This window comes from Veillonella atypica (assembly GCF_041431435.1).
Classification (GTDB): Bacteria; Bacillota; Negativicutes; order Veillonellales; family Veillonellaceae; genus Veillonella; species Veillonella atypica.
In genome coordinates, this window is sequence record NZ_JAPVXV010000001.1 from 461372 (window position 1) to 575341 (window position 113970).

Annotated in this window: 105 protein-coding genes, 1 tRNA gene and 1 rRNA gene (1 of these 107 running past the window's edge); 9 read left to right on the forward strand and 98 right to left on the reverse strand. The window is 38.2% G+C overall.

The window, feature by feature from the left end:
* The 18 genes from uvrB to O3598_RS02270 all read right to left on the reverse strand — a co-directional run.
* On the reverse strand, positions 1–1073 hold the 5' portion of the coding sequence (gene uvrB, locus O3598_RS02185; protein ID WP_371451601.1) for an excinuclease ABC subunit UvrB. 1108 nt of this gene lie to the left of the window's left edge; 1073 of the gene's 2181 nt are visible here — the first part of the coding sequence; it begins with the start codon at positions 1071–1073; its stop codon lies beyond the left edge, outside the window.
* Positions 1073–1456 carry a hypothetical protein gene (locus tag O3598_RS02190; protein WP_005380954.1) on the reverse strand — a complete coding sequence of 128 codons (384 nt, stop codon included), beginning with the start codon at positions 1454–1456 and terminating at the stop codon, positions 1073–1075. The genes uvrB and O3598_RS02190 overlap by 1 nt, the downstream gene beginning before the upstream one ends.
* Complete coding sequence (gene ftsY / locus O3598_RS02195; protein WP_371451603.1) at positions 1446–2381, reverse strand: signal recognition particle-docking protein FtsY; 936 nt, start codon at positions 2379–2381, stop codon at positions 1446–1448. Before ftsY ends, O3598_RS02190 begins: the two co-directional genes overlap by 11 nt.
* Positions 2381–5935, reverse strand: a complete 3555-nt coding sequence (gene smc, locus O3598_RS02200; protein ID WP_371451605.1) for a chromosome segregation protein SMC — start codon at positions 5933–5935, stop codon at positions 2381–2383. Before smc ends, ftsY begins: the two co-directional genes overlap by 1 nt.
* A gap of 45 nt (positions 5936–5980) precedes the next feature.
* Positions 5981–7024 carry an elongator complex protein 3 gene (locus O3598_RS02205; RefSeq protein WP_371451607.1) on the reverse strand — a complete coding sequence of 348 codons (1044 nt, stop codon included), beginning with the start codon at positions 7022–7024 and terminating at the stop codon, positions 5981–5983.
* Between the two features lie 106 nt (positions 7025–7130).
* On the reverse strand, positions 7131–7874 hold the full coding sequence (gene rnc / locus O3598_RS02210) for a ribonuclease III (protein WP_005376738.1): 744 nt from the start codon (positions 7872–7874) through the stop codon (positions 7131–7133).
* Positions 7874–9118, reverse strand: coding sequence for a beta-ketoacyl-ACP synthase II (fabF, locus tag O3598_RS02215; RefSeq protein WP_005380883.1), 1245 nt, complete (start codon positions 9116–9118; stop codon positions 7874–7876). The genes rnc and fabF overlap by 1 nt, the downstream gene beginning before the upstream one ends.
* 35 nt (positions 9119–9153) lie before the next feature.
* Complete coding sequence (locus tag O3598_RS02220) at positions 9154–10110, reverse strand: NAD(P)H-dependent flavin oxidoreductase (RefSeq protein ID WP_005376890.1); 957 nt, start codon at positions 10108–10110, stop codon at positions 9154–9156.
* A 78-nt stretch (positions 10111–10188) separates the two neighbouring features.
* Entirely contained in the window at positions 10189–10419 is a 231-nt protein-coding gene (locus O3598_RS02225; protein ID WP_005376767.1) for an acyl carrier protein, read from the reverse strand.
* Between the two features lie 51 nt (positions 10420–10470).
* On the reverse strand, positions 10471–11214 hold the full coding sequence (gene fabG, locus O3598_RS02230) for a 3-oxoacyl-[acyl-carrier-protein] reductase (RefSeq protein ID WP_005376748.1): 744 nt from the start codon (positions 11212–11214) through the stop codon (positions 10471–10473).
* A 1-nt stretch (position 11215) separates the two neighbouring features.
* A complete protein-coding gene (fabD, locus tag O3598_RS02235) occupies positions 11216–12157 on the reverse strand; it encodes an ACP S-malonyltransferase (RefSeq protein ID WP_005376799.1) in 942 nt (313 codons plus the stop codon).
* A 12-nt stretch (positions 12158–12169) separates the two neighbouring features.
* On the reverse strand, positions 12170–13114 hold the full coding sequence (gene fabK, locus O3598_RS02240) for an enoyl-[acyl-carrier-protein] reductase FabK (RefSeq protein ID WP_005380823.1): 945 nt from the start codon (positions 13112–13114) through the stop codon (positions 12170–12172).
* 15 nt (positions 13115–13129) lie between these two features.
* Positions 13130–14125, reverse strand: coding sequence for a beta-ketoacyl-ACP synthase III (locus tag O3598_RS02245; protein WP_270523895.1), 996 nt, complete (start codon positions 14123–14125; stop codon positions 13130–13132).
* A complete protein-coding gene (gene plsX / locus O3598_RS02250) occupies positions 14109–15137 on the reverse strand; it encodes a phosphate acyltransferase PlsX (RefSeq protein ID WP_005380855.1) in 1029 nt (342 codons plus the stop codon). The genes O3598_RS02245 and plsX overlap by 17 nt, the downstream gene beginning before the upstream one ends.
* 3 nt (positions 15138–15140) lie before the next feature.
* The gene (fapR, locus tag O3598_RS02255) at positions 15141–15704 is read right to left on the reverse strand and encodes a transcription factor FapR (RefSeq protein WP_005381039.1); all 564 of its coding nucleotides are present in this window, start codon (positions 15702–15704) and stop codon (positions 15141–15143) included.
* Between the two features lie 246 nt (positions 15705–15950).
* Positions 15951–16127, reverse strand: coding sequence for a 50S ribosomal protein L32 (rpmF, locus tag O3598_RS02260; protein WP_005376859.1), 177 nt, complete (start codon positions 16125–16127; stop codon positions 15951–15953).
* A gap of 25 nt (positions 16128–16152) precedes the next feature.
* The gene (locus O3598_RS02265) at positions 16153–16668 is read right to left on the reverse strand and encodes a YceD family protein (protein WP_005376813.1); all 516 of its coding nucleotides are present in this window, start codon (positions 16666–16668) and stop codon (positions 16153–16155) included.
* Positions 16669–16769: 101 nt separating this feature from the next.
* The gene (locus O3598_RS02270) at positions 16770–16904 is read right to left on the reverse strand and encodes a rubredoxin (RefSeq protein WP_004693422.1); all 135 of its coding nucleotides are present in this window, start codon (positions 16902–16904) and stop codon (positions 16770–16772) included.
* Positions 16905–17207: 303 nt separating this feature from the next.
* On the opposite strand from O3598_RS02270, the gene O3598_RS02275 reads away from it, so the two are divergent.
* Together O3598_RS02275 and O3598_RS02280 are read left to right on the forward strand one after the other, a co-directional pair.
* Positions 17208–18161, forward strand: coding sequence for a nitronate monooxygenase (locus tag O3598_RS02275; protein WP_005380851.1), 954 nt, complete (start codon positions 17208–17210; stop codon positions 18159–18161).
* A gap of 11 nt (positions 18162–18172) precedes the next feature.
* Positions 18173–18721 carry a gamma carbonic anhydrase family protein gene (locus tag O3598_RS02280; protein WP_005376783.1) on the forward strand — a complete coding sequence of 183 codons (549 nt, stop codon included), beginning with the start codon at positions 18173–18175 and terminating at the stop codon, positions 18719–18721.
* 135 nt (positions 18722–18856) lie between these two features.
* Here O3598_RS02280 and O3598_RS02285 read toward each other — a convergent pair whose 3' ends face one another.
* The 56 genes from O3598_RS02285 to O3598_RS02560 all read right to left on the reverse strand — a co-directional run bounded on the left by O3598_RS02285 (position 18857) and on the right by O3598_RS02560 (position 77177).
* Positions 18857–20089: a chloride channel protein gene (locus O3598_RS02285; RefSeq protein ID WP_371451609.1), complete on the reverse strand. Its 1233-nt coding sequence runs from the start codon at positions 20087–20089 to the stop codon at positions 18857–18859.
* 10 nt (positions 20090–20099) lie between these two features.
* The gene (gene nrdG / locus O3598_RS02290) at positions 20100–20597 is read right to left on the reverse strand and encodes an anaerobic ribonucleoside-triphosphate reductase activating protein (RefSeq protein WP_060807106.1); all 498 of its coding nucleotides are present in this window, start codon (positions 20595–20597) and stop codon (positions 20100–20102) included.
* Positions 20598–20725: 128 nt separating this feature from the next.
* Positions 20726–22876, reverse strand: coding sequence for an anaerobic ribonucleoside-triphosphate reductase (nrdD, locus tag O3598_RS02295; RefSeq protein ID WP_009660855.1), 2151 nt, complete (start codon positions 22874–22876; stop codon positions 20726–20728).
* 248 nt (positions 22877–23124) lie between these two features.
* On the reverse strand, positions 23125–23940 hold the full coding sequence (locus O3598_RS02300; protein WP_371451611.1) for a CpsB/CapC family capsule biosynthesis tyrosine phosphatase: 816 nt from the start codon (positions 23938–23940) through the stop codon (positions 23125–23127).
* 246 nt (positions 23941–24186) lie between these two features.
* Positions 24187–24633 carry a VanZ family protein gene (locus tag O3598_RS02305; RefSeq protein WP_118353338.1) on the reverse strand — a complete coding sequence of 149 codons (447 nt, stop codon included), beginning with the start codon at positions 24631–24633 and terminating at the stop codon, positions 24187–24189.
* Positions 24634–24648: 15 nt separating this feature from the next.
* Entirely contained in the window at positions 24649–25815 is a 1167-nt protein-coding gene (locus tag O3598_RS02310) for a nucleotide sugar dehydrogenase (protein ID WP_005384223.1), read from the reverse strand.
* Positions 25816–26910: an NAD-dependent epimerase/dehydratase family protein gene (locus O3598_RS02315; RefSeq protein ID WP_288157786.1), complete on the reverse strand. Its 1095-nt coding sequence runs from the start codon at positions 26908–26910 to the stop codon at positions 25816–25818.
* 15 nt (positions 26911–26925) lie between these two features.
* The gene (locus O3598_RS02320; protein WP_371451615.1) at positions 26926–28377 is read right to left on the reverse strand and encodes a lipopolysaccharide biosynthesis protein; all 1452 of its coding nucleotides are present in this window, start codon (positions 28375–28377) and stop codon (positions 26926–26928) included.
* A 179-nt stretch (positions 28378–28556) separates the two neighbouring features.
* Positions 28557–29489, reverse strand: a complete 933-nt coding sequence (locus O3598_RS02325; protein WP_287500458.1) for an ATP-grasp fold amidoligase family protein — start codon at positions 29487–29489, stop codon at positions 28557–28559.
* A complete protein-coding gene (locus O3598_RS02330; protein WP_005376844.1) occupies positions 29443–30714 on the reverse strand; it encodes an O-antigen ligase family protein in 1272 nt (423 codons plus the stop codon). The genes O3598_RS02325 and O3598_RS02330 overlap by 47 nt, the downstream gene beginning before the upstream one ends.
* Before the next feature lie 47 nt (positions 30715–30761).
* The gene (locus tag O3598_RS02335) at positions 30762–31829 is read right to left on the reverse strand and encodes a glycosyltransferase (RefSeq protein ID WP_005380787.1); all 1068 of its coding nucleotides are present in this window, start codon (positions 31827–31829) and stop codon (positions 30762–30764) included.
* Positions 31822–32889 carry an NAD-dependent epimerase/dehydratase family protein gene (locus O3598_RS02340; protein ID WP_371451617.1) on the reverse strand — a complete coding sequence of 356 codons (1068 nt, stop codon included), beginning with the start codon at positions 32887–32889 and terminating at the stop codon, positions 31822–31824. Before O3598_RS02340 ends, O3598_RS02335 begins: the two co-directional genes overlap by 8 nt.
* Entirely contained in the window at positions 32870–33589 is a 720-nt protein-coding gene (locus tag O3598_RS02345) for an IspD/TarI family cytidylyltransferase (protein ID WP_005381038.1), read from the reverse strand. Before O3598_RS02345 ends, O3598_RS02340 begins: the two co-directional genes overlap by 20 nt.
* A 17-nt stretch (positions 33590–33606) precedes the next feature.
* Positions 33607–34467 (reverse strand): LicD family protein, encoded by an 861-nt coding sequence (locus O3598_RS02350; protein ID WP_005384240.1) that lies wholly within the window; start codon positions 34465–34467, stop codon positions 33607–33609.
* Between the two features lie 9 nt (positions 34468–34476).
* Positions 34477–35163, reverse strand: coding sequence for a sugar transferase (locus O3598_RS02355; protein ID WP_285417585.1), 687 nt, complete (start codon positions 35161–35163; stop codon positions 34477–34479).
* The gene (locus O3598_RS02360) at positions 35160–36359 is read right to left on the reverse strand and encodes a DegT/DnrJ/EryC1/StrS family aminotransferase (protein WP_371451619.1); all 1200 of its coding nucleotides are present in this window, start codon (positions 36357–36359) and stop codon (positions 35160–35162) included. The genes O3598_RS02355 and O3598_RS02360 overlap by 4 nt, the downstream gene beginning before the upstream one ends.
* A gap of 22 nt (positions 36360–36381) precedes the next feature.
* Positions 36382–37002 (reverse strand): CpsD/CapB family tyrosine-protein kinase, encoded by a 621-nt coding sequence (locus O3598_RS02365; RefSeq protein ID WP_371451621.1) that lies wholly within the window; start codon positions 37000–37002, stop codon positions 36382–36384.
* A gap of 1 nt (position 37003) precedes the next feature.
* Positions 37004–38443 carry a GumC family protein gene (locus O3598_RS02370; protein ID WP_371451623.1) on the reverse strand — a complete coding sequence of 480 codons (1440 nt, stop codon included), beginning with the start codon at positions 38441–38443 and terminating at the stop codon, positions 37004–37006.
* Positions 38444–38493: 50 nt separating this feature from the next.
* Positions 38494–40320: a polysaccharide biosynthesis protein gene (locus O3598_RS02375; RefSeq protein ID WP_339360802.1), complete on the reverse strand. Its 1827-nt coding sequence runs from the start codon at positions 40318–40320 to the stop codon at positions 38494–38496.
* 45 nt (positions 40321–40365) lie between these two features.
* Positions 40366–41064 (reverse strand): polysaccharide biosynthesis/export family protein, encoded by a 699-nt coding sequence (locus tag O3598_RS02380; RefSeq protein ID WP_371451625.1) that lies wholly within the window; start codon positions 41062–41064, stop codon positions 40366–40368.
* A gap of 356 nt (positions 41065–41420) precedes the next feature.
* Positions 41421–42131: an ABC transporter ATP-binding protein gene (locus O3598_RS02385; protein WP_005380876.1), complete on the reverse strand. Its 711-nt coding sequence runs from the start codon at positions 42129–42131 to the stop codon at positions 41421–41423.
* Position 42132: 1 nt separating this feature from the next.
* The gene (locus O3598_RS02390; protein WP_129822886.1) at positions 42133–42894 is read right to left on the reverse strand and encodes an ABC transporter ATP-binding protein; all 762 of its coding nucleotides are present in this window, start codon (positions 42892–42894) and stop codon (positions 42133–42135) included.
* A gap of 12 nt (positions 42895–42906) precedes the next feature.
* The gene (locus O3598_RS02395; protein ID WP_005380802.1) at positions 42907–43917 is read right to left on the reverse strand and encodes a branched-chain amino acid ABC transporter permease; all 1011 of its coding nucleotides are present in this window, start codon (positions 43915–43917) and stop codon (positions 42907–42909) included.
* Positions 43917–44798: a branched-chain amino acid ABC transporter permease gene (locus O3598_RS02400; RefSeq protein WP_005380973.1), complete on the reverse strand. Its 882-nt coding sequence runs from the start codon at positions 44796–44798 to the stop codon at positions 43917–43919. Before O3598_RS02400 ends, O3598_RS02395 begins: the two co-directional genes overlap by 1 nt.
* Before the next feature lie 16 nt (positions 44799–44814).
* A complete protein-coding gene (locus tag O3598_RS02405; RefSeq protein WP_005380797.1) occupies positions 44815–45963 on the reverse strand; it encodes an ABC transporter substrate-binding protein in 1149 nt (382 codons plus the stop codon).
* A gap of 148 nt (positions 45964–46111) precedes the next feature.
* Positions 46112–48028: an ABC-F family ATP-binding cassette domain-containing protein gene (locus O3598_RS02410; protein WP_371451627.1), complete on the reverse strand. Its 1917-nt coding sequence runs from the start codon at positions 48026–48028 to the stop codon at positions 46112–46114.
* A 32-nt stretch (positions 48029–48060) separates the two neighbouring features.
* Entirely contained in the window at positions 48061–49260 is a 1200-nt protein-coding gene (locus O3598_RS02415) for a type II secretion system protein GspD (protein WP_371451629.1), read from the reverse strand.
* Positions 49236–49883 (reverse strand): hypothetical protein, encoded by a 648-nt coding sequence (locus O3598_RS02420; RefSeq protein WP_371451631.1) that lies wholly within the window; start codon positions 49881–49883, stop codon positions 49236–49238. Before O3598_RS02420 ends, O3598_RS02415 begins: the two co-directional genes overlap by 25 nt.
* 143 nt (positions 49884–50026) lie before the next feature.
* Positions 50027–51454 (reverse strand): phosphoglucose isomerase-related protein, encoded by a 1428-nt coding sequence (locus O3598_RS02425; RefSeq protein ID WP_371451633.1) that lies wholly within the window; start codon positions 51452–51454, stop codon positions 50027–50029.
* Positions 51455–51466: 12 nt separating this feature from the next.
* Entirely contained in the window at positions 51467–51745 is a 279-nt protein-coding gene (locus tag O3598_RS02430; protein WP_005384261.1) for a DUF1294 domain-containing protein, read from the reverse strand.
* Between the two features lie 10 nt (positions 51746–51755).
* Entirely contained in the window at positions 51756–52673 is a 918-nt protein-coding gene (locus O3598_RS02435; protein WP_287516410.1) for an NAD-dependent epimerase/dehydratase family protein, read from the reverse strand.
* A gap of 17 nt (positions 52674–52690) precedes the next feature.
* The gene (locus O3598_RS02440) at positions 52691–53353 is read right to left on the reverse strand and encodes a ribonuclease H1 domain-containing protein (RefSeq protein WP_287516411.1); all 663 of its coding nucleotides are present in this window, start codon (positions 53351–53353) and stop codon (positions 52691–52693) included.
* Between the two features lie 8 nt (positions 53354–53361).
* A complete protein-coding gene (gene ybaK / locus O3598_RS02445; protein WP_005380842.1) occupies positions 53362–53853 on the reverse strand; it encodes a Cys-tRNA(Pro) deacylase in 492 nt (163 codons plus the stop codon).
* A gap of 11 nt (positions 53854–53864) precedes the next feature.
* A complete protein-coding gene (locus O3598_RS02450; protein WP_005380848.1) occupies positions 53865–54863 on the reverse strand; it encodes a nucleoid-associated protein in 999 nt (332 codons plus the stop codon).
* 24 nt (positions 54864–54887) lie between these two features.
* Positions 54888–56177, reverse strand: coding sequence for an AMP-binding protein (locus O3598_RS02455; protein WP_371451635.1), 1290 nt, complete (start codon positions 56175–56177; stop codon positions 54888–54890).
* 14 nt (positions 56178–56191) lie between these two features.
* Positions 56192–57298, reverse strand: a complete 1107-nt coding sequence (locus tag O3598_RS02460) for a thiolase family protein (protein WP_371451637.1) — start codon at positions 57296–57298, stop codon at positions 56192–56194.
* Between the two features lie 58 nt (positions 57299–57356).
* Positions 57357–57869 (reverse strand): biotin transporter BioY, encoded by a 513-nt coding sequence (locus O3598_RS02465; protein ID WP_038125180.1) that lies wholly within the window; start codon positions 57867–57869, stop codon positions 57357–57359.
* Positions 57870–57893: 24 nt separating this feature from the next.
* A complete protein-coding gene (locus O3598_RS02470; RefSeq protein ID WP_016475416.1) occupies positions 57894–58436 on the reverse strand; it encodes a hotdog family protein in 543 nt (180 codons plus the stop codon).
* 178 nt (positions 58437–58614) lie between these two features.
* Positions 58615–59475 (reverse strand): UTP--glucose-1-phosphate uridylyltransferase GalU, encoded by an 861-nt coding sequence (gene galU / locus O3598_RS02475; RefSeq protein ID WP_005380854.1) that lies wholly within the window; start codon positions 59473–59475, stop codon positions 58615–58617.
* An 11-nt stretch (positions 59476–59486) separates the two neighbouring features.
* Positions 59487–61037, reverse strand: coding sequence for an LptA/OstA family protein (locus O3598_RS02480; protein WP_005380916.1), 1551 nt, complete (start codon positions 61035–61037; stop codon positions 59487–59489).
* 15 nt (positions 61038–61052) lie between these two features.
* Entirely contained in the window at positions 61053–62183 is a 1131-nt protein-coding gene (locus O3598_RS02485) for a hypothetical protein (RefSeq protein ID WP_009660849.1), read from the reverse strand.
* Between the two features lie 114 nt (positions 62184–62297).
* Entirely contained in the window at positions 62298–62744 is a 447-nt protein-coding gene (locus tag O3598_RS02490) for a hypothetical protein (RefSeq protein WP_005376809.1), read from the reverse strand.
* 185 nt (positions 62745–62929) lie between these two features.
* The gene (hypE, locus tag O3598_RS02495; protein ID WP_227068157.1) at positions 62930–63937 is read right to left on the reverse strand and encodes a hydrogenase expression/formation protein HypE; all 1008 of its coding nucleotides are present in this window, start codon (positions 63935–63937) and stop codon (positions 62930–62932) included.
* Complete coding sequence (gene hypD, locus O3598_RS02500) at positions 63937–65055, reverse strand: hydrogenase formation protein HypD (protein ID WP_371451641.1); 1119 nt, start codon at positions 65053–65055, stop codon at positions 63937–63939. Before hypD ends, hypE begins: the two co-directional genes overlap by 1 nt.
* A complete protein-coding gene (locus O3598_RS02505) occupies positions 65015–65266 on the reverse strand; it encodes a HypC/HybG/HupF family hydrogenase formation chaperone (protein WP_005376745.1) in 252 nt (83 codons plus the stop codon). Before O3598_RS02505 ends, hypD begins: the two co-directional genes overlap by 41 nt.
* A gap of 114 nt (positions 65267–65380) precedes the next feature.
* Entirely contained in the window at positions 65381–67678 is a 2298-nt protein-coding gene (gene hypF / locus O3598_RS02510; protein ID WP_038125173.1) for a carbamoyltransferase HypF, read from the reverse strand.
* Between the two features lie 38 nt (positions 67679–67716).
* Positions 67717–69126, reverse strand: a complete 1410-nt coding sequence (gene scfB, locus O3598_RS02515; protein ID WP_038125171.1) for a thioether cross-link-forming SCIFF peptide maturase — start codon at positions 69124–69126, stop codon at positions 67717–67719.
* A gap of 167 nt (positions 69127–69293) precedes the next feature.
* Positions 69294–69437, reverse strand: a complete 144-nt coding sequence (gene scfA / locus O3598_RS02520) for a six-cysteine ranthipeptide SCIFF (protein ID WP_004693318.1) — start codon at positions 69435–69437, stop codon at positions 69294–69296.
* A gap of 71 nt (positions 69438–69508) precedes the next feature.
* The gene (locus O3598_RS02525; RefSeq protein ID WP_156717666.1) at positions 69509–70186 is read right to left on the reverse strand and encodes an ECF transporter S component; all 678 of its coding nucleotides are present in this window, start codon (positions 70184–70186) and stop codon (positions 69509–69511) included.
* Positions 70187–70242: 56 nt separating this feature from the next.
* The gene (locus tag O3598_RS02530) at positions 70243–71082 is read right to left on the reverse strand and encodes a hypothetical protein (protein WP_009660868.1); all 840 of its coding nucleotides are present in this window, start codon (positions 71080–71082) and stop codon (positions 70243–70245) included.
* Positions 71075–71482 (reverse strand): hypothetical protein, encoded by a 408-nt coding sequence (locus O3598_RS02535; protein WP_005376838.1) that lies wholly within the window; start codon positions 71480–71482, stop codon positions 71075–71077. Before O3598_RS02535 ends, O3598_RS02530 begins: the two co-directional genes overlap by 8 nt.
* A gap of 141 nt (positions 71483–71623) precedes the next feature.
* Positions 71624–73759: a heavy metal translocating P-type ATPase gene (locus O3598_RS02540; RefSeq protein WP_275249524.1), complete on the reverse strand. Its 2136-nt coding sequence runs from the start codon at positions 73757–73759 to the stop codon at positions 71624–71626.
* A gap of 15 nt (positions 73760–73774) precedes the next feature.
* Positions 73775–74035, reverse strand: coding sequence for a DUF6110 family protein (locus O3598_RS02545; protein ID WP_005376730.1), 261 nt, complete (start codon positions 74033–74035; stop codon positions 73775–73777).
* Positions 74036–74137: 102 nt separating this feature from the next.
* Complete coding sequence (locus O3598_RS02550) at positions 74138–74332, reverse strand: FeoB-associated Cys-rich membrane protein (RefSeq protein WP_005380969.1); 195 nt, start codon at positions 74330–74332, stop codon at positions 74138–74140.
* 232 nt (positions 74333–74564) lie between these two features.
* Positions 74565–76934 (reverse strand): ferrous iron transport protein B, encoded by a 2370-nt coding sequence (feoB, locus tag O3598_RS02555; protein ID WP_371451644.1) that lies wholly within the window; start codon positions 76932–76934, stop codon positions 74565–74567.
* 9 nt (positions 76935–76943) lie between these two features.
* Entirely contained in the window at positions 76944–77177 is a 234-nt protein-coding gene (locus O3598_RS02560; protein WP_005376797.1) for a FeoA family protein, read from the reverse strand.
* A 517-nt stretch (positions 77178–77694) separates the two neighbouring features.
* Here O3598_RS02560 and O3598_RS02565 point away from each other — a divergent pair.
* Entirely contained in the window at positions 77695–78993 is a 1299-nt protein-coding gene (locus O3598_RS02565; protein ID WP_005380914.1) for a DEAD/DEAH box helicase, read from the forward strand.
* Positions 78994–79044: 51 nt separating this feature from the next.
* On the opposite strand, the gene O3598_RS02570 is transcribed toward O3598_RS02565, so the two are convergent.
* The gene (locus O3598_RS02570; RefSeq protein WP_371451646.1) at positions 79045–81357 is read right to left on the reverse strand and encodes a DNA topoisomerase 3; all 2313 of its coding nucleotides are present in this window, start codon (positions 81355–81357) and stop codon (positions 79045–79047) included.
* Positions 81358–81533: 176 nt separating this feature from the next.
* On the opposite strand from O3598_RS02570, the gene O3598_RS02575 reads away from it, so the two are divergent.
* Both O3598_RS02575 and O3598_RS02580 read left to right on the forward strand, forming a co-directional pair.
* Positions 81534–83129, forward strand: a complete 1596-nt coding sequence (locus O3598_RS02575; RefSeq protein ID WP_371451648.1) for a peptide chain release factor 3 — start codon at positions 81534–81536, stop codon at positions 83127–83129.
* A 236-nt stretch (positions 83130–83365) separates the two neighbouring features.
* Positions 83366–84613, forward strand: coding sequence for a sodium/glutamate symporter (locus O3598_RS02580; RefSeq protein WP_005378508.1), 1248 nt, complete (start codon positions 83366–83368; stop codon positions 84611–84613).
* Positions 84614–84687: 74 nt separating this feature from the next.
* On the opposite strand, the gene rsmA is transcribed toward O3598_RS02580, so the two are convergent.
* Both rsmA and rnmV read right to left on the reverse strand, forming a co-directional pair.
* Entirely contained in the window at positions 84688–85542 is an 855-nt protein-coding gene (rsmA, locus tag O3598_RS02585; protein ID WP_371451650.1) for a 16S rRNA (adenine(1518)-N(6)/adenine(1519)-N(6))-dimethyltransferase RsmA, read from the reverse strand.
* Positions 85543–85599: 57 nt separating this feature from the next.
* Positions 85600–86130 (reverse strand): ribonuclease M5, encoded by a 531-nt coding sequence (gene rnmV / locus O3598_RS02590; RefSeq protein WP_371451652.1) that lies wholly within the window; start codon positions 86128–86130, stop codon positions 85600–85602.
* Between the two features lie 107 nt (positions 86131–86237).
* On the opposite strand from rnmV, the gene O3598_RS02595 reads away from it, so the two are divergent.
* The 3 genes from O3598_RS02595 (at position 86238) to msrB (ending at position 89453) form a co-directional block, all read left to right on the forward strand.
* Entirely contained in the window at positions 86238–87173 is a 936-nt protein-coding gene (locus O3598_RS02595) for a LysR family transcriptional regulator (protein WP_005380952.1), read from the forward strand.
* A 222-nt stretch (positions 87174–87395) separates the two neighbouring features.
* On the forward strand, positions 87396–88517 hold the full coding sequence (locus tag O3598_RS02600) for a 5-methyltetrahydropteroyltriglutamate--homocysteine S-methyltransferase (protein ID WP_009660955.1): 1122 nt from the start codon (positions 87396–87398) through the stop codon (positions 88515–88517).
* A complete protein-coding gene (gene msrB, locus O3598_RS02605; protein WP_371451654.1) occupies positions 88518–89453 on the forward strand; it encodes a peptide-methionine (R)-S-oxide reductase MsrB in 936 nt (311 codons plus the stop codon). It begins immediately after the preceding gene.
* A 119-nt stretch (positions 89454–89572) separates the two neighbouring features.
* Here the strand turns inward: msrB and O3598_RS02610 are convergent, their stop codons facing one another.
* The 20 genes from O3598_RS02610 to O3598_RS02705 all read right to left on the reverse strand — a co-directional run bounded on the left by O3598_RS02610 (position 89573) and on the right by O3598_RS02705 (position 113331).
* Complete coding sequence (locus tag O3598_RS02610; RefSeq protein ID WP_371451656.1) at positions 89573–90544, reverse strand: 3D domain-containing protein; 972 nt, start codon at positions 90542–90544, stop codon at positions 89573–89575.
* A 416-nt stretch (positions 90545–90960) separates the two neighbouring features.
* Entirely contained in the window at positions 90961–93078 is a 2118-nt protein-coding gene (gene ppk1, locus O3598_RS02615; protein ID WP_371451657.1) for a polyphosphate kinase 1, read from the reverse strand.
* Position 93079: 1 nt separating this feature from the next.
* Complete coding sequence (locus O3598_RS02620; RefSeq protein WP_009660900.1) at positions 93080–94630, reverse strand: Ppx/GppA phosphatase family protein; 1551 nt, start codon at positions 94628–94630, stop codon at positions 93080–93082.
* A gap of 9 nt (positions 94631–94639) precedes the next feature.
* A complete protein-coding gene (locus O3598_RS02625; RefSeq protein WP_016475399.1) occupies positions 94640–96175 on the reverse strand; it encodes a Ppx/GppA phosphatase family protein in 1536 nt (511 codons plus the stop codon).
* 151 nt (positions 96176–96326) lie between these two features.
* Positions 96327–97097 (reverse strand): TatD family hydrolase, encoded by a 771-nt coding sequence (locus O3598_RS02630; RefSeq protein WP_005380831.1) that lies wholly within the window; start codon positions 97095–97097, stop codon positions 96327–96329.
* The gene (metG, locus tag O3598_RS02635; RefSeq protein WP_323725708.1) at positions 97097–99046 is read right to left on the reverse strand and encodes a methionine--tRNA ligase; all 1950 of its coding nucleotides are present in this window, start codon (positions 99044–99046) and stop codon (positions 97097–97099) included. The genes O3598_RS02630 and metG overlap by 1 nt, the downstream gene beginning before the upstream one ends.
* Positions 99047–99080: 34 nt before the next feature.
* A complete protein-coding gene (gene rsmI / locus O3598_RS02640; protein ID WP_287532112.1) occupies positions 99081–99926 on the reverse strand; it encodes a 16S rRNA (cytidine(1402)-2'-O)-methyltransferase in 846 nt (281 codons plus the stop codon).
* A complete protein-coding gene (locus tag O3598_RS02645) occupies positions 99913–100641 on the reverse strand; it encodes a tRNA1(Val) (adenine(37)-N6)-methyltransferase (protein WP_323724957.1) in 729 nt (242 codons plus the stop codon). The genes rsmI and O3598_RS02645 overlap by 14 nt, the downstream gene beginning before the upstream one ends.
* Entirely contained in the window at positions 100634–101479 is an 846-nt protein-coding gene (locus O3598_RS02650; RefSeq protein WP_005382480.1) for a PSP1 domain-containing protein, read from the reverse strand. Before O3598_RS02650 ends, O3598_RS02645 begins: the two co-directional genes overlap by 8 nt.
* Complete coding sequence (locus O3598_RS02655; RefSeq protein ID WP_323724956.1) at positions 101480–102520, reverse strand: DNA polymerase III delta subunit-related protein; 1041 nt, start codon at positions 102518–102520, stop codon at positions 101480–101482.
* A gap of 89 nt (positions 102521–102609) precedes the next feature.
* Positions 102610–103296: a dTMP kinase gene (locus O3598_RS02660; protein WP_005380943.1), complete on the reverse strand. Its 687-nt coding sequence runs from the start codon at positions 103294–103296 to the stop codon at positions 102610–102612.
* A 2-nt stretch (positions 103297–103298) separates the two neighbouring features.
* The gene (locus O3598_RS02665) at positions 103299–104780 is read right to left on the reverse strand and encodes an aminotransferase class I/II-fold pyridoxal phosphate-dependent enzyme (RefSeq protein ID WP_005380983.1); all 1482 of its coding nucleotides are present in this window, start codon (positions 104778–104780) and stop codon (positions 103299–103301) included.
* Positions 104781–104838: 58 nt separating this feature from the next.
* Positions 104839–105417 (reverse strand): aminoacyl-tRNA hydrolase, encoded by a 579-nt coding sequence (gene pth, locus O3598_RS02670; RefSeq protein ID WP_005378490.1) that lies wholly within the window; start codon positions 105415–105417, stop codon positions 104839–104841.
* 10 nt (positions 105418–105427) lie between these two features.
* Entirely contained in the window at positions 105428–106381 is a 954-nt protein-coding gene (locus O3598_RS02675) for a ribose-phosphate diphosphokinase (RefSeq protein WP_005378517.1), read from the reverse strand.
* Positions 106382–106520: 139 nt separating this feature from the next.
* On the reverse strand, positions 106521–107894 hold the full coding sequence (glmU, locus tag O3598_RS02680; protein WP_005378511.1) for a bifunctional UDP-N-acetylglucosamine diphosphorylase/glucosamine-1-phosphate N-acetyltransferase GlmU: 1374 nt from the start codon (positions 107892–107894) through the stop codon (positions 106521–106523).
* Positions 107895–107903: 9 nt separating this feature from the next.
* Positions 107904–108728 carry a pur operon repressor gene (purR, locus tag O3598_RS02685; RefSeq protein ID WP_005378496.1) on the reverse strand — a complete coding sequence of 275 codons (825 nt, stop codon included), beginning with the start codon at positions 108726–108728 and terminating at the stop codon, positions 107904–107906.
* Positions 108729–108868: 140 nt separating this feature from the next.
* On the reverse strand, positions 108869–109474 hold the full coding sequence (locus tag O3598_RS02690) for a 3D domain-containing protein (protein WP_005380958.1): 606 nt from the start codon (positions 109472–109474) through the stop codon (positions 108869–108871).
* 24 nt (positions 109475–109498) lie between these two features.
* Positions 109499–110671, reverse strand: coding sequence for a Na+/H+ antiporter NhaA (gene nhaA, locus O3598_RS02695; protein WP_005380993.1), 1173 nt, complete (start codon positions 110669–110671; stop codon positions 109499–109501).
* A 28-nt stretch (positions 110672–110699) separates the two neighbouring features.
* The gene (gene nhaA / locus O3598_RS02700; RefSeq protein ID WP_005378504.1) at positions 110700–111854 is read right to left on the reverse strand and encodes a Na+/H+ antiporter NhaA; all 1155 of its coding nucleotides are present in this window, start codon (positions 111852–111854) and stop codon (positions 110700–110702) included.
* Positions 111855–112005: 151 nt separating this feature from the next.
* Positions 112006–113331 (reverse strand): PepSY-associated TM helix domain-containing protein, encoded by a 1326-nt coding sequence (locus O3598_RS02705; RefSeq protein ID WP_371451660.1) that lies wholly within the window; start codon positions 113329–113331, stop codon positions 112006–112008.
* 136 nt (positions 113332–113467) lie between these two features.
* On the opposite strand from O3598_RS02705, the gene O3598_RS02710 reads away from it, so the two are divergent.
* Positions 113468–113541, forward strand: a tRNA-Gly gene (locus O3598_RS02710).
* A 274-nt stretch (positions 113542–113815) separates the two neighbouring features.
* On the opposite strand, the gene rrf is transcribed toward O3598_RS02710, so the two are convergent.
* Positions 113816–113932 (reverse strand): 5S ribosomal RNA (gene rrf, locus O3598_RS02715).
* Between the last annotated feature and the right edge of the window lie 38 nt (positions 113933–113970).

Below are 113970 nucleotides of genomic sequence, written 5' to 3' on the forward strand. Positions count from 1 at the left end.
GCGCGAACCTGAGGAATGGTTACATGCGATTCATCTACCATGATGAGGAAATCATCAGGGAAGTAGTCTATCAATGTATATGGTGCTTCCCCTGCTTTACGCTCCGACATATGGCGGGAATAGTTTTCGATGCCTGAGCAGTAGCCCATTTCTTGCATCATTTCTATATCATAACGGGTGCGCTGTTCAAGACGTTGCGCCTCGAGCAGACGATCTTCTGCTTTCAGTTTTGCCAACTGCTCATCAAGTTCTGCCTCAATGCGCTCTACCGCAATTTTCATTTTTTCTTTTGTTGTAACATAGTGAGATGCAGGATAGACCGCAACATGTTTGCGCTCTGCAATGACTTCTCCCGTTAATGCATCCACCTCAACAAGACGGTCGATTTCATCGCCGAATAGTTCCACCCGAATGGCTCTTTCACTATAGGCAGCAGGGAAAATTTCTATGGTGTCCCCTTGTACGCGGAATGTACCGCGAATAAAATTCATATCATTACGCGTATATTGGATATCTACGAGTTTAGACAGAATTTCATCACGAGATTTCGTCTGACCTAATCGCAAGGACAATACGAGATCAGAATAGTCCTCCGGATCACCTAAGCCATAAATACAGCTAACAGAAGCAACGATGATAACGTCTCGGCGCTCAAATAAACTCATGGTAGCACTATGACGCAATTTATCGATTTCATCATTAATAGATGCATCCTTCTCGATGTACGTATCGCTAGAAGGGATATACGCTTCTGGTTGATAAAAATCGTAGTAAGATACAAAGTATTCTACCGCATTATTAGGAAAGAAACTTTTAAACTCGCTGCAAAGTTGAGCAGCCAATGTTTTATTATGGGCGATAATCAAGGTCGGTTTCTGAACCGCCTCGATGACCTTTGCCATGGTAAAGGTTTTTCCTGTACCAGTTGCACCTAATAGAACTTGAGCCCATTCGCCACGCTCAATCCCGTCTGTAAGAGATTGAATGGCTGTAGGTTGGTCCCCAGTAGGCGTAAAGGGCGCCTCCACTTTAAATGGTTGGCCCCCTTCATAGTTATAGCTATTATGTTTCATTACTGTTCATCCTGATGTTTACGGATAGCCTTGAGTTCTTCCTCTGACAAACGACGACCTGCATTTTCAGCTTGGTTTAATGTATCCTCACCTTCTAACACTTCGATGAGCATAGCAATGGAGAAGCGATCTAATGTAGGCGTGGTCTTTTGAATTTCATCGGCCATCATCCAATCTGATTCAGTATAGTTATTAATACGATCTGTAATTTCTTCCCAGTTTGAAAGTAGTAATCTCGTAATAGGACGATATAATTCAATACCGAAATACTCAATTAAGCTAACGATTTTTTCCATGTTTTCTAGGCTTACATTACATTCATTTTTTTTATTTTCAGATTCTACATATTCAAGTAAGAATTCCCGGTTATATTTATTTGTCACCTTGAATCATTCCTTTATTAAATAGTGCATTGGCAAATTCTTTTGCATTAAATGGACGTAAATCATCCATGCCTTCACCAACGCCAATCCAACGTACAGGTACGCCTAGTTCTTCTTTAATAGAAATAACTACGCCACCTTTCGCAGTACCATCTAATTTAGTAACTACAATACCATTAACAGGTACGGCTTGACCAAATAATTTAGCTTGGCTTACCGCATTTTGACCTGTAGTGCCATCGAGAACGAGCAATGTTTGATGCGGAGCACCCTCTACATGATTGTTCGCTACGCGGCCCATTTTTTTAAGTTCTTCCATAAGATTTACTTTTGTATGAAGACGACCAGCCGTATCGACAATTACCATGTCTGCATTACGTGACTTTGCGGCTTCCATCGCATCATATACAACGGCAGCAGGGTCTGCACCTTCCTTATGTTTAACGATAGGTACGCCTACGCGGTCAGCCCAGATGGATAATTGGTCCGCCGCCGCCGCACGGAATGTATCTCCAGCAGCGATGATAACCTTTTTACCTTCCTTAGTATAGTAGTTTGCCAATTTAGCAATAGTTGTAGTCTTACCCACACCATTAACACCAACAACCAGGATAACCTCTGGGTGGTGAAGTGTGATTTCATCCTCTTGGTCAACTAACATTTCTGTGATGCGGTCTTCCATGAATGGCATTACATCACCAGTATTGTTAATAACACCTTCTGTAACACCACGGCGGATTTCCTTCATCAAATACTCTGTAGTCTTAGGACCTAAATCGCTAGTGAGCATGACCGCTTCTAAATCATCAAGAAAATCATCATCGATTTCTGCATAACCAATGATCACTGTTTCTACATTTTTTACAAAGGACTTACGAGTTTTTTCTAAGCCCTCTTTAATTTTATTAAAGAATCCAAATGCCATTATGCTAGATCCTCCTTCACATCTTCAAATGAAACCGTTAACAATCGAGATACACCGCGTTCCACCATGGTAACCCCTTGTAATACTTCGGCAGCTTCCATCGTTTTCTTACGATGTGATACGACGATAAACTGTGTTTCCTTATTTACCCGATTCAAATAAGAACTAAATCGCTCTACATTTGCTTCATCCAAAGCAGCATCAACTTCGTCAAGCACACAGAAAGGAGCCGGACGATAGTCGAGAAATGAGAATAATAAGGCTATAACCGTTAATGCTCTTTCTCCACCAGATAATAATGTCAATTGCTGACGTTTTTTTCCTGGTGGTTGAATGTAGAAATCAATACCACCAGTCAAGATATTTTCTGGGTCGGTAAGTACGATTTGAGCCGTACCGCCACCAAATAATTGACTGAATACATGTTGGAACTGCTTACCTACCACATCTAATACATCATAGAGTTGCGTGCTCATGGCCTTATCCATTTCAGCGATAACTGCCTGTAATTGCTCTTTTGCCGTATCGAGATCTGCTAATTGATTCGATAAGAAATCATACCGAGTTTTCGTCTCTTCATACTCTTCTACAGCATTAGGATTTACAGATCCAAGTTCTGCGATTTCTGCCATTAAACGAGCTTGTTCCATTTTCCAATCATTCACAGAGCCGGCAATATTTATATGCTGTGCATCTTCCAATGAATAGCCTAATTCATTCAAATTCTCTATAGCACGATCACAATCCATACGATAACGCGTCAATTTACCTTCTGCTTCAACTAGACGATTTTGAACCACCTTATACCGTTGGTTGAGTCGGTCTTGTTCGGCTAAAATTGATTCAATCTCCTCCCGTGCACCAGCAGTCGATTGATACGCTTCATCACGTAAAGCGCGAAATTTTTCAACCTCTCCACGAATCGCTTCAAGAGACTCATTAGCAACTCGAATTTGTTCAGGAATCACAACATTCAAACGCTCTTCACTAGAGTGTAATAACTCCATGAGAGGTTCTAAGCGAGATGCTATGGTTTCCAAATTTTGCTTTCGTTGCTCTTGTTGTACCTTACGTTCTTCTATAGTGCTTTCTAAACGTTCACAAAACAATCTAGAGGCTGTAAAAGCTTCATATGCCTCTTGCTGTGCCTTTTGCAGCGTACTTAATCGTTCCATAATTGCCGATTGATCACCTTGTTGTTCAGGTGAATTATGTAACGCTGACAATTCCGATTCAGATTGTAAAAGCACATGTTTTGTTTGTCCCATGTCCACGTCAATTTGAACGATACGTTCCTGTTCATCATGAAGCACACGCTTTTTACGTTCTAATTGATTTTCAATATTCTGAATCTTCGCTTGACTGGCCGAAAACAAAAGATTGGTATGTTGATATTGTTCATCCAACACACTTCGCTCACGTTGCGCTCGTTCAATATGATTTTCTTCATCCTTAATTTGTTGTTCCAGCTTAGCCGTACGCTCTTCCACGGAGGCTAATTCTGCCTCTAAACGAGCTGCTTCTTCACGACGACTTAACAAGGAACTGCGTTTTTTCTTCGTTGCACCACCAGTTAAGGAACCACCTGGTTGGAATTGTTCCCCCGTCAATGTAACGATACGTAACTGCTGATTATATTTCTTTTGTAACGCAATAGCCCGTTCCATTGTTTCTACAACTAATGTACGGCCCAACAAGTATTGGAAAATATGATTATAGGCAGCATCGAATTCAATACAGTCGACAGCTGTCCCAATGACACCATCTTCCGACAATGCAGGAGTATCATAAGGTCGCCCTTTTACAGAATCCATCGGCAAGAAGGTAACGCGACCCCCTTGTATTGATTTAAGGAATTGAACGCCTTCTGATGCGGCTTTAGCTGTCGTTGTCACAACATGATTAACACTACCACCTAATGCGATTTCGATGGCAACAGTAAATCGGTTATCTACGGTAAATAAATCACCTACCGCCCCTTTAATCGCTTCACGCCATGGGCCCTTACCGTTAAGGATGTTTTTAGTACCTTCTAAGTAACCTTCATGTTGTTCTGCCCATTGTGCTAATAATTCTAATCGCCCCTGTGCCTTTTGCACATCGCTACTCATGCGATTTAATGCCTTTCGGGCTTCTCGCAATCGTTCTGATGCAGACCGTTCTTCATCAACTAAAGACTTCCGTTTATTAGATAACTCATTAAATTGAGTTTCTAAGGATTCATGTTCAGATTTCGCTGCCGATAAATTGGATTGAACCTCTTTAATTTCCGCTTCTAATGTTTCTACTTGAATAGCGGACTCAGATTTACGAGATTCTAAATTTCGCAATGTAGCCTTCGCTGTTTCAATACTAGCAACTAAATCTAATTGACGCTGTTGAAAGGCTTGTCTGTCGCTTTCTAAGGACTTCCATGATGATTGCTCCGCCTCTAATTGAGCAATGGCCTTATTATAATTTTCCTCTAAAACTACGAATTGAGTACGTTCAGATTCTAATTGAGCCGTTTCATCCTCAATAAGGCGATCTAAAATAAGCAATTGCTGCTCTTCACCTTTTTTAGACGCTTCTGATTCGCTAATACGCAGAGACGTATCTTCTACTTCGCGCTTAGTTGTACGCAACTGTTCTTCTAGTAGTGTTACAGTACCATTGATGCGTTCTTCTTCCCGTTGTTTGTCGCTAAACTGTGCTTCCCAAGATTTTAATTGTTCTTGATCCTTTGCATTTTCAGCTTGTAATGTATGACGCCGTGCATCGAGGGTAGATAATTGCGTTTGTAGTTCAATTTCTTCATCCTTCAATGCAATATTGTCATTTTCTGCACGGGTTAATAATCTATCAGCCGTCTTGTAATTATGAAAGCCGATAACACCATCATATTCGCGTTTACTACGGCTTAATGCCATATATTTTTTCGTCGTTTCCGCTTTTTCTGCCAGAGGTCCTAATTGTTCCTCGATGGTCGCCATAATATCGCGAACGCGTTCCATATTCCGGTCAGTGCTCGCAATACGACGCAATGCATCTTCTTTATTAATTTTAAAACGAGAAATGCCTGCAACGTCTTCAAATATAAGGCGCCGTTCTTCTGGTTTACTATTAAGAATAGCATCGATACGATTTTGCCCAATGATAGCCATCGAATCTTTGCCAAGGCCTGTATCAGCTAATAACAAGTGAATATCCTTTAGACGGCAGGTCCGTTTATTAATGAGGAACTCACTTTCACCTGTCCGATAGATACGACGTGTAATGGCTACCTCTTGCATATCCACATCGAGTTGACCATCTGCATTATCAAATACAAGGGTAACCTCGGCAGCACTCATCGGTTTACGTTTTTCTGTGCCTGAGAAAATGATATCCTCTGCACGTTGGCCCCGTAAATTACGCACATTGGATTCCCCTAGAACCCATTTCATAGCATCCGTAATATTACTTTTACCACTCCCGTTAGGACCAATAACGGCAGTCATCCCTGGGGAGAATTTTACAACTGTTTTATCAGCAAAGGATTTAAATCCTTTTAATTCTAGCCGCAGTAATTGCATGACTGCCTCCTTTCTTAGTATAATCCCATTAAATCATATCTTTAATTATACCACATATACCATGCCATCTATACTGCATTGTACTGTATCAATATCATTATTTTCTCGCCATGTGAAAGTTACATGTTCATATGCTCGTTCGAAATATGTAACATTGCGTTTTTTTAATCCCCTTACCTTAGACGTAAGACATCGTGGATAGGATATCGTAATGGTACGAATTGGATTTCTAAAATATTCTGTATGCTCATTGATACAATATGCTATGCGCTGCTTCCACTGCTCATTAGTCACTAGTTCTCCCATGGCAGGCTCATAAGGACCTGCCAAAAGACTAGTACCTGTATCGAGTTCTTCAGTGCTTTGCAATCCAGTCCGAATAACAGTAATATGATGCGATTCAAACCAAGTCTTTAAAAACGCACAATACTGTAATGCTAATTCCAATGATAATGGCTCATATATACCTGACTTGAATTGTTCTGCCAATTCCGTATAATCTATGACGAGAACGGGATAAATACGTACAAAATCAGGCTGCAATGCAGTTATTTCAACAGCTGTTTGTATTATCGTTTCCCATGAATCGCCTAAAAGCCCCGGCAATAGTTGTAGTCCTACGGTAAATCCAAACTTTCGTAATTGTTTAACAGCCAATTTTACATCATTAGAGGTATGACCGCGTTTAGCTAAGGATAGTACGGTATCATCCATAGATTGTACGCCGAGTTCTATGGTCTTCATACCAAATGAACGCAGTAATTCTAATTGTCTATCACTTACGGAATCAGGCCTTGTAGAACAACGAATACCATCTATAATACCTGCTTGTAGCGCTTCATTAGCAGGTGCTAATAATTGTTTTTGTAATTCTTGATCAATAGCGGAAAAGGAGCCTCCATAAAAACAAACCTCCCAATATTTATCCGCTCTAGACTCGCCTACATAATCTCTAATGGTCGATGTAATATATGCTGGAGTCAAATACCCTATGCCTGATATTTCTGTAATACGAGACTGATTACAAAATGTACACACATGAGGACAGCCCACATGAGGGATAAAAAATGGAATCATACCATATTTCATGAATATACCTCCTCCCTATTCCTATTTACGATTCTAATTACATACATTTCGATTTTAATGTTCTCATATTAATAGTTCCTATATAAAAAGCGCCTTGCGGCGCTTATTATATAGCAGCCATTAACCGTTCTAATGTCAATTGTGCTGCATGTTGTTCTGCTATTTTTTTACTTTTACCAGTACCTGCCTCATAGGTAATCCCATCGATGGATACCTCCATCATAAAAGTCTTAGCATGATCAGGACCCGACTCACTAATAAGACTATACACTATATGTTTATCACCATCACGTTGTACAAATTCTTGTAACAATGTCTTATAATCTTTACCACGCTTACCTTCTAATGCTTGCTTAAGATTAGGAGCTAACTGATGAAGAACAAAGTCCATTACTGTTTTATAGTCAGTCGTTATATATAACGCACCAATCAATGATTCAAATGTATCAGCTAATATGGATTTTCTATCACTACCACCAGAGGACTTTTCCCCATGACCCAGTAATAAATAATCACCTAAATGCAATGTACGACTAACGGTAGCTAATGAATCTTCGCAAACTGTAGCCGCCTTAATTTTAGTCAAATTACCTTCAGACATATCGGGATATGTTGTAAATAAATATTCACCAATAATTAAATCCAATACAGCATCACCAAGAAACTCTAAGCGTTGGTTATGATGAATATGCTTAGATTTATGTTCATTCGCATAAGATGTATGAGTAAAAGCACAATCTAAAATCGAGATATCAATATTCGGTATATGTAAACGACTAACAAGCTCATGAAGAGAATCTTCACGAGCTTGTGTCATTATAGTATTCTTATGCGATACGTGACGCCCCATTAGTCTTCATAACGGCGAACACAAAGTGTACCGTTATGACCACCAAAGCCAAAGGAGTTGGAAAGAGCTGCTGTAACATGTAAATCACGAGCACCTTCACGTACATAATCAAGGTCTAAACCTTCATCTGGATTATCACAGTTAATTGTTGGATGAACCTTACCTGTTTCGATTGCCATTGCCATTACAATAGTTTCAATCGCACCAGCAGCGCCCAACAAGTGACCGGTCATAGATTTTGTAGAGTTAACAGCGATATCTTTTGCATGGTCGCCGAACAATTCTTTAATAGCCAATGTTTCGTTTTTATCATTCAAGCCTGTAGATGTACCGTGAGCATTGATATAGTTAATTTCTTTAGGGTCAATACCTGCATCTTTAATTGCTAATTCCATACATTTACGAGCTTGTACACCACCAGGAGCTGGAGCTGTAATATGATAAGCATCGCCATTAGTGCCATAGCCTACTACTTCTGCGTAGATATGAGCACCACGAGCTTTAGCGTGTTCTAATTCTTCAAGTACAACGATACCTGCACCTTCACCCATTACGAAACCGTCACGGTCCTTATCAAATGGACGAGATGCTTTTGTAGGCTCATCATTGCGTGTAGACATAGCTTTCATAGCCGCGAAGCCAGCTACAGCAGCAGGGGAAACAGCAGCTTCAGTACCACCTGCAAACATGATGTCTGCATCACCACGTTGAATAATGCGGAATGCATCACCAATTGCATTAGTACCAGAAGTACAAGCTGTCACGTCTGTAATAACAGGACCTTTCAAACCTAGGCGAATGGATACACGTGCAGAAGACATATTTGCAATCATCATAGGAACTGCAAATGGGCTAACACGACCAGGACCTTTTTCAAATAATGTTGTATACACATCATGGATAGAATCAATACCGCCAATACCAGTACCAACTACTGTACCACAACGGTCCAAATCTTCTTCATCAAGTGCTAATTTTGCATCATCAGCTGCCAAAACAGCTGCACCAATTGCAAATTCAACGGAACGGTCCATACGGCGAGCTTCTTTTTTATCTACGCCATATTGAGTAATATCAAAATCTTTTACTTCACCTGCAATGCGTGTTGCATAGTCAGATGCATCAAAGCGTGTAATTGGGCCAATACCAGATTTACCCTCTAACAACGCATTGTAGAAATTCTCTTTACCGATACCTACCGGAGTAATCGCTCCTAAGCCAGTAATTACTACACGTTTTTCCAATTATTCCACCTCTTATAGCTATATAGCCCCTTTAATTAATCGATTTCTGCTACTTGTTGTTTTAACTGTGCAAAAATATCTTTAACTGGCATAATCTTATCGACTTTTCGCATATTATTGCCAGAGAATACTAACCCCGTTTCCACATCACCTTGTTGCGCTCTAGATAAAGCACGGATAATACAGAATTTATGGGAACAATGTTTTAAACAATTGTCACATACTGTTGGTGGCGCTACAGTGCCATCAAGAACAGATTCAGCAAATTTATTTTTAATAGCTTGGCCTGGTAAACCTACTGGACTTTGAATCAATACAATATCCTCAGGATTTGTAGCACGCACATACATTTTTTTCAATTCATCAGATGCATTACATTCATCAGAAGCAGCAAAGCGACTGCCCATTTGAACACCATTAGCACCCAATTTAAACATATCCACGATATCTTTACCATCTAAAACACCACCAGCTGCAATAACTGGAATATTTTTAACGGCTGCTACAACTTCTGGTACGATTTCACGAGCAGAACGATCCGTTCCCAAGTGACCACCAGCTTCGCTACCTTCTACGATAACTGCAGCGGCACCTAAACCTTCAGAAATGCGCGCTAATTTTGCAGAAGAAACAATAGGTACGATTGGAGTACCAGACTCTTTACCCATTGCGAACATATCTCTTGAAAAACCGGCACCTGCCACTACAAGATCAATGCCCTCTTCGATGGCAGTTTTTACAAGGCCCGCAAATTGCGTTGCTGCTACCATCGCATTTATACCAATAATACCCGTAGGTGATAATTTTCTAGCTAATTGTATTTCATATCTTAATTCATCAAAAGGCAATCCAGATGCTGCAATAAGGCCAATACCACCTTCATTTGCAACGGCTGCTGCCAACCGAGCTGTAGACAATCTAATCGCCATACCACCTTGAATAATAGGTACTTTGGCCACTAGATTCCCAATGCGAAGTTCAGGGAGCTTCACTATCAATTCCTCCTGTAAACAATACCGATTAGGGGAGCCACTCGGCCCCCCGCACGGCTGAATTGTCAGCTATACAGCTTATTTAGCAGAATCAATATATTCTACTGTATCCTTAACGGTTTTGATTTTTTCTGCAACGTCGTCAGGGATTTCAACATTGAATTCTTCTTCAAATGCCATGATCAATTCAACGATATCCAAGGAGTCAGCGCCTAAGTCGTCGATGAATGTAGAATCAATGGTAACTTCAGCTTCATCAACGCCTAATTGTTCCACAACGATTGCTTTAACTTTATCGAAAGTGCTCATTAGTGGTTCACCTCCTTTCAAATGAGATTTATATATAGTCTAATTTTGTAACTACATTACCATGCCGCCATCTACATTGATGACTTGACCTGTAATATAGCTAGCAAAATCACTAGCAAGGAATGTTGTTACGGCAGCCACTTCTTCAGCTTTAGCCATACGGCCCAACGGAATTTGTGTTACCATAGCTTCTTTCACCTTTTCAGGCAATACATCTGTCATATCAGTATTGATAAAGCCAGGTGCGATTGCATTAACTGTGATACCACGGCTAGCTAACTCTTTTGCACAAGATTTAGTAAAACCAATTACACCAGCTTTAGAAGCCGCATAGTTAGCTTGACCAGCATTACCCATCAAACCAACAACAGAAGTCATGTTAATAATATGACCAGCACGTTGTTTCATCATAATTTTGGATACTGCTTTTGTTACCAAATATACACCTTTAAGGTTGATATCGATAACGGCATCAAAGTCTTCATCTTTCATACGCATAAGCAAACCATCACGAGTGATACCTGCATTATTTACTAAAATATCGATGTGACCAAATGTTTTATGCGTTTCTTCAACCATTGCTGCTACTTCTTCAGCATTTGCAACATTGGCTTTAATTTTAATCGCTTTGCGACCCAATGCTAAGATAGCGTCTACTGTTTCTTGAGCAGCAGCTTCACTGCCACTATAGTTAACAGCAACATCAGCACCAGATTGTGCAAGTTGAATAGCAACGGCGCGACCGATACCACGAGAGGCGCCAGTTACGAGAGCTACTTTACCCTCTAAGTGCATTTTATCGAACCCCCTTTAAAAATTCAAGCGTTTTCTCTAAGGATGGAATGTCTTCTACATTAGCTAATTCCATTTCTTTATTAATCTTTTTAGTGAAACCTGTTAATACTTTGCCAGGACCAACTTCTACAAAGCGAGTTACACCGAAGTTAACCATTTCTGCAACACAATCTTCCCACAATACAGGATTAGCTGCTTGTGTTACTAAAGATTCTTTAATGTCACTAGCATTTGTCAAAATTTTGCCGGTTACATTAGCTACTACTGGAATCTTAGCATCGTTAACTTGGATCTTATCTAATTCTTCTTTTAAACGAAGCGCTGCAGGTTCCATAAGACGACTATGGAATGGAGCACTTACAGGAAGCATTACTGCACGTTTTGCACCGGCTTCTTTCATTTTTTCAGCTGCTGTTTCTACGGCAGCTGTTTCACCAGCGATTACGATTTGACCAGGGCAGTTAAAGTTTACAGCTTGTACAGAACCAACTGTATCATTAACTTGTTGGCAAATTTCAACAACTTGTTCTCTTGGCAATGCTAGAATAGCTGCCATAGCACCCTTGCCCAATGGTACAGCTTCTTGCATATATTCACCACGTTTATGAACTACATACACAGCATCCTTAAAATCAAGAACACCGGCAGCGACTAACGCACTATATTCACCTAAGCTATGACCACCTACGATATCTGGTGTAAAGCCTTGTTCTTTCAACACTTCATAGCAAGCTACGGAAGCAGTTAAAATAGCTGGTTGTGTATTAGCAGTCTTAACCAATTCTGTATCAGGGCCTTCGAAGCATAATTTAGAAATAGAATAGCCCAATGCTTCATCAGCTTCTTCAAAACGTTGTTTAACAATAGGGTATGCATTATACAAATCTTGTAACATGCCTACTTTTTGGGATCCTTGACCTGGAAATACAAATGCAGTTTTCATAGGATGGCCTCCTTATTTGCCAAAAGTTTGTAGATTTTTAATCACTGTTTCAGCTTCTGTCATAATGTCTGTAATGATTTCTTTACAAGGTTTCACATCGTGTAGCATACCTGCGATTTGACCAATCATAACGGAACCTTCTTTTACATCACCTTCAATAGCAGCTTTACGAAGTGTACCTGCGCCAAGATTTTCTAATTCTTCCTTGGAACCACCACTAAATTCAAGATTTTTATATTTATGTGCTAATTGATTCTCGATAATTCGAACTGGATGACCTGTTGTAAGACCAGTCATAACAGTAGAACGATCTTTTGCTTTCAATACAGCGTTTTTATAGTTTTCATGAGCAATACATTCTTCAGATAGGACAAAACGTGTACCCATTTGAACTGCATGAGCACCTAGTGCAAACGCAGCTGCTACGCCACGGCCATCTGCAATACCACCAGCAGCAATAACTGGAACATCGACAGCATCTACAACTTGTGGTAACAATGCCATTGTTGTAATATCCCCAACATGGCCACCTGATTCAGTACCTTCTGCAATAATCGCATCAATACCACCACGAAGTAAACGTTTCGCTAAAAGAACGGATGCAACTACAGGAATAACCTTTGTGCCAATTTCTTTCAAAGCTGGGATATATACACCAGGATTACCCGCACCAGTTGTAATAACAGGAACTCGTTCTTCAACAACGACTTCCATAACTTCTTTTACAAAAGGAGACATCAACATAATATTACAACCAAATGGTTTATTAGTACGTTCTTTAACTTTGTGAATTTCGTTGCGGAAAATATCAGGAGGCATATGTCCTGCACCAATTATGCCAAGACCACCTGCTTCAGATACTGCAGACGCAAGTTCAGCCGTTCCTAACCAAGCCATACCACCTTGAAAGATAGGATACTCAATCTGTAACAAATCACAAATATCAGTCTTAATCATCTTGATGCTTCCTCCTTAATACCATTTCAAGACGAGGCTAGCCCAGGTAAGGCCAGCACCAAATCCTGCAAGTGCTACATTATCACCGCGTTTTAAGCAACCTTCTCGGTTTGCTTCATCCAACGCAATGGCCACTGATGCAGCAGATGTATTACCATACTTATGTAAATTTACAAACACCTTTTCTTTTGGCATATGTAAACGCTTAGCGGCTGAATCAATAATACGAATATTAGCTTGATGTGGGATAAAATAATCTAACTCATCTAAATTCATATTAGCTCGTTCTAGAGATTTCAACGCTGTTTTTCCCATTGTTTTAACAGCAAATTTATATACTTCTGGACCATCCATATGAATGAAAGTCAAGCCTTCTTCTATACGTTGGTCATTAGCTAAAACAGCTGTACCACCAGCTGGTATACACAATGCAGAACCGCCAGTACCATCAGCGCCTAAGTCGACCCCTTTGATACCATAACCTTCTGGAACTTCAGAAACTACGGCAGCACCTGCACCATCACCAAATAGAATACAAGTTCCGCGATCTTTCCAGTTAACGCGACGAGACAAAATTTCTGCGCCTACAACGAGAACATTTTTAAATAATCCAGAAGCGATATAGCTTTGAGCAGTTATCAACCCATACACAAATCCGGAGCATGCAGCTTGTAAATCATAAGCTGCTGCATTTTTCGCACCAAGATTTGCTTGCAACATACATGCGGCAGAAGGAATCACCATATCTGGTGTCAATGTAGCAAAGATAATCATATCGATATCTTCTACATCGAGCTTAGCCATTTGAAGTGCTTTTTTTGCAGCTTCAGTTGCCATATAGGATGTATTCATACCTTCTGGTGCAATGCGTCTTTCTTCAATGCCTGTACGTTCTCTGATCCATTGGTCACTTGTATCGACCATTTTCTCTAAATCAAAGTTAGTCACCACATTATCAGGAAGGAAGCTACCTGTACCAATAATACCGACAGGTTTATTCATCATACTCATATTTTACGGCTCCTTCAATTTCCATTGTTTCTCGAATATGTTCAATTATTTTGCGTTCTACTAAATCGGCTGCAATGGTAATAGCAGTCTTAATTTCTTTAGCCTTTGAACTGCCATGAGCAATCATAAACACACCATTTACACCAAGTAATGGAGCACCACCATTTTCAGTGTGGTCCACCTTCTTGGCCATTGGTTTCAACGCTGGTTTGATAAGCAATGCCCCAATTTTAGCTAATATTCCGCCATTCATGATGCTGTCTTTAATGAGCTGTGTCAAACCAGTTACAAGACCTTCTGCAAATTTAAGAATTACATTGCCTACAAAACCATCGCAAACGACAACGTCTACGGTTCCTTTCGGAATATCGCGGCCTTCTACATTTCCTTTAAAATTGATTGTTTTCATATTTTCCAAGATAGGATATGTAGCAAGCACAACTTCATTACCTTTAGTTGCTTCTTCACCAATATTTAAAAGGCCTACCGTAGGATTTTCTTTGCCAAGTAAAAGTTTCGCATACTCAGCCCCCATCAATGCACCTTGTACAAGATGTTTTGGTTTACTATTTGAATTCGCACCGGAATCCAACATAACGGTTATACCGTTTACAGTCGGCATTGGCGTAGCAATAACAGGTCTATCAATGCCCTTGATACGACCTAGTCCGAACAATGCGGCTGCTACAGCAGCACCTGTACTACCTGGTGCAATAACAGCTTCACATTCTTTACTTCTAACCAAAGATGTAGCCACCACAACAGATGCATCCTTTTTCTTGCGCAATGCTTGGCCAGGATGCTCATCCATTCCGATTACTTGACTCGCATGATACACAGAAATGCGAGGATTATTTGTTTCATTATTGTCTTCTAAAATTTTGAATATTTGAGTTTTATCGCCTACGAGAACAACATCAATATGTTCCGTTTCTCGCACTGCTTCCAAGGCGCCTAAGACGATTTCCAAGGGAGCAAAATCACCACCCATGGCGTCAATTGCAATTTTCATATACTACACCCGATTCTCCACAGACTCCATGATAAATTTAGCTCTAAATACTTCTTTTATTTTATCTCTAATTATAACCCAAATAAAGTATTTATCTCCACGACGACGAACAATTTCTGCTTTCGCCACCAAATTAGTACCAGACTCTACTGGATTTTTATATTTAATATTCCCCACCTCTGCAGAGCAAAGGGTTGAACCCATAACTAGCTTGGCCAAGGAATTTGCTTGAGCATACAAATACTGTGGATCAATATAACCAAAACGATCTTCCATGTCTGGCGTCGTATGTAACATGGATAAAGCTTGTTTTCCTTCTGTTACATCGATGAGTTCGCCTACAATTTCATGCTGTATTGGTTCCGGTTGCTCATCCTGAGCATGTTCAGTAGCCATCGCCTTAATACGCTCACGCAATTCAGGAATTCCCAATTCTAATCGATCGAGTCGAATTGTAGGTACACTGACACCAAAGTGCGATGCCAACTCTTCATCAGTAAGAAAAGGCGTAATATTCAGTTTTTCTGTTAACTGTTTCTGTCTTTCTTGCTTCTTCAACCTACTCATGGGACCACCTTTTATGACCTAGTATTAATATTACATCTTAAGTATATATAATAATTCCCATATTGGCAAGGTTTTTCGCATATATAGTGATATATTTTATGGTAATATACTAAATATTGTCGTTATTTTAAAATTAATTAATACTTTATAGGAGATATTAATATAAAGCATACATTAATCAACAACTATCCATTTTTGGGCAGTAAAAAACACCTACACAAATGTGTAGGTGTTTTACACGCTCAATTAGGCTTTTGCAACTACTTGTTCACCTTTATAGTGACCACATGTAGGGCAAACACGATGAGGCATCATAGGTTCGTGGCATTGTGGACATGCTACATAACCAGGAGCTTCTAATTTCCAGTTTGCACGACGACGATCGCGACGGCATTTGGATAATCTACGCTTAGGTACTGCCATTATCTGCACCTCCTTAGTACAATCATTAGGATAGTCTATCATCTTTCTCATCAAGCAAAGCACGTAACTCTGCGAATCGAGGATCCACCACAAAGGATTCACAAGAACAAGGTGAAACATTCAAATTTGCTCCGCAATGAACGCACAATCCTTTGCAATCATCCTGACATAACACTTGAGAGGGCTCATTGATGATTAATGTATCCCGAATCAGTTCGGTTAAGTCAATTTCCTCTCCGTTAAAAGGAATCACATCTTCATCGGCATCTCGAGAATCACTAAAGATTTCCTCGAAGGAATCGTTACGCTCATGTTCCGTAGTCGTTAAACAACGAGAACATTCGTAATCACCTTTAGAATTAATCGAACCTTGAACGATGTAGTTTTGACCATCAAACCAAAACTCACCACTAATAGTTATATCATGACGGCTCCAAGGAAAAGCAACTACGTCACTACCAAGTTCTTCACTCGGCATCGTATAGCTATAAGGAAATTTCTTTCCTATATGTTCTTTTGCTTGCTCTACTTGCAGTTTCATAATCTTACCTCGACTTATAATATTATAAACATGACAGTGTGCTTTGTCAAATAAAAAAGGCTATCTCAATATTGCTTAAGATAGCCTTTCTAATGTATCAATTACATTTTTTCGAATTGATCTTTGCCAACGCCACAGATAGGGCAAACATAATCAGCTGGTTGATCTTCGAATTTAACGCCTTCTACAGCTTCGTCATAAACCCAACCGCATACTACGCATACGTATTTTTCCATGTCTATTTCCTCCTTCACTTGAGATTATATTAATGTGTTCATATCGTTAAGATACTTTATCTGTAATATAGTATAGCAAAGACATCGAAACTTTTCAATACTCATTTTCCATTTTTCTACTAAATTTTCAATATCCTCTGAAAGCTGACTATTATTACTTTCATACGTAATTTTATAATGAAATCTATTATCAATTAGATTTTTATGATATACTATTTACTAGAAATATATAGTGGTATACTAAATATTCGCCACATAAGTAGATTTTATTATCTTATATATAACTATATTATAGGAGGATTCATGAGAACAAAACTGACTGAATTACTAAATATCGAATACCCTATCATCCAAGGTGCTATGGCATGGGTTTCTGAGGCTACATTAGTTGCAGCTGTAGCTAACGCTGGCGCTACAGGTGTTATCGCCTTAGGCGGTCGCGATGCAGAATGGACTCGCAATGAGATTCGCGCATGCAAAGAACTAACAGATAAACCTTTTGGTGTAAATTTAATGCTTATGGCCCCAAATAAAGATGAATTAGTAGATGTTATCATCGCAGAAAAACCTGCATTTGTAACACTTGGCGCTGGCAACCCTACCCCATATATTAAGCCATTCCAAGAAGCGGGTATCAAGGTCATTCCTGTTGTACCTTCCTTGAAATTAGCAAAACGCATTCAAGATGCTGGTGCCGATGCTATCGTCGTAGAAGGTATGGAGGCTGGTGGTCACATCGGTTCTCAAACGACAATGTCTTTGATGGAAAACATTCTACCAGAAATCACTATTCCTGTTGTTGTGGCTGGTTCCATCGTTGATGGTCGTGGTTTGGCAGCAGCTTTATTGATGGGTGCTGAAGGTGTACAAATGGGCTCCCGTTTCTTACTTGCCGAAGAATGTAAAGCTCATCAAAATATGAAAGAAGCAATTATCAAAGCCACAGATACTGACTCCGTTGTAACAGGTCTTCTCTCCGGTCACGGTGGTGTACGTAGCTTGCGCAGTGATTTTACTGACCGTTATATTGCAGCAGAAACTGATGGCGTTACAACAAAAGAAGAACGCAGCAAAATGTCCCAAGGTACAAATAAATTAGCTGCTATCGATGGCGACGTTGTCAATGGTGCTGTACAAGTAGGCCAAGCGCTTAATAGACTTAATGAAATTGAACCAGCTCAAACTATTGTACACTCTGTTATTAATGAAGCTATTATGGCAATCCGTAAAGCACAACGCTTTATCGAAGTAATTTAATAGGAGGTCCTATGTTACCTTATCATGGAAAGTATCCAAAATTAGATCCAAAATCTTGTGTTATGCCTGGTGCTGAACTAGCCGGCGATGTAGAGTTGAAAGAATTTGCCTCCATCTGGCAAAACTGTGCACTTCGTGGCGATGTTAATAAAATTGTAGTAGGTCGTTATTCCAACGTACAAGATAACTCTGTGCTTCACGTCGATGATGATGAGGCTTGTATACTTGGCGACTATGTAACCATAGGTCATGGCGCTATTGTTCATGCGTCTACCATCGAGGATAATGTACTCGTTGGCATGGGGGCTATCGTACTAAGTGGTTGTCATATCGGTACTGGCTCTATCATTGCAGCCGGTGCAGTGGTAAAAGAAAACACTACAATTCCTCCCTATTCTTTAGTCGTTGGTATTCCTGCACGCATCGTACGTACTGATGAATCCCAAGTTGAAAGAATCCACAATCAAGCATTAAAATATAAACACCTTTGGACTGTAGAATATGGTATGCTACCAGATTGTGGTGGCGAAGAATACGACAAAAGTGCCAAAATTGTATAACTACAATGTAAAAAATAAGGTTTTCTATAAATAGAGCCTTCACACGTAAAATAGCGACTAGTTGATCACATGGTATCAATTAGTCGCTATTTCTTTATCATCAGAATATCGTCCGATATAGTATACAGTTTTGTTTTATAATTGGAATCTTGCTTTTACAATCTGCTGAGTTATCAATGCGGAGCCCATGGCTAGCGCCATTGGGAAGCACATTTCCACGGAAAATCGTGAAAGTTCTAACATGAACACACAGGATGTAAGCGGCATATTTTGTGCTAATCCCAAGAAAATTACGGCCCCTATAAATGCAGCAAAGCCAAGGTGTACAGGGCTGACCATAATACTCCACAAGGCTGCAAAGGCTAATGCCAATGTACTACCTAGCATCATGGATGGCGTAATTCGACCACCATAAGCACCAGCCATTAAGGCAAGTAACACGGCAATCCATTTAGTAGCTAATAGACCTAATGCATAATCCCATCCTACTAAATCTGTAAAGGTCAACTGATTACCAGCTTTACCATTACCGAGGATCTCTGGAAAATACATGGCCATCACCCCAATAACAGCAAATGATAAAAGAGCTATGACAATCATTTTAGGGCTTTTTCTATCAAACTTAGGTAATAAGGATTGTGTTTTATCAAACAAAACAACGCCAATAGCAATGACAGCGCCAAGGACGATAGCAAATTCTTGATAGCTACCATATAAGGGTGGTTGTGGCATCGTATACTGAACAAGATCTCCTATCCCTGCCTGACGAACGACCAATGTAGCTAGTCCACACGATAAAAGGGCTGCACTCATGGCTCGAACATTCCATGTGATAAGTAATGTCTCTAGCGTAAAAATAGCAGCTGATAAAGGAGAATTATATACGGCAGCTAAGCCTGCACCAGCAGCACAAGCAATAATAAGCGACTTGTCCTCAGGGCGCATATCAACATAGCGCAATAATCCAGACATGATACCAGCACTAGCTTCACGAGGTGCTACTTCTCGACCAAGTGGAGAACCCATGCCGACCGTGATAATTTGCAATGTAGCATGAATAAATGTGGTCAACGGAGGCATTTCTTTTGTAGAATCCTGGACAGCTTTTTTTATATCTACCAGTGGATCTCCATAACGATGGATAAGAACCCAACCTACACCGCCAACAAGACCACAGGCCAGTAAGGCTAACAATCGATGTTCAGGCGATACACGTGCCACAGCTTGACCAAACGTCAAGCCATCGGATGTCGAATAGGCATACATAAAATGTTGAATATAGTGCATTAAATGAGTATAAAAGGAACCGATTAATCCTGCCACTAATCCGACGATTATAATCAATCCTAACAATCGTTTATCTAACATAATCTTTATTTTACTCCATAGCTAGTATGACTTCACCTTGTTTCAAGGAAGATTGTACATCAATAATACGCTGATTAGAGGAGCCTCTAAACCGAAGTGATGGATCTTTTAACTCATCTACAAATCGACCATCAACAAGAATATCGATTTGTTCCACTAAGCTACGGCGAGATGGATCAGATATAATATCATCCCATACATAGCCAGAGTAAGCCCAGATAGGTTTCTCAGGCGCTGCTTCACGCACCGCTTTCACTATAGCTAGCATACCATCTACATTTTGAAATGGTTCACCGCCTAACAAGGTAAGGCCAGCACAATTAGGATCTTTTACATAAGACACAACCAGCTGTGTTTCTTTATCAGTCCATTCTTGACCAGCATTAAAATCTTGATATTCTTCATTAAAACAATTATAACAGCAATGGGTACAACCAGTTACAAATATAGATGTGCGTATACCTTCCCCATTGGCGATATCATATTGTCGGATCTGTCCATATCTCATAATAACCCCCATATTTGCCTGTGATCAACTTTGACCAAATCAAACATATAGATATATTTCAATTTATTATGTATATAGTAAAAGCTGTGCCGATGGCACAGCTTTTAACATGTTTACGATTAATAAAATTAAATATGCATTACACGATCTTTAATTTCTTTTGTACGACCTTCGTTCCAGAAGTTTTCACCAAGGTATCCACACGTACGGCGGATAACTGTTAATTTATCACGGTTTGTATTATGACAACGAGGGCATTCCCATTGATTGTCATCATTAACCTTGATTTCACCATCAAATCCGCATTCATGACAATAGTCAGATTTTGTATTGAACTCTGCATAGGAAATATTGTCGTAAATATATTTAATCATCGTCAATACTGCAGGAATATTATTGGTCATATTCGGAATTTCCGCATAGGAAATACAACCGCCAGTCGATTTCTTTTGGAATTCAGATTCAAAGGCAAATTTATCAAATACGTTAATTTCTTCACGAACGCTTACATGATAACTATTCGTATAATAACCTTTGTCCGTTACATCTTCTATAATACCAAAGCGTGCTCGGTCCAAAGAAGAGAAGCGATTTGTTAAGCTTTCAGCAGGCGTACCATAAAGGCCAAAGCCTAGATTATGTTTTTCACGCCATTCATTAATAGCTTGGTTCAAACGATCCATAATTTTCATGGCAAAAACACGACCATGTTCACCTGTATTAGATTCGCCAGTAATCAAGCGACATGCTTCATAAATGCCGATATAACCAAGGGAAATCGTCGCATAGCCACCAGTCAAAAATGGAGCGATTTTTTCACCTTTTTTAAGTCGCGCAATAGCACCATGTTGCCAGTGAATTGGGGATACATCACTTACTACATCTTTCAATAGATTGTAACGTAACATCAATGCTTTTTCAGCTAACTCAAGGCGTTTATCCAAGATTTCAAAATACTTTTCTTCACTACCGCGTGCTAAAATACCAATTTGTGGCAAATTCAAACTTACTACGCCCATGTTGAAACGGCCATCAAATTTATAATTGCCTTCTGCATCCTTCCAAGGAGATAAGAAGGAACGACATCCCATAGGGCTGAATACATTGCCTTCGTAATTTTCCTTCATCTTCTTTGCAGAAATATAATCAGGATACATGCGTTTAGCCGTACATTGAGCAGCTAATTCTGTTAAATAATAATATGGGCTATCCGGATGAACATTGTGTTCGTCTAATACATAAATCAATTTAGGGAATGCTGGTGTAATGTATACATCGGCTTCATTTTTTACACCCTTAATACGTTGACGTAAAATTTCTTCCGTAATTAATGCCGCTTCCTTAGCGTATTCATAATCCGGTTGGAAATACATAAACAATGTAACAAATGGGGATTGGCCATTTGTAGTCATCAATGTATTGATTTGGTATTGAATGGTTTGAATGCCGTCCTTTACCTCTTTACGCGTGCGTTTCCAAGCAATTTCACGAGCCTTTTCCATATTTGGTTCCATGCCGTAAATCTCAACTTGTTCTTCAATTACATTATTGAGGATTTTTTCATAAGATTTACGTACGAATGGTGCCAAAATACGGTCAATACCATTAATACTTTGACCACCATATTGGCCAGATGCAACTTGTGCAATTATTTGAGTTGTTACAGTACATGCTACTTGGAATGATTTTGGCGTGTCAATGCGCTTACCGTTAATAACTGTACCATTTGTCAACATATCTTCTAAGTTGATTAAGCAACAGTTAAACATCGGTTGGATGATATAGTCCATATCGTGGAAATGGATAGCACCGCTATCATGTGCTTCTAGTATATCTGTAGGAATCAACTTACGACGCGCAATATCCTTAGACACTTCACCAGCAATTAAATCGCGTTGTGTAGATACAATGGCAGCATCTTTATTAGAATTTTCATCAAGAACACTAACATTACTACGATCCAACAAACCGATGACATCTTCGTCAGTCGTGTTTTGGCGACGTTTGAAAGCTTGTACCGCTTTATAACCTTCATAAGCACGAGCTGTTGCAGGATTATGATACTCAATCAACTTATAGTATACTTGATCTTCTATAGCATAGATTGTCATATCCTTTTGAAGTTTTATAGCATATGCTTCAATTTCGTCAGCAATGCGTTCAGCTAAGCCAGATTCATATAACCCCGTACTACTATGTTCTGCCTTTTCAATAGCTACTGCAATTTTATGTTTATCGAAAGGTACCTTTGTACCATCCCGTTTAATGACCTGCAACATCTCGGAACCTCCCCGTTTCCCATACTCCGAATTAATTAATGTCATTACATATAAAAAAGTATGGAAAAAACCATACTCAATCTATATTATTTACTACGAAAAATACAAAATTCAATAGATTATTTCGTATTTCTAACCGCTTTCATAGTATACTATATATAGTGTTTTATTGCAATAAAAAATACAACATCATGTAAAAAAGAGTCTTTTTGCTATACTTAAACGGCATAACAAAAAAACTCTTTTTTTTATAAAGCGATTGATAGAAGTCGAGTCCAGAAATTAGGTCGTTTTCCTGCCCAATGATCCGGTACCGTAGGATAAAATACTCTATCCGCTAATAAATCGCGTTCATTTAATCGGACGTCACTAAGTAAATCTTTCTTATATTCAACATCTAGTTTAGAAATTACATCTACATAGCTACCATATTGATTGTTCATCACATCATAACCAGTACCAAAGAAGTGTATTAGACCATTCGTATATAATTCAATAGCTTTCGTATAATGCTCAGAATGATGTGTAAAAGACATAATATTACATTCAAATAAAATGCCCTTATCAACCCATTCCAATAGTTGTTCAGGTTTATTAAAGAAAAGGTCATTACGTTCCACTTCACTTATGATAGGCGTGATACCTAAGTCACATAAAGTCTGTAACCACGCATCTACATGGTATAACTTACAATCTTGTGGAATAGTAACTAACATAAAATGACTATTACCCAATACAAGTGATTCTTTATGATTGCGTATATAGTCAATCATACCATCACCTAACTCAACAACGGCACCACTATGTAATGTAACCGGTATCGCTTGTTCAGATACTACTTGTGTTAAATTTTCTACCTGCTCCACTACTGACTCAACAACGGTCTGTACATTTAGCTCATTAACCTTAGGTGTACAAAAAATATCTGTAATACCAGAACGGACTAAATCTTTAACCATTTGCACAGATTCAGCCATGGATTGAGGTCCCTTTCTATCTGTCATAGCTGGCAAAATATATGTATGTAAATCTAAAATGCGTTTCATCTTCTTCCCCATTCTCATCTTTATATCGCCCCTTACCTCGATATAAATCTCTTAAATATAATCTCTTTAATTACTCAAATTCATTTTGTATTCATATTATACCAATGAATCTATGTCTTGAAAAGTACCTATACCTAAACTTTTGATAATATTTGATTGCTTAAAATTAAAGATTATTTAATAATTTCATTTTGTTTTCACAAAAAAACAAGGCTCCTATAAATAACTCATAGAAGCCTTGTATATTTAATTAAAATCCATCTATTAACTATGCCGTATTCTTCGATAAATAGACAGTATAACTTGTACGACAGCAACACCAATGATGACGCCGGCTGTATCGATTGCTACATCGCGAATCGATGCATGTCTACCAATACTTGCAAGTTGCAAGCATTCATCCATAACGGCAATAACTAATCCTATAAAAATCACTTTAAGTCCTGCATATTCACGATTAAATTGATGCAATGCTACATACAAACATCCACCAAGTACAGCAAACTCGAACACATGCGCCATCTTGCGGACAATGCGATTTAAGGACCACATGTCACCGGTGAGACCCAGCTTATACAGAATCGGACTCAACCATTGTGTCATCTTAAGACTCAAACCATCTGAGGAAATATCATTTTGTAGCGAATTATCCCAGATAAAAAGGATAACGAGAACAACTAAAGTAAAGCTTATCCAATGTTTCTTTAACATCTACTATCACCGCCACTAATCTCGGTCAAAAATATCTCTAGTATAAACTTTATCCTTTACATCGGCCAAGGAATCATCCCAACGATTGGCTACAATCACATCACTAACACGTTTAAAATCATCAAAATTTCTAATGACTGGTGAGTGGAAAAAATCATCAGCATCTAGTGTTGGTTCATACACAACAACAGCAATCCCCTTTGCCTTAATACGCTTCATGATCCCCTGTACCGCAGAAGCCCTAAAATTATCGGAATTTGTTTTCATTGTTAATCGATAAATACCAACAATCTTAGGATCCTTACCAATGATAGCATCTGCAATGTGATCTTTTCTTGTACGATTTGCATCAACAATGGCAGATATGAGGTTTTGTGGCACATCATTGTAATTTGCCAATAGTTGTTTTGTATCCTTTGGCAAACAGTACCCGCCATATCCAAAGGAAGGATTATTATAGAAATCCCCAATACGAGGATCTAAACATACGCCATGAATAATCTCACTCGTATTTAATCCACGCACCTCTGCATAGGAATCTAGTTCATTAAAGTAAGCTACACGCAATGCTAAATAGGTATTAGCAAACAATTTTATAGCCTCTGCCTCTGTAGAACCAGTGAAACATAAAGGTATATCATCTTTAAGAGCACCTTCTGCTAATAAGTGAGCAAACGTATGCGCTCGTTCCGAATCTTCACCAACTACAATACGAGATGGATATAAATTATCATATAACGCTTTACCTTCACGTAAAAACTCAGGAGAGAAAATTATATTCTTCGTATTAAACCGTTCTCGCATCTGTTCTGTATAACCTACAGGGACTGTAGATTTAACAATCATAACCGCATCAGGATTAATATCTAAAACTGTTTTAATAACAGATTCTACGGATGATGTATCAAAAAAATTCTTTTGTGGATCATAATTGGTAGGTGTAGAAATTATAACATATTCAGCACCTGTGAAAGCTTCGTTAGGATCTAATGTAGCACGAAAATTCAGCGACTTATTCTTTAAATAGTCGGCCAACTCTGAATCAACAATAGGTGATTCTTTACGGTTAATCATATCTACCTTTTCAGGAATGATATCCAGTGCAACCACTTCATTATGTTGTGCTAATAATACGCCATTTGAAAGGCCAACATATCCCGTACCAGCTATTGCTATTTTCATTTATTTACCATCCTTCATATAAAAATCTTTATACCATATTGCAAAACGTCTTAAACCTTCTCGAAGTGTTGTACTCGGTTTAAACCCAAAATCTGTTTCTAAAGCAGATGTATCAGCATATGTAATCGGCACATCTCCAGGTTGCATCGGTACGAGTTCCTTATGGCGTTCCATGTTAAAATCTGCTGGTAACACACCAGCGTCTATTAACTCTTCCCCTAAAATCGTCACAAAGTCCAATAGATTTTCAGGACTATTATTACCGATATTATAAATTGCATATGGTGGTACTGGTAATCCATCAGCCCCATTTCTTCGTTCAGGAGCTACTTGCATAACCTTATAAACGCCTTCAACAATATCATCTATATAAGTAAAGTCACGCTTACAATTACCATAGTTAAAGATTTTAATCACTTCGCCTTTGCGCAATGTGTTAGTAAATCCAAAGTATGCCATATCAGGACGCCCTGCTGGTCCATACACAGTAAAGAACCGAAGGCCTGTACATGGGATGTTATACAACTTAGCATAGGAATAGGCTAATAATTCATTAGATTTCTTTGTAGCTGCATATAAGGACACAGGATTATCTACTTGATCATCTGTAGAATAAGGAATCTTTTTATTAGAACCATAAACGGAAGAGGATGATGCATATACAAGATGTTCAACACCTTTTGCCCCATTATCATACGAATGACGGCAACATTCTAATATATTGTAAAAGCCAATAATATTTGATTCTATATATGCGTCTGGGTTCGTAATAGAATAGCGTACACCTGCCTGTGCTGCTAAGTTCACAACTACATCCGGTTTATATCCATCAAAAATAGATTGTAAAAACTCTTTATCCGCTATATTCCCTTTTTTGAATATCCATTGATTATCATGTTTTACGGAGGAAACAATCTGTTGAAGTCTATACTCCTTTAAACTCACATCATAATAATCATTAACAGAGTCAACACCTATGATGAGGCTATTTTCAATATTATTAAAAAGCGACATAACAAGATTGGCACCTACAAATCCTGCAGCCCCAGTAATGAGAATTACCTTGTTATGTAATGATACATTTTGTAAAAGCATAGTCTGTCCTTTCCTTTAGGAACGTCTTAGTCGTGCTAAGGCGCTATCCCATATTTTAGCAAGTACAACCCTCTCCGTTGGAAATAAATACAACACAACAAGATACGAAATAAGACTGACACATATACAGAAAATCGTCCAAATCATACTATTATATAAATGCAACAAAGCATAGGAACCAATACCTATAATGGCGGAGGTAATGATATAGGCTTTAATATTAAAAATTACACGCCACGCATCCATCTTCACATACACAGCTAAGAGATATAAAAGTACACCAATCATTTGAATCCGTACTATAGAACGAGCATAGACAAATGTAGTGAAATCATATTGAACACATATGTATATAACCGGAATTAATACGATGAGATGTAACATCTGTGCAAGGAATGAAATATTGGGCATTCCCTTAGCACGAAACGCTTCAGATATTAAATATGAAATAGCGGTCACGAGAGATGAGCTTAATGCCCATGATCCTAGCACTATTCCGGCTAACTTCCACTGAGGTCCCAATAAAATTTGTACAATAAAATCTTGATATACAAACATACCAACACCTAATGGAACCAAAAATAAAGCCATATATCGTTGAAATGTTAAAAATGTTTTTTCAAACTCCTCTTTATTATGTTGATGTCGTGATAAAGCAGAGAATAAAACAGGAGCCATCGAAGATGTAGCAACAGCCATAACAGTTGTAACTATAGCTGTTGGCATCTTATAAACGCCAAGATAATATGCGTTCAAAAAATGACTAATAATGAAGGTATCTACCCATGCCGTAAGCCATATAGAGAATGCCTCCGCCAAGGACCATGCACTAAAACTGAACATATTACGAAATATAGGATACGAAAAATAGATGGATATCAATTTTTCTTGTCTCACACATAATGCAATAGCTGTAAATAGTTGTGCCACTAAAAGCCCAGCAATCAAAGACCAATAATCAAAACCTGCTAATGCCATTGGTATAGATACGAACAAAGGAGTAATGATAGTAATCATTCGTATGCTTAAGAGAAATTTGAAGTTAAAATTTCTTCTATACATTGCCATTTGAATGCTACTAAATGCACTCAATGGTAACATAGCCCCCATCACAGCTAAAGGAATACCTAATCCTTCATTGCCAACCAATGATGCTAACTCATCACGGCAGACAATGATAGCAATCCATAATACAATAGCTAGTACTATATTTGAAATAAATGCAACACTAACACTTTTCTGTTTAGCCTCTTCACTTTCAAATTCGTATTGAACAAGAAATTTCTGGAATCCCGCATCTGCTAACATTTCCGCAAATGAAATAACCATCATTATAGTGGCTAAAATACCAAATGCTGTAGGGGCCAAAATATGCGCCAATATGATATTTGTAATTGGTGTAATAAGCTTTGCTAAGATCTCCGTTATAAGTGACCACTTAGCAGCAGCTACAACTTTAGTATCCATTGATATCCAAATCCATTTAATTACGATTTATATTCTTTAAGCCTTGTAAAAATAACTCATGATGCGCTTCACATGACAAATAATTCTGTATTGCTGTAAACCCATTAATCGTTTTTGTAGGTGATTTTAAATTATGCCCAAATTTATCAATTGGTGTATCGTTATCTGTAGGAACAAAATCAGCTCCGATGTATACCTTCAAGATGTAACCACTCTCCCATTTCGTAATCAAACTCCATTGGTTCCATCTTTATAAATCCTGCGCCAGGATACAATGTTAATTCTCCAATATAAAGATGATCATTCACGTCATAAAAATCAACCCGTAAAAACGGAAAATCCTTAGATAATTGTTGGCATAATGATCTCATTTCTTCATAGTGTGGCGGTTTTTCAAATGTTTTGTTAGAGGGCTCATAATGAAGAACGGAAAGATTAATATAATTCCAATCCTCATCATAATAGTTCATACGTGTTCCACCTTTAGAAAATCGTTCAGAACAAACTACAGTTAGCTTTGGTTCTCCGTGAAAGGAATACATCTTATAGTCTAATAAATCTGCATTTCCTAACTCATCTATATACTCTTCTGCTAAAATACGGCGACGTACATTTTTATAGGGCCATTCACGAGCTATAAGATAAAAATCACGCTGTAAAGATTTATTAATAATTTGACGTGCTCCTTCTTTATCAAACTTAGACTTATCTTTACAAATTACAATACCACCACTGTCATGAGTGCATTTTAGTACAAACTGATTCGGTAATGCATCAAAATCAATTTCATCAAAAGAATCCCATACACCTAAAGTAGGAATGATGTACTTTGAGTCAATCCTATCAGCTAAATACTTTTTAGCCTCATACTTATCAACCATAGTAGTATATATGGATTTACGATCATATAATTTCATCCACTGCATCTTTTCACTAAAGGTCTGTGGATTATCTAAATTTAATGGATATCCCATATATTGAGGAAATATCCTTCGTAGAAACGCTTCATCACTTAAGGAATCATAAGCACCCATTTTTATCATCACCCGTAAACGGTAATAAGGATCAGAGATGAACCGCTTTCCCTTGGTCAAGATTGTTTGTATGTTCATGTAATTTCTTCCTTTTAGCCCGTAAAATCTGAACTTCTATAAAAAATAACATCATATAAAAGTAAGTACTTTTACTTTCATAGGAAACCAAACCCATATCCATAACTAATTGAGACATAAGAAGTATAAATACCATGACATATTCATTGCTGTGAAAATCATGATATCGTATCATGTTATAAACGAGATAGGCATACATGGAGTAGTATGTGACCACACCTATAACACCAGTACCCGCCAGTAATTCAATGTAATTATTGTGAAGGTAGTAATTTTCTCGACCGAAAATAGAGTATGTATATACCGCAGGATTATTAATCCCAACGCCTATAATTGGAGACTGATGAAATAAATCCCAACCAATATCGACTAAGGCCATGCGAACAATAGCAGAAGAATCCCCACCAGTGCCTGTGAAAGCATCTACCATGGAACTCATACGTTCTAATACTTCACTAAAAATAGGTAGCTGTAATATACCTATAAAAGCAATAATTAGTATGCTCAAATAAGCTACTAATTTAGCTAAGGAATTAACAATATTTTTACTACGAAAGCTTTTGAATACGAATAATAAAACGATACCTATAACGACAAATACCAATGCTTTCCGACTACCTGTAGCCGCCAATATACCTAATGTTGGTAATGCTATGATGTTCCACCATCGCGGTTTATCGTACATCATATAATACACGGTCATTACAATAGCATTGGCACCTAATAGTCCTACTGTATTTGCATTTAATGCGTCATTTGCTATACGAGCCGATGATGAAAGAACATTGATAAAATAATCGAGCCCATAGTAATACACCGTATAGAAACAGACAATATATCCTGTCCACATGCCGATTTTCAATAAGGAATCAACTGATTTTTCTCGCTGAAAGCACATATACAAAACAATGAGCATACAAAATATTTTTACAATATCAAAGCTTCTACTCATGGCTACAGATGGATCAAGAGCATTTAGAGAACTAAGATAGCAAACGCCTATGAATAGTAGCATATACATATGCATCCATGTAAATGACACTGTAATTCGCCCCTGGTCTCGTACGAGATAACATAGTATTAATCCAAACAAGCATACGAATAGCACATAGGCACCGTAATCTGCATCGCCGAGGGCGAACGATATGGTCAATGAAAGTACAAGAAATACTAATGTTATAAACCATATAAGACGATTAGATATGGTCGTAATATTTAACTTCAATACTGTCCCTCTTCTCTCAATATATGTACATCACAACACTAATTTTTCTATAAAATATCAATCCAACGTTTAGCAATTTTACTTAGTGGGAATGTATCTCGCACCTTGATTGCTTCAACAGATATACGTTTAGCCAACTCAGGACTTGCTAAGATGGATTTCATTTTTTCATACATCGTTTTCGTATCCCCTACAGGCACTAGTAATCCATTGACACCATCTTGAATGACCATACGCGCACCGCCTACCGGGCAATCTGTAACAACTACAGGTAGCCCCATTCCCATAGCTTCTAACATGGAGTTAGATATGCCTTCAAAGTCAGACGATGACACAAACATTGTACATGGTCGCTCTTGTTCCAAGATGTTAGTTGCGAACCCCGGTAAAAGAACTCTGTCTGCTAATCCTAAATTTGCAATTTGTTGACGAAGTTCATCCTCTAGGACACCTTGACCATAAATGACAAGTTTATATTCCTTAAACTCATCTGCCAACATGCTAAATGCATTGATCATCATAGGTAAATTCTTTTGCGGATGCAATCGACACGCGGTTACAATAATCTTTTCACGTTCTCCTTCGTAAGGTTCTGGTAAATTGCCATTAATCGGATTTGGAATGATATGCCCTCGTCTTTGTATAGAATTTGAAAAATACGATTTTGCATCTTCAGTTTGAAATACTATGGCATCAGCAAATCGAAATGCAAAGTTTCGAAGTATTTGTTGATGTTTGCCGACAGGCACCTTACGCGGATTATTTCGTTCAGAAAATACCATGCGATTTTTCACAAACCACGAACTAATAGCCAATATAAAACTGGACGCACTCAGAAATGATAAACACGTTGCATTAGGACGTTGTTTTAATATGCCAATAAGTGCTTTAATTTCTTGTAAAAATCGAAGAATCTTATTGGAACTGGTCGTATGTATTTGAATTTGCTCTATACCTTCTGGCAATGCATATTCGGTGCCATAGCGATTAGGACTTGTTTGAATAACTGTAATCTCGTGTCCATCATGATGCCATTGGCGGGCCAATTCTGTTAAAATTCGTTCAGCTCCATCATTACCGAGGGAAATCGTAACAATAATAATTTCTTTACCCATTTTGACGCTCCTCTGTGATATATTCGGCTAAACGTATATATGCGTCTTTCATTGTTACCTTTGGTTCCCATGATAGATTGCGCATCTTCCTAGAATTTAAAAACATATGAACTGTAGGCGCATAGCCAAAGGAGGACACATTTTCAGGTATATCAAAGACGACAGAAACTTTATCGCCCCCCACATGACACGCTACTAAATTGGCAATACTAGCAATACTACGAGTTTCCTCGTCATGGCACACATTATAAGCTTCGCCCATATCACCTTGGGTCATCAAAATAATAATGGCCCGCACTGCATCCGTAATATAACAGAAGTTGGACATGGAATCGCCCTTAGTATGAAGGATAATATCACGACCATCCAAGGCATGTTGGGTGAACTGCATAAACACCCGATTATCATCTAACGGCACACCAGCGCCGAAGGTCTGCGCAAGGCGAGCGATTTTAACAGGAACACCAAATTCAACAGCATAGGATTTACAATAACATTCGCACATACGCTTACTTTCAGAATAGGAACTACGAACGTTTAGATGATCTAAATATCCAATGCGATCCTCCGTCATAACTTGACCAGATTCATAAGGTATACCATACTGTTCCATGCTCGATAGATATACCATACCTAAAATCCGCTGTTCTTTTCCCAGTTCTAACATACGTTCCGTACCATGTATTGATGTACGAATCGTATCCACCGGATGTTCTACAAAATATTTAGATTTTGTAGGGGCGGCCCCATGCATAATATAGTCACATGCTACAGTTAGAGAATCTAATGGCCTATCAATAAATGTGATTGCTTGTGAATTTAGAATATCCCCAAACATAGAATGTACCTTTTCTATATTGCGCACATGGCATATGACATGTAATGAAAGATGGTAGGCATCATTGGCGGCTACTAATGAACGAGCCACCATAGAGCCTATTAAACCTGTAGCACCTGTTACAAGTATTGTCTTATCCTGAAACGCCTTAAATATATGAGAATCACCTATAATTTCTTGTATGTCTCGTTCAACAACCGTATTAATTGCCCTCACCTCCACTTTCTCTATTTTTTAATATACCTGTGAACATATAATAATCTGACGGGGTTGTAATCTTAATATTTTCAGGTTCCCCCCATACGGGGTACAATGGATACCCATAATGCATCATCATAGATGCAGAATCGATAAAATCATGAATTCCTTCAGCTATTGATGTATCATGAACTGAAAGAATATCAACGAGCCTAAAACTTTGAGGCGCTTTTGCCATCAAACATTGTTGACGATTTAAAATCGTTTTGATTTCTCCATCATCAGTAACCATAACTGTTTCAATAGCAGGAGTTACCGTAATGGCACTCCCCTTTGTTTCAACAGATCGTATATTTCTAACAATGGTAGAACGATCAACTAAAGGTCGTACACCATCATGAATTAGTACTGTTATATCATCAACACCATATAATCGTTTCACTTCAAGCAAACCGTTATATTGAGAGTCCAGTGCAGTCTCGCCACCAGGAACAATGGATACAATTTTTTGAAGGCCTTCTTTTGCTATCAGAGCCCTTGCATAATCCATCCAGTCTGACTTACACACTAATACAATGCCATCAATGAAGGGTTCTTCTTCAAAAATGGATAGTGTTTGTATCAGTATAGGCTTACCATTCCATTCAAGGAATTGCTTTGGCATTTTATCATTTTTCATACGGGATCCTACGCCACCAGCAAAGATAACTGCTATTCTTTTCATAGAACCTCCCTTAACTATTAACGATGTGTATTTACTAAATAATGAATGCCCTTGTAATTGGTATAACTACGATCCATATCGATATATACGGCATCATGCTTTGCTACACGCTGTTCCACTGGAGGCAATTGCATATAGTCGCCCCAAATCAAACGTAAGTATCGTTCATAACCAGCCATAACGGGAATTTGATGACCTTCAAATTCCTTATATACAACGTGATCAAAATCTTGGCGTGGATGGCGTAGCTTCATACCTTTCAAACTACCGATTAGTTCCGTTACTTCATGGGATGTGTCAAAATCATATTGGCTCATTTGTTTTTCTGCAAAGCGCCATATGTGATAACGCCACGAAGGTTTAGAAATCACCTTATAAATGCACCCTGCCAACATGCGATATACCTTCCCCTTGTTATCAGGCAACCGTTGTGCATTAAACAAGGCAAAGGTCATGGCCCACATTAATTGAAAGAATCGTTTGACAGTACCCTTGGGACAGCCATCGATGGGCATAATTTCAAGGGCTAATCCATGACAAATATCTTCATTCACACTATGGCGATTGATGAAAGTCGTTTCTTCATCGCGAATTGATGCACCCGCATCATGATAGATCTTATCTCTCGTTGTTCTACAATAGGTATATCGTTTATCACCGTGTATAGGCCAAAGTTCAGCCAATCTTTCATAATCAGGACGAGGCATAAAAATATCTAAATCATCATCCCAAGGGATAAACCCTTTATGTCGAATAGCTCCTATAAGACCGCCACCACATAAATAGAATCGTAGATTATGAGCATCACAAAATTCTTTAAATACTAAAAGCATATTCAATTCTTTAGCTTGTATATCATGAGCTGTTGTTTCTGCCATACTACCTTTCTAACGTATAACGGCCAATACCGTTTCCACCATAACTTTTAATTCTCCAATGAACGAGAATTCTTTAAGACTCCGTAAATTCCATTCCATCTTTGCAGGCAATACATTATGAATATAGCAATCATCAACATCATCTGCCGCATCTAACAAGATATCTTCATCCTTATACCGAATACTAGCTACACTCGTTACACCTGCAGGCAGTAACAATGTCGCTTTCATTTCATCTGTATAAGCTGCTACATACCTTGGGACCTCTGGGCGCGTACCGACAAAACTCATGGTGCCTTCCAATATATTTATCAACTGAGGCAATTCATCGAGTCGACATTTTCGCAAAGCCTGTCCTACAGATGTAACACGCATATCATCTTTAGACGTAACTTGTGCACCAAGCTGTTCAGCATTTTGTACCATAGTTCTAAACTTGTAAATTCTAAAAGATTTACCATACTGCGTGACCCGTTCTTGTCTAAAAAATACAGGGCCTTCACTATCTAGTTTTATCCATACCGCTAATAATAGAAATATGGGACTTAATACTACTAATAGAATGGCTGCCATTAAGCGATCAAATACAGACTTAAGCATTAAATCACGACGTTTGGATGCTAAGATGTCGTAATAAGGACGAATGGCTTCACATCGCATATCATCGGGCAACTCCTGCCATGATTTCCAAATCATAATGCACCTAAACATTCTTTAAATGTATGAATCACATAGCTTACCTCTTCATCTGTCAAATTAGTATGAAGGGGCAGTGTAATTTCATTTTTGAACTGATCATATGCATTCGGATAATCATCGATAGAAAATCCCAATTTTTTATAAGCCGTATGCATTGGAATTGGTTTATAATGCACATTTGTAGCAACACCTTTTTCTGCCATTCGTTCAATTAATTCATTACGTTGTTCTATGGTTGCATCATTGATACGCACTAAATATAAATGACCACTACTCATATGCTCATCCGTATAATGAGGTACTACAGATACAGGACAATCTTTAAACGCGTCATTATATCGATTAATAATTTCACGACGCCGTTCTAATAGGCCAGGATATCGTTCTAATTGGGCCAATCCAATAGCAGCCATAATATCCGTCATATTGCACTTATAATAGGTACCTTTAATATCATATTCCCAGGCCCCCATCTTAGTTTTGGCCAATGCATCCTTATCCTGACCATGTAAAGATAATAGTTGAAATTCCTTATAGAGAGCTTCATCATCAATGCCCTCTATATGATTCCACGTAGCACACCCACCTTCAGCAGTGGTAAAGTTTTTTACCGCATGAAAGGAAAAACTACTAAAGTCAGCTACATTGCCTGTATGCATCCCTTTATAGGTTGCCCCAAAAGAATGTGCACAGTCTGCGACAATTGGAATTCTACCTAAAGCACGTTGTATATCATTACTTGGTATAAATAAAGATTTTGCATCATTTACAATTGTAAATAAACGGTCATAATCACAAGGTACACCACCGATATCGACAGGAATAATGGCCTTTGTCTTATCGGTTATGGCAGCAGCCACCTTATCATAGTCCATTTCATAAGAATCAGGTGCTGTATCGATTAATACTAGTTTTGCCCCTACATGAACTACAGGACTTGCACTAGCCGTATAGGAGTAAGCACTAGTTATAACTTCATCACCTGGCCCAATACCCAATACGCGAAGAATCAGTTCTAAGGCTGCAGTTGCTGAATTTAAGCACACTGCCTTTGGCGTCCCTAAATACGTTGCAATACGTCGTTCTAATTCCTTAGTACGTGGTCCAGTTGTAATCCAACCACTTTTTAACGCTTCTACCACCTCATTGATTTCTAATTCTGTAATATCTGGAGGAGAGAAATTAATTTTCATAGCTTTCACCTATACTTTCCATTTATTCCATATCAATAAACACTGATCCGATAATAGGTACTCCAATTTGCTCTAATCGTTGTTTAGCTAATGCCATATCATCAGGTTGAACATAATCACCTTTTACAACCAAGAGAACCCCATCAGCTTTCTCAGCTATTACCAAGGCATCCGTAACACTTAACACCGATGGTGTATCCACTATGATGACATCATATTCATCACGAATGTATCCAAACACCGTAGATAATCGATGGGAATCAACCACCTCTGACGGAGATTCCACTGCAATACCACTTGTAATAAGATCTAGATGAGGCATCACATGACGATGAATCGTCAAATCTTCATCCATAATGATATGATTTGTTAATCCTTGATTTTTTACATCAAATACAACATGTTGCACTGGATTGCGTAAATTACCATCAATTAACAGCACCTTGTCATTATTCTTGGATAAAGAAATCGCTAAATTAGCGGCCACCTCCGATACACCTTCACCTGTTGTAGCAGATGTAACACACAACATTTTTCTATTTTCTGCATTACAGCGATACTGTAAATTGCTACGCAATGTTCGATAAGATTCCACAAGAGGAGTATCACCATATTCATTTGAAATTAATCGTATCGTATCCATCTTAACCTCTCACCTTGTACAACCAACGCAACACCTTATTCTTAGGTTCTTCTGTTACCGATTTTCTATGATTAGGAATGACACCTAACATTGGCACCTGTAACATATCTTCAACATCTTTTGCAGTCTGTATTCTACGATTTCGCAAGAAGTTAACTAATGTATACAAACAGCCTAAAATTAAACCGATAATAGCACTGGCAACCATAACAAGTACACGACGAGGAGCAATCGCTTTTTCTGGTAATGTAGGAGCATCGACAATTTGTACCTCATTCGGTACCATAACCTCTGCCACCTTAGCTTCTTCCAGACGTTTAGAAAGCATTTCATAAATATCTTGGGCTACATCTACATCACGCTTAGCTTGAATATACCCCCGTTCCTTTTCAGGGAGTGCTTTCATCTCATCTTCGTTATCTTTATCTAAATCAGCTAACGTAGCCGCTTTACTTTGAGCTACTGCTAAAGCAGCTTCATTTTTAAATTTATCTGTTAACAAACCTTGTTGAGCGGAGTTACTTGATGGAGCTTGCTGTGAAACAATAGCATCGATTTCCTGTTGTAAACCGGCTTGTGCTTTAGCAATCTGATCATTTACTTCCTTCATTGCAGGATGTGAATCAGTATATTTACCTACGTAACTTGCCTTACGAGCCTCTAAATCTGCTAGTTGTGATTTATAAGCTTGTACCGTTGAGCTATCTGCAATACTAGCACCTGCCGAACCTAAATCCGCATTAATGCTACCTAATGCAGCTTGCGCCGTTTCTAAATCGAGCTTATTTTGTGCCTTTTCACGATCGATTAACGTAATCTTATCTGTAAGCCCCTTCATTTGATCATTGGTAGAATAAATTTTATTATCTACTTGAAATTGTTGGAGCTTTTTCTCTGCTTCAGACAATTCCTCCTTCGCTGTTACCACTCTTTTTTGTAAAAACTCACGAGTCGCTTTTTGTTCAACTTGTGATAACTCAGCTAAACGTTTCAAAAAAGTATCAATTAATAACTGATTCGCTTCTTGTGCCTCTTCTGGGGACTTACCAGTCACGCTGACTTGTAATAACTGTGTTTCTTTATAAGGTTTTGTTTCAATGCGATTTTTAACAAATTCTTCGTAGGTTGGTAGCTTACCACTATCTTTGTCAATTTCATTGATAACGGGTTCCACAACATTACGACTTTTTAAAATCTCTGCATCGGTGTTCATCAATTGACGAGCCATCGTATCAGAGTAGCTTGGGTCACTAGATAGTACTGAATTACCTAAGCCTTGCGTCTGTTTAATACGCAACATAGCTGTAGACTGATAAGTAGATGGTGTTACGATTAGGTACGCACCACCAAGAAGAATACAAATGCCAGTCACATTTATAATTGTTCGCCGTTTTCTAACAAGAATCTTAGCTATATCTTTAATATCTATAATTTGTTCCATCCCAATACCCCTTTCAAGTAGGCATACAACACCGCGGTCTCTCTTTCCGCTTAAATATTATGGTTAGGTGTATATGTTGGAATAATATCCTGTAATACGCCAATTACATCCATATCGGTTTCACAAGAATCAAAGGTACCGATTTTTTTCATCAACCAATCCCGGTCAACGGTCTCTAATGCGGCTTCAAAAATCTTTGTATGATTTGTTCGATTAGTACCTTCTTCAGATGTAAGCAACTCTTCGTATTTCTTTTCACCTGGTCTAAGGCCTGTAATTTTGATATGAATATCTTTATCAGGTTCCAATCCTGATAAGCGAATCATATTTCTTGCTAAATCAATAATTTTTACAGGTTCGCCCATATCAAGTAAAAATACCTCTCCGCCTTTACCCATGGCCCCCGCTTGTAACACGAGCTGACTCGCTTCTGGTATGGTCATAAAATAGCGTGTCATTTCAGGGTCTGTAACGGTTACAGGGCCACCAGCTTCAATTTGTTTTTTAAATAAAGGAATGACGGAACCGCGACTACCGAGGACATTACCGAAACGAACCGTAATATATTTCGTATCATATGTATCATTCATAGATATGATAACCTTCTCTGCGACGCGCTTTGTGGCCCCCATAACACTAGTCGGATTTACGGCTTTGTCTGTAGAAATCATGACAAACCGTTCTACACCATGGCGACCTGCGACGTCGGCTACATTTCTTGTGCCATAAATATTATTTAAAACGGCAGCCATTGGTTGAATTTCCATAAGAGGCACATGTTTATGAGCTGCTGCATGGAATACAACTTGAGGATTATATTGAGTAAAGATTTGATCTAATTGTTGCTTATCTCTAATATCTGCAATGATTGGTATAATTGGGCCATCTTTATATATATTTTTCAATTCCTGGTTGATAAGATATATACTATTTTCACCGTGTCCTAACAACAAAAGCATCTTCGGACCAACGCGCATAATTTGACGACAAATTTCAGAGCCTATAGAACCGCCCGCACCCGTTACAAGGACAACCTTATCTCGAATATAATGTTCTACAATATCCATATCGAGACGAACCTCATCGCGCTCTAATAAATCTTCTATAGATACTGGATGTAAATGAGAAACAAGCACTTCGTCATCTAACAATTGGTACATACCAGGTAATGTATTAACTTTACATTTAAGAGGTGAACAGATTTCCATGATGTTTCTGATTTCATTACGTGTAACAGAAGGCATGGCGATAATAATTTCTTTCACCTTATTTTCTTTTACAATAGATGGAATATCATGACGATTACCGAGTATACGAACGCCGCCCATTAGACGATTAAATTTAGCCTCATCATCATCGATAAACCCAATTACCTTACGAGACCGTTTATGATACCGTTCAATTTCACGAGCAATTGTAGCACCCGCATCACCTGCGCCAATAATTAAGGTATTTACCATATCAGCATCAGTACTTTGTTTTCCACCATAACGCATGGCAATATAATGGAGTACCATTCTACCAATTCCGATAACACCAGTACTAAGGATCCAACTAATCAAATAGATGGACCTAGGTAAGGATTTGTCAAATACATACATCCCCGTATAGAATAGTCCTGCTCCTAAGGTGGTCGCAATCAATACAGCAACCATTTCGCGCATGCCTGCATAACGCCATATGCGCGTATATAGATGCATTGATAAAAGCATAACGATATAGGAAATAACCATTATAGGTAATGCATCAACCATCTGCTGCATATAATGTGGTGTTATATAGCCATCAAATCGTATGAGCAAACTAATTAACGCCACGCCAATGATAGTAATAACATCTACAATAAGTAATAGGCCGGGTAATAAATATGAACGCAATGAAAGCCCCCCTTATATGACTTACATATGATACTGTTTTACTAATTAATCTTTACCTATGCGAGATACCATATAAGCACCTGTCAAAATAGGCGCAATATCTCTGGAGAAACTAATCTTACTATTCTTAGTTAAGTACAAGATATCGCCTTCACGCATAACGTAATTTTGTGACATATCACCAGTTTTCAATATATTATTTAAATTAATTTCAATAGGTTTTGTTGGATCATTTTGATGAATTAAGAATATCTTCTTCTTAGCCGTATCCCAGTTAAAACTACCAGCTGCACCAATAGCATCAATAACTGTACTCGATTTCGTTAATGTATAAGCACCTGGTTTATTAATTTCACCAAATACATAAACGCGAACGCCACCTAACTTTGTAACATTAACCGACACATCAGGATTGATAATGTATGTGGATAATGCATTAGATACATTTCGGGTAAATTCTTCTACAGTCATGCCATCCGCCTTAATATTCCCCACCATAGGGATGGATACGTATCCATCTGGTCGAATGGTAAAAGTTTTATTGGCCCCTAAATCTGCTTGTTGCACTACATCAATCATAAGTTCATCCCCTTGTCGTAGACGATACTGTTGATCGGAGCCAATCGTAGATGCAGACGTATCCATATTGGATGTTGTAACTGTTACAGGAGAAATATCTTTTGCAAAACCTGTAGTTGCTATCGTACCTATTACAAGAGATAAAGCAATCCATTTCCGATTCATACATACACCTCATAGTATTCATTTCAAAAAAAACACATCATAACACAGCTATTTAAATAAATTTAATATTTTATTAATTATCGTACACATATTTTATCATCGTTTCTAGGTAACTACTATATAAGCAAGATGAAGCTTCTTTATATGGTTTTCATGAAGCATCAAGAATACTGAAATTATCTATGTTTAATGCTTACCCGTATATGTGTATTTTTCTTCACATATCGAAGTGTTATTTTGTTCTATATATTTCTATTACTAATAAAAAATTTCTATATTTAGGAGTTTGCAAAAAAAATGGATGTATATATCCGTTTAATAATAGATATATACATCCAAATAAATTGTATTTAATTTTATTCGACACGACCGCCCAAATAAGCTTCCATGACACGAGGATCATGTCGTACTTCATCAGCTGGACCAGACAATACCATTTTGCCTGTTTCCAATACATACGCATAATCAGCGATTTTCAATGCTTGACGGACGTTTTGTTCTACCAAGAGAACGGTGGTGCCTTCTGCACTAATTTCTTTAATAGTTTCAAAGATTTCGTTTACTACTAATGGTGCAAGCCCCATAGATGGTTCGTCTAGTAGCAATAACTTAGGACGGGCCATAAGAGCACGACCAATGGCAAGCATTTGTTGTTGGCCACCAGATAATGTACCACCTAGTTGATAGCTCCGTTCATCGAGAATTGGAAAGCGTTTAAATACCTTTTTAATATCCGCTTCAATCTCATTATCATTGCGTATATAAGCGCCCATTTCAAGATTCTCGTAGACGCTCATATCTTGAAGAATTTGACGACCTTCAGGTACTAAGGAAATACCATTATGTACAATTTGATGAGTTTTATGTCCAGTAATGTCTTGACCCTCAAATAGCACCTTCCCTGATGTAGGCTTTACAAGGCCCATAATAGTCTTCATTGTTGTCGACTTACCAGCGCCGTTGGCACCGATCAAGGATACGATAGACCCTTGTGGTACTTCTAAGCTAATGTCTTTTAAGGCTGTAATATGTCCATAACCAGCCACGATGTTTTCTAGCTTTAACATATTACGCCTCCTCTTTACCTAAGTATGCTTCGATAACAGCCTCATTATTTTGAATTTCTTGAGGTGTACCTTCAGCAATCTTTTTACCAAAATTGAATACCACCAAACGGTCACAGATATTCATCATCAATTCCATGGCATGTTCAATTACGACAACAGTAATACCTAAGTCGCGAATTTTACCAATCAATTGGCGTAACGCTTCCGTTTCACTGTCATTCATACCCGCTGCTGGTTCATCAAGTAAAATCAATTGAGGATGTGTAGCTAAAGCACGCGCGATTTCGAGACGACGTTGTTTGCCATATGGTAATGATGTAGCAACTTCTTCAGCATCTTCTTCAAGACCTACAAGTTTTAAAAATTCATAGGCAATGCCACGACAACGTTCTTCTTCAATACGTTGGCGTTTTGTTCTTAAGAAACTAGCAACGAAACCAGAACCAGTTCGGCAATGCATACCAGTTAATACTGTTTCCAAAGCTGTCATATTGCCAAAAAGTCGAATATTTTGGAATGTACGAGCAATGCCCATTTCTACCGTTCTATGCGGTTTAATGCCTACAACAGACATACCATCAAATACAATTTCGCCAGAACTTACAGGGAATACACCTGTAATCAAGTTAAAGAGTGTAGTCTTACCAGCACCATTTGGCCCGATAACACCAAACACTTCACCTTGCTTAACACCAAAGGATATGCCTGTGAGAGCTGCAACGCCACCAAAGCTTTTACTTACGTCATTTAATTCTAATAGCATTCAGTTCCCCTCCTATCCTTGTTTATCTTGTTGTTTACGTTTATACGCTTCAAAACGTTCTGTTAATACTTGTGTTTCAGGAATGTATGGAGCTTTTTTAAAGCCTAATTTACGGCTAATCTTATCTACCATAGATTCGGTTAAGATACCATCTGGACGAACAGCCATCAAAATGACTAACAATGCACCATAAATGATATCGCGATAGTCGGATAAGAAACGCAATACTTCTGGCAACAATGTAAGAATGAAAGAACCGAGTACGGAGCCCCACACTACATTAGAACCGCCAAATACAGGGAACAATAAGATTTGTACTACTTTATGATAACTGAAGTCTGTAGGGTTGATAAAGTTTGTAATATGAGCATACAAACCACCACCGATACCGGCGATAAATGCACCGATGATGAAAGCCATCATTTTATAGTACACTACATTAATTCCCATCAACTCAGCAGCATGATCATCGGCCTTAATAGCGGCAAAGGCACGACCGACACGGCTATTGTTGATACGTACACAGAAAGCAATAATAAAAATCAAAACGATTAGTAAAATAATGATAGCCATAATGTTGCCCCATGCAACAGCATCGATTCCCATAAGACCATCAATATCAATTTCGTAAGCAAAATTTGTCAATTCTTGAGGAATAGATGGAATGCCGGATAGACCAAGAGCACCATTTGTCACATCTAAGTTCAAGAAGATAACACGTACTACTTCACCAAAACCAAGTGTGGCGATGGCGAGATATAGACCTTTCAATCGAGTTGTTGGCAAACCGATGATAACGGCAACTAAAGCGGCTACAAAGCCACCTACTAAAATACCAACTACGATAGGTAAATCAGCTTTCAAAGAAAGCAATGCACCCACATATGCACCAACACTCATGAAACCAGCTGCCCCAAGGGATAACTGTCCACTAGCAAGGGTGAAATAAATAGAGATACCTAGGATGGCATTGATGATGAAAAACATCACAATTTGTAGATAATAAGGGTTAAAAATATCCATTATGGTCTGCCCCCCTTATCTTTAGAACCAAATAAACCTTGTGGTCTCCAGAATAATAAGACAATGATTAAACCGAAGGCTACTGCATCACGGAATGTAGATGCACCATAAGCAACGGAGAAGATTTCCGCAATGCCCAAGATAAAGCCACCTACCATGGCGCCTGTAATATTACCAAGACCACCTAGGATAAGTACGGCAAGGCCTTTAAATCCAATAATAACACCCATAGTAGGCTCAATAGCATTGAAGGAAAGGCCAACAAGTACACCGGCAGCGGCACCTAAAGCGGAAGCAATCATAACGGTAACAGAAATAATCATCGTTGGGTTGATGCCTAAAAGAGCTGCTGTTTCCGTGCTCATGGATACGGCACGAATGGCTTTACCAATCTTAGTCTTTTTAATAACCACATTCAAAATAATCATTAAGAGAACAGAAACACCTAAACCGATAATTTGCACCATGGAGATTTTAAATACCCCAAAGTCGATAAGGCCACCAATATAATCTGGTGGGAAGGATCTCGTTTGAGGACCCCATAATAATAATGCCAAACTTTCAAGGAAGATGGAAACACCAATGGTGCTGATAAGTGGTGCTAAGTGAGACACCTTTTTCTTACGTAGTGGGCGTAACGCCACAAATTCTAATAAGTAACCTAGTACGGCACCTACAGCCATCGCTACGATAAGGGCTACAAATATGTTTACGTTAAAAACAGTTACCATAAAAAGACCAACGAAGGCACCTATCATAAAGATGCCTCCGTGTGCCATGTTGATGATATTTAAAACGCCAAACACAAGTGTTAAGCCAATAGCGAGTACAGCATATAAGCTACCGAGGGTTAACCCGTTAACTAATTGTTGTAAAAACACTATACTACCTCAACTTTTATTTTTTTAATGCGTCAAATTGACCGTTTCTAATTTGCAATACTTGAACTTCCATGGAAGGGTCGCGGTGATCATTAAATTTAAATTGACCTGTTACACCAACGAAGTCGGCAATATTTTTCAATGCTTCGCGGAATTTTTCACGATCTGTAGTGGAGCCAGATTTTTTCAATGCTGCTTCATACAAGTAAACTGCATCATAAGCTTGCGCTGCGAATTGATCTGGTTCTTTACCGTATTTATCTTTATAAGCTTTACGGAAGTCTTTTACCTTTTGGTCATCTTTGTTAGGGAACCAAGGTGTACCTACGATAACGCCATCAGCTGCAGCACCTGCGATTTTAATAAATTCAGGACTGTTGAAGCCATTGGAACCAACTACAGGTTGTTTCATACCCATTTCACGCATTTTTTTCATAATCAATGCGCCTTCTTGGTATAGAGAAGCAACAACGATTACATCAGGATTAGCTTGTTGAATCTTAGTTAATTGTGCAGAGAAGTCTGTATCTTTATCTGCGAATGTTTCAGTATCAACGATTTGTACACCTTCAGCTTCCAATGCTTTACGAGCTGTATTATTTACAGATACCATTTGGTCATTGTTGTTGGAGTACATAATAGCTGCAGTTTTAAAGTTCAAAGTTTTATGTGCTTCTTTAATTGCAGTATCTACTGCCAAGGATTCTGGTACAGCATTACGGAAAATGTAATCGCCAATATCCGTAATACCTTCAGCTGTTGTAGATGTACCAAGAGCTACAACTTTGCTCTTATTTGCTACAGGGCCAGCAGCCATCATTTCACCAGATAACATAGGACCGATAACGCCTACCACTTTATCTTTAGAAATAACTTTGTTCATAGCATTAATTGCTTCGTTTTTATCACCTTTAGTATCTTCAACGAGCAAATTAATTTTTACATTGTTAGCGTCTGCATTGATTTCGCTAACAGCCAATTCTGCACCAGCTTTGATAGATTCGCCATACGCAGCAGCACCGCCTGTAGTTGTTGTTAACAATGCGATTTTCGCTTCATTATTATTTGCATTACCTGCATCTTTATTGCTACCACAACCAGCAGCAACCGCCATTACACCAGCAAGGCCAAAAATGGCTGCTTTTTTTAACATGGATTTATTCATGTTACACCCTTCCTTTAATCACAATAACAGCAATTATAATAGTATAAATTATATATACTTCTATATTATGAAATATTTTTTATGTTTGTCAATTAAATCATGTATATCTTCTATAGAATTCAGATATACACCTTATAATTTTTATTTATTATGCTAATAATTCTGAAAAATATTCCCATTTCTCATACAACTTTTGTAAGTTGCTTTCCGTATCTGAAAGCTGCTTAGATATGTTTTCCATTTCCGCCAAATCTTGTTGGACTACAGGATTTGCTAATTGTACTTCATACATTTTCATGGTCGCCTCTAATCTAGCAATTTCTTCTTCCACTTCAGCTAATTGCTTTTCAACCATGTATGTATTTGTTTTTTTCTTAGGATCATCAGATGGAGATGGAGAAATGGTTTTAGCTTCAGATTTCACATCTTCCTTAGCTACTTCTTCTACTACTTCTGTAAGAGCAGCTATATCCTGTTGCTCTTTTAATTTCTCTTTATAGTAAGAATAATTACCCAAGTATTCAGTAAGACCTTTATTCTCTAATACCAATGTTCTTGTAGATACTTGATCTAAGAAATACCGGTCATGGGAAATAATAAAACACGTACCACCGAATTGCTGCAACGCACGTTCGACAATTTCACGGGTAGGTACGTCTAAATGGTTGGTAGGTTCATCAAGAATGAGGAAATTATCACCTTGTAAGAATAATTTTAACAGAGCTAAACGCGCTCGTTCACCACCGGATAAATCACCTACTAGTTTAAATACATCATCCCCTTTAAATAGGAATGATCCTAAAACATTGCGAGCTTTTTCTTCGGTGAAATTATAATTATTGATAATCTCATCTACCACTTGCCACCGATCGTGTAATTCTTCATGTTCTTGTGAAAAATAGCCCACTTGTACACGGTTGCCAATATCGATATGACCTTCTGTAGGGAATAACTCCCCTACAATAGCTTTCACCATGGTAGATTTACCAGCCCCATTAGGACCGATCAAGGCAACAGATTCGCCGCGCCTTACAACTACAGATACATCATCAATGATTGGATCATCCGTTTTGTAGCCAATAGACACATGATCTAATACAAGTACCTTATCAGCACTCATAGCAGCCGGTGGAAATTTAAAATCTAACGAATGTGAAGTTTCAGGAGCCTCTAGTCGTTCTAATCGATTTAGTTGAGATTGGCGTCCCCTCGCCATCTTAGACTTAATACCAGCGCGATACTTATCAATATACTCTTCTGTTTTCTTAATATATTCTTGCTGCTTTTCATAAGCAATCGTATCTGCTTTTAAACGTTCTTCTCGTTGTGCCACATAGCGACTATAATTACCGCGATATGTTGTAGCCTTGTGATGATCTAGTTCTACCACACCAGTAACGATGCGATCCATGAAATACCGGTCATGGCTGACGATCAGAATGCCACCTCGATAGGATGATAGATAACCTTCTAACCACTCCAACATTTCCATATCCAAATGGTTTGTCGGTTCGTCGAGGAATAAAAAATCTGGACTCCGTACTAAGGCCTTTGCCAAATTAATACGCGTTTTTTGACCCCCAGAAAATGCATTAGCCGGTTTATATAGATCTTCATCGGTAAAACCAAGACCATAGACTATGCGTTTTGTTTTTTGTTCATAGTCATAGCCACCTAACCATTCCAATCGATTTTGTAAATAGTCTAAGCGTTGTAAGTCACTTTCACTAGCCTCATGAGTCTCTAAATATGTGGTTAACTCTTGTAATTTATTTTCTAATGCATGAACATCTTCCCAAGCTGTTTCTATTTCTTCAGCTAAACTAGCATCACCTAAGTTAACATCTTGTTGCAAGTAGCCAATGCTTGCCACAGGAGACATTACAACTTGGCCTTCATCTAATTCCTCAATACCGAGGATACATTTCAGCAGTGTTGATTTACCAGCCCCATTAGGGCCAACCAAGGCAATTCTATCGCCTTCTTTTATTTCAAAGGACACATTGGAAAACACTTGGCGCACCCCAAATGATTTTCCTAGGTCGATCATTCGAATGCGTTCCATTCAATACCTCCTTTATCATTTCGTAACTATTATTATACCACAGTCGCTTTCACCAAAATGACCATTTCCACGCTATCCTTTGTCTTCCGGCTATGTCTAAATAATTTACCTAATAAAGGGATATCACCGAGTATTGGGATTTTCTCAATCTGCTTTTGATCCCGATTATCCATTAAGCCACCTATGACCAATACTTCTCCCGGTTGTAGACGCACTCTAGTCTGTGCTTGTCGAGTAGTTATTTTATAAGATTTTATCTCAGATACCATAATGGGTGAACTCACCTCAGCTCGTATAGACGTATCAATGATACCATTTTTCGTCACTACCGGTGTATAGTCAAGTTTAATACCCACCTCTTCGTAATGAATGGATCTTTTTCTTTCACCATTAGAAATTGACTCTTCGATTACAGGAATTCGTTCACCTATCAAAATATGTGCGGCTTCACCATTTAAGGCCATAATGGAAGGGGTTGCAATAACAACTGCCTTTCCCGATGTTTCTAAAAGGCTAAGCTCAGGTTTAACAAAAAATTTATAAGCCTCCCCATCTGGAGCTTTTCCAAAAGAAATAGCACCATAAGAATTTGTCTTGTCATTACCATGTCCGGTTAAACTCAACCAGGACCATCTAAATCCCGTCTCCTTCGTATAGGAATGCTCCATAGCCATAATAGTAGCTTCCAAGCGCACTTGTTTCATATCTCTATCTACAGATTGAATGATAGAGTTTACTCCTTTTTCCTCGTCTCCTGTTACATTTAATACAATCTGATTCGTTTCCTTATGCACAGCGAACTTTCCATTAGGTACTACTGTTTTTATGACAGATTCTAGCGATGTCGATGATGCCATCTTTGGTTCTACTACCACTACATGACGATGTTCCTTAGCACCAGAATGCCCTGTAACGGTTACCACGCCTTGATCATCCTGTATATCAAAATGATACATATCCCCTAAATGATGTAGCATGTCTAATGGTGACTTACCGTGTATCGTTCCTGTCACAGTTCCGTTCAATGTGTTAATACCAAGTATATCCATTTTATAACTACGACTGATGGCCTCTACCACATCGGACAAAGGCGCCTTGCTAACCGTCATACTATATGTATTTTGACCTGACTCAGATTGTTGTACATGTATCGATTCTTTTGCCCATACACAAGGATTTTCTATTACACCTAAGAGTAAAACTATAATCATGATTCGCCAATAGATACACATCGTACATTGCCTCCTTCATCAAGGGTTACACCATTTTCATCTACATTAATTACCTTTACACCATGCCAAGAATCACCTTCCATAACAACAGTAGATTCTGTGCCACTGCTTAAAATTACAGCCCATTGAGGGCCATGTATTACGCCATTAACATGAATTGTTTTCTGCTTATTATGTTTTGTTGTAACTGGTTCTGCACTAGAACTGCTATCTTGGTCTACTTTCTTCTGACTATGTCTCCGTTTACCTGGTTTTACCTTTGATGAATCATCTTTATTATTTAGGTTCTGCTGACCTCCACCGCTATGTTCTTCATCCATCATATGTATTGAAGATACATTACTTTTGTCTAATGATTCGCCTAATACCTCACACCAAGGAAGAGCTCGCAAGTTATTACTCGTACTGTATAACAATGTTATTTCATGAGATTTATCTTCTGATTTCGACATTGTCGTTGAATCAGTCTCCATCTGGACATAATCAGCCTCGGGTGTATAAAATATGCCCCAACCAATTGCTATTCCACCTAATACAAACAATACACCTAGACTCTTCTTGTATCGTTTACATTGAGTCACATAAGGATACAATTTTTCTCGTAAACGTTCCTGTATGTTCATTCATTAGGACTCCTTTCACATAGTAGAATTAAAATATCTATCTAGTATCAGTATGCAACACAAATATACATAAAAGAAGGACACTAATAGTCACCCCCGTGACTATTAGTGTCCTTGACAAATCATACAATGTATAATAGCAATTATTGTTTTTTCATAGCTTGAAGTTTTGGACCAATCAAGCGTTTATAAACTTCAACACCAGGTTGATCAAAGGCATCAACACCAGCTAAAATTGATTCAAAATACACAGCCCAACAATGCATGAACATAATTTCCCCTAAATGAAATGCATTTAATGTTGGTACCGATATGGTCATATTAAAACGATTATCTATAGATAGGGCCTCACGATTCGCGTCAAGTGCGCTATTTAAAATATCGCTAATAGGAATATCACCAATTGCATCAAGTTTGTCGTACTCACTATATAAATTTGGAACAACCAATGATGTATTCCAATCTCGTACCTTAATAAATTGAACCACCTTGTTAAGACGCCCTTCTTGATGCTCTTGTACTTGCGCATGCATATCCATCGTGCCTACTGCAGGAACAGGTGTACGTCCATAAGGAAGACAGGTATTACTCATTTTACCTAATGATTCGGATAAGAGCTGTACATACCAATCGGATAGTGAATGTAGAGACTCACCATAAGGCATGAATACTTCTATAATACGTCCATATCGCTCAGATGCAATATATTTTAATAATGCACTAAATAGTGCAGGATTTTTATAAACATCCTCTTCTTGGCAAGCCATATCCATCGATGCAGCACCGGCTAAAAATCCTTCAATATCAAATCCCACAAGAGCAGCTGTAACGAATCCTACCTCAGTAAAAACGGAGAATCGGCCTCCTACACCATAGGGAACGGAGAATGTTCTCCATTGATGCTTGATAGCCATATCATGAAGAATAGTAGGATGTGCCTCATCATTTGTTTCTGTAACGACGGTAACTTCATAATTAATATGATGATCCTCTAGTGCTTTTTGAAGAATCATAAAATTAGCCATCGGTTCAATAGTGGAACCAGACTTTGATGTAACTACAAGCATAACTTTATAGTCACTACCCTTTTCACCGGCCTGAGATACTAAGGTTTTGATTAGCCCTTCTAAGTATGGACCATCTACATTAAAACCAGCAAAATAAAACCTCGGATAGCTGTTGCGTTCTTCATCAGTATAGTTATTCCAAAATGAACCACATTGCACATCAAAGAGTACCTTACTACCTAGATAAGATCCACCGATGCCAATAGAAACAACAGTATCAATACTTTTGCGAGCATAGTCACCCAAGTCATGTAAACGGTCCATCATATCCGGTGTATTGATGCCGTTTTCTGATATATATGGCAACTGATAAAACAAGATTGGTTCTGGCTGACCATCTTTAGATAGGTGGCCTTCTTCATAACCTGTGGATCGCAAAATATTGGTATGACGCCATACATTTTGAATGGCTCGTTCAAAGTTTTGTATGTCCCTTGCCTGTATGCAGCTTTCATTATAGATATTGTTATAATCTAGCTCAAATCCAGAATCTAACTGTAACATCAAGTATCTCCTTTATGCACCAATCCAACCATAGCCATAACCGATACCAAATACGGACCAAAGAATAGCGATGGGAATCAATAACTTAAATTTCAATTTTGCTGTTTTATGATGACATACTACCATGCCCAATAAAGCGCCTAAACCACCAAAGGCAAAGGCTAAAAATAGCAATGTAAATTCAGAAATCCGCTCATACCCCTTTATAGCGGATAACTTATCATATCCATATATACAAAAGACAATAAAATTCCATACGGTCATAATAATCAGAAAATACGTTTCACTCATAATCCTATATTTATTTCCCCTTAAAATATGAGAAGGTATCACCCAATCCACAATCTAAACTAACAGTGGCTTCAAATCCAAAATCCTTTTTTGCTTTTTTATTACATAAGCGAGAATGGCGTATATCTCCAACCCGTTCTGCTTCATAATTAGTTACAATTTCTTTACCACTGATAGATGTAAAATAGCCTACCAATTCATTGACAGATGTACTCGTATTGGTAGAAATATTATAAATTCCTGTTAAGTCAGGATGATTCATAGCTTTAATATTAGCCTCAACTACATCAGCTACATATACAAAGTCACGTGTTTGCTCACCATCCCCAAAAATGGTAAGCGGCTTATCCTCATTAATGAGGCGGTTGAAAATACTGATTACACCGCCTTCTCCACCATCCCCTTGACGTGGCCCATATACATTAGCATATCTAAAGCATACTGTTTTTAAGCCAAAAGCTTGTTCATAAATACGTAAATATCCTTCAGCTGTCAATTTTGTAAGGCCATAAAATGATGTCGGTTTACCAGACATGTCTTCTGTGAGTGGTAATGTATCGAGATCACCATACACTGCAGCAGAGGATGGCATTAGAAAATGTGAAATATTATGCTTTCTAGCTGCTTCAAGCATATTAATTAATCCCATTAGATTCACATCACAATCCATCTTAGGATTTTCCATAGATGCAGGTACCATCGTTTGTGCCGCTTCATGAAATACTACTTGAGGTTTAAAATCTGCAAAAATAGATTCTATGTTAGCGTCTCGTACATCCATTTCTATAAATACTGCTTTTGGATTAACAAATTCTCGTACTCCTGTTGTAAGATTATCGATTACCAATACTGTATGACCTAATGCTATGAGTCGGTCGACCAGATGGGACCCTATGAATCCGGCGCCCCCCGTTACACAAACGCGCATTGTTTTCCCCTTTTAGATTATTTACCTATCGCTGCCCCTGCCTTTGCGAGTTGGTCAGCCATTTCATTATATGTATCACCAGTATGAGCATGTACCTTGTGAAAGTATACTTTTACATGTGGAAATATACGTTCACAAAATGCTGCATATTCATTGGTTAATACATTATTTCGTTTCCACTTCTTCGTGGCCCACATTTCTATCCCCATATAATCATAATATAAGGAACACTTAGAAATCCCATGAGTTAAAGCATATTCCATAACATGTATGGCCGCCAATAACTCACCAGATACATTCCAAAATTCTGTATATTTTGCATCCCGGGTACCGAATGAAAATGTTTCTTTATTTCCATTTAGAAACATAATACCACCGGAACCTACAGACTGATTATATTTATCATAACTACCATCAATATATGCAATTAAATGATTGATTTCTGAGAAATCAGGAGCTATAGATTTCTTTGTATGGTTTGTTTTAGACGTTTTTGATGATGCTAGATAATCACCAATACTCATGCCTTCATCACCTATAAAAGCCTGGGCTTCTGACTTAGTGAAAAACGATTTATAAATAGCCCCACCATAGCCTTTAACCTGTTTTTCACAATCGCTCCAAGTTTCATAAATACCTGGCGTACGGCCTGCTTTTACAGCATAAAATTTCTTCGCCATACAACCTCCTAATGCTTCATGGTAAGCGGTACAAATTCAGCATTTACTACAGATTGTAAATCTTGTGGATTAACATGCATCTGCATGCCTCGTAAACCAGCACTAACATATACAGCCTCTTGAGCTTGCATCGTTTCATCAAAATATGTAGGAAATAGCTTTTTCATACCTACCGGCGAGCAACCACCTCGTAAATAACCAGTTATACCTAATAAGTCCTTAACATGAATTAATTCAACTGATTTATTACCACTGACACGAGCAGCCTGTTTCATATCTAGCTCTTCAGCTACAGGAATACAGAATACTACATATCCTGTTTTATCACCCTTGCCAACTAAAGTCTTAAATACTTCTTTTTCATCAAGACCTAGTTCATCAGCTACATGAACACCCTGACCTCGTTCTTCAGACCATTCATATTCATCAATCGTATATGCTATGTGATGAGTATCTAATATGCGTAATGCATTTGTTTTTTTATGCTTTTCCTTACTCATACAAGAGCCTCCTATTTATTAACAATTTTATTTATATTCTTTAATTCAATGCGTAAAGTACCATCATCATTAGTTTTAATTTCGATAAACTCCCGATTTTGCATATATTCTACAGGGAATGAAATTTCTATGCCTGTATCGGTTTTAATCTTATGATGTTCGCCTACCTTCGTAGCAAATTCACGATTTACCGGTAAAGGCCGCATCATATCCTGTTCAGCTAACTCCTTTTTAGCAGCTTCTTGTTGAATGGGGTTAGACTTAAATACCTCTTCCACAATGCGAATAGGATTAACCGTATCAGATACTTCTGCATTTTTAGCAATCATAGACTTTGCCATCGTCAGCTCTGCTACACCATCGGATTCGTGCGCTTGAGCCACCTTATCTATAATGGTTTTTACCTTTTTAACAGTATCTCTAGAGGATTGATCTGTACCGAGTTGTAACACCTTATCTGCTAAGATATAACAAACTTCACCGTCATATTCACCTTTTGGTTCAAAAATACGAACAGATAAATCCAATGTATTTATGGCAACAAAAGCTCGCAACTTTTGTGTCGGCATCGGCAATACCGCCTTATGTGGTACAAGTTCTGTCGATAAGGAGCCATCATCTTCACTAAACAATTGATGCGTAAAGGCATCATGAGCCTGACATAATAGCATACAAATATAGGATGTATCTGTCACCACATCGCATACAATAGTATCAATGACAACGCCTACTGTGGCTTGCTTCATATAGTCAAAGGTTTTCTCCCCTAACTCTTTAGCTAACGTGATAAAGGAGATTTCACCAGATTTATATTCACCGATTCGCTTTCCCATAGGGCTATGTGCATGTAACGTCCCTGTTCTCGCACCGGGATCTTTAAAAGCTTTCGTTACATGGCCTGCAATATAGTCATGTATGTCTTGCTCACCTATTTTTAATTCATGTTCAGAATAGACCGCTAAAGATGATGTAAAATCAAAAATCTCTAGGGCTGCTTTATTAATTTGCATGATAACTCCTAAAGGATAAAAATATTACTCTTTATTATACCATTCTTTTAGCAATTCTTTGTCTATTTTTGAACAATCTGTTAATGGTATGGCATCAATATATCGTAAATATTTAGGTTGCGCCTCATGAGGAATAGCTCTACGCACATCGGATTCTACCTCAGACACTGTAACGCCCTCTGCAGGTACGATAAAGGCCACAACCTCTTCTCCACGCAATGAATCAGGTACCCCAATAACAGCAACATCTTCTACTGTTTGTAATACTTGTAACTGCGATTCTAAATCTAATACAGCAATCTTATAACCACCTCGGTTAATAATATCCCCATTACGACCATCAAATATAATGTAATCTCCACACCAATGGCCCTTGTCACCAACTGTTACCATCCCATCAAGTCCGCATATACCAAACCGTGTGGATACATAAATATAATCATCTTTTATGTCAACAGTGACTCCTGGAAATGGACGACCTACGGTACCAGGATACGTATGCCATTCTTCACCAGTACAATGGCTAATATAGTTTAGCTCTGATGCTCCATAGTACAGAATGAATTCCATCGTTGGATATAGCATGTGTAGAGAATGTATTAATTCTCTATCTACAACTTGTGAGCCTGCAATAATATATTGTACACAAGAACAAGTACTGCTATTCCATCGTAATAGTAAACGCAGTTTTGTAGGCAACATATAAATATGAGTGCATTGATGTGAATGAATCAATGATTGCCATCTCTTCGGTTGCATTTTATCACTCGTTACGATTTGACCGCCAGACCATAAGACAGCTAACATCATATTCGTATTGCCTGTAAAACTAAAACTGCCATGTACAAATATACGCGTAGCATGATTAATATGAAAGATATCATTTTGTATATCAAAATAATCCGCCCAGGATTTTTCAGTTCGCCACAAAGGTTTTGGCATGCCTGTTGTTCCAGATGTAAGGACGCCAAACTGCGCTTCTATCGGAATATCTATGGAACCAAGTAGACGCATTAATCGACTGCGATATGTATTATCCATGTGTGGATGAGAAACAATGGGAATATATCCACGATGTAAAGCAGCTAACCACAATATCAATTGTTCATATACAGACTCTGTATCTATAAAAATAATATGACGTTTACCATTTATAATTGATGTAATACAGTTGTCATTCTCTATCCATTGTACTCTTTCAACAACATCATCATATAAGTCCTTATAGGTATGTTCAAGCCCATCTATAATAATGGCAGTATCCAAGTTCTGTTTATGACCATGGTTAAATATGGCCTGTAATATCATATTCATCGTAAGATCCTTATCTATATACGTTCAATAATCATAGCGGTTCCCGTACCGCCGGCGCCAGCAATGGCACATAGTCCATAGTGACCATTACAGTACTCTAAAGCTGCCATGCAATGTATCAAAAGCATAGCGCCAGAACAACCATACGGATGCCCATAGGCTAGTGCACCACCAAGCATATTATATCTATCAATAAGATTCGGATATTCTCGTCCAAATAAAGCAGAAATGACAGCGAACGCTTCATTCCATTCAAACACATCAATTTCAGTTGATGAAAGACCGGTAACATCTAATATTTTCTTTGTACTTAACAAAGCACCTTCTGGACTATATAGAGGCTCTCCCGCCCAAGGCATGGCATGCACAATCCTAAATGGGCCTTCTTGACTACTCAATGTAACAAAGGCTGCACCATCATGAGTAAGGCACGCATTGCCAGCTGTCGTTATAGAATTAGGTCCTAATAAGGGCTTCATACGATTTAACAGTTTTTCATTCATAGATGGTCGTATCGATTCATCAATGCAGCGCTTTCCATCTATTTCAATGTCCAGTATATATGGTGAAAGTATTCCTTGTTCGCGAGCATGTTGTGCACATTGATGGCTCCTAATAATGTAAGGATTTAACTCCTCTACACCTACACAATATTTTATCATGGTACGTTCAGCCCCTTCTAACATTGCTAAAGGCGATATTTCATTTGGTGCAAATTGTGCCACCATATAATCACCACTGCGATCATCATGGTCTGCATATGTCCTTAGTGGTTGTAAAGATGAACTTTCAATACCACCAGCAATGACTGTATCCATCATTCCTGATGCAATATGAGCATAGGCCATCTCAACGCTCATCATACCTGATGCACATTGCATGTCTACTGTAACTGCTGGTATCGTATTAGGTAAATGACTATAAAGCCCCATCAATCTAGCAATATTCCCACCAGTACCAACTGCATTGCCACAAAAAATGGCATCCAACGAAGATGCTTTTTTTGAGTCAAATAGCTGATTTAATACCTTGGCGCCAAGTAATTCAGGGCGTATTGATTTATATTGTCCGTTAACGACACCAATGGGGGTGCGTAATCCATTATGAATGAAAACAGGCATAGCATTACTCCATATAAATAAGGAGGTGTACTAATAACACCTCCTACACATATCATCATTATATTTTAATTTTTGTAGCTAACCAAGAGGCAACTAAACATTTAACAATGTCACCAGGAATATATGGAAGCATCACAATAGGTAGAGATGCCCAAAATGGAGTACCTGTAACAATCATAAATCCAGCGACACCAAAAATATACACTACAGGGATTGTGATAACTATTGAACGCCAGCTATAGGATAAGAAACTTCTAGATTTACCTTTACAGATACTTAACAATGTATATGCTATAGGCCAAGAGAAAATGAAACCGCCAGTAGGTCCGAGTAATTTACCCAATCCAGATGTACCGCCTACAAAGACTGGCAATCCTACGGTTCCAAGTAGTACATACACGATAAATACAATTAATGTATCCTTAGGGGATAGTAATAGACCCGTCAAAGTAGCAACTAATGTTAATGCTGTCACCATAGCAGGGCTAAATGGCAATGGAAATGAAATCCATGCTGATACACACAAAAGAGCTGTTAATAAAGCCATTTTTGTTAAACGTCTTGCTTCCATAATATACCTCATTCACATAAAATCTTAATTCGTTCTATGCTCATCATAAAGACGAGCCTTAAAAAGAATCATATCATCTAACGCGCCAACTAAGACATTACCTTCACGTTGGCTTTCAATAGAAACACAATCATTAGCAAGCATAGGAGATAAAAAACGAATAGACATGCCTACCTTTGTGTTACTATTTATCATATGCATCCAAAGATACTCAAGTATAAGTAACCCTGGCACAATATAAGGAACTTCACGATGAATACGATTGCGATCATTTACATCCTCTACAAATTGTATAATTTCATCCTTTGTAAATGTAATACGTTTAAGTGAATCATCAACTTTAGGAGTTTCACGAATTTGTAAAGGTCTTGTTAGTTGTAATAAATTAACCCATAACGTACCACTTGTATTGGACATACAAACGGATATATGATTGCCTTTATACTCTACACCATGAAACACAATTTCATCTGTGCCTTGCGTATCAAAATAAGCCTTCGTAATAACGCAATTAGTAGGTAAATTTAACGTTTCTTCATCCGTTAAAAGAGCTAATAGATCTCGCATATTACTCCTTATAATTTAATCAGTATAATAATAGTTTTATACCATTACTATTAAATTATAATCAACGGAAACACTATAGTCAACCTAGTATGACATACGAGTTAACAACAAAAGCCACCATTGATAATCAATGGTGGCCTCAATTTTATATTTAAATCCAAAGAATATATAAGCTATTTTATAACTTCAATCCTTTTAAATATTCCTTAAATGCTGCCCCTAATTCTTCATTACGAAGCGCATATTCCACGGTAGCTTTCAAATAGCCTAATTTATCACCTGTATCATAGCGAACACCTTCATAGGCTAAAGCGTAAGTATCTGTTTTGGATGCAGCTAATGCATCTGTTAGTTGTACTTCATTACCTACACCTGGTTTTGTATTCTCTAAGATATCAAAAATATCAGGCGTTAAAATATATCGACCAAGAACAGCTAAATTGGACGGTGCCTTATCAACACTTGGTTTTTCTACTAAGCCATGAACGCGATACAAGTTATCAGCTAATGGTTCGCCTGACACAATACCATAGGAGCTTACCTTTTCATTCGGTACAAATTGAGCACCTAATATGATACCTGGATGTTGTTCATAACAATCCATCAACTGTTGTAAGCATGGTTTTTCTGGATTATAAACAATGTCATCACCTAATAATACAGCAAATGGCTCATCACCAATAAACGCTTTAGCACATAATACGGCATCACCTAAACCACGCGGTGATTTCTGACGAATAAAATGAATTTTAATATCCGCCAAATCTTTTACCATGGCTAATTGTTTATTTTTACCTTGCTTTTGTAATAGCTCTTCTAGCTCGACACTGCTATCAAAATGATCTTCTATGGCGCGTTTGCTACGACCTGTTATGATAAGAATTTCTTCGATACCAGAATCGAGTGCTTCTTTTACAATATATTGAATCGCCGGTGTATCAACAATAGGCAACATTTCCTTTGGTTGTGCTTTCGTAGCTGGCAAAAAACGTGTACCGAAACCAGCTGCTGGAATGACAGCCTTACGAATAGACTTCATGTGTATGCTCCTTAGAAATCTTTACCAACGAATTTGATTTTCCATTGGTTATTGTTATTTTTATGAGAATCTTTATATGTTAAATACATATCAAAGGAGTGCAAATCACGATGGTATGTGTAATAGATAGAATCCACATCGCCACTCATCATATTTTGTTTAACACTCACCGAAATATCATCGAGACGTGTCAATTTAAAGGAACCACCATAGATGAGCTCCTTAGGAAGCTCTGTACTATCAAAGCGATATGGCGAGTTATTATAGTTAATATTGCGTTGATTATACGATACCCACGCATTAACTCTAGGTCCTACAGCTGTACGGAATTGAGCGCCCCAGTACGGCATGCTACGTATCGACTTATCATAGCCATAATAATCGCGTTGATAACCGCCGAAGAATCGCAAAGTACCATCTTTCCAAAGGTTGATAGGATCATGAGATACTTCTACCTTATAGTCCTTATGGACCCCCTTTACAGATCCTTCCTTCCAATAACCAATACTTGTTTCACCACGTGCAGTAAATGGAGATTTACCAATATGGTACGTATGTGTATCAAGACGTAATTCGCCGATTTTTTCTACCCATACGGTTTCATCATTATATTCATTGGATACTTTACTATACCCGATGGATGCAGTTCCCCAAGGTAAGAAATAGCGATATCCAATTTGAGGCTTAAATCCAGATTTTGAATACCATTTGTAATCAAAATACGCTTCACCAGATTTACCCAATGGAATTTCTGCATTACCACGCAATCCAATGCCATCATCACTATTATAAATAGGACGAGGCATAATAGAAAATGCACTTACTTTACCTTGTTTATCTCCACGTATAGATTTTGTATAAGATTTCAAGCTAAAAAGTTTAAAATTCTTGATGTAAAAGCTTGGATGTTGAATAACCACCTTATCGCCAGGGTAAATTTTAATGTCTTCACCTTCAATACGGTAATCAGGTGTATGCTTAAATGCCATCGCATGCTTAGATGTAATCATACCTTTTTCGATGGAACCGGTTTGACCATCATAGGATAAGTTCTGCCCCTTCACATAATACGGATCAGACCAACCTTGCGTATGACCGGCATCAAAATGTTGGTCACTGGTACGATAGGTCATAACATCACCAGTAAGATCTTTAGTTTTACCGCCATCTTCTAAGTAGCGATACGGACCATCAGCAGTTCGATACTCTGTGGTTTTTGTATTACCAGTGATACGATTAGCTAGTAATGTGCGATTACCTTGAGTAACCACTACATTACCAAAAGCATTTACATCGCCAGTACTACCGGAATATGTCATCTTATCTGCATCTACACGAGTTGGTAACTTTTCTGTCGGTGCAGTAATCGGTGAAGCACCACGACGAACAACACGAATATTGCTGCGTTCAGGTGTCGAAGGTTGTTGCAGTTCACCTGGATAGGATTCAGATATACTATCTAAACTATCTTGATATGTAATTGAGTCTGAAGCAGCCCACGCTGGCTGGGCTAAACAAAGCAAGCATGCTGCCACGAGCCATTGTACTCTTTGTTTCCTCATGGTTACTAAACTCCTCTATTGGTTACGCTTTACTACGACGATTGGTTGTGAAACATTTTCTGCTGTATCATTTGTATCTTCTACTTCTTCTGAATCAGCAGTGTTTGTATCTTCTTCGTCAGTGTTCACAGTTGAATCATCTGCTTCATCCACAGTGCTATCTACGGAATCATCATTCGCAGTCGGTACTGTCACGGCTTCAGCTAATTCATCATCACTATGAGCTAACCCATCACCACCAATAACAAGACCTTGAATAGATACAGAGTCTTGAGGTTGAATAAATACAGTGGAGCCTACTGGGTAATCAATATTTTTACCCTTAATGAAAGCACCACCTACTAAGCCAACAGGGCCAAGTAGAACTGCACCAGCCACAGAGGCACCAGCTGCTTTAATTTCGCCCTTTGTTTTTTCCTTAGCCTCATTACCTTGTACAGCAGTAAATTCTGTACCATCAATAGCAGGAACAGAGTCAAAAGTTATATCTAATGCACCATTACGTCCAAAAGAGCGCGCTTTTTTCAATGATGTAATCGTTGCAGAACCTACAGTACCAGCTGGCACCAACAATACATTGCCATCCATTACATTTTCAGCAACAGTGAATTTAATTGTATCTCCTTCATGACTTGTTTTTGTGGATACTGCATCATTTAGTGTTACCTTGAACACGTGATCAGAAGATAGTGTTCCTACTTGATTTGTAAGAGTTACATTACTACCATATACCTTGGTTTTCAAGCTAATAATACGTTTTTGTAATGAACCTGTTGAAATTCTACCATTCACACTACGTTCCATCTTTTCAACACGTTCTACCAAGGAACCATCATTAATGCTGTTTTGGTATGTATATTCAAGTGCGTCCATTTCTTCACGCAATGAAATATTAGTACCACTACCTTCAACGGAATCATATAAAGAATCTACACGTTTACTCAATGTAGCAGTATTGCCAGAAAATCCGTTGCCGTATACAGTTTCATCCAATTGATTAATACGATCCACAACGGCACCATCTTGAGGTGCACCATATACAGTGCTTTCTAATACTTGTGTTTTTTCCGTTACTGTACCAGGAGCAGCAAATGCGGTACCTGTCAACAAAGATGCCATCAAAAGTGTAAGTACTTGCTTCTTCATATAATCCTCCACAACTTATCCTCTATGGGACATATACGTTAAACAGCACAATAAGCACGGGCCTAAGACCGTGCTTATTTTCTGAGTACTTCTAAGGAAGTATCTCAGTGGCCATTAAATTTTTAAATCAATAAGTGCAGATACACCTACACCTTGAACACGGGAAGCGCCCACTGGATTTGTACTATCTACTGGTACTAAACCTTTAACACGAACCATGCCATTAAAGCTACCTTCAACTTGAGCAACAGCCTTAACTTGTTCGATACTAGATGCAGGTCCTGTTACTTGAGCAGCACCAATATATCCTTTTGTACCAATACTAATGATAGGTACAACCTTTGTAGTATATTCAGTACTCAAATTATTTTGTTTTAGTAATTTATTTAAGAAAGAATCAATTTGTGGACCAAATTTACTAACTAGAATGCCAACGCCACCAATTTTAGCAGCACCACCAAGGATACTACTTAAGCCGCCAGCTTGAGTGGTTAAAATGCCACCAAATGCAGTTGTAGTTAAACAAATTCCTAGAACAGCGGTCATAATTTTCTTTTTCATGATAAGCCTCCTAATAGATACTTATATTTTAACAAATTCTATACATAGTTTCTAGTGAAAGTATAAATACTTACACTTAAAGATAGTAAAATTATATAAAAATACAATGAGTTTATTATGAATTTTATGCAATTTAATTTTTAGCTATGTTTTAACCGCAAATCATACAATTATAACCAGAAGACTTAACAGATTCGAGGCACTTGATCTTCACCCAATAAATCTACTAGACGAACACCGCCAATCGATGTTTGTAGGCCTACTTTACCAATATTTTTATCCATGGTTACACCGATATGAGTCGCTTCACAGCCTTCTGGATAACTATGTAAAATATCTAGCACATCATTTGTTACAGACGGCTCTACAACGAAAATACATTTACCTTCATTTGCTAAGTATAAAGGATCGTAACCTAAAATATCACAAACGGAACGAACTTCATCATGAATGATAAACTTAGATTCCTCAACCTTTATCCCCACTTGACTTTGTTCGGCAATCTCTTTAAGAACAGTACCCACACCACCGCGCGTAGGATCACGCAATAGTGCAACCTGAGGCCCTACTGCATTTAAAACAGCATGAACCATATGGTTCAATGGAGCACAATCAGTCTTAACAGAGTCTGATAATTCTAGCCCAAATCGTTGTCCCATGACAGCTATAGAGTGATCACCAATAGATCCGGACAGAATAATATCCATATTAGGTTTTACGAAATTCGGACCTATATTTATGCCATCTGGAATCATACCAATGCCGGCTGTATTGATATAAATTTTATCAACTTCACCTTTTTTTACGACCTTCGTATCACCCGTCACAATTTGTACATTCGCAAGCTTTGCCATATCAGACATGGTGCTTAAAATTGTTTCTAATTCGTCGAAAGGAATACCTTCTTCTAAAATCAAACCACAGCTAAGATATTGTGGAACAGCGCCATTCATAGCTAGGTCGTTAACTGTACCGCATACAGCTAATTTACCGATATTACCACCCGGGAAAAAAGTGGGCTGTACAACATAGGAATCCGTTGTGAAAGCCATTCGCCCCGAGTCTACCGGAAATTGTGCCCCATCATGTAAGGGAGCTAACAAATCATTAGTAAAATATTTTAATATAAATCGTTCTGTCAATTCGTGGCTAAAACGGCCACCATTGCCATGAACTAAACGAACTCGTTCCATTAATCCTCCCAGGCTAATCCGCCACTAGAAAAGCCATACTTATACCATGCAGCACAACTACCTTCTACAGATACCATACAAGCACCTACTGCATGATCCGGTGTACATGCTTTTCCAAAAAGCGGGCACTCATTGGGTTTGATTAAACCTTGTAATACACTACCACATTGACAGCCTTTAGGATCAAGAGATGGTTTTTCTAACTGTATAGGTAACACCTTTTCTGCATCTAGAAATGCATAGTCATCATTAAGCTGTAACCCAGAACTTGGAATTATACCAATACCACGCCATGCATCATCACAAACATCGTATATTTCATTCATCATACGCACAGCCACAGGATTGCCTTCCTTCATAACAACAGAGTGATAGGTATTACCTACTTCAAAATGACCACTTTTCCGTTGTTCTAACATATTGACGATAGCAGATAATATTTCTACCCCATCAAACCCAGCAATGCAGGATGGAATTTTATACTCATCCGGTAAAAATTGATATGGTTTTTCGCCAATGATAACACTGACATGCCCAGGCAAGATAAAGCCATCAATTTGTCCTACTTGTCGGTCTAATAAGGCGCGTAATGCAGGCGGAACCAATTTATGAGACACCAAGAATAATACATTTTTCACGCCAGCCTGTGCTACAGCTTTCACAGTGGCACCGATGACAGCAATCGTCGTTTCAAACCCTATAGCTAAAAATACTATATATTTATCCGGGTGTTTTTTACTTAGTTCCAACACTTCTAACGGCGTATAGATAACATGAATATGAGCGCCCTGTGTTTGAGCTTCACTAAGACTGCTATAACTACCTGGCACCTTTAGCATATCCCCAAAGGTTGCAATAATAACATCATCTCGTTTTGCATACTCTAACGCTTTATCCATATACACTTGATCAGTTACACACACAGGACATCCAGGGCCACTGACTAATTCTATTCCCGAAGGCAATAATTGTCGTAACCCTTCTCTAAAAATAGAGACTGTATGTGTGCCACAAACTTCCATAAGTCGCACCCGTTCACCAGGTGTATGTAGTTCGCTAATACGGTGTAATAAAGCATCAGCTGTTTTCTGTTTTTCCTGCAAAGTAAGCTTCTTCAAGTTCTTCCAACTCCCGGAAGGCATCTAAGGTTGCCTTCGCTTCTTCTTCATCTACAATTTGAACTGCAAAACCGGCATGTACTAATAACCAGTCTCCCACCTTTGCATCTGGCACGAGAAGCAAACTACAATCGCGCGTTGCACCTGTTAATTCTACTGTGCCAATGGCTTCATTAATAGAAATTAACTGTGCTGGTACTGCTAAACACATACGCCCTCCTTTTGTAAATATACTTATACATCTATTTATAACTATTAATCCAAATATTTTGATTAATTTAATTGTATCACAAAACTAAGAACTCTTATGTAACCAATGATACGTTTATATATTTTTTTGATGAGCAATCCACAATTGTCCCAACGATAAACCACCATCATTACATGGTACTTTTTTATTAATATATAATGTGCCATGGTGCCATTTATGTTGTAAGGAGGCTAATAATCTGCGATTTTGAAAAACGCCACCACCGATACATACATCATCGATGCCATAGCGCTCACACAAATCAGCTCCAACTTCACAAATAGCAATGGCCAGTGTTTTATGGAAGCTCGCCGCTAACGAGGATACACTTTCACCTTGAGAATAGCCATCCATAATCTGTTGAACTGCAGGCACGAGATCTAATACTTGCCCATCATAGTTAAAATCTAACAATCGTCCTTCTTCATTTGCACATGCAGATTCTAATGCTATGGCGATCTGTGCATCAAAAGAGTGTTCATTTCCTAAGCCCAACAAACAACCAATCACATCAAATAATCTACCTGCACTAGATGTCATCATCATCGACATGTCTGATTGCAATGCCTTATCTAGAATTTGCCAGCCTTTAGGCAATGTGGTTAACCATGTTTTGTATATATTAGGTAACTCTTCTCCATAATAATTCCGTAAGTACCATAAAGCTTGACGCCATGGTTCTTTTACCGCTTTTTCACCACCAGGCAAAGGCGCTACATGTATATGGGCAACACGCATATACTCTGCGCCATAACATAGCATAAATTCGCCGCCCCAAATCGTATCATCGTCACCATACCCAGTGCCATCAAAACAAATTCCAAGAACAGGATATTTTAAATCGTATTCAGCCATAACAGCTGCGATGTGACTATGATGATGTTGGACCTCTATAGCCGGAAGATTTAGCGTTTTACTTAATTGTCGACCATAATTAGAAGAGAAAAATGATGGATGCTTATCCATGACAATTGCTTTCGGCTTCACATCAAACAGCTGTTCATATCGTTCGATGGTCCACTCAAAAGTGTTATGAGTTGATTCACTTGCTAAATCACCTATATGAGGTCCTAGCAATACTTCCTGCTTTTTATTAATCGCAAATGTATTCTTTAAATCACTACCCATGGCGAGTATCGGTAGATCTGTAATCGACTCACAATGAATCGGTTCAGGAATATACCCGCGACTTCGACGAATTAAAATAGGTGTATCTTCCACCACTGATACAATCGAATCATCTACAGGTGCATAAATTTGACGATTATGTGTCAAAAAATAATCTGCTATAGTCTGCAATTCTAAAAAAGCTTTTTCATCATCATATATAACGGAATCACCGCTCGCATTACCACTTGTCATAACCCATTTCGCATCATGCGGTACTAACACATGATGGATAGGTGCATACGGTAACATAACACCAATTAAATGATTATTAGGGGCTACTAACTCACTTATAGACGCATGAAAATTATCATTTTTCTCTAATAAAACAATAGGCCTTGCCATAGCGCTTAATGCATCTAAGTCTCCATCGCTAACGACGGCAAAGTCTTCTACGATATCAATGGAACCTGCCATAATAGCAAACGGCTTATCCTTGCGATGCTTTCGCTCCCGTAATGTTTGTACTGCTTTATCATTAGTAGCATCACAAACCAAGTGATATCCACCAATTCCCTTTAATGCAATAATCGCACCATTTGATATCATTTCTATAGCAGTTTCAAAACAATCATCAACGATACAGAGATTACCATTCTTATCTAATAGTTGGTAGCTCGGTCCGCATTGTTCACAAGCATTTGGTTCCGCATGATACCTACGACCATTCACATCAACGTATTCCTCATGGCAAGCTTCACACATGGTGAAATCAGACATGGTAGTTCGTTCTCGATCATAGGGCATGGATTTAATAATGGAATATCGAGGTCCACAATTGGTACAGTTGATAAAAGGATAATCATACCTCCTACCAGATTCCTTCATTTCAGCCAAACAATCATCACACGGTGATGTATCGGCACTAATAAACGTATTTACAGTACCATCCACAGGAGACTGAGCGATAACAAATTCCTTATCATCATCATTTACAGATGGATCAATCTTTGTAATGCTCACATGTGTGATACGGCATAATCGCGGCTGTTCTTCCTGAATCGTATCAACAAATAATTGCAATGTATCTATGTCGGATTGGGCCTCTACATATACACCGGAACTATCATTATATACAAATCCACTAATCCCTAATTGATGGGCCCACATAGAAACAAGGGGTCGAAATCCGACCCCTTGTACAATACCTGTAAATCGAATCCCCCAACGTTCAATAGTTTGTTTTTTATCCAATCTAGTGTCCATAGCGGCTCCTATTACAAAATATATCTTATTTAAAATGTCTATCCTAATGCTACAGGAATACTACCATCGATGCCAGCTTGTTCAAGTTCAGCTTGAATCATGATAGCACATTCAATTCGTTTCTTTTGTAGACGACAGCCAAACTCATAAGGCGTTTGTAAATCTCCACCCAATGTAATGTTATTGGCATGACAGCCACCAGAGCAGAAGAATTTAGCCCAACATTCTGCACAGGTAGGTTTTGTAAACACATGTGTGTTACGGAAATCCTTTGGAATTTCAGTATTTTTTAAACCTTCGTATACATTACCAAGTATATAACCATCTTTGCCTACAAATTGGTGACATGGATAAATATCCCCATTTGGTACTACCGCCATATATTCATGACCAGCCCCACAGCCACGCAAACGTTTTGCCATACAAGGTCCACGGTACAAGTCCATACGGAAGTGGAAGAAATTAAATTTCTCACCCCACCCGTCCTTTTGACGTTGCAAATATATATATGCTAATGTTTCATATTCCTTCTCAAGCGTTGGCCAATCTTCTTCGCGAAGTACATAATCGCCTTCTTCACCTACTACAGGCTCCATAGATAAGTGTTCAAAGCCTAAATCAGACATAGCCAATACATCTTTAGTAAAATCAAGATTCTTATGCGTATATGTACCACGTACATAATATTCTAAACCATGACGTTGCTTTACAGCATTTACAAGATTTTTAGCAATATACTCATAAGAGTTAGCTCCACTGCCAGCGACTGGGCGCATAGCATTATGCACATCTTCTCGGCCATCTAGAGACAAGACCAAGCTCATTTTATGTTCGTTTACATAATCGATTTTCTCTTGAGACAATAACATACCATTAGTAGTCAACGTCAATTTAAAGATTTTATTATGTTTTGGCGCCTCTTGCTCGATATATTCTACAGTTTGTTTCACCACGTCCCAATTAAGAAGGGGTTCACCACCGAAGAAATCGATTTCGCAATGTTGACGAGTGCCACTCATTTGAATGAGAAAATCAACAGCACGTTTAGCTACATCAAAGCTCATCAATTCGCGTTTTACACCGCCGTAATCGCCTTGACTAGCAAAGCAATATTTACATGCTAAATTACAGTCATGGGCAATATTAAGACACAATGCTTTAACGATTGGTTTTTCCCCAACTACAAGCTTGAATTCGGTGCTCATAGGAGCAAAGAGTTGTTCTGCAGCGATGAGCTCATCTAATTCATCCATGATTTCATTTAATTCTACAGGATCCTGAGAGCTATCTAACGCTGCATGGACTGCATCACGATTGGTGCCGTCATATATATCTAATACTTTATCAATGAGTTCATCAATAACGTGAATGATACCGCTATTTACATCTAAACAATAGTAGTTATCTTTCATCCGAAACTTATGGATCATTGGTTTTAATTCTAACATGGTACCTCCAAATTATGTGTATGTGAAAGCGCTAAACTATATAGAACTTTCTAGATAATTGTACCACATTTTTTGTCCATCGTGCTAAAAGTCCTCATAAATATATACCATAAACAGTATGTATATATTACATACATAAAAAAAGAGAGCCATCGGCTCTCTTTTTATTATTTTTGTTTGCAAACTTGGTTGCCTACTGTACAGCTTGTTTTGCAAGCGGATTGGCAAGAAGTTTGGCATTCACCACAACCGCCAGTTTTAGCAGTTTTTTGTAAAGATTCAGTGTTGATTGTACGAATACGTTTAGCCATGATTATCCTCCTCAATACTTATTGTATTACTGTTATTTTATCATAGATATTCAAACTATGTAAAATATAAATTATTTTTGTACGTCCTTACGCAATGCTTTTCGCAACGCCAATGCAATCGGTGTTACGATAACGCCTGCAAAGATGGCTTCTGGAATACCATGAGTAACAGACAATACTAAAATAGTTCCCATAACTTGATCAGATGAAAGATGCATTGCCTGTGCGAACATATCCGCGTATATCACATAGATTAGCCCCATTACCATACATGTATGGAATATAGTGCCCATAAATGCAGAAACTATCAAGCGTGGACCTTGTGGTACCTTCCATAATGCTTTGTATACCAAAACAGCCAATACAGGGAATATAATCCGAGGTAATACTGATACTAACGGATTAATAAACAGTGGTGACAAAATATTTGGTGCCGTAAAATTTTGCCAGAAGCTATATACACCAAAAATCAATCCTACGAACGCACCAACCTTAGGCCCTTCAACTAAGGCACCAATTAATGCTGGGACATGTAATGTAGTGACATTCAATGGTCCTAACGCCATAATACCATAGCCAGAAAGACCTAGAATAATAGTAATGGCCGCTAATAGACCCACAATGGTTAATTCGCGCAATGTTAAGCCCGATTTCGTAACGGTTTCCTTACTCTGTTTACGCTCCGATTGTGTCGCTTGTTGTTCTTGGATTGATACCTGTTGGTTACCATCCTTCACATTTTCATTCATAAAAATCCTCCTCCGCTCTCATTCTCTTGGGATATGAGTCGAAACTAGAAATAAAATTAACCTTTGCTCTTAGTAAGAGCTTTTATTACACCTATCTCTACTAATTTACCAATTAGTACAGATACGATAATAAACACAAATTCCAGTAATCCTGGTGTAAAGAATACAAGTGGATTACCTTGATAGATTGGAAATACCGTAGGTGCTATTGCTTTCACAAATTCCGGAATATACCCACCATATAATATATGACCATTCATAGCTAATAGCATAGCAGCAGTAACGACAATACGCAATAATCTCGTCCCTTTATATTCACCATTTCGAGGGTACATATAGAATGCAAAGACTAACATCGAAATGATGATGAATAGGAATTCCCCCACCAAAGCATTCAAACTAATGGTAGGGCCAAAATAAGCTGCCATGATAGGATCCGTTAAATTGATGTAAAAAATAGAACCTAAATAGATAAATGGAATCGGTACAATATACACGGCCATATCTAAAGCTTCATCAACAGCACCCCATCTATGGCGACGTTTGAAGAAAAATGTCATCAATAAAGCTACCAACTCAAGCAAAATCTGTATAAAAAAATATACACCTAAAAAGACTAGTACTATAAGCGCTTGATTTTCCAATGTTACATTGAACGGCGTAGTGAATAGATTAATAACCGTAAAAATAGCCCAACTGTATACATGGTACCCCATATGAATTGGCAATTCACCAAATTGTCCTTGTCGCATCCGTTGTAAGAGAACAGGTACCAATAGAGATAAAACGGGAAATGTGAGATAGGGAGATCCCAAACCGGTTTGATGTAATACAGCAGTCACTACACTTACAAAAAAGGCACTAACTAAAGTAAATACAATAAATTGCTTATTCATGTGAACCTCCCAGCAATTGAGAAATTAAATAAGCTATAATGAGAACAATGGTAACTTGACCATACATACCGACAAGGAAGATAATATCACGTCCAACGGATGGCAAGCCCCAAAGCCAATTTAAATCCAACCCAAGAAACATTAGCTTATAGGTAGCAAACTGAATAACAGCCCAACCCAGCACATATATAATGCGGTTAATCCGTTTGTTTTCAGCGCCAAATGTACTAGCTTTAAACGATAAATAGGCCCAAGGGATACACAAGGATAGCAATAAATACCATACCAATGCCACTGTAGCACTAGATCCATTATGAATCATATAAGAAATAACAGGAATGGCCACGATAAATATATTCATATATAGTGATCGTTTACAAATATCTAATATAGTGTTCATATACGTTCTCCTAAGATAATTAATCACTTGATATTGTACACTACACACCAGTAAAATGCCACAAAAAAAGACCTCTTATAGAAATTTTCTATAAGAGGTCTTTTAATAAAATCCATGTGCGAAACAGGAAACAATCAAGTATTATGCAACAGTAGATTCTGCAGTAATATCAATTGTATGTTTGTCTTCAGATTTTTCTTCTTTCAACAATGGAGTCATGCTTTCAATACCAATACCCAATGTGAATAGGTTATGTAACCAAGCAGTTTGACTTGGAGGCATGAAACCAAGTACGCCACCACCTACAAGAGCACCATTGAAACCAACAATGCCATTGTAATTGGACTTGATGCGTTTCATCAAGGCCATAGAAATGCGGCGTAAATCTACAAGAGCTTGTAGATTATCAGAAGAAATCGTAACATTCGCAATTTTTTGTGCAATAGGAGCACCTTCATTCATTGCGATGCCCACATGTGCTTCAGAAATAGCTGGGGAATCATTGATACCATCCCCTACCATCATGACAGTATAACCTTCAGCTTTTGCTTGTTTTACATAAGCTGCTTTATCCTCTGGCAATACCTCTGCATGCACTTCATCGATACCGAGTTCATCAGCTACGCGTTGCGCATTGCGTTTAGAGTCACCAGTCATCATGACAATCTTTTTAATGCCTAAAGCATGTAAATCAGCAATAACTTGTTTAGATTCATCGCGTACAGGGTCTTTAATACAAATAACCGCTGCTAGTGTACCTCCAATAGCGAGGTAAATATGGGAAGATGAATTTGGTAAATTATTGAACTTTTCTTGTTCATCTGCAGGAATCTTTGTTTTTTCATCATCAAAGATGTAGTGAGCACTACCAATGCGTACACGGTAGCGGCCAACTTTAGATGCAATACCATGAGCTACAACGTATTCTACGTCGGAGTGCATTTCCTTGTGAGGCAAGGAATGATCCTTAGCAGCACGTACAATTGCTTTTGCCATGGAGTGAGGGAAATGTTCCTCAATACATGCAGCCAATTTTAACATTTCATCTGCATCATGACCATTAAATGGAATGATTTGTTCAAACTCAGGTTCTGCTTTTGTAAGAGTACCTGTTTTATCGAATACAATCATATCTGCTTGTGCAATTTGTTCTAAGAATTTACCGCCTTTAACAGTGATACCGCGTTTAGATGCTTCTTGCATAGCGGAAAGTACTGCTAATGGAATGGATAATTTTAGAGCACAAGAGAAGTCAACCATTACGAAAGACAATGCTTTCATCACATTACGAGTCAACAAATATGTTAAACCAGCACCAATAAAGCTTATTGGAACTAATTTATCAGCCATGCGATATGCTTGTTGTTCCATACCGGATTTCATTTGTTCAGATTCTTCGATAAGGTTAACGATTTTTTCGTAACGAGAAGATTTAGATGTGCTACGTACTTCTACAATAGCTTTACCGTCTTCAACAACAGTACCTGCATATACAGAACTGTCTTGATCGCGACGAACCGCTTCTGGTTCACCAGTCATGGAGCTTTCATTAACAAGAACAACACCATCGATAACGACGCCATCCAATGGAATCACTTCGCCTTGGCGAATAATGATTTTATCACCTGCCACAACTTCGTTAACTGGCTTGCTCACTTCAATGTCGTCAACTAAAACCCATACTTTATCAACATTCAAAGACATGCTTTGAGCAAGATTCAATACAGATTTACGGTGAGTCCATTCTTCTAAGATATCGCCAATACCTAATAGGTACATAACAGCACCAGCTGTAGGATAATCTTTTTGAAGTAAAGCTGCACCAATAGCAACACCGTCGAGAACCTCTACGGTTAACTTACGTTGCCACAATGTTTTAATCGCTTTGCCGATAAATTTAATACCGTCAAACCATGCCCATGCTGCCGCAATCGGTGCAGGTAACACTGCTTTTTTACCTAAGTAAATAGCAGTGCGATTAATCATCATTTCACGATATTTTTTATTTACCAAGCGCGGAGAGTATTCATTCAAAGCAGGAGCTTCGGACAAATCTAAATCGCGTAGACCTAACACCGCATCACGTACAGATTCAGAATCGCCAGTATGTTTAATGACGATCTGACTGCTACGTGTATAGAAGGTTACGTCTAAAATTGCATCATTAAGTAATAATGTATCCTCTACATAAGCAGCTTCAGCTTCTGTAAAGCGATGACCTGTTACCTTAATATGCAAGCGATTTCTGAGTTTTCGTACAACAGAAAATTGTAACATAGTTAAATCCTTCTATTATTTATTTTCTTCAAAGATTTCTTCGTTGCGTGCTTCGTTGATTTCTTGAGCTTCTGCCAATACATCAGATGCGGAAGCTTGTACTTTTTCAGCAGTTTCCAATACAGTTTCTTTAGCGCGAAGGCCAGCTGCTACGATACCAGCATATACTTTTTTAGCGTCTTTAGAAGTCAACACTTTAAGACCTACAGTACCCAATGCAAGACCTGCTGCGAATAAGTTAGCGTTTTTAAGATTGTTTTGATTGAAGTTGAACATGATAATATCCCTTTCTACTAAATATATAAAAATTTACTTACTATATTTGAAAAGAGGAGCCATTATAGAGACCCCTCTTTCAAATTCAGAATTCGTATTAGCTTACTTAGCGGTACGTTTAATACCAAGCGCCTTGTTCGAACCATCACAGCTGCAGTTACCACCGCAACTAGAAGATTTTTTGGAGCCACCGCTACCACAGCCGCAGCCACCCTTACCAGACACTTGTTTATAAATTTTTGTACCAAGATAAGCCAATGCTAATATCACTATGAGTCCTATAATTAGGTTATCCATTATAATTCCTTCTTTCTCAATATCCACCAAATTTTCATAAATTGATATATGATAAATGAGTTAAAAGCAATATATTTGGATATTTCCCTTTTCTCATTATCATTTAACCACAAATAATGATAATTGGCAAGAGCTATTTTAAATTTTTTCTATAATTAAATTACATTATGTCAATACAATTTAGTTCTAGGTATCTAAGGAATGTAAACCATAGTGATTAACTACGCTTTAATTAGAAGCCTAGTGCCAAACCAATATTGTAGAAAATAAAGCATGCAATCCATGCGAAAGCATTTTCATAACAGAACATGAATAACATCCATTTCCAAGAACCAGTTTCGCGTTTAATAACTGCTAGCGCTGCGATACATGGCGGGTAAATCAAGATGAATAGCATTAATGTTAATGCAATCAATGGTGTAAAGTGTGGATCATTTTGTAAGTAATCAGTCAATGCTTGAGGATGATCTGTATCGCCACCTACTGCATAGATAGTACCCAATGTAGATACAACAACTTCTTTAGCCGCTAAACCAGCCACAAGAGATACACCGATTTTCCAGTCAAAGCCTAATGGTTTAAGAACTGGGTTGATTGCTTTACCGAACATAGCAGCATAGGATTGTTCCAATTTTTCAGAATTTTTTTCTTCGTCAATTTTTTGATTTTCATCATCTAAATTAGCGCTATTTTTATACATAGCCCATGCTACTGGGAATAATTGTTCATTTTGTTCTTTAATGTCATTGAACAATTCAGGTGCTTCAGAATCATCTTCTACTTCGATTTCAGGAGCAGCTTCTCCAGCATCCTCTGCTTGTGTAGTAGCATCTGCTACAGTAGATTTCATATTATCTACGATTTCATTAACTTGGTCTTTTTGTTCATCTGTAGCGATACCAAAATGAGCCAAAGTTTCTGCATCTTTCATTTCATATGTTTGAGCTACTTGATCATGCAATGCATCATAATCTTTGGAGTATTCTACATCCATTGGATATGTTGTGATGAACCATACGAGGATGGAAGCAGCAAGGATGAAAGTACCTGCTTTTTTAAGGTACATAATACCACGTTCAAACATATGAGTTAATGTAGCTTTTAAAGTTGGTAAATGATATGGAGGCAATTCCATTACGAATGGTTCTGCTTCGCCAGCAAATAAATATTTGCGGAAAATTTTAGCAAATACGATACCAAATACAATACCTAATGCATACACAGCAAATACTACAGTACCAGCCCATTCAGGAGGGAAAAATGCTGCTGCAAACAAAGTATAAACAGGTAAGCGTGCAGAACAACTCATGAATGGAGTAATTAAGATTGTTACCATACGATCTTTGTAGTTATCAAGGATACGTGCACCCATTACGGATGGTACGGAACAACCAAAACCTAATAATAAAGGAATAAACGATTTACCATGTAAACCACAAGCGCGCATTACACGGTCAATAACGAAGGCAGCACGTGCCATATACCCTGTATCTTCCAAGAAAGAGATACCAAGGAATAATAATAGAATTAATGGTACGAAGGATAATACAGCACCTACACCGGCGATGATACCATCAGAAATAAGTGATTGTAACTGACCTTCTGGAATAACTGTTACAACCCATGCTTGTAATGCAGTAAAGCCATCTTCAATCCAACCTTGAGGAATAGCACCTACAGTATTTACAAAGTTAAATAGTAACCACATTACAACCATAAAAATTGACAAACCAAGAATACGGTGAGTTAAAATTTTATCATAACGGTCAGAACGCGTTTCTAATTGTGTAGGAGCCTGTGTTAAACATGTATTATATACTTCTACTGCGAAGCGGTGACGATATTCTTGGAATATTACATCAAGATCGACTTGATCTTTGATTTCTTCACGAATCGCTTTCGCTTTTTCAATAACAGCTTCTGTATTTTCAAAGCGCATAACTTTGCCAATAACGTCCGCATCTTTTTCTAACAACTTAACAGCAACCCAACGAAGTGGATATGTAACAGTACCAGCTTGTTTTAGTTCTTCTACAAGTTCACTAATTTTGCCTTCTAACAAATCACCATAGTTAATTGTTACACCAGGAGCTTTTTGAGAAGCAGCTACACTAACTGTTGCTTCTAGCAACTCTTTTGTACCAATATTAGTACGACCTACTGTGCTAACAATTGTAGCCCCTGTCATTTCTGCCATTTTTTTTAGGTCGTATTTAATGCCCATATCTTCAGCAACATCAGACATGTTTAGAGCAATAACCATTGGCTTTTCAAGTTCCAATAATTGTGCAGCTAAATATAAGTTACGTTCCAAATTAGATGCATCAAGAACATTAACAATTACATCTGGGTTATCATTTACGATAACATTACGCGCTACTAACTCATCCAAGGAACGTGCAGTTAAGCTATATGTACCTGGCAAGTCAATAAACAATAACTCATGGCCATCAAATTTCTTATAGCCTTCCTTTTTTTCTACTGTAACGCCGGCATAGTTACCAACGTGTTGCTTCGCCCCTGTGATATTGTTAAACATTGTAGTTTTACCACAGTTAGGGTTACCTGCTAAGGCAATTCGAATTTGCCCTTTTTCTGCCATGTGAACCTCCTATTGAACCTCTACATCAATCATGCCAGCTTCGCTATTACGAAGTGCTAATTCAAAGTTTTTTACTTTGATTTCCACCGGATCCCCCAAAGGGGCAAACTTCATAACATGGATTTTTGTACCATGTACAAGACCCATGTCAATTAGACGATGCTTAACGTTGCCACTGCCATGTAGTGTAACAATAAGACCAGACTCACCTGGTTTCATGTCTTTTAACTTTTTGATAGCCATACGACACCTCCTAATTATTGTACCTAACAACCTCATATTAAACACACCAAATAATAATGCGTATTAATATCTTAAACTATTATATCATGAGAGTTCATAATTTCAACAATAATTATCATTTTGTTATTCAAAATATTTATATTTATTATTAAATATGATTATACCTATTTTAAAAACATACCAAACGTACTTATAAAATAAGGGTCTATCCATTTTAATATTATATACACAATAAGATTTCTCATTACCGAAAATGATAATTAAGGTTATCTTGTTATCAATTTATTATACATTCATTCTCATTTTCATACTTGCGTTTCAAGAATTGCTTGTCATTATTAAGACTTCTAATCTCAATTTCACCTATCAAATTCTCATTTTCTAAATTTTATTCATTTAATTAGATGTTATTCAACACTCATTATTCTCCCTAGAATATTCTATAATGATATAAATTTGCTCCACTCTAATAGATTGGGTATAATTAATATAATATGTATTAAAGAAAGGACGACACATGAAATCTTTTAAATCCTTAGGCGTTTGCGACGAACTTATTAGCACCTTACAAAAACAAGGCATAAAAGAACCAACGCCGATTCAAGAACAATCGATTCCTATCGTCTTCAAAGGCAATGATATTATTGCAAAGGCACAAACAGGAACAGGAAAAACATTAGCCTTCTTATTGCCTATATTGCAACGCATTCACACAGATGTACATCAAGAACAAGTACTGATTATCGCACCAACACGGGAACTCATTAAACAAATTTCCGACGAAGCAAAGGTGCTAGGCGCTGTGTTGGATGTCGATATTCTTCCGCTCATCGGTGGTAAAACGATTGAATCCCAATTACAACAACTTGGTAGACGTCCTCACGTTATCCTAGGTACACCAGGTCGCTTATTGGACCACGCTAAGCGCGGCTCCCTCCATCTCGATTCGATCCGTCGCGTAGTGTTAGATGAAGCGGATCAAATGCTTCACATGGGATTTTTACCAGACATAGAAAATCTAATCGGTCAAACAGATGCGAATCGACAATTGTTACTCTTCTCTGCTACAATTCCGGACAAGATACGCAACCTAGCAAAAGCATATATGACAAAACCGGTATCTGTAACAGCGGAAGGTAAACACATTACACTAGACTCAATTGACCAACGCGTATATATGATGAATCCAGAGGATAAAACACCTCGCCTCATCAAGATGATCCAAGAAGATAATCCATATTTGGCAATCGTGTTCTGTAACAAGCGAGAAGGCGCCATTCGACTATCCTACGAGTTGACAGCTGCAGGTCTCAACATTGCTGAAATGCACGGCGACCTAACACAGGGCCGACGCACACAAATACTTCGAGACTTTGCCAAGGCAAAAACACAAATTTTGGTGGCTACTGATATTGCAGCGCGCGGCATCGATATTGAGGGCATCACTCATGTATACAACTATGATGTACCTCATGATGTAGATTACTACATCCATCGTATCGGTCGTACAGGTCGTGCAGGTAATTCTGGTATAGCCGTTACATTTGCTACGCCAGCCGATGAATCTTGGTTACGACGCATAGAACGTGCGATCCAAGCAACCTTAACAAAATACACAAAAGATGGGCAAATCAAAACTAAAGGTAATGCCAGCACTGCGCCAAAACGCAAAAAAGCAACATCAAAACCTAAAATCACAAGTTCCTATCAATCTACAAAGGCAAAAGCCCATAAGGCTCGAGGCCATAAGGGTTCCAATACTCGACAACGCCGTACCTCTACATCACAAACAGGTCGACGTGGCAATCGAAGATAACACAAAAATGCGTGTAGCATATCATAAGCTACACGCATTTTTTATGTGCAATTATTTATTTTGATTTGCATAGATACTCGGTACACCCTCTACATCCATGCACTGCGTCTTGCAAGCTAAACGATTACTACAAACCCATGTAGTACGTCCTCTCATCTGTTGCTTTACAAAATATCCTTTTTTGCATCGAGGGCATATATATTGCTTTGACTCTTCCGGAACCTCCAGATTTGAATCCTCGTTTTGACCACCACCTACAGGTTGAGTATATCGACAAGACGGATAATTAGTACAACCTAAAAAGGCGCCAAACTTACCACTCCGCCGTTGTAATCGCCCCTTCTTACAGGATGGACACTCAGGTAAATCCTTCAGATTTACTTGATTGGCATCCATAGGCCGTCTTGCATTTTGATTCGAAATGGTACGGACCACATTGGGCATCATTTGATCACGACTTACCAGTTTATCAAAACCAAGTTTATCAATTAAGTGTTGTAAAAATTGAATCTGATCTTTTAGGAATGACTCCAGTGTATCCTCCCCCTCACTCATAAGAGCAAGACGTTCCTCCCAAATGGCTGTTTCATCAGGATATAATAATTCATCAGGCAATGCATCTACCAAAAGATATCCCGTATCGGTAGGAGATAACACCTGTTTCTTACCAGATGTCTTCATAAACCCACGACTGATTAATTCATCAATAATATTTGCCCGCGTCGCTTCCGTTCCAATACCGGATACGGCCTTCAATTGTTTCTTCAACTCTTCATTCTTAACAAACTTATGAATTTCCTTCATCGCTTGTAATAATGTAGAAGGCGTAAATCGAGAGGGCGGTTTTGTTTGTTTTGACTCTACAGATGAATCCGTATATTTAACTGAGTCATTCTTTTTAACCGACGGCAAATGATCTGCTTCTTCGATAGCATCCTTTTTAGGCCCCGATTCTGCACCTCGTTCATCGGTTAAGTCCGGTTCATCACCATCTGCGTTAGTCTTAGACTTTTGACGCTTATATAAGGACTTCCAGCCTTCTTCAATAACAACGCGACCATTGGCAACGAATTCTTCCTCGCATTGACCAACTACAATCCTTGTTTGCTCATATACATGTTCTCCATAAAATTGAGCAATATAGGCCTGACTGATGAGAAAGTAAATATTACGTTCTGCTTGAGTTAGGCTGTTTACATTACAAGCAACTGTGGTTGGAATGATGGCATGATGGGCAGTAATCTTTTTGTCATTCCATGCACGACTCTTAATATTTCTATCCGCATTTTGTGCCCATTGTGAAAGTTTTTCATCCCCCGATTGCGCTAAATTGCTGAGAATAGCCATACGATCACCATATTGATTAGGTGGCAAGTATTCACAATCAGAACGAGGATACGTGGTCAATTTTTTCTCGTATAATTTCTGTGCCGTATCAAGTACAGTTTGAGGGTCATAAGAGTATGCCTTCCCTGCCAACACTTGTAATGACGATAGTGATAATGGCAACCGTTGTAAATCTTTCTTCTTGGATTTTGTAACGGATTTTACCACACCATCAAGGCTTGATGCTAGCTGTTGCACTAAGCTTTCAGCAACCCCTTTATTAATGAGACGCCCATCTGGATCTAATCCTTTTTGTTCATCCTTAGGTTGCCACGTTGCCCAAAAGGTACCATTCTCATGGGTATATAAAATTTTAACGGTAAAATAATCAACCGGTTTAAAGTCGGCTAATTCTCGCTCACGACGTACTACGAGTGCTAGTGTCGGTGTTTTTACACGGCCTATAGGCAATGTTACCTTATTCCCCTTATACCGTTCAGATAATGTATAGGCCCTCGATAAATTCATCCCGATTAACCAATCGGCACGCGCTCTAGCTAATGCAGATTGATATAGATTGTGAAAGTCCTTATTATCGCGCAAATCACCTAATGCCGATTTTACAGATTTCTCGTCCAATGCATTTAATAAAATCCGTTGCACCGGTTTTGTATTGCCTACAAAATACAAAACCTCATCGACTAATAACTGACCTTCTCTATCCGGGTCACCCGCGTTGACAATAATATCGGCCTTTCCAATCAGCTCTTTTACAGTTTCAAACTGTTGACGACTGCTATCGGTTACGAGTAATTTCCACTCAGTAGGTACAATTGGTAAGTCTTGAGGACGCCAACGAATATATTTATCGTCATAGTCACCAGGCTCGGCTTGATGTAATACATGCCCTACAACCCATGTAACAACATCGTCACCTTGGATAAAATAACCATTGCGTTTTTGTATATTCTTATTTTCCGGCAAACATTTACTGATTTCTCGAGCCATGGATGGCTTTTCTGCAATAAATAACCGCATGGTCCCCTCCTTAACGTACATATGGCGACCATCCCCGTAGTCGCTCTTTGAAATCTCATTATACTACAATTTAGTGGTCATAACTACCAAAATCATGTATAATTTTAAAGATATGAATAATGTGAAAATTGTACAATACAATTAAACTTTCACAAGCGAAACAACAGAGGTGAATTATGACATTTTTAGAAGAAGTACAACGTCGTCGTACGTTTGCTATCATATCTCACCCGGATGCGGGTAAAACAACATTAACAGAAAAATTACTTTTATACGGTGGCGCTATTCACTTGGCAGGCTCCGTTAAGTCTCGAAAAACGGCAAAACATGCTGTATCTGACTGGATGGAAATCGAAAAGCAACGTGGTATCTCTGTAACGAGTTCCGTATTGCAATTCGACTACGATGGATGTCGCGTAAACATCCTCGATACACCTGGTCACCAAGACTTCTCCGAAGATACCTACCGTACATTGATGGCTGCCGATAGTGCAGTCATGCTCATCGACGTAGCAAAAGGTGTGGAAGCACAAACTAAAAAACTATTTGCTGTTTCTAAAGAACGGGGTATTCCGATTTTTACATTCGTAAATAAAATTGACCATTTTGGTCGTAATCCATTCGATTTGATGGAAGAAATCGAAAACGTTCTCGGCATCCGTACATGCCCTATGAACTGGCCTATCGGTATCAACGGTGAATACAAGGGCGTATACGATAGAGAACATGAAACGATCGAGCTCTTTGCTAAGGATGAAACACATGGTCAAGAAAAGTTAGCCTCTGAAAAAGGTGCATTAACTGACCCTCGTATGAAAGAATTATTAGGTGACGATGTATATCAAGCATTGCTTGATGATATCGAATTATTAGATGTTGCAGGCGATCCATTCGACTTTGATAAGGTGCGCGCCGGCGAATTGACACCGATGTTCTTCGGCTCCGCTATGACAAACTTTGGGGTAAAACCATTCTTAGAAAAATTCTTAGAACTCGCTCCATCCCCAGCTCCACGTCAAGCTATCGAAGAGGTTGTACAACCTACAAGCGAAGACTTTTCGGCATTAGTATTTAAAATTCAAGCCAATATGGACCCTAATCACCATGATCGCATCGTATTTATGCGTATCTGCTCTGGTAAATTTGAAAAGGGCATGTCTGTATTGCATCGCCAATCGAATAAGACGATTCGCTTATCACAACCACAACAATTCTTGGCTACAGAACGTACCATTGTAGAAGATGCGTATCCTGGCGATATTATCGGTGTCTTCGACGCCGGCACAATGGGTGTAGGCGATACACTATGTGCACAAAAGCACAAGGTTACATTTGGCGACTTCCCTGTCTTCCCACCTGAATTCTTTGCTCGTGTATCACCAAAAGATACGATGAAACGCAAACAATTCCAAAAAGGCATGACACAACTTGCCCAAGAAGGGGCTGTTCAAATCTTTGAACAATCAGGTGCTCTCGACTCCTTCGTAGTTGGCGCTGTTGGTATGCTTCAATTTGAAGTATTGGAATACCGCCTAAAAAATGAATACGGTGTCGATTTATTAAATCATACATTGCCATACAGTGTGGCACGCTGGATTGACGGAGACGTAGATACATCCACACTAAAAGGTCTAGATAATGCAATGATCGTAAAGGATAACCGTGACCGCACCGTTGTACTCATCGCCAACGAATGGCAAATGGGTTGGGTTCTAGAACGTAATCCAGATATTACATTCTTAACAACACCAAAATTACATAATGAGATTTAATTAAATCGTAGTTCACTATATAAATGGCGAAGGCCCTTTCTATCGAGCCTTCGCCATTTCAGTCTCACGTTCATACAATCAAAAGTTTTTCTATTCTCATTAGAGGAATTTATAAGGAAGTCGTAGAATATATAATCTATACATATTTTGTATACATGATAAATTCTATAGTATTTAATTGGTTGTTCATGATACAATGTAATAAATTATTTTTATTTGTTAAAAGGAGTGATTTTATGCCACTGATTGACCTAAAGTTAGTCAACGATGTATGGACACTAAACCTGTCCATGATTCAAACTGTGGGCCTCGCTGTAATTACCTTATTCATAGGTACTTGGATTAATAAACATTCCAAGTTTTTACAACGCATGTGTATGCCAGCACCAGCTGTAGGGGCTCTACCATTTGCATTTTTAACTGCTATTCTTTCTTATTATCATATTTTGGATATTAAATTTGAAGGTTCCTTGCAAACCTTTTTAATGCTTGCCTTCTTTACTACCATCGGTTTGATGGCTTCCTTAAAGGTATTGAAAAAAGGCGGTATTTTCATTATCTTCTTCTTCCTTGCTTGTGCCGTGTGGATTGTAGTTCAAAATACTGCAGGTATCGCCATTGCAAAAGCATTGGGTATTGAACCTATTATTGGTATCATGGCCGGTTCCGTATCCATGATTGGTGGTCTCGGTACGGCAGGTGCCTTCGGTCCATACTATGAACAATTACTTGGTATTCCAGGTACTGCATCTGCAGCCGTAGCAGCAGCTACATTTGGTATGGTAGCTGGTACGATTTTAGGTGCTCCAGTAGGAGAACGCATCATCAAAATGCATAAGGTAAAAACACCTTACGACAACCCTGAAACTATGGATGATGACAACATCGATTATATCGAAGATCACGTTGAAGGCGGCGGAAAGCAATTCAACTCTCAAGATTTGTTAACGATTTGTATGTGGATTGGCCTAGCTCTTGGCATTGGTACCATCGTAAGTGCAGGTTTATCTATCTTAACTCCATTACCTGCATACATTGGCTCTATGATTTGTGCAGCCATCATTCGTAACTTTGGTGACTTTACAAAATCCTACAAGATTAACGATGCTGCCCTTGATGCTGTATCTAATGTAGCATTGTCCCTATTCGTTACAATGGCAATCAATAGCTTGAAACTTGTACAATTAATCGACCTTGCATTACCACTTATTACAATCTTAGTTGCACAAATGGCGCTTATCTGTGTATTCGCATACATTATTTACTTCCTATTTGGTCGCAACTACGATTCCGTTATGCTCGGTGCAGGTGCTATCGGTTTCGGCTTAGGTGCTACGCCAAACGCATTGGTTAATATGTTATCCTTAGCAAGTAAACACGGCCCATCCCCTCGTGCATGGCTCGTTGTATCCTTGGTAGGTGCATTCTTAATCGACTTTGCTAATGCCTTTATTATTACAACAATGGCTGGCATTCTATACTAAAATGAAAGGACCCATTCGGGTCCTTTTTTATGCCAAAAGGTCCTAAGGATAATCCTTAGGACCTTTTAATTATATTATTTAATTAAGGCCGCCCACGCATTGGCTACATCGGCAAATTCTTGGAGGGTAAATGTCTCTCCTCTTCGTTGACCATCGATATTGGCTTTTGCTAAAAGCTCTTCAATTCGATCTTTAGAAAGCCCTGTCGTCTTCATTGTATTAGCAAATGTTTTACGTCGTTGTGCAAAACCAGCTTTCACAACGCGGAAGAATAGTTTCTCATCAATCACATCCACAGGAGGTTTATCACGCAATACACAGCGAATGACAGAACTCGTTACAGCTGGCGCTGGCAAGAAAGATTTTGGCGGAACATCTAACACGATATCGGGCTTAGTATAATACTGAACAGCCACCGATAGAGCACCGTAGTCCTTCGTACCTGGCTTTGCCACCATCCGTAAGGCTACTTCTTTTTGTACCATCACAACGAGGCGCTCTATAGGCAATCTACTTTCCAAAAGAGACATAATAATAGGCGTTGTAATGTAATATGGCAAATTAGCAACAACCTTGAACGGTTCATGATGCATAATGGACGGTACATCCAATTTCAACACATCCCCATGAACAATAGTCACGTTACTATATTGAGCTAGTGTCGTATCTAAAACCTCTAATAAACGCGTATCGAGCTCAATAGCCGTTACATTAGCACCACTTTGTGCTAAGCCTTGTGTAAGCGTGCCAATACCAGGACCAATTTCTAAAACAGGCTCTCCTTCTTGTAAATTCGCAGCTTTTACAATTTCATCAACAATGCCACGCTTAATCAGAAAATTCTGGCCCAACTTTTTGCTCATTTTAATATCAAAACGTTTACAGATATAATGAACTACTTCTGGACTCGCAATGATAGATTCAATCATGAATACTCCTATTCTAAATTTTATTACGAATTTAATACTATGTTTGTTGAAAGTATATTAACATCTTGAAACGGCTTGTTCATATTCATCACGACTGATGCCATAATGATTGAGTCGATATAAGAACTGTTTGCCATTTCCATATCCTATACCCAAAGCAGCACCAACGGTAGCTCGTTTATCAGCACTATAAGGAAATCCAGAAAGGCCATGTCGTACAAGATCTGCCATCGTAAATTCCTCGCTAGATACCAATGATTCTGTATGGAGTACGGATAAAGCCTTTATAATAGACTCTGGCGAAGCTTGTTCGATGCCAATATCATCATTTGCATAGGCCTCATCGCGAGGAACAAAGGCATGTTGTGCATTAGGAAATTTCTTTGTTAATACGCGACGTATACGTTCGCCAGCCGTATCTGGATCGGTAAGAATAATAATGCCCCGCTTCTCATAGGCTACGCGAATCTGTTCAATAACGCCCTTGCGCAAGGTAAATCCTTCCGTAGCAATACAATCAGCGTCAATAGCTTGATGTATACGTTGTATATCCGACTTTCCTTCTACTACAATAACCTCTTTTAACATAGGCCCTCCTTATATCTATTATATTATTGTAACATATATAGCATTGCTTAAATAGGTGTAATAGTTTAGTATAATATTATATAAAACTATAAAATAAGGAGATAATTGTGACATTACAACAATTGCGATATGTAACGACAATTGCCAATATCGGCAGTATTAGTGAGGCTGCAAAACGTTTATTCGTATCTCAGCCAAGCTTGACAAAAGCCATAAAAGAATTAGAAAAGGAGATGGGCATTACCATCTTCGATCGCACCAATAAGGGCATTACTGTATCTAAGGAGGGCGAGCGTTTTTTAGGATATGCACGCCAAGTATTAGAACAAGCTACGCTGTTAGAAGAACAATATAAGAGTAATAAAGGTGGAAAAAAACAATTTTCCGTATCTACACAACATTACTCCTTTGCAGTAAATGCTTTTATCGATCTTATCAATCAAAGCGATGTAGACTCTTATGATTTCTCGTTACGGGAAACACAAACCTATGAAATCATTGATGACGTAGCGCATATGAAAAGCGAAATCGGTCTTTTATATTACAATGATTTTAATCGACCTGTTTTAGAAAAATTGATTCATACTAACGAATTAACCTTTACAGAGCTATTCACGGCTAGCCCTCATATTTTTATCGGCAAACAACATCCATTAGCTACTAAAAAAATGGTCTCCATGAATGAATTGGAACCATATCCTTATGTATCATTTGAACAAGGCGACCATAATTCGTTCTATTTTTCCGAAGAAATTTTTAGTACTGTTGTGCGCCCAAAACATATACGCGTCCGTGATAGGGCCTCCCTCTTTAGTCTATTAATCGGCCTCAATGGATACACCGTATCAAGCGGCGTTATCGATAAGGAGTTCAATGGTGAAAGTATCATTTCCGTGCCCCTAGCAGAAGAAGGCATCATGCATATCGGCTACATTACTAACAATAAAATGCAGCGCAGTCGTTTAGGACAAGGATATATTAATGCCTTAGAGCAATATGTAAACAATTATGGCAAACATATTCAATTGCCCACCGAAAAATAAATCTTTCGATTCTACAAATCAAAATAACAAACTAAATCAGTACATCCTCTATACAGAAGGATGTACTTTTTCTTTATAACTAATGCCATACTATATGGTTGCCTCCATAACTCTAATCTATACCAAACATTAACATATAGATATTTTTAAATATAGTTAGACTTAGCTATAATAAACCTATCGAAATTATCGGTTATACCGTTTATTATAGGAGGTTTTATTATGTCTAACCATTTAGCACCATTTCATTTTGATATTGTAGGTTCTTTCCTACGTCCAGCAGAATTAAAAGAAGCACGTCAAGCTTTCACAGATGGCAAAATCAGTCGTGAAGATTTAACAGCCGTCGAAGATCGCCTTATTACAGACCTTATCAAAAAGCAAAAAGCAGCAGGTCTACCTGTGATTACAGATGGCGAGTTCCGCCGCGCATATTGGCATTTAGATTTCATGTGGGGATTCAATGGTGTAAAAGAAATTGAACTTGAACATGGCTACAAATTCCACGGCCAAGAAACAGCACCAGGTTCTCTTGCACTTACAGGCAAAATTACAGGCACTAATCACCCATTCGTAGAACATTTTAAATTCGTAAAACAATTCGAAGATGAACATACAACAGCTCGTCAAACCATCCCTGCCCCATCTCAATTCTTAGCAGAATTATTCCGAGAAGATAATGGTACTGTAACACGTTCCTTCTACCCAGATTTAGAGGAGTTAATCCAAGATATTGCAGCAGCCTATCGTCAAGTTATAAAAGATTTATACGATGCAGGTTGTCGCAACATTCAATTTGATGATTGTACATGGGGTATGTGCTGCGACCATGGCTATTGGACTGGCCGTCAAAAAGATAAAAGTGTAACCATCGAAGGAGAAACAGCAAAATACTTGCGTGTAAATAACTTGGCTCTTGAAGGTCGTCCTCAGGATCTAGCTTTTACAACACATGTATGCCGCGGTAATTACAACTCTACTTGGGCTGCTAGCGGCGGCTATGAACCAGTGGCACCAATTCTATTTGCCAAAGAAAACGTAGATGCATATTACTTAGAATTCGACGACGAACGGTCCGGTGGCTTTGAACCATTGCGTGAAGTATCACCTAATAAAAAGGTTGTATTAGGCCTCATTACAACAAAACGTCCAGAACTAGAAGATAAAGAAGTGATTAAGGCTCGCATTAAGGAAGCTACGAAATACATTCCTCTCGAAAGACTTTGCCTATCCCCTCAATGCGGATTTGCATCCTGCGAAATCGGCAATCAATTAACCGAAGAAGAACAATGGGCCAAATTAGCATTAGTTAAAGAAATCGCACACGAAGTATGGGGTGATTAGATGACAGAACGCACAATATACTTAGGTGGTGGTTGTTTCTGGGGATTACAAGGTTATATTCGCCAAATTCCTGGTATAGTATCGACTGAGGTGGGCTATGCCAACGGCCCTACTACCAACCCAAGTTATGAAGATGTATGTCATGACAGTGGCCATGTAGAAGCACTAAAAGTAATCTATGATACCGATATATTATCATTAGATCATTTAATTCAGTATTTCTTGCGTGCTATCGATCCATTTAGCATCAATAAACAAGGTGGGGATGAAGGAGTTCAGTATCGGACAGGTATATACTATACAGATAGTGCTGATAAAGCAATTATCGAGACTACATTAGCACGTGCTCAATCCTTTGAAAGCAAGCCCTTCGCCATCGAAGTATTACCACTCGATAACTATTACTCTGCAGAAGAATATCATCAAGATTATTTAGACAAAAACCCTAATGGTTATTGTCACATTCCTCTCGGCCTATCCCAAGAGCCACTTATAGACGATAGTGCCTATAACAAACCGACCGAAAAAGACTTGCAAATTTTATCACCGCAAGAGTTTGAAGTAACTCAAAATGCTGCTACAGATGCACCATTTAGTCATGAATTGACTGATGAGTTTAAATCCGGACTCTATGTAGATATTACAACGGGTGAACCACTATTCGGATCATCGCGTAAATTCGAATCACATTGTGGTTGGCCAAGTTTTACAAAACCAATAGCAAAGGATGTTATTCGATATTACAAAGATAACTCACACGGTATGCAGCGTATTGAAGTGCGTAGTCGAATCGGTAATGCCCACTTAGGTCATGTCTTTGAAGATGGACCTAATGGATCATTACGTTATTGTATCAATGGATCTGCGCTCAAATTTATACCTAAAAATGAATTATTAGGAACAAAGTATGAATACCTAATTCCTTATATCGACTAATATCTATACAATAAAAGGACGATACATTTCCTCGTTGGAAACTATCGTCCTTTTCTCATTAGGTTAATTATACAAAAAGGAGATATCACTTGGATATCTCCATTTATTATTAATATGAATTAATCGAGTACGTAAACTGTTACATCACGTCGACCAAAGTCCATGGCTTCACCATAGGAGTCCATAACAAGGTCAATACGATTCCCTACGATAGCACCGCCTGTATCAGCTGCTACAGCCTCACCATAGCCTGGAATAAATAAGCGCGTACCTAATGGAATCACATCAGGGTCAACAGCAACTACACCGCGTACTGCAGGAATGCCTGTAGCAGTAATACCAGCACCGTCGCCATCACCTGCTAAATAAGCAGATGCTTCCATAACGATGGAACGAGATGCACGGCCAGATACATTACGGGATGTCGTTACTTCACGAGTACCTTCTTTAATAATTGTAGGTACCATATTTGTCATTACAGACTTAGACAATTCATTCGTTCTAATAGCGGTGCCATTATTATATAATGTCTCAACCTGAACGCGTTCAGTGCCCGGTTGACCAACTTGAACAACTTCTTCTTCACCTTGAGCCATTGTGTCATCTTTTTGACGAATAACTTGAACTGGGATTTCTTGATCCACAGTATTCACTGCACGGCTTGTAACACGTACAATATTCACAGTACTACCAGCTTGAATAGCACCACTAGGTGCAGTGGTATAATTAGGAGCTTTAAAGCCTAATTCTTCTGCTAAGTCCTCTGCTGTAGTTTGTGTAGTATAAACAGTTCTAGTTTTTCCATTTACTGTAACAGATACTGGGAATGCTCTTACTACTGTAAGTGTTGTCCCTTCTTGTACAGAATTAGAATCGCTAATTACTTTATCTTTCGGATTTAATTTAATACCTGCGTTACGCACGATACCTTCATTCGAATTTAAATGTGTTTTAACAGTATGAGCTGCACCATCAGCCATGACTGTAACAGTTTTATCGTTGTAAGAAAAACCAGTCAAGGTTATTGCAGTTACCATCAATCCAGCAACCACAGACGATATATATCGCTTGTGCGTCTTTTGAATTCTCATTACGAAATACCTCCTGTAACAATCATATTCTACTACAGTTAGATATAACCTGTCAAACGCATAAGGTTAACAATCGTCGATAAACCTTTATAATATATGGTTTTTATTATTTTTAATCTTTTGTTTTTTTACACTTTGTCCACTGTATAAATACATATCTAGATTTTTCGATAACATACTACATAAGCAAAATTGTGGAGGTATATAAGATACTACTACAATATATAGTATACGATGTATATATTATTTATAAAGTGAATATTTATGAGTTTTTCTATTGTTACCACAAAATATATTAAAGTTCTAAATTTTCATTTACATTTCATATTACAATAAATAAAACGACTAAAACATACGTAAATTGGGTATTTATAATCTATATTTATACATCTATATAACAGCGTTTTGAAATTTCATTATTCTTTCATCTTAAACATTGGCTTAAATCGTTCTATGACTGTCATTTGCTCCCTACTATCTTGTGTATTAGCAGCCTCCATTAATTCTTCTTGTGCAGATAACGGCCCCTCTATATTAGATACTTTATAATAAGAACCATCGGATCTCATAAGATGTGCTTTTAATGTATCTACTAAATATAAGTCTAGAATACCTTTAATTCTTGCTTTATGACGTTTATCCTCAATAGGAATCATCAATTCAACCCGTTCATTTAAATTACGAGGCATCCAGTCCGCACTAGAAAGAAATATTTTTTCATTGCCTCCATTTCGGAAATAGAACAATCTATGATGTTCCAAGAAACGCCCTACTATTGAACGTACCGTAATATTATCACTAACCCCTGCAATGCCAGGTCTAAGAGTACAAATCCCCCGTACAATCAAATCAATACGCACCCCATTAGCAGAGGCCTCATATAATTTGGCAATGACTTTTTTATCCAGTAAGGAATTCATTTTTGCAATAATATATGCATCTTCACCACGTTTAGCACATTGAATCTCTTCATCTATAAGATCCATAATTCTCTCTCTCAAATTTAATGGTGCTACGATAAACTTATTCCAAATCGGTGGATCCGAATAACCTGAAATTAGATTGAAGAAGCGAGATGCATCATCACCATATTCGTCATTGCATGTAAAAATGCCACAATCCGTATATATGCGGGCCGTTTTACCATTATAATTACCCGTTGCTAAATGCACATAACGGCGTATACCATCTTCTTCACGGCGAACTACCATTGTAATCTTAGAATGGGTTTTTAACCCCTTTAACCCATAAATAACATGACAACCCGCCTTTTCTAATCTACGAGCCATAGTAATATTATGCTCTTCATCAAAACGGGCCTTTACTTCCATCAAAACAGTAACTTGCTTACCATTATCCGCTGCTTTTATAAGAGACGCAATAATGGGTGATTCTCCACTAACGCGATACAAGGTTTGTTTTATAGCCAAGACATTTGGATCTACCGCAGCTTGTGCTACAAATTGTTCAACCACACTAAAGGATTCAAAAGGATGATGTACAAATATATCTCTATTACGAATCACATCGAGTAAATTTTCTCCTTCGAATCCAATTAAATCGCTTGGTATTTTAGGCTCAAATGGTTTATAGCGCAAATTATCATACCCAGGGTAATTTGAAAAATCGAAATACATACGACAATCTAAATGACCATCTATATGGTATACATCTTTTTCTTCAAGTTCTACACTTGCCAATACGGTACGCAACAATTCAGGAGAACCAGCTCTAACAACCTCTAAGCGAACCGCATCACCACGGCGTCTACGCCGTAAAGAGGCTTCTACCTCTGTCAATAAATCCTTTGCGTCTTCTTCATCGATTTCCAAATCTGCATCACGAGTCAAGCGGAAAATCATGGCCTCTTCTATGCCATAACCTTGGAAGAACTGGATTGCATAATAACTTATAACATCCTCTAAATACACAAATCGATGTACCTTATTTGAGGAGGATGGTACCTCGATAATTCGATCTAATACTGACGGTATTGGCAAAATTGCAATCTTATAATCCTTTGTACCATCTGGTTGAACTTGAAAGATGCGAACAATAGCATTAATCGTATTATTTGCCAAAAAAGGAAATGGATGTCCTGAGTCAACGGCCAATGGAGTGACCACAGGATAGATTTGTTCCTCAAAATAATGACGTAACCAGGCCTTTGTCTTTACATCTAACTCTTCAGGATGAAAAAAACTAAACCCTTTTTCCTTTAAATCTGCTAAAACGCGATGTAGATATGTATATTGTAACGAAACTAAACGTTGTACAGATTCATCGATAGCTTTGAGCTGTGCCTTGGCATCCATATGAGCAGCATCATATTTAACAATACCATTCATAGCTTGATGACGTAATCCCGCTACGCGTATCATAAAAAATTCGTCTAAATTAGAACTGGCAATAGCGATAAAGCGTAAACGCTCCATTAAGGGATTGCTCGTATCCATCGCTTCTAATACAACCCGTTGGTTAAACTTTAACCAAGATAATTCACGGTTAAAATAGTACTTTGGACTTGTAAACAACTTATACACCCCCTATGGTCAAGGAAATTTCCATACCAAATATTTCGCTAAAATAGATAGAATCTCGATTAAACGTCCACCATTCAAGAGAAATATTTTCCTTTGTCCGTACGTGAACAATTAATTCTTTATCCTTCTCTTCTAATCGTATCTCGTCTATTTTTTGATTACTTCCCGCATCTAATGAACAGGCTACACGGACGATAGCAACAAGCTTTGTAACCTGTATTTTCTGTAATTCTGTTAGCACTCTAAAGTAATCATCATCATCTGAAGGTGTCCCTTTATAGTGGTAATAAACTACATTCGCAACTACTTGTTTTTCTTCCTCTGAAAGTCCAAATATATCAGTTCCCATGACGATATGATACGCATGCTCGCCATGATTTCTAAGGCTTACAAATTTACCAACAGAACACAAGATTGCCGCTATGCGACACAAATATCCCCACCGCTCTGGCAAGCCTTTATGACGCAATGCATTACAAAAGGCTAAACTAAAACGTTCAACCTCCCTATCATGTATAGAATCCGTGTGATAACGAGCCGCTATAGCACGTGCTAAGTCAGCATTTTGCTCACGTAACTGATACATATACGGATGATTTTCAGATTCTACACCGTAAAACCAACTAATACCTTGTGAAAAAGAATAACTACTAAATATTAAAGACTCTGGTTGAATAGCATTAATGATTTCTGCAAACAAAATCATTGTAGGCATAAGAATATTAGCTTTAAATTCCGGTATCTTATACCGATTCATCAATTTGGTAGCCGTAATACCATCAAAGGAGTCTACTAGCTCTTTAAATTGCTGTGGGTTAATTGTTGTAATAGGTTCACTATCACTATATCCCATCAATTGTAAGATTAAACGTGCTTCATCACCGGAAAATATGACATTCTTAATATTAAATAATTGCAATTCTTCTCGCAATGGACTAATCATACGATGCAAATATTCTGTAATAGCAGTGCTAAACGATATAGAAGCCCTTTGATTTCTGTTAAAAGACTCCATAACACGGAGAGAACCACTATGCATGTTTTGTTGGAATAACAAAGATGCTCCTCTCCAAGCTGTTAGACCAACCCCTCCAGATGTAACATCTGCAAAGAGACAAGCTGTATCCTCATCTGTCGCCTTATGATGGTACATCATTTCGTAATATACAAGAGCGTACTTAAAATATACCTCTTTAGGCATATCTATCACTTCAACACGCATGCCAGTTTGTATAAAAATCTGATCCAATATAGCTCTTCTATTAGTGGCCTCCCGAATTACGGTAGTGCCATATAAACGGCATCTAGACACACCATAATCAGCCATTAATTGTTTATAGCCCTTAAGAATGTCACAAATCTCTTCAATCGTTTTAAAGCTAAGACGTGAAGTTTGAAATAATTCTTCTCCAAAGGTCACTTCTCGAGCTGCATAATCGATGACACGTACATCATCAATACTTTTGTATTCTAATATTGTAATGCTCATGCTACTAGACCCAACATGTAAAATAGCATATCTGAGCACTTTTGATAATGTCATACCTACCTCCTACTGAGGGGACCACTCAATTTCTAACTGACGTTTAAATTCCTTTTTAAAAGGCTTCACTAATTTTTCAACAGCCCCTTTTGTTATATCAATATCTAGATGCTTTGGATACTGTATAATCAAACGCACCTCATCTGGACTAATTCGACTATCTAAATTCATAACCAGCTGTTCATGACTTTCATCAAGAGCCTCAGCAATAGCTAGAATAATTGACAACTTTTGCCCTATCGAACGCTGCTCATCATCCAGTAGTTTACCGTACAAGAAGTTTTTATATTCCTTAGGTGTTAAACCATGCGAATTCATAACGAGAAACGCACTAAAAGCCTGTTCAATATGTGTCATTCCGTATAGATTACTGTTAACCAGCATATAGCAACCATGTCGAGCATGACTATAATAATTCACACGTTTGCCAATATCATGCAATAATGATGCTACTTGCAAACAACGGCGCAGCGCATTATCGCCCTTATGCAAGGACCACCATTGTTCAAATAATGTATCAGCTAATCTGCAAATATATTTAGCATGAACGAGCTCATGACGTGTCATCTCCAATAAAACATTTTCTGCAGAGTGAATCAATATATCTGGAATAATAGGATTACCACCTAAATAGTTATGCCCATAATAATCATAAAATAAACCTTCTCGAAGGCCAGAACCACCTACAACTAAGGTTTTACAATTCACATAATTAAATAATTCATAGACGATACTCATTCCCGCAATTATGATATCAGCTCGCTCGGATGAAAGACCATTTATTTTTTTGCGTTGCCCTAACGGTTTAGATCTAACCTCATCCAATAATTCTGTAAAACGATGGTATGGAATCTCATAATTATGTAATTTAGTAATAGGATATGATAATTTACGTTGATCCATTTTGGCTATATTTCGTGCAGTACCACCAATACCTAACAGAGGCATTTTAGTGTTCTTAAGCCAAGGCTGTTCCTCTATGACCTTTCTAATGGCCTTAATCATTTTATTGTATTCTTTGTCTGTAAACTCATCGCCCTTCTGATAGGTTCCGGTTAATGTTAAAGCACCAATAGGTAAGCTAACAGACTGTTCAATTTGACGATTTCTTACTAATGTAATTTCAGTACTGGCTCCGCCTAAGTCAAAAATAACAAAATCCTTGAGACCAATCGTATTAATAACACCCAAAAAGCCTAAACGAGCCTCTTCTTCTCCTGAAATACATTCTAAATCAAGCCCGGTCTCACGTTTCACGGTTTCAATAAATTCATCACCATTTTTAGCTAATCGAACAGCTGCTGTAGCAACAGCTTTAATAGAATTTACTTCAAGCGCTTTTGCCATATGTACATAAGACTGTAGCGATACTAAGGCACGATTCATAGCAGGTTCTGTCAGTTTATGATTGCCCCACATATTTTCGCTTAAGCGAATGGAATTTTTTTCCTGATAAATTAAGCGATAACTACCTGTATCTGATATTTCATAAATAACGAATCGAACGGAATTCGATCCTAAGTCAATAAATGCAATGCGTTCCATCTTATCATCCTTTATAAGCCCAAATCGATATAGACTATATATGTTAGTATACCATAGAAAAACGCGATCCTTTCTACGAAAGAATCGCGTCCTACCAAGGATATATGTATAAACCATAATTAGTCCACATATATCCTATAACTAGCAGTATTTATTTTATTCCAAATACACGTTTGCCATTTTCATAAGCAATCGAAGCAAACTCATCTACATCCATACCGCGTAAGGATGCAATTTCCTGAGCCACAAATTGTGTTTTACTCGGATCATTACGACGGCCTCTAAATGGAGGTGGTGTTAAATACGGAGAATCCGTTTCAATAAGAATACGGTCAAGTGGCACTTGTTTAGCAACCTCTTTTAACTTCGTAGACTTTGGAAATACAACAGGTCCAGCAAAGGATATATAGAATCCCAATTTAATAGCCTCTTTAGCCATCTCCCAACTACCGGAATAACAATGGAAAATCCCCCAATTGTCCTTGCCTTCGTTGCTCAATATATCCATGATATCACCATGGGCATCACGGTCATGGATGATAATAGGCAAATCTACCTCTCGAGCCAACTCGAGTTGACGTATAAACACCTTCTTTTGCGTTGGTCTATCAGAAAAATCATAATAATAATCTAGGCCGATTTCACCGATAGCACGCACTTTATCATTGCGTAATGCTAACTCTTTAAAGTATTCATAATCATCATCGGTAAAATCTTTCGCTTCGTGAGGGTGTGTGCCTACAGCCGCATATAAACGGTCATCTGTTTCAGCCAATGCAACACCAGATTCAACAGTTTGTCTATCAACACCAGGAATCATAATGTATTCAACGCCTGCATCGAAACAAGATTGTAACATATCAGCTCTATCGTTATCAAAACGATTATCGTTAATATGTGCATGTGTATCAAAGAGTTTCATTATTTTACAATGCTCCCTGCTGGTAATGATTCAATATTGGTAACTTCTAAATGTTCTTCCCAATCAGAAGCGGATAAAATCATACCGTAAGATTCTATGCCCATCATCTTTTTAGGGCTCAAGTTTGCTAAGTAAATTACCTTTTTACCAACCATAGATTCTGGCTCGTAATATTGAGATATACCACTTAATACAGTGCGTTCTTCAAGACCAATATCCAATACAAATTTCAATAATTTTTTAGACTTAGGTACCTTTTCACAACTTACAACCTTAGCGACACGAAAATCCAATTTTTCAAAATCATCATAGCTAATATTTTCTTTTAAAGGTGGAATATTAGACGTATCAACAGATTCTGTAGTTTTTTCTTCTACAGAAGCGATTTCTACCATTTCTGGAACTTCAAAACGTGGATAAATTGGCTCACCTTTTACGACCTTTGTACCAGTTGGAATACCACCCCATGTACGTACATCATCTAATTGGACATGCTCAAAACCACCTAGGCCCAACTGTTCCCAAATTTTTGGAGCCCCCACTGGAATAACAGGGCTTACGAGAACGGCAATGATGCGTAAGCTTTCAGCAAGATGATACATAACGGATTGCAAACGACGAATATCTGTCTCATCAGAGCTCTTAGCCAAGACCCAAGGCATAGTTTCATCGATATATTTATTCATACGGCTGATAAAAGCCCATACTGTTTTAAGGGCCTTATTTAATTCCATAGCTTCCATTTGAGCTTCAAAATCTGCTACCGTTTGTTCTGCCAAGGAAGAAATTTCTTTATCTAAATCATCTACATCATCAGTTTTTGTGATGATGCCACCATGATATTTTTCAATCATCGCAATAGTACGATTTAAAAGATTACCTAAATCATTAGATAAATCCGCATTAATTTTGGTTACAAAGTTAGGCAATGTGAAGTTTCCATCATGGCCTAATGTAATTTCACTTAACAAATAATAACGCAAAGAATCGGCACCATATGTATCAATCAATGGATTTGGATCGATAACATTACCTAGAGATTTACTCATCTTGGTACCATCTACAATCATCCAACCATGACCAAATACCTTTTTAGGCAATGGCAACTCAAGGCTCATGAGCATCATAGGCCAAATAATAGTGTGGAAACGAACAATTTCCTTGCCCACCAAATGAAGATCTGCTGGCCAGAATTTCTTATATAGTTCACCATCCCCATCGAAAGGAGATAATGCGCTAATATAGTTTACTAATGCATCGAACCAAACATACACAACGTGTTTCGGGTCGAATGGAACCTTAATCCCCCAGTCAAAAGATGTACGAGAAACAGCCAAATCCTCAAGACCTTGTTTTACGAATTGAATCATTTCATTGCGACGAGATTCAGGTTGAATAAAATCAGGATTTTCTTCGATAAATTTAAGCCATTGGTCTGTATATTTACCAAGTTTAAAGAAATAGCTTTCCTCTTTAACGCGCTCTACAGGACGTCCACAATCTGGACAGGTATGATTTTCACCAAGTTTTTGTTCAGTCCAGAAGGATTCGCAAGGTGTACAATACCAACCTTCGTATTCTGCTTTGTAAATATCGCCTTTTTCGTAAGCTTTCGTAAATAATTCTTGGACTACCTTTTCATGACGTGCATCGGTAGTGCGAATGAAGTCATCATTGGAAATATGCATTTTTTCCCATAATGATTTAAATCCATTAACAATATTAGTCGTATATTCTAATGGTGTAATACCTTGTGCCTCAGCAGCACGTTGAATTTTTTGACCATGTTCATCAGAACCAGTTAGGAATCGTACATCATAACCAGCTAAACGTTTAAAACGAGCAATTGTATCAGCTACAGATGTACAATATGTATGACCTATGTGCAATTTAGCACTAGGATAATAAATTGGAGTTGTAATATAAAATGTCTTCTTTGTATCGCCCATCATAATCTCCTTCTATTCATCACTTGTGAAAGTGTTATCGCTCTACAATATTATAAACCTCACGGCGAGAAACGCCAAAGCGTTTTGCTACTTCGCGAATAGCTTCCTTCTTTGGTACTCCTGTTTCTACTAATTCGGCTACGGCTGCTTCATAGGATATAGGTTGTTCTTCCATATCATCAGTCGGTTCACCCGTCTCACAACCACCTATCACTAAGACAAATTCACCCTTATAGATAATTTGATTTAGGTCCTCACAAATGGAAGCTAAATCACTGCGTAAAAAGGTTTCAAACTTTTTAGTTACCTCACGAGCAATCGTAATCGGTCGATTGCCAAAGGCCTCATACATATCACAGAGAACCTCTTGTAAACGATGAGGTGCCTCATAAAATATTAGCGTTCCTCGTTGTTTCGCCATAAGCTGAAGAGCATCATTGCGATGTTTCCCACGCTTTGGTAAAAAACCGAAGAATGTAAATTGTTTAGTATCTAAATCAGATGCAATAAGCGCCGTTAATGCTGCATTAGCCCCCGGTAAGGGTACAACGGATATATCTTGTGCAATGGCCTTCGATGCAAGATCTGCACCAGGGTCAGATATAGCAGGCATGCCCGCATCACTAACACAAGCAATATTCTTACCCTCTAATAACATCTCTATAATAACAGTTCCTTTTTCTTCCTTATTATGTTCATGATAAGAAATCAAAGGCTTACTAATTTCAAAATGCTTTAACAGTATACCAGTGTGCCGTGTATCTTCGGCTGCAATAGCATCAACCTCTCCCAGTATCCGTACAGCACGATACGTCATATCCTCTAGATTGCCAATGGGCGTAGGCACTAAATACAAGGTGCCCTTGTTATTTTCGTTCATACCAACGAGACACCTCCTCCGTGTACACATTAGGTTGGCTATATACGATTAATGGCGGCTCAACGATTAACCCTTGTTCACCGACCTTTATGGCCTCAATCAAAACGATTTTAGCCGGTTTATGAATCATACCATGAACCATGCGTATTCGTTTAACAGCAAATCCAACCGCTGTTAATGCATGTATGAGCTCTGATAAACGAGGTGCACTATATACCATCCATAAACGCCCCTTATTTTTGATTAATCGCGAGGCCGCTTTACATACATCATCAATAGAAGTACACCTATCATGTAATGCTAAGCAACGATGATTATCATTAGGTACTTCACCTCGTCGATGATCGAAATAAGGAGGATTCACTAGAACACCATCAAAAGGTTTGGAACCAAATTGCTGATAATTCATAGTGCGATAATCACCTTGAAGTATGGATATAACATTGGATTTATGATTATATAGAACACTGCGTTCAGCCATGTTAGCCATTACTTCATTAATCTCAACACCTGTAATATGACCAGCACCTAGAGATGTACCTATTAACGGTAATACCCCTGTACCTGTGCCTAAGTCTATATACCGATGACGCTGATTAAATCGGCAAAAATGAACCAATGCAATAGCATCAAAGGAAAAGCGAAATTGATCGTGCCGCTGATATATCTTTAAATCATCGATAATCAAATCATCGAGTTGCTCTTGATTATTCATCTGGCAATGCCACATCAGACCATTTTAAATCGATGGTTCGACCTGCCTCCAACTGAACCTTAACGGTATGTTTATGATAATTTACCTTAAGAACCTTACCAATACCTTCATCAGTTACGACCTCTTTACCGATACCTGGTGGCTCTACGTCGCGAGGCGATGGAGTTCTATCCTTCTTTACATAAAGGTCTCCACCCTTTTTATATAAATCGTCTTCATAGTTTAAACAACACATAAGTCGACCACATACACCAGAAATCTTGGTCGGATTCAAGCTCAAGTTTTGATCCTTAGCCATGCGAATCGATACCGGTGAGAAATCACCTAAAAAGTTAGAACAACATAAAGGTCTGCCACAGGCACCTATGCCATTTAACACTTTAGCTTCATCTCGAACACCTACTTGACGTAACTCAATGCGCGTTCTAAAAACAGTAGCTAAATCCTTTACTAGTTCACGGAAATCGATGCGCCCATCGGCAGTAAAGAAGAATACAATTTTATTCATATCAAATGTGTATTCTACATTAATTAGCTTCATCGGCAATTTGCGCTTCGCAATCTTTTCTAAGCATATAGCAAAGGCTTTTTCTTCTCGTTCCTCATTTTTTTCTAATTGTTGTAAATCCTTAGGTGTAGCCTTCCTCATGACTTCTTTTACAGGCATCACTAAAGAATCCTTTGCAACCTCTTTTGGTCCAATTACAACCGTACCATATTCAACGCCACGCGCTGTCTCTACAATGACGCCATCATCGATTGTTAGAGTTTCTTCGCCAGGTAAGAAATAGTAAATCTTACCAGCCTTTTTAAATCGTACGCCAACGATGGTTACCATTTAAACCTCCTCACGAGCATCGTGAAGGGCGATACTAAGACCGTCCATCACGAGAGCGATTTTTATGTGTAACCGCAGTGCCTGTTCCGCGCGCAATGTTTCATGAGATACAGTTGCTAAAGCGGCCATTGGCCAATGCGGTAATAATTCTAATAATACTGTTCTATGCATGGGTACTTGCAGTTGCTCTATGGTTGCACCACATTTAAGGGCCATCATATCGCGACTTAACAATCGTAACCAATGCATTAAATCCAATGCATCATCACGGGTCAATGACTCACACCATATGGCAATCTTTGAAAACCATCGTGAATCAGAGCCTAATGTTCGCATCCATTGTATGGCTAATTCCAACATGGCTATCGTTCCCTGTTGTACTAATGCTTCCACAACAGCAGGGTTACCATGGCCCATCGAAATAGCTTCATCTATGTTTCCTGTAATACCACGTTGCTGCAATGCGTAGCGAATACTTTCATCCGAAACGGATTGAAAGCCCACACCCATACACCGTGAAATAATTGTTGGCAACACAAGATTAATCTTGTTCGTAATAATAATGAAGTACACCTGTGCCGGTGGTTCTTCAATCGTTTTTAACATGGCATTCGCCATAATAGCATTGGCCATGTGAAAGTCTTCAATGATAACGACGCGGTTTCCAAGACCAGCAACAGATAGATGATCTTGCAATAGGGAATACCATTGTTCTACTTTTAAGGTTGATTTCATAGGACGAATCCAAAATGCATCTCCCTTATCCATATAAATAGGTAAACCTTCCGCTTCTATTTTCTTTTCACTTTCACCATTGGCAAGGCGTGCATTTTTTACCTCGTCTAGATATTCAGCCCCATTATGGCCTGGAAATACCTGCCGTCCTAAAATCAACGATGCTAACCCTATAGCCATATCAAGTTTACCAAGTCCAGCCTCTCCATAGAACAACAAGCTATGTGGTAATGTTTGCCGTTTTACCAATTCAGTTAGGTGGTTTTTAATCGTATCTTGACCGATTACATTATCAAAATATGTCATAATCCCTCCTATCCTGTCCAATATTACTATTATATAGGAAAATGGCGACTTTTTAAAGAGTCGCCATGTCCTAAGATATGTGATTTTATCTATCTCAATATCCTTTTTACCACATCGTATATGTCATTATGTATAGATTCTATACTGCGCATTGTAAAAGTTCCAGATTTATCTTGTTGGGCACAGGAAATACGATGCCATTGATAACGTTCAACTAATTCATCATAGGCATTGTGAACAGCTTGCAAATACACTCTATTTCCTTCGTGTATATCCCCTGTCTCTCCCCCTGTTTTACCAGTTCGCTCAGACATCAAAGATTCCGTCACGACTAATGGAACATCAAGCAAACATACCGCATCAGGACGAGGTAAACCAAACTTAACAAATTCAAAGTCTTCCAACCATTCTAAAAATTGAACACGTTTATCCGCATCCGTATATTTCACCATTTGATGAACCATATTTGACGTCGTATACCGGTCAGCAATAATGATGCCACCATCATTATAAAATGACTGCCAATCCATTCTAAAGGATGCAAAACGATCGATAGCATACATAGAACTTGCTACATAGGGATTAACCGAGTCTACATCTGTGCCAAATTGGCCCGATAAATACATCTTAATCGGCATCGATGCATCACTATCATAATTTGGAAAGCTAACACTGCGCACACGATGACCTTCTGCTTGTAATCGTTCTACCAAGCACTTTGTTTGTGTAGCTTTGCCACTGCCATCGCCACCTTCTAGTATGATTAAAGTCCCCATCTCTACTCCTCTACAACTTGTATCGTTTCTAAATTCATATCGGCTGCACCATTTGGCATATACCCCAATACACGCCGTTGTTGTATATATTGTAACACAGATTCTGTAATCTCTTCACCTACGGCTATACAAGGAATTCCCGGTGGATAATAAGCAATGGTTTCACCGCAAATATGATGTAACGCCGCCTCAAACATACAGGATTTACGATCCTTATAAAGGGCTTCCCTCGGTGTCATACGTACAACAGGAGTAGGCAGAATGGTAGCTGACTGAATAGTCTCAGTACGTTCCTCTATTTGTTCACCAGCACGATTTGTTAAGGATGACTTACTACAAATCTCATCGCTTATAGCCTGTACAGCCTTTACAAGAGTCATGATAGATTCTTCTGTATCACCTATCGTGATGAGTACTAACACATGATGCGCCTGCACAAGTTCAACTTCGATATGGTGAGCACGTAATCGTTTTTCGAAATCCACACCGGTAAGCCCCAATTCCTTGGCATCAATCAACACCTTTGTTACATCATAGTTAGGTCTATCTACATCCTTGCTTGACATGATAGAAATGCCCTTTATGGCTTCCAATGCACGTCGTAGTTGTAAACTTAATGACACAGCATGATTTACCAAATTTCTACCTTCCGTAGCCAACTGATGGCGCGCCATATCAAGGGAAGCTAAAAATATATAATTAGGACTCGTACTTTGTAACATCTGATGCATTTGTGTAATGCGGCGTTTATTAATTAAATCGCCTTGCCCTAATAGCCAAGAGGTTTGCGTCAAAGAACCTACCGATTTATGCGTGCTTTGTGCCACTAAGTCTGCACCTGACGCAATGGCTTCAACAGGTAAATTTTCTGAAAATGGTAAATGAGGTCCGTGCGCTTCATCAACAAGAACAATCATCCCTCGTTTGTGTGCTTCTTGTACGATGTTTACAATATCTACACCTACACCATAATAGTTTGGATACACTAAGAGAATCGCCTTAGCCTCTGGATGAGCATCCATGGTTTTAATAGCATCCTCCACTGATACACCTAGAGGGATACCCCACCGATCATCAAATTGGCAATCCATATAAACAGGCTTTGCACCAGATAACACTAATCCACTAATAACGGAACGATGTGCTTCTCGAGGAATGATAATCGTTTCATCAGGACCTACTGTCCCCATAATCATCGCTTCAATTAAAGCGGTTGTGCCATTAATAGAGAACCAGCAATCATCAGCTCCATATAATTCAGCAGTTAAGTCTTGCGCCTCTTTTAACTCTCCTTCAGGTTCATGTAGATCATCTAGAGCATACATAACCCCTAAATCATATGGCAGTGCTGCTCCCATCCATTCCTTTAGTAACTGAGGCGCTTCAACACCAATCTTATGACCAGGTGTATGAAAAGGCACAAAATGTTGTTCCTTATATGATTCTAAAGCCTCTACAAAAGGCATTTTTTCTTGATTGCTCATATATACCTCGTAAAAAGGGCATGAATCTCAATGAGACTCATGCCCTTATGCATGTTATTTATCGCTGTGGACGACGCTTAGGATTAAACTGATTCATCCCTTTGTCTATGCCCACCTCTAAGGTGCCTAATACAGCTTTTACTGTGTCTTTGATACCTTTTTGTACTTTCTCTTGATTTTCTTCACTAAATGGTGCTAACACGTGATCAATGACGGTCCATTGTGGTAATGGACGACCAATACCTACGCGAAAACGCGGAAAATTTTCTGTTCCTATATGGGAGATTAAAGATTTAATCCCATTATGCCCACCAGAACTACCATTTGGTCGAATACGTAATTTGCCTACCGGTAAATCCATATCATCATAAATGCAATACACATCAGATGGATCAATCTTATAGTACCGCATCAATGGACCTACAGACTCACCACTTGCATTCATAAATGTTTGAGGCTTTACAAGCAATACCTTCTCACCAGCTACATTAATACTGCACACCTCTGCCTTTTGTTCTTCCCTCCAAGGAGTGTGAGAAACGCTATCTGCAATGGCATCGATGACCATAAATCCAATATTATGTTTTGTCGCTTCATATTGCTTGCCTGGATTACCAAGGCCTACTACTAACTTCAAGAATCACCTATTATTTATCAAATAAATTACTTACTGAAACTTCATGAAAGATACGCATAATTGCTTCGCCCAATAATGGCGCTACAGATAGTTGCGTTACATTGTCTAATTTGCAATTTTCTGGTAATGGCATTGTGTTTGTTACGATAAGCTCTTTAATGTTGGAGTTTGCAATGCGTTCACTTGCTGGATCTGTTAATACAGCATGGGTAACAGCAGCCATAACAGATTTAGCACCAAATTCTTTTAATGCTTTAGCACCTTCTACAAGAGAACCTGCTGTATCTACAATATCATCAACGATGATACAGTTTTTGCCTTTTACATCACCAATGAGGTTCATAACTTTAGCTACGCCTGGTTCAGGACGTTTTTTCTCGATGATTGCAATTGGTGCACCAATGCGGTCAGCCAAATCACGAGCTCTTGTAACACCGCCAAGATCTGGTGATACTACAATAACATCTTCAAGATTTTTTTCATTAATGTATTTAGCTAAAATAGATGCACCATATAAATGATCTACTGGCACATCAAAGAAGCCTTGAATTTGACCTGCATGCAAGTCAATTGTTACAAGACGTGTAATACCAGAAGTTTGCATCAAGTTTGCTACTAATTTTGCAGTAATTGGTTCACGACCACGAGTTTTGCGGTCTTGGCGAGCATAACCGTAGTAAGGAACTACAGCTGTAATATGACGAGCAGAAGCACGTTTTAACGCATCAGCCATAACCATTAATTCCATTAAATTATCGTTTACAGGATAGCTAGTTGGTTGAATGATAAATACATCTTTGCCACGTACGCTTTCATCAATCATAATTTGTACTTCGCCATTATTAAAGCGACCTACAAACGCTTCACCTAAAGGCAAACCTAAATAATCACAAATTTCCTTTGCCAACTCTGGATTTGCGTTACCTGTGAAAATCTTAAGTTTTTTGCCGTCTTCAAATGCCATTTTGATACCCTTTCATTTCTCCGTAATCTTAGTTAGTTACTCAATGTATATGTAACGGAATATTACAGATATACAACCTTATTGCCTTATTATTGTATACTATTTTTCCTATCTTGTGTGAAAAATTTTTAATAAATTCCTATTTCTTTTTGAAAGTATCGTCTGTAACCCAATTTTCTTTCACAATTTGCTTGCTACGACCTACAGCTAATGCCTTATCAGGAACATTTTTTGTAATCGTAGAACCTGCACCTACATAGCTATAATTACCAATTGTAACAGGTGCTACCAAATTGCTGTTACAGCCTACAAATGCACCGTCGCCGATAGTTGTACGATGCTTGATTTTTCCGTCATAATTTACCGTAATCGTACCGCAACCAATATTGACACCAGAACCTACATCGCTATCGCCAATATAGGATAGATGAGGGAATTTGGTGCCTTCCCCAACATTGGAATTTTTAACCTCAACGAAATTACCAATATGAACCTTGTTGCCAATAACCGTATTAGGACGCAAATGAACATATGGACCAATATCTACGCCATCTTTTACTTCGCAGTCATGACCATAGGTAAAATGAATTACTGTATTATTGCCAACAGTTACATTCGTCAAGCGTGTATGAGGTCCAATTTCACAATTTTCACCAATCACCGTATTGCCTTCTAAAACGGTACCAGGATGTAGAATTGTATCAGACCCCACAGTAACCTCTGGTGCTACATAGGTATTATCAGGATCAATAATCGTTACGCCAGCGGTCATTAATTCTACATTTTTACGATGTTTTAAAATAGATTCTGCTTCAGCCAATTGCAAGCGAGAGTTTACCCCTAACGATTCTTCAAAATTTTCAGTCATATAAGCGCTTACTTTATCGCCGCCATTTACGAGAATACCAACCACATCTGTAATATACAGTTCACCTTGTGCATTATCGTCGGATAATAGGCTAAGACAAGGCCATAGTTTTTTACTATCAAAAGCATACATACCAGTATTAACTTCTTGTACAGCTAACTCTTCTGGTTTGCCATCCTTTTGTTCTACAATGCGTACCACATGACCGTCTTCGTTACGAATGATACGTCCATAACCTGTTGGATCTGGCATATGGGCCGTTAAAATTGTAGCCGCTGCTCCAGATGCAGTATGTTCTTTTAAAAGAGCTTCTAAACTTTCCTTAGTTACGAGTGGCGTATCCCCACACAACAATAAAATAGTGCCATCAAAAGATCCTAATACAGGTTCGGCCATTTTTACTGCATGACCTGTACCATTTTGCTCTTCTTGACGTACAAATTCAGCACGACCTTCTAGATAGTCTTGTACTGCATTACCACCAAAGCCAACGATAACAACATCCTTATCGGTTCCAAGAGATTGAACAGTTTCTAGAACGCGTTCAACCATAGCTTTACCGCCAACTTTATGAAGTACCTTTGGCAATTTGGACTTCATTCGTGTACCCTTACCAGCTGCTAAAATAAGACTTGCAATATTCATAGTAAACTCCTATCTATCAATCGTATCAAATACAGGTTCGATGTGAATTTCATTTGTACTTTCATCAATGCCATGGAACGTAAATAGTGATTCATAATCATTGATTAACTTAGGATTTGGTTCAGCAGTAGCCACTAGAACACCTGTTCCCACCACTTTACCATTCATCTCATGTACAAGCTCGGTCAGGCCTTTAGCCGTACCGCCAGCCTTCATGAAATCATCAATAATTAGCACCTTCGCATTTTGTGGAATAGCGCGTTTAGTTAATGTCATCGTTTGAATTCGACCAGATGAACCCGTTACATAGTTAATACTAATGGCAGATCCTTCTGTAACCTTACTATCACGACGCGCGATAACAAGTGGCTTGTTGAAAGCCCTAGCCACCATAACCGCCAAAGGAATCCCTTTTGTTTCTACCGTCAAAATATAATCTGGATTGCGATCTACAAAGCGAGTCATAATAATTTCGCCTAACCGAGTCATCACATGCCAATCATATAAAATATCCGACATATAAATAAATCCACCGGGAATAATACGATCTGGTTCACGCAAACGTTGCTGCACATCGCGTAAGATTTCATTGGCCTGCTCGCCTTTTCGATGAGGTATGAATCGAACACCGCCAGCTACCCCCGCTACCGTTTCTAGAGTACCCAACTGAAAATGTTCCATCGATTGACGGACACAGGTTAAATCTTCACTTACTGTAGATTTCGCCATTCCGAAAAAATCACAAAAATAATTAAGAGATATAAGTTTTTGTGGAGAATCGACTAATAATTTAGTCATTGCCACCATTCTTTCAACACGTCGAACTTTATTCATAAGCCTTCCTTTGCTGAATACTCGATTTATATTGATATCTATATTATACCATGAATTTCCGAATATTCGCATTGAGAAAAAATATATAATTCGGAAAAAGCTCTAGTCATAGACTAGAGCTTTCAACAGTTTATATATAGTTATAAAATATATACTTTTACAGTTTGACGACCAAATCGCAAAGCTTCTGCACGAGAATTAAAGGCTAGGTCAATACGGCTACCTTTAATAGCTCCGCCAACATCATCAGCCACGGCATAGCCATAACCTTCAATAAACATCTTTGTACCTAATGGTATAATCCGTGGATCTACTGAAACAATACCTTTTTTTAAGCGACTGCCAGTTGCCGTATAATTGCTATTTCCTGGGTCTTGAGCACTATATGCACTAGCATGCATCGTCATAACGCGTACATACTTATTGGGAACCCCATTATGACTACGCGAAATGGCGGAATCGCCAAAACGAGTTTCTTCCTTTTCTAAAGCACTCATCGTAGCCGTACCTACACGCCCATCTACAGCGAGCCCTTTAGCCTTTTGAAACTTACGTACTGCTAATTCAGTGTTATGCCCAAAAATACCATCTGCTGAATCATTAAGATATCCTTGATGCACTAACATGGTTTGAATTTTCTGTACATGATGACCTCGTTGTCCCTTATCAACTGACTTCGCCTGTGCGAAGGCCATCATATTAGTCATACATAGCACAGTACATAGTATTAAAATTCTCTTAATCATGTACATTCCCCTTTATTGCTTAAGTTAGCAATTATGATATACCCCAATATGACATTCTTTTCGTTTAGCCCCTACAATTCGTAAGTAGCCATAACCAATGATAGCAGAAATGATGGAACCAATCAATACGCCACCTTTAGCCATCTCTTGAGCATGACCTGGATCAAAAGCTAGAACGGAAACAAATATACTCATAGTAAAACCAATACCACATACAATGGATGTACCATAAATAAATTTCCAGTTAGCTTCTGCTGGCATAGGTACAATACCTAACTTAATCATGCCAAACATAGCACCAAAGATACCGATTTGTTTCCCTAAAACAAGACCTAATGCAACGCCTAAAACAACTGGATGACTTAAATCAGCCATACCAAATCCATCAAGGTTAACACCAGCATTAAAGAATGCGAAAATTGGAACAATAACAAAACTTACCCAGTTAGATAAATAATGTTCCCAATGTTGCATTGGTCTCACATATTTACGACCAATCTTGCCCCGTTCAGGAATTGTCATCGCCAAGATTACGCCTGCCATTGTAGCATGCAAGCCAGAACGAAGAATACAGTACCATAAAATGATCCCAAGAATGATATAAGACAAAGATCTAACGTAACCAGACCGATTACAATAAATCAATAACCCCGTTACAACTACAGCAGCAAATAAATAGAAAAGATTAAGATTTGCTGCGTAGAATATAGCAATAACAATGATGGCAATTAAGTCATCAATAACAGCTAAGGCTGTCAAAAATACTTTCATAGAGTTAGGAACTCTTGAGCCTAATGCAGTTATTACACCTATAGCAAAAGCAATATCTGTCGCAGTAGGAATAGCCCATCCATGAACGTAAACTTCACTAAATCCAGCAATAAGATAGTAAATAATAGCAGGTACTAATACACCAAATAATGCAGCAATACCTGGCATGATACGCTTAGCATTCGTATTTAGTTCACCACTTACCAATTCACGTTTTACTTCTAATCCAACAAAGAGGAAAAAAATCGCCATTAATGCATCATTAACCCACTCCATCGTTGTTAATGGACCTAGTTTTAAATTAACCAGAGACATATATTGTGTTGCCAATGGAGAATTCGCTACGATTAAGGCAATAAGTGTAGCTCCTAGTAAAACGGCAGTAGCCGAACCAGGAGAACGTAAAAGTACAAATATCCGTTCCATATGATTCCTTCCTAATATGATAAGTTTATTATTTGTTCTTAATAGATCTTATTTTATAAGCCACAATTAAAACTATAGCACCTAATAAACCAGAAATAATAGAGCCTATAAAGATACCAATTTTAGACATTTCTTGAGTTACACCAGGTGGAAATGCCAATGTAGCCACAAATAAGCTCATAGTAAACCCAATACCACAGACAATGGCTGTACCATAAACCTCGGGCCATGTTGTATTAGTAGGCATCTTAATAATCTTAGACTGAACTAAAACGTAAACAGCGGAGAATATACCAAGCTGTTTTCCCAAGATAAGGCCTAAAGAAACACCTAAAACAACAGGGTGGAACAAATGATCTACAGAAACATCTGAGAAGGATACACCAGCATTTAAGAAGCTAAATAGAGGAATAATCAAAAAATTAACCCAATTTTTCAATTTATCCGCCCATGCGTGCATAGGATAAACAGTTTCTCCATCCAACTTACCCATTGCAGGAATAGTCATAGCTAACACAACACCAGCGATAGTAGCATGAACACCAGATTTTAAAACAAAATACCAAAGAACGGCACCGAGTACACCATATAAAACTGGTCTCACATAGCCTTGTTTATTGGTATACCACAACGCTCCCGTCACAATAGCAGCAACGATTAAATGAGGAAAATCTACACCACCACCATAAAATATGGCAATCACTATGATAGCAATTAAATCATCGATAACAGCCAATGCCGACAGGAATGCCTTCATCGCTTGTGATACGCGTTTACCAAGCATCATAATGACACCAATTGCAAAGGCAATATCGGTAGCAGTAGGTATTCCCCAACCATGCGTATATTCTGGTACAGATCCAGCAATTAAGAAGTAAACTAACGCAGGCGTTACCACCCCGGCAAATGCAGCTAAAACTGGTAACAATCTCTTTGAGTTGGTGTTTAGCTCACCGGAAATCATTTCAGTCTTAATTTCAATCCCTACATATAGGAAAAATAAAGCCATAAGACCATCATTTACCCACTCCAATACATCCATTGGACCTAAATAAATATGCATCAGAGAAAAATACTGTTCAGCTATTGGAGAATTGGCAGTTATAACACCAAGAATCGCAGCAAGTAATAGCATAATACCGCCAGATGATTCAGACTGAATAAATGCTTTAATATATTTCATAGTAACTTCCACTTTCTCAATCATAATATAAATACAGGTTTTAACACATAAAAAACCTAGTTGATTTATATTATTATATCATTTTAGTTCGAAATCAATCAATAAACTAATGATGAAGCACGCTGATTAGATACAGGAAGAATATAATAACTTAATGATTAAATCCTCTAATTAAAGAAATAAAAAATACAACTAGAGGAATAGTTAAACAAATACCTGCTATAGTATTTGTAACTGGATTGGACCAAAGTGGCATAATAAATCCAAGTAATACTAAGGTACCACAACAGATTGGTGTACGCCAAACATATTTTATCTCAGCCGATACTTTAGATTCTGTAGCACTAGCTCTGCCAAATTTCTTTTTAATAGTCATAATAATACCAGTCACAATGCCTACAATAAGAACAATATCCCAGATAGCCCATAATATTTTAAGAGCCATTGTATTATGATTATGAATATGGAGATTAATCATTGTAGTCATGCCCGTAAAATACCAGGGGATATTTTTTGTAGAATACATATCCTTAGTAGAATCAGTATATAAATTAGCATAGACTGGTTGGCCCAAGAACATAGCTGGATCATCATCATTTTCAGCACCTAAATAAAATGCATAATGATGATTATTAAATTTAGATGGATAATCTATAGATATAAGCTGACGATCAGGATAAGCTTTCATAATTCGAGAGATAGCTTCAGATGGTTGTAAAATGTCAGATTGACCAACTGAAAGTTCTTGCTTTGCAGTGTGTAGTACATCTGCATTATAGCTGTCATTAGCAATAAAAAATCCACCTATCCATACACCTGTAATACATAAGATAAATCCCCATACAGTAGCAACCATAGCAAATTCTCGGTGTAATGTACTTAATTTCATATAGTTAGACAATACAGTGGATTTGGCAAAGCTTTTACGAAATGGACCGTATAAAAAAATACCAGAAATAATAGATAACCCACATACTAAAGATAAAATTGTTACAATATAAATTCCTGTTTTACCAAGGTCTAATCGTGTATGTAGTTGATGAAGTGTATGTAATACACTTCGAACCCAAGGATGTGCAGGCGTTTCATGATGCGTAGTAATAAGCCCCTTTGTTTCAGGATTATATAATACATAATCCCCTCCCATCCCCATACGCGCTGGAGGTGCTACAGTTGCGGAAGAATCAATAATGCGATACCGTAAAATATGTGCAGCCCCCATAGCTGGAGAAATATTTAAAATATCCTTAGACGGATATTTTTCTTTCACTAATAGGGCACCTTCATCAGCATAATTAAAAATAGATATTTCTTGTTGGCTCATCGCCATTGATGACGAGGAATGATGTGACCCTCCTTGAGCCCATGCATTTAATTCAGTTCGGAACATAAGGACAAGACCTGTAATACAGAACATTAAGAAAAATAGCACAGAAACTATAGATAACCATTTATGAATTTTATAAATTTTTGACATACATATGCCTCCTTCCTCATTATGTTATACATTAATTATTATATCAATACAATACAGCAACCACTATGGGTATAGAGTATATAAACAAGCTCCACTTGAATGTATATATTATAGTATGATACAATATGTACATCATGCGGGCGTAGTTCATCGGTAGAATGCGAGCTTCCCAAGCTTGAGAGGAGGGTTCGATTCCCTTCGCCCGCTCCATATAAAATATAAATATATAACAAAAAAGGCTAACCATTTGGTTAGCCTTTTTTAGCTTAATCAGCGACTTCCTATCACTCCTCACTGTGGATTTCTCATCGCTGCTTTGCAGCTGGAGAAATCTTACGTTCGGATGAAGGTGATGTGTGGCTCCCATACGTCGCTACGCTCCTCTGTTAGCTCACACCCTACCTTTCCCAGGTGCCCTGGTCGGACTCTACATGTAAGTATATATAATAAAAAAGGCTAACCATACGGTTAGCCTTTTTAGCTTAATCAGCGACTTCCTATCCTCCCAGGCCGTCTCCAGCCAAGTACTTTCGGCGTTTACGAGCTTAACTACTGTGTTCGAGATGGGAACAGGTGGACCCTCGTAGCTATCGCCACTGAATCTGTCAGAGTTTGTACTCTGAAAACCACATAGAAGGT

Excerpts from the sequence above, each read along its gene's own strand:
- ftsY (WP_371451603.1), bottom strand. The coding sequence starts at position 2,381 with ATGGCATTTGGATTCTTTAATAAAATTAAAGAGGGCTTAGAAAAAACT.
- smc (WP_371451605.1), bottom strand. The coding sequence starts at position 5,935 with ATGCAATTACTGCGGCTAGAATTAAAAGGATTTAAATCCTTTGCTGAT.
- O3598_RS02205 (WP_371451607.1), bottom strand. The coding sequence starts at position 7,024 with ATGAAATATGGTATGATTCCATTTTTTATCCCTCATGTGGGCTGTCCT.
- rnc (WP_005376738.1), bottom strand. The coding sequence starts at position 7,874 with ATGGGGCGTCACGTATCGCATAAGAATACTATAATGACACAAGCTCGT.
- O3598_RS02225 (WP_005376767.1), bottom strand. The coding sequence starts at position 10,419 with ATGAGCACTTTCGATAAAGTTAAAGCAATCGTTGTGGAACAATTAGGC.
- fabG (WP_005376748.1), bottom strand. The coding sequence starts at position 11,214 with ATGCACTTAGAGGGTAAAGTAGCTCTCGTAACTGGCGCCTCTCGTGGT.
- fabD (WP_005376799.1), bottom strand. The coding sequence starts at position 12,157 with ATGAAAACTGCATTTGTATTTCCAGGTCAAGGATCCCAAAAAGTAGGC.
- fabK (WP_005380823.1), bottom strand. The coding sequence starts at position 13,114 with ATGATTAAGACTGATATTTGTGATTTGTTACAGATTGAGTATCCTATC.
- O3598_RS02245 (WP_270523895.1), bottom strand. The coding sequence starts at position 14,125 with ATGAGTATGATGAATAAACCTGTCGGTATTATTGGTACAGGTAGCTTC.
- plsX (WP_005380855.1), bottom strand. The coding sequence starts at position 15,137 with ATGAAAATTGCAATTGACGCCATGGGTGGTGATTTTGCTCCCTTGGAA.
- fapR (WP_005381039.1), bottom strand. The coding sequence starts at position 15,704 with ATGAGTAGGTTGAAGAAGCAAGAAAGACAGAAACAGTTAACAGAAAAA.
- rpmF (WP_005376859.1), bottom strand. The coding sequence starts at position 16,127 with ATGGCAGTACCTAAGCGTAGATTATCCAAATGCCGTCGCGATCGTCGT.
- O3598_RS02265 (WP_005376813.1), bottom strand. The coding sequence starts at position 16,668 with ATGAAACTGCAAGTAGAGCAAGCAAAAGAACATATAGGAAAGAAATTT.
- O3598_RS02270 (WP_004693422.1), bottom strand. The coding sequence starts at position 16,904 with ATGGAAAAATACGTATGCGTAGTATGCGGTTGGGTTTATGACGAAGCT.
- O3598_RS02275 (WP_005380851.1), top strand. The coding sequence starts at position 17,208 with ATGAGAACAAAACTGACTGAATTACTAAATATCGAATACCCTATCATC.
- O3598_RS02280 (WP_005376783.1), top strand. The coding sequence starts at position 18,173 with ATGTTACCTTATCATGGAAAGTATCCAAAATTAGATCCAAAATCTTGT.
- O3598_RS02285 (WP_371451609.1), bottom strand. The coding sequence starts at position 20,089 with ATGTTAGATAAACGATTGTTAGGATTGATTATAATCGTCGGATTAGTG.
- nrdG (WP_060807106.1), bottom strand. The coding sequence starts at position 20,597 with ATGAGATATGGACAGATCCGACAATATGATATCGCCAATGGGGAAGGT.
- nrdD (WP_009660855.1), bottom strand. The coding sequence starts at position 22,876 with ATGTTGCAGGTCATTAAACGGGATGGTACAAAGGTACCTTTCGATAAA.
- O3598_RS02300 (WP_371451611.1), bottom strand. The coding sequence starts at position 23,940 with ATGAGAATGGGGAAGAAGATGAAACGCATTTTAGATTTACATACATAT.
- O3598_RS02305 (WP_118353338.1), bottom strand. The coding sequence starts at position 24,633 with ATGTTAAAGAAACATTGGATAAGCTTTACTTTAGTTGTTCTCGTTATC.
- O3598_RS02310 (WP_005384223.1), bottom strand. The coding sequence starts at position 25,815 with ATGAAAATAGCAATAGCTGGTACGGGATATGTTGGCCTTTCAAATGGC.
- O3598_RS02315 (WP_288157786.1), bottom strand. The coding sequence starts at position 26,910 with ATGCTTTTACAAAATGTATCATTACATAACAAGGTAATTCTCATTACT.
- O3598_RS02320 (WP_371451615.1), bottom strand. The coding sequence starts at position 28,377 with ATGGATACTAAAGTTGTAGCTGCTGCTAAGTGGTCACTTATAACGGAG.
- O3598_RS02325 (WP_287500458.1), bottom strand. The coding sequence starts at position 29,489 with ATGAACATACAAACAATCTTGACCAAGGGAAAGCGGTTCATCTCTGAT.
- O3598_RS02335 (WP_005380787.1), bottom strand. The coding sequence starts at position 31,829 with ATGGGTAAAGAAATTATTATTGTTACGATTTCCCTCGGTAATGATGGA.
- O3598_RS02345 (WP_005381038.1), bottom strand. The coding sequence starts at position 33,589 with ATGAAAAGAATAGCAGTTATCTTTGCTGGTGGCGTAGGATCCCGTATG.
- O3598_RS02350 (WP_005384240.1), bottom strand. The coding sequence starts at position 34,467 with ATGGCAGAAACAACAGCTCATGATATACAAGCTAAAGAATTGAATATG.
- O3598_RS02355 (WP_285417585.1), bottom strand. The coding sequence starts at position 35,163 with ATGATTTGGAAATCATGGCAGGAGTTGCCCGATGATATGCGATGTGAA.
- O3598_RS02360 (WP_371451619.1), bottom strand. The coding sequence starts at position 36,359 with ATGAAAATTAATTTCTCTCCTCCAGATATTACAGAATTAGAAATCAAT.
- O3598_RS02365 (WP_371451621.1), bottom strand. The coding sequence starts at position 37,002 with ATGGATACGATACGATTAATTTCAAATGAATATGGTGATACTCCTCTT.
- O3598_RS02370 (WP_371451623.1), bottom strand. The coding sequence starts at position 38,443 with ATGGAACAAATTATAGATATTAAAGATATAGCTAAGATTCTTGTTAGA.
- O3598_RS02380 (WP_371451625.1), bottom strand. The coding sequence starts at position 41,064 with ATGAATCGGAAATGGATTGCTTTATCTCTTGTAATAGGTACGATAGCA.
- O3598_RS02385 (WP_005380876.1), bottom strand. The coding sequence starts at position 42,131 with ATGTTAAAGCTAGAAAACATCGTGGCTGGTTATGGACATATTACAGCC.
- O3598_RS02390 (WP_129822886.1), bottom strand. The coding sequence starts at position 42,894 with ATGCTATTAGAATTAAATGACGTAAGTAAAAGCTTTGGTGGCGTTGCA.
- O3598_RS02395 (WP_005380802.1), bottom strand. The coding sequence starts at position 43,917 with ATGGATATTTTTAACCCTTATTATCTACAAATTGTGATGTTTTTCATC.
- O3598_RS02405 (WP_005380797.1), bottom strand. The coding sequence starts at position 45,963 with ATGAATAAATCCATGTTAAAAAAAGCAGCCATTTTTGGCCTTGCTGGT.
- O3598_RS02410 (WP_371451627.1), bottom strand. The coding sequence starts at position 48,028 with ATGGAACGCATTCGAATGATCGACCTAGGAAAATCATTTGGGGTGCGC.
- O3598_RS02415 (WP_371451629.1), bottom strand. The coding sequence starts at position 49,260 with ATGTGTATCTATTGGCGAATCATGATTATAGTTTTACTCTTAGGTGTA.
- O3598_RS02420 (WP_371451631.1), bottom strand. The coding sequence starts at position 49,883 with ATGAACATACAGGAACGTTTACGAGAAAAATTGTATCCTTATGTGACT.
- O3598_RS02425 (WP_371451633.1), bottom strand. The coding sequence starts at position 51,454 with ATGTTACAGTTAGATTCTGGATTTGAGCTAGATTATAACAATATCTAT.
- O3598_RS02430 (WP_005384261.1), bottom strand. The coding sequence starts at position 51,745 with ATGAGTGAAACGTATTTTCTGATTATTATGACCGTATGGAATTTTATT.
- O3598_RS02435 (WP_287516410.1), bottom strand. The coding sequence starts at position 52,673 with ATGCGCGTTTGTGTAACGGGGGGCGCCGGATTCATAGGGTCCCATCTG.
- O3598_RS02440 (WP_287516411.1), bottom strand. The coding sequence starts at position 53,353 with ATGGCGAAGAAATTTTATGCTGTAAAAGCAGGCCGTACGCCAGGTATT.
- ybaK (WP_005380842.1), bottom strand. The coding sequence starts at position 53,853 with ATGAGTAAGGAAAAGCATAAAAAAACAAATGCATTACGCATATTAGAT.
- O3598_RS02450 (WP_005380848.1), bottom strand. The coding sequence starts at position 54,863 with ATGCAAATTAATAAAGCAGCCCTAGAGATTTTTGATTTTACATCATCT.
- O3598_RS02455 (WP_371451635.1), bottom strand. The coding sequence starts at position 56,177 with ATGAATATGATATTACAGGCCATATTTAACCATGGTCATAAACAGAAC.
- O3598_RS02460 (WP_371451637.1), bottom strand. The coding sequence starts at position 57,298 with ATGCCTGTTTTCATTCATAATGGATTACGCACCCCCATTGGTGTCGTT.
- O3598_RS02465 (WP_038125180.1), bottom strand. The coding sequence starts at position 57,869 with ATGGAAGCAAGACGTTTAACAAAAATGGCTTTATTAACAGCTCTTTTG.
- O3598_RS02470 (WP_016475416.1), bottom strand. The coding sequence starts at position 58,436 with ATGCGAGATCTATTAGCTCTTTTAACGGATGAAGAAACGTTAAATTTA.
- galU (WP_005380854.1), bottom strand. The coding sequence starts at position 59,475 with ATGAAGTCTATTCGTAAGGCTGTCATTCCAGCAGCTGGTTTCGGTACA.
- O3598_RS02480 (WP_005380916.1), bottom strand. The coding sequence starts at position 61,037 with ATGAGGAAACAAAGAGTACAATGGCTCGTGGCAGCATGCTTGCTTTGT.
- O3598_RS02485 (WP_009660849.1), bottom strand. The coding sequence starts at position 62,183 with ATGAAGAAGCAAGTACTTACACTTTTGATGGCATCTTTGTTGACAGGT.
- O3598_RS02490 (WP_005376809.1), bottom strand. The coding sequence starts at position 62,744 with ATGAAAAAGAAAATTATGACCGCTGTTCTAGGAATTTGTTTAACTACA.
- hypE (WP_227068157.1), bottom strand. The coding sequence starts at position 63,937 with ATGGAACGAGTTCGTTTAGTTCATGGCAATGGTGGCCGTTTTAGCCAC.
- O3598_RS02505 (WP_005376745.1), bottom strand. The coding sequence starts at position 65,266 with ATGTGTTTAGCAGTACCAGCACAGTTAATTTCTATTAATGAAGCCATT.
- hypF (WP_038125173.1), bottom strand. The coding sequence starts at position 67,678 with ATGGACACTAGATTGGATAAAAAACAAACTATTGAACGTTGGGGGATT.
- scfB (WP_038125171.1), bottom strand. The coding sequence starts at position 69,126 with ATGTTAGAATTAAAACCAATGATCCATAAGTTTCGGATGAAAGATAAC.
- scfA (WP_004693318.1), bottom strand. The coding sequence starts at position 69,437 with ATGGCTAAACGTATTCGTACAATCAACACTGAATCTTTACAAAAAACT.
- O3598_RS02525 (WP_156717666.1), bottom strand. The coding sequence starts at position 70,186 with ATGAATGAAAATGTGAAGGATGGTAACCAACAGGTATCAATCCAAGAA.
- O3598_RS02530 (WP_009660868.1), bottom strand. The coding sequence starts at position 71,082 with ATGAATAAGCAATTTATTGTATTTACTTTAGTTAGTGCCTTTTTTGTA.
- O3598_RS02535 (WP_005376838.1), bottom strand. The coding sequence starts at position 71,482 with ATGAACACTATATTAGATATTTGTAAACGATCACTATATATGAATATA.
- O3598_RS02540 (WP_275249524.1), bottom strand. The coding sequence starts at position 73,759 with ATGTTACAATTTTCTGTTGTACGAAAACTCAGAAATCGCTTGCATATT.
- O3598_RS02545 (WP_005376730.1), bottom strand. The coding sequence starts at position 74,035 with ATGTTCAACTTCAATCAAAACAATCTTAAAAACGCTAACTTATTCGCA.
- O3598_RS02550 (WP_005380969.1), bottom strand. The coding sequence starts at position 74,332 with ATGGATAACCTAATTATAGGACTCATAGTGATATTAGCATTGGCTTAT.
- feoB (WP_371451644.1), bottom strand. The coding sequence starts at position 76,934 with ATGGCAGAAAAAGGGCAAATTCGAATTGCCTTAGCAGGTAACCCTAAC.
- O3598_RS02560 (WP_005376797.1), bottom strand. The coding sequence starts at position 77,177 with ATGGCTATCAAAAAGTTAAAAGACATGAAACCAGGTGAGTCTGGTCTT.
- O3598_RS02565 (WP_005380914.1), top strand. The coding sequence starts at position 77,695 with ATGAAATCTTTTAAATCCTTAGGCGTTTGCGACGAACTTATTAGCACC.
- O3598_RS02570 (WP_371451646.1), bottom strand. The coding sequence starts at position 81,357 with ATGCGGTTATTTATTGCAGAAAAGCCATCCATGGCTCGAGAAATCAGT.
- O3598_RS02575 (WP_371451648.1), top strand. The coding sequence starts at position 81,534 with ATGACATTTTTAGAAGAAGTACAACGTCGTCGTACGTTTGCTATCATA.
- O3598_RS02580 (WP_005378508.1), top strand. The coding sequence starts at position 83,366 with ATGCCACTGATTGACCTAAAGTTAGTCAACGATGTATGGACACTAAAC.
- rsmA (WP_371451650.1), bottom strand. The coding sequence starts at position 85,542 with ATGATTGAATCTATCATTGCGAGTCCAGAAGTAGTTCATTATATCTGT.
- rnmV (WP_371451652.1), bottom strand. The coding sequence starts at position 86,130 with ATGTTAAAAGAGGTTATTGTAGTAGAAGGAAAGTCGGATATACAACGT.
- O3598_RS02600 (WP_009660955.1), top strand. The coding sequence starts at position 87,396 with ATGTCTAACCATTTAGCACCATTTCATTTTGATATTGTAGGTTCTTTC.
- msrB (WP_371451654.1), top strand. The coding sequence starts at position 88,518 with ATGACAGAACGCACAATATACTTAGGTGGTGGTTGTTTCTGGGGATTA.
- O3598_RS02610 (WP_371451656.1), bottom strand. The coding sequence starts at position 90,544 with ATGAGAATTCAAAAGACGCACAAGCGATATATATCGTCTGTGGTTGCT.
- O3598_RS02620 (WP_009660900.1), bottom strand. The coding sequence starts at position 94,630 with ATGACATTATCAAAAGTGCTCAGATATGCTATTTTACATGTTGGGTCT.
- O3598_RS02625 (WP_016475399.1), bottom strand. The coding sequence starts at position 96,175 with ATGGAACGCATTGCATTTATTGACTTAGGATCGAATTCCGTTCGATTC.
- O3598_RS02630 (WP_005380831.1), bottom strand. The coding sequence starts at position 97,097 with ATGAAACTCTTTGATACACATGCACATATTAACGATAATCGTTTTGAT.
- metG (WP_323725708.1), bottom strand. The coding sequence starts at position 99,046 with ATGGGCGATACAAAGAAGACATTTTATATTACAACTCCAATTTATTAT.
- rsmI (WP_287532112.1), bottom strand. The coding sequence starts at position 99,926 with ATGAACGAAAATAACAAGGGCACCTTGTATTTAGTGCCTACGCCCATT.
- O3598_RS02645 (WP_323724957.1), bottom strand. The coding sequence starts at position 100,641 with ATGAATAATCAAGAGCAACTCGATGATTTGATTATCGATGATTTAAAG.
- O3598_RS02650 (WP_005382480.1), bottom strand. The coding sequence starts at position 101,479 with ATGGTAACCATCGTTGGCGTACGATTTAAAAAGGCTGGTAAGATTTAC.
- O3598_RS02655 (WP_323724956.1), bottom strand. The coding sequence starts at position 102,520 with ATGACATATTTTGATAATGTAATCGGTCAAGATACGATTAAAAACCAC.
- O3598_RS02660 (WP_005380943.1), bottom strand. The coding sequence starts at position 103,296 with ATGGGGACTTTAATCATACTAGAAGGTGGCGATGGCAGTGGCAAAGCT.
- O3598_RS02665 (WP_005380983.1), bottom strand. The coding sequence starts at position 104,780 with ATGAGCAATCAAGAAAAAATGCCTTTTGTAGAGGCTTTAGAATCATAT.
- O3598_RS02675 (WP_005378517.1), bottom strand. The coding sequence starts at position 106,381 with ATGGCATTTGAAGACGGCAAAAAACTTAAGATTTTCACAGGTAACGCA.
- glmU (WP_005378511.1), bottom strand. The coding sequence starts at position 107,894 with ATGAATATTGCAAGTCTTATTTTAGCAGCTGGTAAGGGTACACGAATG.
- purR (WP_005378496.1), bottom strand. The coding sequence starts at position 108,728 with ATGAATAAAGTTCGACGTGTTGAAAGAATGGTGGCAATGACTAAATTA.
- O3598_RS02690 (WP_005380958.1), bottom strand. The coding sequence starts at position 109,474 with ATGATTAAGAGAATTTTAATACTATGTACTGTGCTATGTATGACTAAT.
- nhaA (WP_005380993.1), bottom strand. The coding sequence starts at position 110,671 with ATGGAACGGATATTTGTACTTTTACGTTCTCCTGGTTCGGCTACTGCC.
- nhaA (WP_005378504.1), bottom strand. The coding sequence starts at position 111,854 with ATGAAATATATTAAAGCATTTATTCAGTCTGAATCATCTGGCGGTATT.
- O3598_RS02705 (WP_371451660.1), bottom strand. The coding sequence starts at position 113,331 with ATGTCAAAAATTTATAAAATTCATAAATGGTTATCTATAGTTTCTGTG.